Here is a 115,343-nt window from a genome sequence, read left to right on the forward strand (position 1 = left end):
GCCGTAGGCGTGATCGGCGAAACCCAATACTGCACGGCCGAGCGCGGTAACGACATCGATGCGCTCCACGGGCTCGGGCGACTCGCGCTGCGTTTCCAGCAGCGCGATGCGGGCAAAGATGTCGCGCTGGGTGTCCGTCAAGGCAATGTGCTCGGGCATTTTCCGGCCCCAGACTCGCCACAGCGCTTGTCCGCCGACGTGGTCCATCCGCTCGACGGCCGACAGGTCCCAATGCGCGGGCGCCGCGCGCGCGAGGGCCGCCAGGCGCGACGTGGCGCCCGCGCGGGCTCGGTCGCGCGCGAGCGCCAGCGCGGTCCATTGGCCGGACAGCGTGACGAGCGGCCCGAGGCTGCCGGTCTCGATCGTCAAGCCGGGCGGGGTGTCGAAGTCCAAGGAGGCAAAGCCCAGACGGTAAGTAAGTTGCGGCCATTGTAGCGGGCGCGTGCGAGCGCAGCGTTCGAACGCACCGAACTCCCCATTTGCGCGGCGTCTTGCCGCCCGACCGGTGCCGCGAGGTTGGCACGCCGCTTCGCGCCGGCCCCACTACAATACAGCTATGACCGATACCCTATTTCCTCCTCCGAGCCCGGAACCCGCCCCGAAAGGGGGCGGCGACGACTGGCGCATCGATCGAGACCGCGCGCGCGCCGGCGGCGCGAGCGCGATCCCATCGGAGGCGCTCGAGATCGTCGACGAGACCGCCTCCACGAACACGGACTTGATGGCGCGCATGAAGGCGCTGCCGCGCGAGCGCGTCGCCTTGGGCGTGCACGCCGTGCGGGCCGCCTATCGGCAAACCGCCGGCCGCGGGCGGCAAGGACGCACTTGGCAAGCGACGCCGGGCCACGCGCTCACGTTCTCGCTCGCCTGCGTCTTGCCGTGCCCGCTGTCGGGGCTCGCCGGCCTAAGTCTCGCAACGGGCGTTGCAGTCGTCGATGCGTTGGCGCGCCTGACCCCGAGCGAAGCTACGCGCTTGCAGTTGAAGTGGCCGAACGACGTGCTGCTCGACGGCCGCAAACTCGCGGGCATCCTGATCGAGACGGCTTGGAGCACGACAAGCGCGAGCGCCGTGGTAATCGGCGTCGGCATCAACGTGCGTCGCGACGAAGCGCTCGAGGCCGAATTGAAAGCGACCGCCGCGACGGTGCCGACGCAAGCGCGCGGCACCCCGCCCGCCGCACTTTCGCAAGCGCTGCCCGATGCGAACCTGACCGATACGCTGGCCGTCGTCGTCAAAGCGCTCACGGAAATGATCGAGCGCTTCGGCAAACATGGCTTCGCGGCATTCGCCGACCGCTGGAATGCCTACCACGCCTACGCGAACCGCGAGGTCGTGCTGATCGAAAAGGGCACGGAATTCGCACGCGGCACCGCAACGGGCGTCGACGGCTCGGGACAGCTCTTGCTGGCAACCGAGAGCGGCATCCAGGCGATCGCGACGGGCGACGTCTCGCTGCGGCTCGCCGACGACGCGTCATGACCGGCCCCGCGCCGTCTCTCTTGATCGATGCGGGCAATAGCCGTATCAAGTGGGCACTCGCCGACGGGCACGGTACGATCGTGCGCGGCGGCGTATTCGCGCATGCACCGGAGAACGAGGCGGATCCCGAATGGGCGGCGTTGCCCGCACCGAGCGGCGCCTGGATATCGAATGTCGCCGGCGAGGCCGTCGCCGAGCGGCTGGCGGGGCGCATCGACACGCATTGGCCCGGTGTGCCGCGTACGTTCGTTCGGGCGTGCGCCCGGCAGTGCGGCGTGATCAACGGCTACGGCATCCCCGAGCGGCTCGGCAGTGATCGCTGGGCCAGTCTCATCGGTGCGCACGCGGCGTTTCCGGGCGAAGCGCTTTTGATCGCGACGCTCGGTACCGCGACGACGCTCGAAGCGCTCACCGCGGACGGCCGGTTCGTCGGCGGGATGATCGCCCCCGGGTGGTCGTTGATGATGCGCTCGCTCGGCGAGCATACGGCCCAATTGCCGACATTGGCCGCCGACTCGGCGCGCATACTCGTCGACGACGCACCGGCGCATTGGTTTGCGACCGATACGCCGCACGCGATCGCGGCCGGATCGCGACTCGCTCAGGCAGGGCTCATCGAGCGGGCGTGGCGCGAGTTGTCGCATGCTTGGGGCAAGACGGTGCGGCTCGTCGTGGGCGGCGGCGCGGCCGACGAAGTCGCCCAGGTGCTCGACGTCCCGCACACGCGTCACGACACGCTCGTGTTGGCGGGACTTGCGTTGATCGCGATGCAAGGGCGGAGCGGTTGCTCGATTGAGGAAAGTGAACGGGACGTGAACGATAAGGAGACGTGACGATGTTGCGTTGGCTAATCGCCATTTTGTTGCTTGCGAACATGATCGCGTTCGCGCTTGCCAGCGGCATGCTCGGCCCATTGCCGGCCGCCGGCCCGATCGAGTCGAATCATATCGAGCGCCAGATTCATCCCGAGTGGCTCAAGGCGAAGCCGATCACGGAGGCGGAAGCGGCCGGGCAAGTCATCGTCGGTCAACCCGATCCGTCTCCGTCCGTCAGTGCGACGCCGCTCGGCGGCTGATTGCGCCGCGGGCTTGGCCGCTAGACCTAGGCTTTATCCGCCTGAGCACGCACCTTCTTGAGCAACGCCGTCGTGGAACGCTCGTGCTCGAACGGGATCGCGAGCGCGCGCCCCCCCCACCCCCGGACGAGCGCCGATTCGGGCAACGCGTCCATATCATAGTCGCCGCCTTTGACGAGCACGTCCGGGCGCAATGCGCCGATGAGTTCCACGGGCGTGCGCTCCTCGAACAGCACCACCCAGTCCACGCACTCGAGCGACGCGAGCAGCGCCATCCGGTCGTCCTCGACGTTGATCGGCCGGTCGTCGCCCTTGCCGAGCATACGCACCGAGGCGTCGCTATTGACCCCGACGATCAACGTGGCGCCCAATGCTTTCGCTCGCGCGAGGTATGTGACGTGACCGCGATGCAGGATATCGAACACGCCGTTCGTAAAAACGACGGGTCCGGCAAGCGTGTCGCGCCGTGCCGAAAGTGCTTCGCGCGTGGTGATTTTGCGTTCGAACGAGACGGGAGACATGTGCGGAAAATAGGGCGCGCGCCAATGGGACTGCGCCTAGTGTACCGGTAAGAAAAAGCCCGCCGGTGCGAGGAACGACTCCCCTCGCGCCGGCGGGCTCGACAATTCGATCGAATGAATGCTTAAGCGGGCTGGTGCTCCGCCGAACCGCTCGCCTGCAAGCGTGCCGCAACTTCCTTACGATAGCGGTTCAACTCTTGAGCCGTCGTGAACGTGCGCTCGAACAGCAACGAGAGGTTGTGCAAGATGCGCTCGACGACCTTCTTCTCCCAGCCGTCGTCGAATCGGATCTGTTCGTCGAGCCAGCGTTCGAGCCATTCGGGGTCGGGCAAGCGCGATTGAATCGTGTCGCGCGGAAACAGATCGCGATTCACGTGCAGATTCGTGGGATGCAGCGGCTTTTCGGTGCGGCGCGCCGAAGCCATCAAGACGCCGATCTTCGAAAACGCCGCGCGCGCGACATCGCCGCAATTGTTGAGCGCCTTCTTCATGTAGCGCAAGTAAGCGCCGCCATGGCGCGCTTCATCGCGCGAAATCGTCTCGTAAATATGCTTGATCACGGGTTCCGTGTGCCATTCGGCGGCACGGCGATACCAGTGATTCAGGCGGATTTCGCCGCAAAAGTGCAGCATCAGCGTCTCGAGCGGCGGGGCCGGATCGAATTCGAAGCGCACGGCGTGCAACTCCTCTTCGGTCGGCACCATATCGGGCTTGAAGCGGCGCAGGTATTCCATCAGCACGAGCGAATGCTTTTGTTCCTCGAAAAACCACACGCTCATGAACGCCGAGAAGTCGCTGTCGTGGTGGTTGTCGCGCAGGAACATCTCCGTGGCCGGCAGCGCCGACCATTCCGTGATCGCGTTCATTTTGATCGTGGCCGCCTGCTCGTCGGTCAGCAGCGACGGATCGAATTTGTCCCAGGGAATGTCCTTCTCCATATCCCATCGGACCGATTCCAGCGATTTATAAAGTTCCGGATAAAGCATGGTGTTCATAGGTCCCACCCCTGGTCTGCTCATTGCAACTCGTATGACTATTGCCGCGCGTGTTCGCCCACCGCAATGTGCGGCGAAAAGCACACAATTTTACGCTGCGATCGCATCCGTTTATTGATCGAACTCAAGGCCGATCGCCCAAGCCGGTGCTGCGCGTGAAGATATCGCCCGGCGCTATGCCCTTGGCGATGATCGAACGCGGCGCCGCGCCTCGCGCCGAGCCCTTGCCTTGCGTTTGTCCAGCGGACGGCGGCGCAACGATCAGCCGCGATCTTGGTTTTTCGGTGTTCGCCCACGGATCGAAAGCTTTGAAATGATAGCATGCGCCGCACTCGCCGCCGCCCCCCCTAGAGGATGGGCCGACGCGCAGCCACAACGGCGGCCGGCCCGCCTTCACGGAAAGGCGCGGGGCAACTCGACACCGGCCGGCGCGTCGCCCGCCGGTTCTTGGGCAAGCGTCGCGCGAATCCAGTCGGTCAGTCGCTCGCGCTGCGCGAGGGTGTCTCGAAACCCGAGGTCGATGAGCTCGCTCGCGAATTCGGCCTCGAACAGCAAATAACTCGCGAACGACGCACCGGCGGCCCGATTGCCGCCGACAGCGCCTAAGAGCCCCCGTACGGTAAGGGGGAGACGCAACAGATGCCGCACGGCCATGAGTTCGATACGCTCGCTCGGGGCGATCGGCAGCACGTCGACATGCCGCCAGCCGCTCTCGGGTTCGACCTGCTGCGGCAGATGCTGAATCATGCCGTTGATATGCTCGATACGTTCGATATCGGCGCCGATCGAATCGAGAAAGACGCTGGCGAGCACCTGCTGGCCGATTTGTGCGAGCGACGGATAACCGCTCTCGAGGCCCGCTGCCGGCACCTCGGGACGCGGCGTCGCCGCGCCGAGCACGACGATACGCTGCGCGCCGAAATGAATGGCGGGGCTCAGCGGCGCGATCTGCCGGATCGAGCCGTCGCCGAAGTATTCGGTGCAGCCGTCGAGTTCGAGCGGCACCGCCGGAAAGAGAAACGGGATCGCCGACGACGCGAGCAGATGCGCAGGCGTGAGCGAGACCATGCGCGCACCGCGCTGCGCCCGCCGCCACGACTGGATCGGCTCTTCCGCTTGATAGAACGTCAAATGCCGGCCGCTCGAATAACTGAGCGCCGTGATCGACAGCGCGTGCAGCGCATGTGTATCGAGCATATCGGCGATACGCGCGAAATCGAGCGCGCCATGCAGCAGCTCGGCCAGCGGGCTATTGTCGAACAGCGCGCGCGGCGAGCGCCGCACGGCCCAGCCGAAGCTCATCGCCGCGAGCCAACGCGCGCCGGCCGCCGCCACGCCGCGCCAATCCGTGCGATAGACCTGCGCGGCGCGAATGTGCGACCAGAAATCGATGAGCCGACTCACGGCGAGCGCGAAATCGTCCGCATGGCTCGCCATCGAGGCCGCGTTGATCGCGCCCGCCGAGGTGCCGCAAACGATCGTAAACGGCGACCCGCGTTCGGTCGGCGCCACCTCGCGCGCGATCTGCGCCAGCGCTTTGAGCGCGCCCACTTGATAAGCGGCGCGCGCACCGCCTCCCATCAAAACCAGCGCTAACCGCACGGCGGGCATCCCCAAAAAAGAGCGGTCGACGCGCGCGCACTCGAGGACCGATAGGTGCGGGGCACCCGTAGCCTCCCGGCGACCGTCATTTTTCCCCGCGCGCCGCGCCGCCCGATCTCGACCCGGGTTTCGTCGCCGTTTTGCGTGCGCTCGTGCGCTTGGCCGCAGGCCCGGAGGCCGCCTTCGCCGAGCCGCTCGCGGCCTTGCTACCGGATGCACCCGCGCCGCCCGCCTTTTTCGACGCGCCCGGCTTGGCGCCGCCTTCACTCGCCTCTCCGGCGCCGCCCGGCTGGGTCATCGCAAATGCGGCAAGTTGATTGAACTGCGATTGGAGCAAATTCCACCAACTCGACGGATCGAAAGCGCCGCCGGCCGCCGCGCCCGCTTGCGAATCGGCGCCCTGCCCCTCGCCCGAGCCGTCGGCACTGCTATCGCCGGTACCCGTGGCCGCCTCGGATGCGGCTGAATCGCTTGCTCGGCTCGACGATGCGCTTGTCTGCGTGCCGAACGAAGTGCCCCACGGTGAGGAAGGACTCGCTTGCGCGCCCGCGCCGTCCGTCGACTGCGTCATCGACGCCTGCGCGAACGCACCGAACGCACGGAGCGTGGACAGCGTCGCGCGTTGCACTTCGAGCGCCTGAATCGCCGATTGCAGCATGTTCAGATTCAGCTTCAGCCATTGCTCGACGGCGCGCATGTCGGTAATGCGCTTATCGAGTTCTTCGACGCTCATGAGCGGCGACATCATGTCCGACATCGCCGTGAGCGGCGAACTGAAGCCTTGCGCCGTGCCCGGCTGCATGCCCGGGAACGCCGCGCCGAACGGCGTGAGGCGCATCATGTCCCACATCTTGTCGAGCATCTCCGCGGGCGGGAAACCTGGGAAGCCGGGGAATGGCGGTTTGTCGCCTGCTGTGTCGGTCATCGAATGCTCCTCGGATACGGTGAAATGTCGTTAAAAACGCTTCGGGGCTTCAGCCAAGTTCGTCGCCGCCGGGAAACTGAGGGGGACGCCGCTCGCGCAGCGAACGAAGTCCCTCGCGGACGTCCGGACCGGAGAACCCCATGAATTCGAGTGCCAGGGAGGTGTCGAACGTCGGCCCGGCCATGCGCAACCAATTGTTCAGCGCGTATTTCGTCCAGCGGATCGCGCTTTGCGAGCCCTGCGCGAGCCGCGTTGCGACGTCGAATGCCCGGGGCAGCAGATCGTCGGGTTCGACGGCGAGCGAGACGAGCCCGATTCGCTCGGCCTCCGCGCCGCTTACGGCCTCGCATAGCAGCAGGTAGTACTTCGCTTTCGCCATCCCGCACAAGAGCGGCCAAACGATGGCCGCGTGATCGCCGGCCGCCACGCCCAAACGCGTATGCCCGTCGATGATGCGCGCATCGTTCGCCGCGATCGAAACATCGGCCAGCAGACCCGCGACGAGCCCGGCGCCGACGGCCGGCCCATGCATTGCTGACACGATCGGCTTGCTGCAATTGATCACGTTGTAGACGAGGTCGCGCGCCTCGCGCCACACGCGCGAGCGAACCTCGAAGTCGTCGGCCATTTGCTCGACGAGACCCAGGTCGCCGCCTGCCGAGAAGCCTTTGCCCTCGCCGCGTATCACGGCCACACGCGTGAGCGGGTCGCGATCGACGTCGCGCCAGATCTCGGCCAGTTCGCGATGCATGCGGTCGTCGGCCGCGGCCAGCGCGCTTTTGTTCATTCCCTCGCCGCTCATGACGATCTCGAGCACGCCTAGCGGATGGCGCCGCAAACGCAGCGAATGGTAGTGCGCGTAAAGCGCCAAGTCGTCGGCAGGTGTCTTATCGGTCATCCGTATCCGCTCTTTTATCGGTGCGTCGGCGGCATGCGGCGCCGATGCTATCTCATCAAGTGTAGGCTCGCGCGGGCGGCCTCGCATCGGGCCAAACCCGGCGCGGCGCGGCCGTCAGCGCTCCAGGGGCGCCACCGATTGCTCGATGGCGCCGAAGATCGATTTGCCCGCTTCGTCGAACATCTCGATCTTGACCGTGTCGCCGTACTTCATGAACTCCGTTTGCGGCGCGCCGCTCGCGATCGTTTCGAGACACCGCTTTTCCGCGATGCAGCAGTAACCGCGCTTGTCGTCCTTGTTCGAGACGGTGCCCGAGCCGACGATCGAGCCGGCGCGCAGATTGCGCGTCTTGGCCGCGTGCGCGATCAACTGGCCGAAGTGGAACACCATATCGACGCCGGCGTCGGGCTGGCCCACCTTCTTGCCGTTCCAATGGACGATCATCGGCCGCGCAACCCGGCCCTCGCGCCAGTGCTCGCCGAGTTCGTCCGGCGTGACCGCCACCGGCGAGAACGCCGTGGCCGGCTTGCTTTGAAAGAAGCCGAAGCCCTTCGCCAGTTCGGCCGGGATCAAATTGCGCAGCGAAACGTCGTTGACGAGCATCAGCAAGCGCACCGACTTGAGCGCAGCATCGGCCGACGTGGCCATCGGCACGTCGGACGTCATCACGGCCACTTCGGCCTCGAAGTCGATGCCGTATGCCTCCGAGGCGCAGACGATATCGTCGCGCGCGCCCAGGAAATCGTCGCTGCCGCCTTGGTACATCAACGGATCGGTCCAGAACTCGGGCGGCATCTCGGCGCCGCGCGCCCGGCGCACGAGTTCGACATGATTGACATAGGCAGATCCGTCTGCCCATTGAAACGCACGCGGCAGCGGCGCCATGCAGTCCTTCTGCTCGAAGGCGAACGTATTGCGGGCGCGGCCTTGATTGAGCGCATCGTAAAGCTCGGCGAGCTGCGGCGCGTAAAAGGGCCAGTCGTCGAGCGCGCGTTGCAGCGTCGGGGCGATGCCGTCGGCGATCGCGGCCGTGCGCAGATCGCGCGAAACGACGATCAACTGACCGTCGCGGGAGCCGTCTTTGAGCGTAGCAAGTTTCATTTAGCGAGGACCGAAGCCGTGAGATGACGATAAGAGCAATCTATTTTACGATGGTGAATGCCCGACAGGCCTCGGCCCGCCGCCGAACCTCGCGCGCGCAGTCCACGCCGTCTAGGCATGCCCTCCACCCGCATCCGCTTTCCCATGTCCGCCACGCACACCCAACCGCTCGATCCGTCCGACTCGCTCGATCCCGCACTCGCGGATCCGCCCGAGGCGGTCGAAGACGCCGCAGACGGCGAGGAGAAAGTGCGCTCGGGCATTCAGTCGATCGAAGTGGGATTTCGGCTGCTGGAGGTCCTAACGAACGAGCCGCGCGCAATGATGCTGCGCGATCTGGCCAAGCTCGCACAGATGAGTCCCGCCAAGGCGCACCGTTATCTGGTGAGCTTCCAGCGCCTTGGCGTCGTCGCGCAAGATCCCGTTTCGGGGCGCTACGAGCTAGGCGGGTTCGCCCTGCAAATGGGCCTCGCCCGCCTTGCTCGCGTAGACGGCGTCAAGCTCGCCCGGCTCGCGCTCGGCGAGTTGCGCGATCGGCTGGACGTGACGGTCGGTATCGCCGTATGGGGCAACCTCGGGCCCACCGTCGTTCATTGGACCGAATCGAGCCACCCGGCCAAGGCGTCCCTGAAGCTCGGCGACGTCATGCCGTTGCTCGGGTCGGCCACGGGGCTGCTCTTCGCCGCCTATCTCCCACGCGGCAAGACCGCCGCGATGATCGAGCGCGAACTCGCCGACTCCCGGCGCTCCTCGCACACGACCGGCCCGCGCAGCGAAGCCGAACTGGAAACGGCGCTGCAAGAAGTGCGCGCTCACGGCGCGGCGCGCGTAGCCGGCATGCTCTTGCCGACGATCCACGCCTTCTGCATGCCGGTATTCGACGCCTCGGGAGAACTTGCCCTTGGCCTCATCGCACTCGGCCACGAAGGCGCGTTCGATCTCGCTTGGGACGGAGCGATCGCGCTCGAACTCAAGGCATGCGCGCGCAAGCTGTCGTACGAACTGGGTTACAGCGAAGCAGCGCGATAACGCCGCTAAGCCTTCGTTGCCGTCGGGGCTCGCGACTCGCACGTCCGGCAAGATGCGCCATTTGCGGGCATCATGTGCGTTTGTCCATGCATCTAGCGCGGCCTCTCGCCGCTCAAGCTACCGAGCGCTTCGACGAAGCGCCGAGCACATCGCCATGTCCTCTTTACCGCACCTCGCCGCCGGTCGTGCCGTTCCCGCTTCGCGCGGGACGTCGCGCCGCGCGTGGCGTTGGGGCGTGGCGCTCGCGGCAGCCGTCGCGCTGCACGGCATATCCGCGATCTGGTTCGTCAAGCACCGCGCCGCGTTCGAGCCCGAAACGCCCAAACCGCCGGTGCAAGTCGCGCTCTTAACGCCGCAACCGATCGCGCGCGGCGACAGCGTCCGGCAACGGCCCGCCGCGCGCACCGAACCCGCGCCTGCTCGACCCTCGACGCCATCGGGGCCGGCCCCCGTGCTCCATGCCCTGACCCCGTCGCCCACGGCATCGGTGCGACGGGAAGCGGCAAGGGCCAGCACGACCGAGGCAGCGGCAAGTCCCACGCTCGCGGCAAGCGCGCCGGGCACCGATTCCATCGACGAGACCGGCTCCACCGTGGGGAACAAACCCGCGCCGGGGCTTAAGTTCTCGGTCCCGCCCTCGGGCGATCTTCACTACAACACGTTTTACAATGGCGTGGAAAACGCGCCAGGGACGATACGCTGGTCGAGCGACCGCGAGAGCTACGACATGCTCGTATCGGTGCCGCTGCCATTCGTCGGCACATTCACCTATGAAAGCCGCGGCCGTATCGACGCCTTCGGCCTAGCACCGGAGCACTACGTCGAAAAGCGCGGCCGCCGTCCCGAACAGGTCACGACGTTCGATCGTACGGACAAACGGATCGGCTTCACGCGCACGAGCGCGACGCTTGCGCTGCCGGACGGCGCGCAAGACCGCTTCAGCATGGTGATGCAGCTTGCAAGCCTCGTGCGCGGCGATCCCGAGACCTACAAACCCGGCGTCACACGCTCGTTTTACGTGGCCGACGACGATAGCGGCGAGTTGTGGCCGATCGAGACGATCGGAGACGAATCGATTCGGACTGCCGAAGGTTTTCTGGATACCCGCCACTTTATGAGATTGCCTCGACACGACGGCGACCGGCGCCGCATCGACGTCTGGCTTGCCCCTTCGCTTGGGTGGCTACCCGCACGTATCATGCAAACGGAACCGAACGGTTCGCAGATCGAGCTCGTATGGCGCGGCCCACTGCGCCCCCCGGGCTCGGAAAATGCAACATCGATGGCGAAGACACCGGATGACTCGTCCGATGCCTCGGCAACCGAAGTCGGACCGGCGCGCGAGCACCCCTAAACCGGCGACGCTCGCGTGCCGTTAACAAGTGTGTCGAGGCACACGGACGATCCTCGATGTTTTCCCTTGCCGCTCGAACGTTTTGTATGGTTGGGGTCTAACTTATAGGTCGATGGCGCTTGAGGCTTGTGGTTGTAGTTGGGGGCGAACATTTAGTTGCAATGTTCCAACCCGTTTTAAGCGCCGTTTAAGACCCACCCCTTGAAATTCCATGCAATACGCTCCAAGTACTGGGCGGAAAACGGCCAGGAGCCAATCGGAATAAGGAGTGTCGCCATGCAAATGATCTACAACAGCCCCAACTATTGTGTCGTCGAGTTCGCACCGCAAGCGGGCCATCTGGCGATGAACGCAGGTGGCTACGAAATCGTAGACAAGAACACGCAGCGCGAAATCTTCATCGACGGCGCGATGGCGGCACAGTTTAGAGAACACGTGCGCAAGCTCATCGAGGAGGAGCCTACGCTCGACGAGGTCGATGAGTTCCTCGGTCAGTTCGACAGCTTGATGACTCAGCCCGTCGTTTTGCACTGACGGTTCATAGGCCGCAAGGCGGCACGACAATCCCATCGAACCCCGTCCGGCTTGCCGGGCGGGGTTTTCTTTTACCTTTTCTTTCGCCTCTGCCCGGCCGCCAGGCGGCCACCGGCGGGCGTGCCCGGCAGCCGCTACAATGACGGTTTCCCAGATCACGCCACGAGCCCGCCCGCCATGAATCCGTCCGCCGCCGCTCCAGCCGCATCGCCCGCTCCGAGTACGCCCTACACGCGAGGCGCCGAGTTGCCTGCGCTGCTCGCGTCGCGCATCTTGATCCTGGACGGTGCGATGGGCACGATGATCCAGCGCTACAAGCTCGACGAAGCGCGCTATCGCGGCGAGCGCTTCAAGGATTTCGGGCGCGACGTGAAGGGCAACAACGAACTGCTGTCGCTCACGCAACCGCAGATCATCGCCGAGATCCACGAGCAATATCTGGCGGCGGGCGCCGACATCATCGAAACGAACACGTTCGGCGCCACGTCGGTCGCGCAGGCCGACTATGGGATGGAATCGCTCGCGCGCGAGATGAACCTCGCGTCCGCCAAACTCGCGCGCGCGGCCTGCGATAAATACTCGACGCCGGACAAGCCGCGCTTCGTCGCGGGCGCGATCGGACCGACGCCGAAGACGGCGAGCATTTCGCCCGACGTCAACGATCCGGGCGCACGCAACGTCACCTTCGACGAGTTGCGCGCGGCTTACTACGAGCAAGCGCAAGCGCTGCTCGAAGGCGGCGCGGACCTGTTTCTCGTCGAAACGATCTTCGACACGCTCAATGCCAAGGCGGCTTTGTTCGCGCTCGACGAATTGTTCGACAACACCGGGCAAGTGCTGCCGGTCATGATTTCGGGCACTGTGACGGACGCGTCGGGCCGCATCTTGTCGGGGCAGACGGTGGAAGCGTTTTGGAACTCGCTACGCCATGCGAAGCCGCTCACGTTCGGGCTGAACTGCGCGCTCGGCGCGGCGTTGATGCGTCCGTACATCGCCGAGCTTGCCAAGATTTGCGACACCTACGTGTCGTGCTATCCCAACGCAGGCTTGCCGAACCCGATGAGCGACACGGGGTTCGACGAAACGCCCGAGGACACGTCGCGCCAATTGAAGGAATTCGCGCAAGCGGGACTCGTGAATCTCGCCGGCGGCTGCTGCGGTACGACGCCCGAACACATCGCAGCGATAGCCAAAGCGCTGAGTGGTGTGAAGCCGCGCGCATGGGCACACTACCGCGACGCCGCATGAACCGAGCGTCGCCACGCTCTCCGTCCACGCTTACCGCCATCCATCGAAGAGAACCATGACCGAACACATGATGCGTCTTGCCGGCCTCGAGCCGTTTAACGTCGCCTCCGGCGCGCTCTTCATCAACGTCGGCGAGCGAACGAACGTCACGGGCTCCAAAGCGTTCGCTCGCATGATCCTGAACGGGCAGTTCGACGATGCGCTCGCGGTCGCGCGCCAGCAAGTCGAGAACGGCGCGCAGATCATCGACATCAATATGGACGAAGCGATGCTCGATTCGAAAGCGGCGATGGTGCGCTTTCTGAACCTGATCGCGTCCGAGCCGGACATCGCCCGCGTGCCGATCATGATCGACTCCTCGAAGTGGGAAGTCATCGAGGCGGGCCTCAAATGTGTCCAAGGCAAAGCGATCGTCAATTCGATCTCGCTGAAGGAAGGCGAAGAGTCCTTCCGCCATCACGCGCGATTGATTCGGCGCTACGGCGCGGCGGCCGTCGTCATGGCGTTCGATGAAACGGGCCAAGCCGATACGTTCGAGCGCAAGACGCAGATCTGCGCGCGCTCGTACCGCATCCTCGTCGACGAAGTCGGCTTCGAGCCCGAGGACATCATCTTCGACCCGAACATCTTCGCCGTCGCCACGGGCATCGAGGAACATAACAACTACGCCGTCGATTTCATCGAGGCGACACGCTGGATCAAGCAGAACCTGCGCTACGCCAAGGTGAGCGGCGGCGTATCGAACGTCTCGTTCTCGTTCCGCGGCAACGATCCCGTACGCGAAGCGATCCATACGGTGTTCCTCTATCACGCGATTCAGGCCGGAATGGACATGGGGATCGTCAACGCCGGGCAGCTCGGCGTCTATGCCGATCTCGATTCCGAGTTGCGCGAGCGCGTGGAGGACGTCATCCTCAATCGCCGCGCCGACGCGACGGACCGCCTGCTCGAAATCGCCGACAAGTTCAAAACGGGCGCGGCCAAGAAGGAAGAGAACCTCGAATGGCGCAATCAAGGCGTCGAGGCACGCCTGGCCCATGCGCTCGTGCACGGCATCACGAACTTCATCGTCGAAGATACCGAAGAGGCACGCCAAAAGATCCACGCGGCCGGAGGACGGCCGATCAACGTGATCGAAGGGCCGCTGATGGACGGCATGAACATCGTCGGCGACTTGTTCGGTCAGGGCAAGATGTTCCTGCCGCAAGTCGTCAAGTCGGCGCGCGTGATGAAGCAAGCGGTCGCGCACTTGATCCCGTTCATCGAAGAAGAAAAGCGCAAGCTCGCCGAGGCCGGCGGCGACGTCCGAGCGAAAGGCAAGATCGTCATCGCGACCGTGAAGGGCGACGTGCACGACATCGGCAAGAACATCGTCTCCGTCGTGCTCCAGTGCAACAACTTCGAAGTCGTCAACATGGGCGTGATGGTCCCGTGCAACGAGATCCTCGCCAAAGCGAAGGTCGAAGGCGCGGACATCGTCGGCCTATCGGGGCTCATCACGCCGAGCCTCGAGGAAATGGCGTACGTCGCCTCGGAAATGCAGCGCGACGATTACTTCCGCATCAAAAAAATCCCGCTGTTGATCGGCGGCGCCACCACGTCGCGCGTCCATACCGCCGTGAAGATCGCGCCGAATTACGAGGGGCCCGTGGTCTACGTGCCGGACGCGTCGCGATCGGTATCGGTGGCGTCGAATCTACTGTCGGACGAAGGCGCGGCGAAGTATCTGGACGAGTTGAAGACCGAGTACGATCGGATCCGCCAGCAGCATGCCAATAAGAAGGCGCAGCCGATGGTGACGCTCGCGCAAGCTCGCGCGAACAAGACCAAGATCGATTGGGCCGCCTACCGGCCCGTCAAGCCCGCGTTCGTGGGGCGGCGCGTGTTCAAGAACTACGATCTGAACGAGCTGGCCCAGTATATCGACTGGGGCCCGTTCTTCCAGACGTGGGACCTCGCCGGCCCCTACCCCGCGATCCTCAACGACGAAATCGTCGGCGAATCGGCGCGGCGTGTGTTCTCCGACGCGAAGTCGATGCTGTCGCGGCTGATCGCGGGCCGCTGGCTGACGGCTAACGGCGTGATCGCGCTGCTGCCGGCCAATACCGTCGGCGACGACGACATCGAGATCTACACCGACGAAACGCGCACGCAAGTGGCGATGACTTGGCACAACCTGCGTCAGCAGAGCGTGCGTCCCGTCGTGGACGGCGTGATGCGGCCGAACCGGTCGCTGGCCGACTTCATCGCGCCCAAAGACTCGGGCGTGGCCGACTACATCGGCATGTTCGCCGTGACGGCGGGCATTGGCGTCGATGCAAAGGAAAAGCAATTCCTCGCCGATCACGACGACTACAGCGCGATCATGCTCAAAGCACTGGCCGACCGCATGGCCGAAGCCTTCGCCGAAGCCATGCACGCGCGCGTGCGGCGCGAATTGTGGGGTTATGCCTCGGCCGAGACGCTCGACAACGAGGCGCTGATCGCCGAACGCTACGCCGGTATCCGTCCGGCGCCGGGCTATCCGGCGTGCCCCGATCACCTCGTCAAACGCGACCTGTTCGCCACGCTCAAGGCCGACGAAGTCGGCATGACGGTGACCGAATCGCTCGCGATGCTACCGGCCGCCAGCGTCTCGGGCTTTTATATCGCTCACCCGGAAAGCCGCTACTTCTCGGTCGGCAAGATCGCTCGCGACCAGGTGGAAGACTTCGCCCGCCGCAACGAAATCGCGATGACCGACGCGGAGCGTGCGCTGGCGCCGTTGCTGTAATTGGCGGGGCGCTGAAAACGCAGCCCCAAACGGAAGAGCCCGGTTCAGGCTTGCGGGCCTGAACCGGGCTCTTTTTTTCCGAAGAAAGCGGCAACGCTTACCGCACCGCCCGCGCGGCGGGCCGGCGCTTTCGCTCAAACGCCCCAGAGAACGTCGGCGTTTTCGCGTTGCGCTTCGCGCAGCATGTCGAGGAACGGAAATGCGCGCTGCGCGAGGCCGATCGGCAACTCGTGCGGCTCATGTCCGTCTTCCCCTTCGTGAAAATGCCCTTCGTGTTCGGCGATCTCCCGCTTGTCCGTCACGATCGCAGCCTCGAGCTTCGAAATCGCACCGGGCAATTCGTCGTGAGTAATGACACCGCGCGCGCCCAATTGTTTGCCGACGATGCCAACCAGATACTGGGCCAGATTTTCCAGCATTACGACGTCCGGCGCCGCACGACATTTGAATGTAATCAACATAATGGACCCGTTTCCTTCGTTTTGTTTACCACACCTGACAGCGCCATGACATTCGTTACGCCCGGGCTACGCGGCCTACGCCGAACGGTGCCGGCCGTGCCCCCTTGGCAGACGCCTCATTGAGACATATTAGCACCTGCTAAAATCCGCCTAGAGATAAACGCGCGCGTGGCGCGCCGCACGAGCGCGAAGACGGCGGCCCTGCCGGCTCGCCGCCTCGCCAACCCTTCGCGTCCGCTCCGCGGACCGCTCAAGCCGACCGTACTGAACCAACATGCTGCCCGCACATAAACAGAATCTCGAAGCCTTGCTCGCCGCGAGCGTCAAGCAAGTCGTCACCGAATCGAACGGCGATGCCGCCGGCGCGCCCGCGATCACGCTCGAACGCCCGAAAGCGGCCGCGCACGGCGATGTCGCCTGCAACGTCGCGATGCAACTCGCCAAGCCGCTGCAAAAAAATCCGCGCGAACTCGCGCAGCGTATCGTCGACGCACTGCTCGCCCAACCGGGCGGCAAGGACTTGATCGAGGCCGCTGAGATCGCCGGCCCCGGCTTCATCAACTTGCGGCTGACCTCGAAGGCGAAGCAAGCCGTCGTCGGCGCGGTCATCGCAGAAGGCGCCGGCTTCGGGCGCTCGACGCACGGCGCGGGCACACGCGTGCTCGTCGAATTCGTGTCGGCGAACCCCACCGGCCCGCTGCATCTGGGCCATGGCCGCCAAGCCGCGCTCGGCGATGCGTTGGCGAACGTTCTCGCGAGCCAAGGCTACGGCGTGCACCGCGAGTTCTACTACAACGACGCGGGCGTGCAGATCCACAACCTGGCCGTCTCCACGCAAGCGCGCGCGAAAGGCCTGAAGCCCGGCGATGCCGGCTGGCCGGAAGCCGCCTACAACGGCGAGTACATCGCCGACATCGCGCACGATTACATGAACGGCGAGACCGTAGCGGCCAAGGACGGCGAGCCCGTCACAGGCAAAGGCGACATCGACGATCTCGATGCGATCCGCAAGTTCGCCGTCGCCTATCTGCGCCACGAGCAAGACATGGACTTGCAGGCGTTCGGCGTGAAGTTCGACCGCTACTACCTCGAATCGTCGCTCTATACCGAAGGGCGCGTGGCCAAGACCGTGGACGCGCTGGTCGCCGCGGGCAAGACGTTCGAGCAGGACGGCGCGTTGTGGCTGCGCACGACCGAATACGGCGACGACAAGGACCGCGTGATGCGCAAATCCGACGGTACCTATACGTATTTCCTGCCCGACGTCGCCTATCACGTCACGAAGTGGGAACGCGGCTTTGCGAAGGTCATCAACGTGCAAGGCTCGGATCACCACGGCACCATCGCACGCGTACGCGCGGGGTTGCAGGCGCTCGGCGTCGGCATCCCGAAGGGCTATCCCGACTACGTGCTGCACAAGATGGTCACCGTCATGCGCGACGGCCAGGAGGTCAAGATCTCCAAACGCGCCGGCAGCTACGTGACCGTGCGCGACTTGATCGAATGGTCGGGCGGCGCCGTGCCGGGACAGGAAGCCGCACCCGATCTGCTCGACGAAGCGACGATTCAGCGCGGCCGCGATGCCGTGCGATTCTTCCTCATCTCGCGCAAGGCCGACACCGAATTCGTCTTCGACGTCGATCTCGCGCTCAAGCAAAACGACGAGAACCCAGTCTATTACGTCCAATACGCGCATGCGCGGATTTGCTCGATTCTCGCCGAATGGAAGACGCGCTACGCCGGCGACGAAACCGCCTTGCCGCAAGCGGACGTCTCGGTGTTGACGAGCGCGCGCGCGATGTCGCTCATGCATAAGCTGGCGGAATATCCCGACATGCTGACCCACGCCGCATCGGAACTCGCGCCGCACGCGATCGCGTTCTACCTGCGCGAGCTCGCGAGCGAATTTCACTCGTTCTACAATGCCGAGCGCGTGCTCGTCGACTCGCAAGCCGAGCGTGACGCCCGTATCGCGCTGCTCGCGGCGACGCGCCAAGTGCTCGCCAACGGCCTCGCGGTCATCGGCGTATCCTCTCCGGCCAAGATGTAACGCAGCGCGCGCGTTCGCCGCGCGCCACCGCGCGCCATCGCTATAATCGGTGGCCGCCCTTCTCGCGGCCTGACGCTAGGCATGCCGCCCCCGGGCTTTTTTCGCAGGTGATTCAGACAATGGCAAAACCGAGCCGTACCTCGCCACGCAGCACGTCCCCCAAGGGGAAACAGAACGCCGATTCCCAACGAGGACTTCCTCGGGGGCGAAGCGGGGCAGCGAAGCAAAGCGGAAGCACGTTTCTCGGCATTGTGCTGGGCTTGATCGTCGGTCTCGCGATCGCCGTCGTCGTGGCGCTGTACATCGAGCGCTCGCCCACGCCGTTCGTGGCCAAGGTCGCACCGGGCGGTGCGTCCGGAACGGGAACGGTCGAGCAGCAATACGATCCGAACCGCGCCTTGCAGGGCAAATCGCCGGGACAACCCGTGCCGCAGGCGGCTCAGCAAACGCCTCCGCCGAATACGGCGCCGGGCCAGTCGTCGGGACAACCGGCCACGCCGGCGCAAGCGCCCGGCTTGCTGCAAGAGCCGCAAATCGTCGAGGTGCCGTCCACGAACGGCGCATCGAGCGCGGCCGGCAATCCGGCCAGTGCGACAGCGCAGCAGCCGGCCCAAGCGAACACGCAGAACCCGGCGCAACAGAAGAAGCCCACGCAAACGGCGAACGTGCCGCCCGCCGCCGCGCCTAACGCCAATAGCGGCGCGCATCCGGCAGCCGGCGCCGCGGCCGACGCGGGCACGGGCTATTTCCTGCAAGTCGGTGCCTATAAAACGGCCGCCGATGCCGAACAGCAGCGCGCGCGCTTGGCGTTCCAAGGTTTCGAATCGAAAGTGTCGCAACGCGACGCCGGCGGCGTGACGTACTTCCGCGTCCGGATCGGGCCGTTCTCGAAATTCGACGAAATGAATGCGACGCGCCAACGCCTGTCCGATGCCGGCATCGACACGGCGGTGATCCGCTTCACCAAGCAGTAACGCACAGTCGGCCGCGCGCCGTCCCGCGATGAACCATGCGCGGGCGGCGCGAGTCTGACTCGGCAGCCGCTGCCGTCCAAAGAATCGGCATGAAGGCGTCCCACGTTCATCGTACCCACGAGTGCACAATGAAAAAACTGATCCGCACGCTGTTGTTTTCCGTCAGCCTCGCCGTTATCGGCGCGGGCGTGGCGCAAGCTTCTCCGTCCGCCCCGGTTTCCGGGAAGGACTTTACGGTCTTGAAGACGCCGCAACCGGTCGATGTGCCCGCCGGCAAGATCGAAGTCATCGAATTCATGTGGTACGGCTGCCCGCACTGCAACGAGTTCGACCCGTACCTCGAAAAATGGGTTAAGGCGCTGCCGCCGGACGTCGTATTCAAACGCGTGCCCGTCGCCTTCCGCGACGATTTCATCCCGCATTCGAAACTCCTGCATGCATTGAACGCGCTGGGCCTCGAACAGCAGCTCACGCCGACGATCTTCCATGAGATTCACGTCAACAAGAACTATCTGCTAACGCCGGACGATCAGGCCAAGTTCCTCGCCACGCAAGGCGTCGATACGAAGAAGTTCCTGGCGGCTTACAACTCGTTCTCGACGCAAGCCGAAGTGAACCGCGATAAGCAAATGATTCAGGACTACAAGATCGACGGCGTGCCGACGCTGGCCGTTCAAGGCAAGTACGAAACGGGCCCGGCGGCAACCGATAGCCTGCCCGGCACGATCCAAGTGCTCGACTACCTCGTGGCGCAAGTGCGCGCGAAGAAGATGTGATGCACGGGGCCGCCGGTACGAACTCGTCGTTCAAAGTCTTCATCACCGGCGCCTCCAGCGGCATCGGACTGGCCCTTGCCGAGCAATACGCGCGGCAAGGCGCGACGTTAGGCCTCGTGGCGCGCCGCCTCGAGGCCCTCGCCGAGTTCGCTCGGCGCTTTCCCCAGGTTTCCATCGCCACCTATTCGGCCGACGTGCGCGACGCACAAGCGCTCGCGCAGGCAGCCGCCCGATTCGTCGCCGATTTCGGCTTGCCCGACGTCGTCATCGCCAATGCCGGTGTCAGCAAAGGCGTGGCGGCCGGGTATGGCGATCTCGAGACGTTTCGCGAAGTAATGGACGTCAACTGCTTCGGCATGGCCGCGACGTTCGAACCGTTCGCCAAAGCCATGACCGAGGCGCGCCACGGCACGTTCGTCGGCATCGCGAGCGTGGCCGGCGTACGCGGGTTGCCGGGTTCGGGCGCCTATAGCGCCTCGAAAGCCGCCGCGCTGGCTTATCTCGAATCGCTGCGCGTCGAAATGCGCCCGTTCGGCGTGGCGGTCGTGACCATCGCGCCAGGCTATATCCGCACGCCGATGACGGCCCACAATCCCTATCCGATGCCGTTTCTGATGGACGCCGAGCGCTTTGCGCAGAAGGCCGTCGCGGCCATCGCGAGAAAAACCCGGTTCGCCGTACTGCCTTGGCCGATGCGGATCGTCGCCGCGTTGCTGAGGTGCCTGCCGCGCTGGCTGTACGACCGGCTTTTCGAAAAGGCGCCGCGCAAGCCGCGGGTCGCGGGTTAGTCTCGACGCTCAACGCGTAGGCTACGCGCCCAAACGAGCATATCGATATCCCGGGCGCGGCGTTGTCGACGCCGCGCGCTTGGGCTAAGCTCATCAGCTCGCTGCGCCGCCGCCTCCCTATTCGGCCGGCCCCGTCTAAAACGGAGAACCCATGCACGTCAAACTGCTCGCCGCCACGCTCGCCGTGTTGCCTGCTCTCGCATTTGCCAAGCCGCTCACCGTGTGTACCGAGGCGAGCCCGGACGGTTTCGACGTCGTGCAATTCAACTCCCTAGTAACGACGAACGCATCGGCCGACGTCATTTTCAACACGCTCGTCGATTACGACGAAGCGTCCAAAAAGGTCGTCCCGTCGCTCGCGGAAAAATGGGACGTCAGCGCCGACGGCCTCGTCTACACGTTCCATCTGCGCGCGAACGTGCCGTTCCAAACGACCGACTACTTCAAACCCTCGCGCCCCCTGAACGCCGACGACGTCGTTTTCACGTTCGACCGGATGCTTGACGAAGCCAACCCCTGGCACAAGGTGGCCGGCGCCAACGGCTTTCCGCACGCCCAATCGATGGGGCTCGTCAAGCTCGTGAAAGCGGTGAAAAAGGTGGACGAACAGACGGTCGAGTTCGACCTGAACGAGCCGAACGCGACGTTCGTTCCGATGCTGACGATGGGCTTCGCATCGATCTATTCCGCGCAGTACGCCGACCAGTTGCTCAAAGCCGGCAAGCAAACGGACTTGAATGCCAAACCGATCGGCACGGGCCCCTTCGTATTGAAGAGCTACACGAAGGACGCCGTGATCCGCTATGACGTCAACCCGGCTTACTGGGGGCCCAAACCGAAAATCGACCGGCTGATCTATGCGATCACGCCCGATCCCACGGTACGTGCGCAAAAGGTGAAGGCCGACGAATGCCAAATCGCGCTGTCGCCGAAGCCGGAGGACGTGGCGGCCGCTAAGGGCGACAAGTCGCTCGCCGTCGTGCAAACGCCCGCTTTCATGACGGCCTTCGTCGCGCTGAACACGAGCAAGAAGCCGCTCGACGACGAACGCGTACGACAAGCCCTCAATATGGCGTTCGATCGCGCCACATACTTGAAAGTCGTCTTCGACAATACCGCCACGCCGGCCCTGAACCCCTATCCGCCGTCCACGTGGAGCTACGACCAGGGGCTGGAAGCATACCCGCACGACCCCGTCAAAGCCCGGGCGCTGCTGGCCCAAGCGGGATATCCGAATGGGTTCTCGACGACGATCTGGGTACGCCCGCAAGGCAGCGTGCTCAACCCGAAGCCGAAAGCCGGCGCGGAGTTGCTGCAAGCCGATTTGGCCAAAATCGGCGTGAAAGCCGACGTCAAGGTGATCGAATGGGGCGAGCTCATCAAGCAGGCCAAGCAAGGGCAACACGATCTGCTGTTCATGGGATGGGCGGGCGACAACGGCGACCCCGACAACTACCTGACGCCGCTATTTAGCTGCAACGGCGTGAAATCGGGCATCAACTTCGCCCGCTTTTGCGATCCGAAACTCGACAAGCTAATCGCGGACGGGCGCGCCACGGCCGACCAAGCCACCCGGACGAAAGATTACGAGGCCGCGCAAAAGGTGATCCACGACCAGGCATTGTGGATCCCCCTCGGGTATCCGACCGCGAGTGCGATCACGCGCAAGTCGGTGGACGGCTACAAGGTCAGCGCCTTCGGCCGCCAGGATTTCGCGGACGTCTCGGTGAAATGAAGCAGCGCCATGCGGCCATCCGTTGACGCCTGTCACATGGCCGCTTTAACCTAGGCGCCGGATTGTCGATTCGATTAAGAGCAGTCATGCGAAACCTCGGCCGCACGGTAACGGCGTTCACGATTTTGGCCGCCATCGCGGCGTTTTCCCCCGCCATTGCGCAAACTCAGCTCGAACGGGCCGATGGGGAGCTCGTGGCCGGCGATCCGGCGGCCGGCGATCCGGCGGCCGGCGCCCCGGCGGCCGGCGATCCCATGGTCGGCGCCCCTATCGCCAACGATCGGGCCGAGAGCACGCACCTGACCGTCGCCCCGATGGCGGTCGCTCAGGTCACCGTCGCACCCGCCGCGCCAACGCTCACGCCGCTTGCACCAAGCGCGCCGATTGCGCCCCTCCCCCGAGGGCCCGCTCCGATGGTGGCCGTTCCCGTTGCGGTCTACGTGGCGAACTTCGTGGCCGTGCCCGTCAATGCCTCCGCCGCCGGATTGCTCGCACGCTTGCGAGATGCGCTTCACGCACACGCGGCCGGACACGACGCGGGACTCGTCGCCCAAGCCGTCGTCCAAAGGCTCAATCAAGCGGGCGTTGCGGCGCGCTATCTCGCGCCTGGCGATCAACCCCCCGTTACGGGCTGGTTGATCGGCGGCGTATTTCATTTACAAGGCGAAGCGCCAGCCGTCGCCTCCGACGGCGCGGAGTCGGGCTCGGCCGCGCTCGGTGCCGACGTCTCCGTCACCGTCGCGGATTTGGAGCACGGTCCCGACACACCGTTCGCCGTCATCGGCGTGCCGCCGGCAGCCGCGGGGTCGGATAACAAGCGCCCATGGACCCCGTACGTCGTCCCGGCCAAACTCTCGTTCGAGCGGGCCGAGCGAAATGCGGCCGTCGCCGCGCTCGCCCAGCAGATTGCCGACGCCTTCGTCGGCAATATGACGGCTTTACGCCAAGCCGACGCCAAGGCGATCGCGCCCTAACCGCATGCGCCGCTTGCTCGCTTGATGGCGAGCGCGGCATGCCTGCTCTATCCTTCTTGGCGAATGCCGCGCCGGCCCCGGCGCGGTTCGTCCTAAGCTAAGGAGTCGTCCATGTCCTACCTGCTCTTGATCGTCGAGCCGATCGGCCAGCGCGCACAACGCACGCCCGAAGAAGGCCGCGCCGCCTACGACACGATGGTCCGCTTCGGCGAAGACTTGCGCGCGCGCGGCCTGCTCGTCGCCGCGCAGTCGCTGGCATCGACCGACGAAGCGGTGCGCGTGCAGGTGCGTAGCGGGGAACGCCGCCTCATCGACGGGCCGTTTGCCGAAGCCAAAGAAATGGTCGGCGGCTTTTACCTGCTCAACTGCGATCGGGAAGAAGAGGCGCTTGCGATTGCGGCCGAATGTCCGGCCGCCGAATGGTGCACGGTAGAAGTCAGGCGTTTGGCGCCTTGCTTCGAGTAACCCGCGCGAATTCGTAGCGAAAAAGCGGATCGGCGTGTCGATTGCAGCGCCCGTCGTTCGTCGTAGCCGTAGGAGCCCGGAAAGCGGCCTCCATCTTCTTGCGAGGAGCGAAGCGATGCGTTTCATGATCATGGTTCGGGCCACCGCCCAGAGCGAAGCGGGCGTCATGCCGGAGCAAGCGTTGATGGCGGCCATGACGGCCTATCACGAAGCGTTGGCCAAAGCGGGGGTACTCCTCGACGCGAGCGGGCTCAAGCCCAGTCGCGAGGGCTGGCGCGTGCGCTACTCGGGCGGTAAGCGCGCGATCGTCGATGGGCCGTTCGCCGAAACGAAAGAACTGATCGCGGGCTATACGCTGATCCAGGCGCGCTCGCGCGAGGAAGCGCTCGAGTGGGCGCGGCGCTTCCCCGCGCCGTTCGGAGAGGCGGCCGACGGCGAGATCGAGGTTAGGCCGCTCTTCGAGTGGGAGGACTTCACGCCCGGCGAGCCGATCGAACGCTTTCGCGAGGTTCAAGCGAGCCTGCGCCAGCCATGAGCAATCCCACGCACCGAGCGATCGAAGCCGTGTGGCGCATCGAGGCCGCGCGCGTCGTCGCCCATGCCGCCCGCCTCGTACGCGACATCGGCGTAGCGGAGGAACTCGCGCAGGACGCGCTCGTCGCGGCGCTCGAACATTGGCCGCGCACCGGCGTGCCCGACAATCCCGGCGCTTGGCTGATGGCAACCGTCAAGCATCGCGCGCTCGACAAACTGCGCCAAGACGCGCTGCATACGCGCAAGCACGAAGCGATCGGACGCGATCTCGATGCGCTCGAAGCGCATGTCGTTCCCGATTTCGTCGATGCGATCGACGATGCACGTGCCGACGACATCGGCGATGACTTGCTGCGCTTGATTTTCACCGCATGTCACCCCGTGCTGTCGACCGATGCGCGTGTCGCCCTGACGTTGCGGCTGCTCGGCGGGCTCGCCACGCACGAGATCGCGCGCGCCTTCCTCACGCCGGAAGCGACGATCGCGCAGCGCATCGTGCGCGCCAAGCGAACGCTGCGCGAGGCGCGCGTACCGTTCGAAGTGCCGCATGCCGATGCGCGGGCCGTGCGGATGGCATCGGTGCTCGAGGTCGTCTATCTGATTTTCAACGAAGGCTATGCGGCCACGGCCGGCGAAGACTGGGTGCGGCCGACGCTTTGCGACGAGGCGCTACGCCTCGGTCGTACCCTCGCCGAACTCATGCGCGAGGATAGCGAAGTTCATGGTCTCGTCGCACTGATGGAGTTGCAGGCCTCGCGGCTTCACGCACGCGTCGACCACGACGGCCGCCCGATATTGCTCGCCGATCAAGATCGCTCGCGCTGGGATCCGCTGCTCATTCGGCGCGGCCTCGCGGCGCTCGCTCGTGCTCAAGCGCTCGACGGTGCGCTCGGCCCGTACGCGCTCCAGGCGGCGCTCGCCGCATGCCATGCGCGCGCGCATCGCGCCGAAGACACCGACTGGACCCAGATCGTCGCGCTGTACGACGCACTCGCGCAAATCACGCCGTCGCCGGTCGTGGAGTTGAACCGCGCCGTGGCGGTCGGCATGGCCTATGGGCCGCAAGCGGCCTTCGAGATCGTCGAGGCGCTCGCGGCCAATCCGGCGCTCGCGCGCTATCACTGGCTGCCGAGCGTGCGCGGCGACTTGCTGGCCAAGCTCGGCCGACGCGACGAAGCACGCACGGAGTTCGAGCGCGCAGCGGCGATGACGCAGAACGCACGCGAGCGAGCGCTGCTGCTCGAACGTGCCGAGACGATGCGCGACACACGCTGAGGCGAAGGCGTTGGAACGCGTTAGCGGCGCACGGCGGGTCGCCGTCCGGCCCGTCAAGCCGCCATCAGTTGCGCGCCCCGCGGCGCGTACGCCTTCGTCGCCGCGGAACGAATCGCGCCGTTCGCCCCTTCGCCGAGATGGAAGATCGCGACTGCGTCGCGCAGCGCGCGCATCTGCTGCGCCATGGACTGCGAGGCCGCCGATAGCTCTTCGACGAGCGCGGCGTTTTGCTGCGTGACTTCGTCCATATGGCTGACTGCCTGATTGACCTGCGCAATGCCACGGCTTTGCTCGGACGAGGCGGCCGAGATTTCGTCGATGACGTCGGCGACCTTGCCGGCACCTTCCTGGATTTCGGTCATCGTGCGGCGCACCTGAGCCGCTTGCGACTCTCCGGTACAGACCGTCGTGGCCGACACCTCGATCAAGTCCTTGATCTCCTTGGCCGCGCTCGATGCGCGTTGGGCAAGCGCGCGCACCTCGCCGGCCACGACGGCGAAGCCCCGGCCTTGTTCGCCTGCGCGCGCGGCTTCGACCGCGGCGTTGAGCGCAAGGATATTGGTTTGGAACGCGATGCCTTCGATGAGCGCGGTGATTTCGCCGATGCGCGACGAATGCTTGCTAATGTCGCCCATCGTCGCCACCATCGCTTCAACCACGCCGTGCGCCGTATGCGCGACATCGGACGCGCTGCCGGCCAACGCGCTCGCGGCTTTCGCGTTTTCCGCGTTTTGGGACACCGTGGCCGTCAATTGCTCCATGCTCGCCGCGCTTTGTTCGAGCGAGGCCGCTTGCGTTTCCGTGCGGGCGGACAAATCGGCATTGCCCGCGGCGATCTGATGCGTCGCGCTGCTGGCCGATTCGGAAGCCGTCCACACCTCCCGCAACGCCACCGAGACGCGCTCGATCAAATCGTTGAACGCGACCGCGATGCGTGTCAGTTCGTCACGGCCGAGCACGGGCGCGCGTAGCGTGAAATCGCGCGTGCCGCTAATGCGCTCGATCGCGGTTTGAAGCGAGGTGATACCCGCATTGATCGAGCGAGCAAGCTTGAAAATCATCGCGCAAACGATCGCCATTCCGGCCAGCATGACCGAGAGCACGGTAACGAAGACGGAATCGGCAACCGAGTGGGCGGCGGCGCTTTGCTGCTCGGCGAGCGTATTCATCTGAGCGGCCATCTGTTCCAAGTCGCGTTGGAACGGCTCGAAATCGGAGTGATAGAGCGCCGTGGTTTGGTCGGTAGCCGACTTGGCGTCATGCGCCGCGAGTTCAATGAGTGCGTGCGACTTGCGATCGTATGCGCTCCACTTGGCGACGAGCGCGCGAAAGGCATCGGCGCGCGCGGGATCGACGATCAACGTTGCCAGCTTGGACGACCACGCATCGACGTTGCGTTCCGCGTCGGCGAAGATCTTTTTCGTATCGTCGGCCGTCGGATCGAGCTGGATCGTCGACAGCGCGCTCGCCTTGATTTCCGTGATGCCTTGCAAAACTTTCTCTTGCCGATGGGAGACGTCTTCCGCGTTCATCGCCTCATGCAAACCGATTGCGCATACGAAAACGCCGGCGCCCATGGACAACACGGTCACCATCGAAAACAGCTGTAATTTGCGCCGAATGTTCATTGCTCACCTCGCGGATGGGAGACGCCCGCTCGCGTCTCTCGGGTCGTCACCTCTCTTTACGACCGAATGCCGATGCGCATTGAGTGCGGATAAACACGGGCTTCGCCGGCCGCGGCCGCATCTTTGCACGGGAATGGTTTCTGCTGGGCAAGCTTTCTATTTGCTTTCATCCACGAGCACATAGGAGCCCTCATGACGTCATGCCGACCCATCGTGAATCGTTTCGTCGCAGCAATACTCTCGCTCACCCCGGCCATACTAGATGCTCGGGCCGCCGATGCCGATCCCACCGCCGAATCGACATCGAAAGAGCGCGTCGCGCAATTCATCGTCAAGGTCAAAGCATCCGCGACGCCGCAATCGACCCATCCGAATGGGCCGGAGGATGAGGCGCATGCCGCACTCGCACGTCGCGCCGTCGAACGCGTGTTGCAAGAAACCGAGGTGCCGTCCGTCGGGCGCGCGCGCCGCTCGGCGGAACGAATCGTCGAAACTCGGCCGATGTCTGGCGCGGCCCATGTCGTCACCTTAAGCACGCCCGTGCGCGGCGAGATGGCCAATGAGATCGCCGCTCGCCTGCAAGCACAGCCGGAGATCGAATATGCGGAGCCGGACTATCGCCTCTATCGTCAATTGAGGCCCAGCGATCCCCTCTACGAAAAGCAATGGGGATTCGGCGGCGCGACCGGTGCCGCCCGCTTCGAGGCGGCGTGGGACACGACGACCGGTTCGAGCGAAGCGGTCATTGCAGTCGTCGATACGGGGTATCGACCGCATCCCGATCTCGTTGCGCATTTGCTGCCCGGCTACGACTTTCTCACCGATCCCGTCACGGCGAACGACGGGGACGGCCGAGACGCCGATGCATCGGACCCGGGCGACTGGGTCACTGTGGACGAGTCGCTGGCATGCGACGGTACCGACCGCCTGGCGGGCAACAGTTCATGGCACGGCACGCATGTCGCCGGCACCATTGGGGCGGTGGCCAACAACGAGATCGGCGGCGCGGGAGGCGTATGGCAAGCGCGTATCTTGCCCGTACGCGCACTCGGCAAATGCGGGGGGCCGGCAAGCGACATCATCGATGCGATACGTTGGGCGGTGGGACTTCCGGTTCCCGGAATACCGGTCAACGCGCATCCGGCGAAGGTCGTCAATATGAGTCTCGGGACGTCGCAACCTTGCGGCCGCGCGATGCAATCGGCCATCGACGACGTCCTCGCGCAGGGCGCGACACTCGTCGCGGCGGCGGGCAATGGCGGCACCGAAGTGGGCGAGCCTGCGAGTTGCCTCGGCGCGATCGCCGTCGCGGCGATCGACGCGAACGGCAAGCTACCCGCGTTCAGCAACTCGGGCGAACGCATCGACATAGGCGCGCCTGGCGTCGACATTCTGTCGACCTCGAACGCAGGACTCACCGTGCCCGGCGACGACACCTATCGAAGCCTGAACGGCACAAGCATGGCCGCGCCGCATGTATCGGCCGCGGCGGCATTGATGCTTGCCGTCGAACCGGGTCTCACACCCGAGGCGATCCGCGATAAGTTGAGAGCCAGCGCGCGCCTCTATCCCGCGGAATCGAACTGCATGGCCAAACACGATGCCGCGCTGTGCGGCGCCGGCATGCTCGACGTCGCGGCGGCGGTGGCCGCAGCGCATACGGCCGATGCGCCGACGGCGCCACATTGAGTCCATACTCGATTGGGTGATCGGCGCTCGCTCGCCGTCTAGGCTTAACTTGCCGGCGCGAACCGCACGATCCCGTCCTCGCCTTGCTCGCGCAAAAGCTCGCCCGCCAGCCAAAGCAGGTGCAGGTGAGCGAGCGCCTCGCCCATCGCGAACGTCAACTGATGGACGTCGAGCGCGCGCTTGAACATGAGCGGCACGATATCGGCCGCACTCATCGGGCGCTCGGCGCATGCCTCGCGGACTTCCGCGAGCCGCGCTTCATGATGCTCGCGCAATTGCGCGATACGCGTATGCAGTCCGCGAAACGGCTTGCCGTGCGAAGGCAGCACGAGCGTATCGGCCGGCATCGACTCGTAGCGCCCCAGCGATTCGAGGTACAGGGCCAGCGGATTGCCCTCGGGCTCGATGTCGAATACGGACACGTTGGTCGAGATGCGCGGCAATACCATGTCGCCAGAAATGAGCACGCCGCGCTCCTCGCAAAAGAGCGCGGCGTGCTCCGGCGAATGCCCGTATCCCGTCACGACGCGCCAAGCATTCGCGCCGATTCGGATCGCATCGCCTTCGCGCATGCGCCGGTACTGCGTCGGCACGGACGGGACGAGCTTCGCGTAATACTCGCGCCGATTGCGCAATTTTTCGAGCGAGACGGCATCTTGCAAGCCGTGCCGCGCGAAGTGGCGCGCCGCCCCTTCGCCCCCCGCATTCGATCCGTCGCCCGCGGCCATCACGCGTCCCAGCATATATTCGCCGAGCGTGATCCACAGCCGCACATCCCAGCGCGCGCGCTCGCCGCCCTTGCAGATCCAGTCGGCCAACCCTAAATGATCGGGATGACAATGCGTGACGATCGTCCGCAATACGGGCAGTCCCGCCAGTTCGCTTTCGAAAATGCGTTCCCAGTTGGCCTTGATCGTTTCGTCGGCGATACCGCAATCGACGACGGTCCAGCCCGAGCGCCCGTCGATCTCGTCGCGCAGCAGCCAGAGGTTGATGTGATCGAGCGCGAACGGCAGCGGCATACGCACCCAAAAGACGCCAGACGCCACCTCACGCACCTGCCCCGGCTCGGGCAAGGCATCGGCGAACGGGTACTCGAGTTGATGTTCCAACGCATTCATCAGGGCAATCTCGGTCGGATGCAACCAGGCACCGGCCCAGTTGCACTTTGTCAAAGTTGACGATAACGTAAACGTCCGTCGATTCTACCCCGACGCGTCTGCCATGACCCAGCACTTTACGATCACCGAACTTGCACGCGAATTCGACGTTACGCCCCGCGCGATCCGTTTCTACGAAGATCAGGGGCTGCTCGCGCCCCGCCGGGAGGGCTCGAGCGGCCTGCGGCGCGTATATTCGCCGCGCGACCGCACGCGCCTGAAACTCACGCTGCGCGGCAAGCGGCTCGGCTTCACATTGTCGGAAATTCGCGATCTGCTCGATCTGTACGAATCGCCGACCGATACCGTACCGCAATTGCATGCATTCCTCGCAACGATCGCCGAGCACAGACAAGTGCTCGAACGCCAGTTGGAGGATTTGACGGCCACGCTCGAGGACCTCGCGCAATACGAATCGCAGTGCCACGCGATGCTGGCCGGCAGCGGCACGGCGCTCGATCGCGGCGAGCTTTCCCACGAGCACGAGCACGGCAGCGACCGCGAAAACGCCGCAAATGCAGAGCGCCCATGAAACAGTTCCCTAAACTGCTGTCGTCGCAGATCGGCTTCGATGTCGCCCAGTCGATGCTCGAGGGCTTCAACCGCCACTACGGCTCGTTCCGCGCCGCCGCCGTGCATGCGAAAACCCTATTCGAAGCCGGCGACTGGCTCGCGCTGCAAAAGCTCGCGCGCGATCGGATCGCCTCCTACGACGACCGCGTCGAGGAATGCGTACGCTTGCTCGAGGACGAGTACGACGCCGAGAACATCGACGACGAAATCTGGCAGCAAATCAAGCTGCACTACATCGGCTTGTTGACACAGCACCTACAGCCGGAGTGCGCCGAAACGTTCTTCAACTCGGTGTGCTGCAAGATCTTGCATCGCTCGTATTTCAACAACGATTTCATTTTCGTCCGGCCCGTCATCTCGACGGAGTACCTCGAAAACGACGAGCCGGCCGCGAAGCCGACCTATCGCGCCTATTACCCGGGCAAAGACGGGCTGCCCGCGACGCTCGAGCGGATCGTCACGAATTTCCAGTTGGAACGCCCCTTCGAGGACCTGACGCGCGACGTCGCCTGCATCATCGATTCGATCCACGAAACGTACGGCGCCTTCTCCGAAGCGGTGAACTTCCAGGTGCACGTGCTTTCGTCGCTGTTCTATCGCAACAAGGCCGCGTACATCATCGGCCGCATCATCAACGGCGAGTTATTACTGCCGTTCGCCGTTCCGATTCGCCATGTGAAGCCGGGTCTGCTGGCGCTCGATACCGTCTTGCTCAAGCGCGAACAGCTGCAAATCATCTTCAGCTTCTCGCATTCGTACTTTCTCGTGGACATGGATGTGCCCTCCGCCTATGTCGACTTTCTCGGCACGATCATGCCGGGCAAGCCAAGGGCCGAGATCTACACGTCGGTGGGCTTGCAAAAGCAAGGCAAGAATCTCTTTTACCGAGACTTGCTCAAGCATCTGTCGCATTCGAGCGATCACTTTATCGTTGCGCCCGGCATCAAGGGGCTCGTGATGGTCGTCTTCACGCTGCCCTCGTTCCCCTACGTGTTTAAGATCATCAAGGACGTCTTCCCGCCGCCGAAGGAAACGACGCGCCAGAAGATTCAGGAAAAGTATCTGCTCGTGAAACGGCACGATCGTCTCGGGCGCATGGCGGACACGCTCGAATACTCGAGCGTCGCGCTGCCGCTCGCACGGCTGAACGAACAGCTCGTGCGCGAGCTAGAGAAGGAAGCGCCCTCGATGATCGAATACGAGGGCGATTCTCTAATCATCAAGCACGTCTATATCGAGCGCCGCATGGTGCCGCTCAATTTGTTCCTGCAAAACGGCGACGAAGCCGACATCGAGCATGCGATCAAGGAATACGGCGACGCGGTCAAGGAGCTCATGCAGGCGAACATCTTCCCCGGCGACATGCTCTATAAGAATTTCGGCGTCACCCGGCAAGGACGCGTGGTCTTCTACGACTACGACGAGATCGAGTACCTGACCGACTGCAACGTGCGCCATGTGCCGCAAGCGCGAACGGAGGAGGAAGAGCTGTCCGCCGAACCTTGGTACGCCGTGGGGCCGAGCGATATCTTTCCCGAGACCTATTCCACGTTCTTGCTCGGCGATCCCACCGTGCGCCGGTACTTCCTGCGCCATCACGCCGATTTCTTCGATCCGCAGCTTTGGCAAAAGCATAAGGAAATGCTGCTCAAAGGCGAGTTGCCCGACTTCTTTCCCTATGACCGCAGCGTACGCTTTTGCAACCGCTTTCCCGCTCGCTTCGGCGCGGCGCACGCCGCTCAAGACACGCCCGAAGGACATTCGACGGGGGCGGACGGCAGCTCCGATGCGGCCCGCGCGGCATGAGCGCGCGCCCGAACTCACGTCATAGCCTGCTGCAAAGGCTCAATCACTGCGACGACGCACTATGAACGATCAGAACCACCCGCTCGCCCAGCTCTTCGCCAACAACGAAGCGTGGGTCCAGCGCAAGCTCGCCGAAGACCCCGAATACTTCACCCGCTTGGCCGATCAGCAGGCGCCCGAATATTTGTGGATCGGTTGCTCCGATTCCCGCGTTCCCGCCAATCAGATCATCGGCCTGCCGCCGGGCGAAGTGTTCGTCCATCGCAACATCGCGAACGTCGTCGTGCATTCGGACTTGAACTGCTTGTCGGTGATCCAATTCGCCGTCGATCTGCTGAAGGTGAAGCACATCATGGTGGTGGGCCACTACGGCTGCTCGGGCGTCGGCGCCGCGCTGCTCGATCGCCGCGTCGGCTTGGCCGACAACTGGCTGCACCATATTCACGACGTGCGCGCCAAGCACGCCGCGCTACTCGAAAAGTGGCCGATGGTGGCGCGCCATCGGCGCCTCGTCGAATTGAACACGATCGAGCAAGTCGTCAACGTATGCCGCACGACGATCGTAAACGACGCATGGGCGCGTAGCCAGCCGCTCACGGTGCATGGCCTCGCCTACGGCGTGCACGACGGCCGCGTGCGAAATCTCGGCATGACGATTTCGAACGCCGACGCGCTGGAGCAAACCTACCAACGCTGTGTCGCCGCGCTATCGGCCGAACAAGCCGGCACGGCGCAAAACGACGTGGTCGCCGCCGACGCCGCGAGCCTCGCGGACGTCGAGAAGGTGGCCGAGGGTGTGATCAAGGAGATAAAACATGTCTGAAGCAATGCGCAACACGAAGGATCCGATCGTCATCGTCTCGGCGGCGCGTACGCCGATGACGGCCTTCCAGGGCGAGTTCGCCTCGCTTACCTCGCCCCAACTGGGCGCGGCGGCGATCGCGGCCGCGCTCGAACGCTCGGGCCTCAAAGCCGAGCAGATCGAGGAAGTGCTGATGGGCTGCGTACTGCCCGCAGGCCTCGGTCAAGCGCCCGCGCGCCAAGCGGCGTTGGGCGCCGGTCTGCCGCTCGCGACGGGCTGCACGACCGTCAACAAGATGTGCGGCTCGGGCATGCGCGCGGCGATGTTCGCGCACGACATGCTGGCGGCCGGCTCCGTGGACGTCATGATCGCCGGCGGCATGGAAAGCATGACGAACGCGCCGTACCTGCTGCCCAAGGCGCGCGGCGGTATGCGCATGGGACACGGCCAAGTGCTCGATCACATGTTCCTCGACGGCTTGGAGGACGCGTACGAGAAGGGCCGCCTCATGGGCACGTTCGCCGAAGAATGCGCGAGCGCCTACGGCTTCACGCGCGAGGCGCAAGACGCGTTCGCCGTCGAATCGCTGATGCGGGCCAAGCGCGCAAACGAAGACGGTTCGTTCGCGTGGGAAATCGCACCGGTGAAGGTCGCCGGCCGCAAGGGCGACGAGGTCACGATCAGCCGCGACGAGCAACCGTTCAAGGCCAATCTGGACAAGATCTCCACGCTCAAACCCGCGTTCAGCAAGACCGGCACCGTAACGGCCGCGAATTCGTCGTCGATCTCCGACGGCGCCGCCGCGCTCGTCATGATGCGCGCCTCGACGGCCGAACGGCTCGGCCTCGCACCGCTCGCTCGCGTCGCCGGGCATTCGACGTTCGCGCAAGAGCCGTCGAAGTTTACGACCGCACCGGTCGGCGCCATTCGTAAGCTGCTCGAGAAAAACGATTGGCGGGCGCACGACGTCGATCTGTACGAAGTCAACGAGGCATTCGCCGTCGTCACGATGGCCGCGATGACCGACCATGCTCTGCCGCACGAGAAGGTCAACGTGAACGGCGGCGCCTGCGCGCTCGGCCATCCGATCGGCGCATCGGGCGCACGGATTCTCGTGACGCTGATCGGCGCGCTGCGCAAGCGCGGCGGCAAGCGCGGCGTCGCAAGCCTTTGCATCGGCGGCGGCGAAGCGACGGCAATGGGCATCGAGATCGTTTGATCGATCCGGCGCGGCCGGTGCGTCCGCGTGCGCGCTAGCCAGCGCGCACGCGCATCGGTTGCGGATACATCGCGGATATATCGCAAGCGGAGAGACACCATGAAAACGGTATTGATCGTCGGTGCATCGCGCGGCATCGGCCATGAGTTCGTGCGCCAGTACCGCGCGGCCGGCTGGCGGGTGATCGCCACGGCGCGCGACGGCAAAGCCCTCGCCGAGCTACAGGCGCCGGACGTATCGGCGTTGACGCTCGATGTGACCGAGCCGGACGATATCGCGGCCTTCGAGCGCAAACTCGCGGGCGAGCGCCTCGATGCGGCGCTGATCGTCGCCGGTGTGTACGGACCGGCCACGGAAGGCGTGGATCCGTTCTCGGTCGAGGATTTCGATTACGTCATGACCACCAACGTGCGCGGACCGATGATGCTGATGCCGGTCCTACTGCCGCTCGTCGAATCGGCCCATGGCGTGCTTGCCGTCCTCTCGAGCCGCATGGGCAGCATTACCGAAGCGACCGGCACCACGGGTTGGCTCTACCGCACGAGCAAGGCGGCGCTGAACTGCGCGCTGCGCATCGCCGCACTGCAAACACGGCACGCGACGTGCCTCGCGCTGCACCCGGGCTGGGTGCGCACCGCCATGGGCGGCGCGGATGCGGCCATCGACGCCGAGCGCAGCGTAACGGGCATGCGCGCGATCATTGCTGCGGCCGCAGCCGATCGCGACAGCTATCACGGCCGGTTCATTCAGTACGACGGCACGTCGATCGATTGGTAGGATCGATTGATAGACGCGAGCTAAGCACGCACGGCCCCAAACGAAAACCTGATTCACGGAGACACCGGCCAATGGTCCTCGACCAAGATCATTCGATGATACGAGATGCCGTCCGCACGTTCGTGCGCGAGGCGATCGCACCGCATGCGGCGACCTGGGATCGCGAACATACCTTCCCGAAAGACGTGCATCGGCAGTTGGCCGAGTTGGGCGCCTACGGCGTACTCGTGCCGGCCGAGTATGGCGGCGCGGGACTCGATGCGCTCGCGCTTGCCGTGATCCTCGAGGAAATCGCGGCCGGCGACGGCGGCACGTCCACGGCAATTTCCGTCAATAACTGTCCCGTATGCAGCATCTTGCTCGCTTACGGCAATGAGGCGCAAAAACGCGAATGGCTGACCCCGCTCGCGCGTGGCGACATGCTCGGCGCCTTTTGCCTGAGCGAACCGCAAGCGGGGTCGGACGCATCGGCGCTGCGCACGGTGGCCGTGCGCGACGGCGACAGCTACGTCATCGACGGCGTCAAGCAATTCATCACGAGCGGCAAGAACGGTGACGTCGCGATCGTCTTGGCGGTGACCGACAAAACGGCCGGCAAGCGCGGCATCAGCGCGTTCATCGTCCCAACCGACACACCCGGCTACGTCGTCGCGCGCGTCGAAGACAAGCTCGGCCAGCACTCCTCGGACACCGCGCAGATCGTCTTCGAAGGCTGCCGCATTCCGGCCGCCAATCGCATCGGCGAGGAAGGCGAAGGCTACAAGATTGCGTTGTCGGGGCTGGAGGGCGGGCGCATCGGCATCGCCGCGCAAAGCGTCGGCATGGCCCGTGCGGCTTTCGAGGCCGCACTCGCCTATGCACACGAGCGCGAAAGTTTCGGCCAGCCCATCTACGCGCATCAAGCCGTGCAGTTCCGCTTCGCCGAGATGGCCACCCAACTCGAGGCGGCGCGGCAACTCGTGTGGCACGCCGCGGCGCTCAAGGACGCGGGCTTGCCCTGCCTCACCGAGGCGGCGATGGCCAAACTGTTCGCATCGGAAGCGGCCGAGCGCATCTGCTCGAATGCGATCCAAACGTTCGGCGGCTACGGCTACCTGAGCGACTTCCCGATCGAGCGCATCTATCGTGACGTACGCGTCTGCCAGATTTACGAAGGCACGAGCGACATTCAAAAGATTTTGATTGCCCGGGGGCTCGCGGCATGACGGCGGCGAACGCGCGCAACGAGGCGCCGGCCCTGTGCCCATGCGCGGGTACCGCCCCGGGTCGCGCGAGCACCGCGCCGGCCCCTCGCTTCGACGCCTGCTGCGGTCCCTACCTCGACGGCCGCGCCCTCGCTCCCACGGCGCTCGAATTGATGCGCTCGCGCTACAGCGCCTATGTGCTCGGCCATACAGACTACCTGCGCGCTACATGGGACCCTGCCACGTGTCCCGCCGACCTTCATGTCGACATCGATGCGCCCGACACGCCGCGCTGGCTCGGCCTGCAAGTGAAGCGGTTCGAGGCGCAAGACGCGCGGCATGCGATCGTCGAATTCGTCGCTCGCTACAAGCTGCGCGGGCGCGGCCATCGCCTGCACGAAGTCAGTCGTTTCGTGCGCGGCGACGACGAACGCTGGCGCTACGTGGACGGCGACGTTAGCGAGCGCTAACTCGCGCGCTTTTTTCGGCGATCTTTGCATCGGCAAAGGTTGCCGACACATCGACCCGGGCCGCTCGGCGCCCCGGGTTCTCCTGCATTGCACAGATCATTTTGGCGACGATACGATGGCCAGGCTTGTGGTGCATCGGTGCTTAAGCGTCGAACTCGCCGCCCGATCGTGTCGGCGACAACGCCTGCTTGGGCCGTTTAAGCATTTGCTTAACGCGCGGCCGATCATCGCCACAACACCCGCTCCCGCGATTGCGCTCGATTGGCCGCCGGCCTCCTGCCTCGGCCGAAGGGATGAATTGCGGCCGCTGCCCCGCTCTTTTCGGGCAACGGCGCGGCAAGCGGCTCGTGGATACTGAGTTCACCGGACGCCTATCGAAAAGTCCGGCGTTGCCACCGCGGCGCTTTTTTTGTGATCAGAGCAGACACGCGCATGAGTTTGAAAAACGTATTCGTCGGTTGTTTATGCGCGTGCGCATGGATGAGCGCCTTTGCCGGCGCGAGCGCGTCGTCGTCGAACGATGCGATCCGCGAGTTGACGCTGGCCTCTAATGACACGAGACCGCTCGCTCGCGCGAGCGTCGCGCCGCTCGAATTCGGCCACGACGCCTATGTTCTGCCCGCGCTTGCCGGCAATATGAACGAACAGATCGTGCGCATTCCCGTCGATGCGGCAGGGACGATCACGCTCGAGGCGACCGTCTATAAACCCGACGGCAAAGGTCCGTTCCCGCTCGTCGTATTCAACCACGGGAAGATCGAAGGCGATCCGCGCGCGCAGCCGCGCAGCCGCCCGCTCTCGTTCGCGCGCGAGTTCGTGCGGCGCGGTTATGTCGTCGTCGCGCCGAATCGCGAAGGCTTCGCGGATTCGGGCGGTGCTTATCGGCAAGAAGGCTGCGACGTCGAGAAAAACGGCGTTGCCCAGGCCGACGACGTCAAGGCAACGATCGCTTATATGTCGAGCCGCGCCTATGTCGATCCCTCGCGCATCGTCGTGGCGGGAACCTCGCACGGCGGCCTGACGACGATCGCATACGGCATGGACGCGCAGTCGGGCGTGCGCGGCTTAATCAATTTTTCGGGCGGGTTGCGCCAGGACGCCTGCACCGGCTGGCAAGACAACCTGACGCATGCGTTCGAGCAATACGGCGAAACCGTGCACGTACCGTCGCTGTGGATTTACGGCGATAACGATTCGGTTTGGAGTGCTAACTTAACCAAGAGCATGTACGCGCGCTATGTCGCTCACGGCGCGCCCGCGCAGATGGTCGACTTCGGCGATTACAAGAACGACGCGCACCGGCTCGTCGTCGACCGCGACGGCGTGCGCGTGTGGTGGCCGTCCGTCGAGGCGTTCCTCGAACGCATCGGCATGCCCACGCGCGTCCAATACGAAGTCCAGGACATGACGATTCCGCGCGCCTCGGGCTTCGCGTCGATCGACGCCGTGAATGCCGTTCCTTACGTCGATGCGGCCGGCCGCGCCGCCTATCGTCAATTCCTCGATCAATATCCGACGCGCGCGTTCGCCGTCTCGTCATCGGGTGCATGGTCGTGGGCCGAAGGCGGCGACAATCCGATGTCCGTGGCGCTCGCCAACTGCAACAAGGAAAACGGCAACTCGCCGTGCCGGCTCTACGCCGTCGACAACCGCGTCGTCTGGAACGACCCATCTTCGAGCACCGCGCAAACCGAATCCTCGCCGAACGAATCCGCGTTAGCCAGCCGCGACTGATTCACGGGCCGACCATCGGCCCGCCCCCTCTTTCCTCCGAGTTTTCCTCCGAACGCGTCGTCTCGACGCGTTTCGCGTCTCCTTTTCTGTCTGAAAAATCGGTTCCAGACCCGCCTCCACAAATTTTTTTCACATGGAGTGGGTCACTCTGCCGTCGCTATCTGAAGCGATTTCTGGCGATTTCGTAAAAACCGTCGCGAGATGCCTCTAACGGCCTAGAAAAGCACTTTCGCCCAGTGCGAGCAGGCAGGTGCAATGGCTCGCCGAACGCGTTAATCTCACGCCGTTTTTGTCCGTGCGGCATGCGTCGAAGCAACGAATCGACTGACCTGTCGCGCGTTTTCCGTACGCGAAGAGCGCAACCGCGCGCTTGCTTCATGTCATGGAGCGGTGATTGAACGAACAACGAGCCGAGCACGATTGGGTCGCCCGCAGCCTGAAGGCCGTCTGGCATCCGTGCACGCAGATGAAGCATCACGAGCGCCTGCCGCTCATTCCCGTCGCCCGCGGCAAAGGTCCGTGGCTCTACGACCGGGCAGGCCATCGCTATCTCGACGCCATCAGTTCGTGGTGGGTGAATCTATTCGGCCACGCGAACGACGACATCAACGCCGCGCTCAAAGCGCAGCTCGATACGCTCGAGCACGCGATGCTCGCGGGCTGTACGCACGAATGTGCAGTGGAATTGGCCGAGCGGCTGTCGGCTCTCACGCACGGCACGCTCGGCCATGCGTTCTTCGCGTCGGACGGTGCCTGTGCCGTCGAGATCGCGCTGAAAATGAGCTTTCACTACTGGCGCAACCTCGGCCGTTCGGAAAAACGCGAATTCGTCTGCGTAGCGAACGGCTACCACGGCGAAACGATCGGCGCCCTCGGCGTGACGGACGTGGCGTTGTTTAGGGATGCTTACGATCCGCTCATTCGCGGCGCCCATATCGTCGCGTCGCCCGACGCGCGCTTGGCCGAACCGGGCGAAAGCGCGCGCGATGTCGCACATCGAGCATTGGCAGACGTGCGCGCGCTGCTGGACGCGAACGGCTCGCGCATCGCCGCGCTGATCGTCGAGCCGCTCGTGCAGTGCGCCGCCGGCATGGCGATGCACGATAGCGACTACGTCGCGGGTTTGCGCAAACTGTGCGACGAATACGAGGTGCATTTGATCGCCGACGAGATCGCCGTCGGTTGCGGTCGCACCGGCACTTTCTTCGCTTGTGAACAAGCAGGCGTGTGGCCCGATTTCCTGTGCCTGTCGAAAGGCATCAGCGGGGGCTATTTGCCGCTTTCGCTCGTCCTTTCGCGCGACGAAATCTATGCGGCTTTCTACGACGACGACACTGCGCGCGGCTTCCTGCATTCGCATTCGTACACCGGCAATCCACTTGCATGCCGCGCCGCGCTCGCCACGCTCGATCTATTCGCACGCGACGACGTTCTTGCACAAAACGAAAAGAAGTCCGCGCAGCTCATGGAAGCGCTCTCGCCCGTGAGCGCATTGGAAGCGGTGCGGCACATTCGGCGCGCCGGCACGATCATCGCGTTCGACGTAGCGCTCGACGGCGACGAAGCTCGCACGTTCTCGCGGCGCTTCTTCGAAGCGGCCCTCTCGCGCGAGTTGTTGTTGCGGCCGATCGGCCGCACTGTCTATCTCATGCCACCCTATATTTTGGACTCCGAAACAATCGCGCTGCTCGGCTCACGCACCTGCGAAACGCTCGAAGCCACGCTTTCCGCCGGAGGACGTTAATGTTTTTGCTCGATACCTTGCGTGAAGGGCTTGCCGATCTGGACGCACGCGGGCTCACGCGCCGACGCCGCATCGCCGACACCCCCTGCGCGGCGCATATGACGGTGGACGGCCGGGAGATCGTCGGCTTCGCGAGCAACGACTACCTCGGCTTGGCCGCTCATCCGCGGCTGGCCAAAGCCAAGGCCGAGGGCGCCCGCCGCTACGGCTCGGGCAGCGGCGGCTCGCATCTGCTGGGCGGCCATTCGCGCGCGCATGCCGTCCTCGAGGACGAACTCGCGGCGTTTGCGGGCGGGTTCGTCGATGCCCCGCGCGCGCTGACGTTTTCGACCGGCTACATGTCGAACCTCGCCACGATCACCGCGCTCGCCGGACGCGGCGCGGCACTCTTTTCCGATGCGCTGAATCACGCCTCGCTCATCGACGGCGCCCGGCTTTCGCGCGCCGAAGTGCAGGTCTATCCGCATGCCGATACGGTAGCGCTCGCGGCCATGCTCGAAGCATCGGATGCCCCGGTCAAAGCGATCGTCACCGACGCCGTCTTCAGCATGGACGGCAGCATCGCGCCGCTCGCTCGACTGCTCGAACTCGCCGAGCGGCATGGCGCGTGGCTGATCGTCGACGATGCGCACGGCTTCGGCGTGCTCGGGCCGAACGGACGCGGCGCCGTGGCGCAAGCCGCGTTGCGCTCGCCGCACCTCGTCTATCTCTGTACGTTCGGCAAAGCAGTGGGTGTGGCGGGCGCCGCCGTCATCGCGCACGAAACCGTCATCGAATGGCTGATACAGCGCGCGCGCCCTTATATTTTCACCACGGCCGCGTCGCCGGCCGACGCGTGCGCCGTTAGCGCCAGCCTCGCGCTGATCGCGGGCGACGAAGGGCAAGCGCGTCGCAAGCATCTAGCTGCACTGATCGAACATACGCGCGAGACGTTGCGCCTCACGCACTGGCGCGCGATCGATTCGCATACGGCCGTCCAGCCGCTCGTCATCGGCGGTAACGAGCAAACGCTGGCGCTGGCGGCTCAGCTCGACGCCGAAGGATTGTGGGTGCCCGCGATTCGCCCGCCGACGGTGCCCGTCGGCACCTCGCGTCTGCGCATCTCGCTCTCGGCGGGGCATACGTTCGCCGATCTGGAGCGGCTGCGCGTGGCGCTTGTCGAAGTGGAAGCGATGGCATGAGCGCGGCCCTTTCGCTATTCGTCACGGGCACCGATACGGAGATCGGCAAAACGCTCGTCTCGTGCGCGCTGCTGCGCGGTTTCGCCAAAGCCGGCTTGTCGGCGGCGGCGATGAAGCCGATCGCCGCGGGCGCCTATTTCAATGCCGAGGACGGACTCTGGCACAACGAGGACGCCGATCAACTCGACGCGGCGGCGCAAGTGCTGCTTCCGCCCGAGATCAGAACGCCCTATTTACTCGAAGCGCCTGCCGCGCCGCACATCGTCGCCGCACAAGAAGGCCGCACGCTCGAGATTGCCCCCATCGTCGAATGCCATCGCGAAGCGATGCGACGTGCCGACGTCGTGGTCGTGGAAGGCGTCGGCGGCTTTCGCGTGCCGCTCGATGCGCAACTCGACACGGCCGATCTCGCGGTTGAGCTTGCACTGCCGGTCGTACTCGTGGTCGGCGTGCGGCTCGGCTGCATCAACCACGCGCTGCTCACGGCCGAGGCGATCGTCTCGCGCGGGCTGCGTCTCGCGGGCTGGGTTGCGAATATCGTCGATCCGGCGATGCGCTTTGCCGACGAGAACATCGAGACGATCCGCGCGCGGCTCGAGCGCGAACATGGAACGACCCTGCTCGGTACCGTCCCGTATCTCGCGCCGCCATCGGCGGAGATCGCCGCGACGCATTTGGATATGACCACGCTCGTGCGCACGCTGCGCGACCTGACGTGACCCCAACGGCCCGACCCGGCCTCCCTTTTTGGATTCAATCGATTCCCACTCGGACCAACGAAATGACTGAAGCTCAAAACGCCATGCAGACATCCTCGCCGGTAAGCGAAGCCGCACGCAGCAACGAAGCGAAGTCGAACAGCGCCCAACGCTGGCGCGTCGCCGACGTCGTCGCCTTGTACGAACTGCCGTTCAACGACCTGCTCTATCGCGCGCAGCAAGTGCATCGCGAGCAATTCAGCGCGAACGAAATTCAACTTTCGACGCTGCTCTCGATCAAGACGGGCGGCTGCGAGGAAGACTGCAAGTACTGCGCGCAATCGGCACATTACGATACGGGCATCAAAGCCGAAAAGCTGATGGATGTCGAAGCGGTTCTTGATGCGGCCCGTCTCGCGAAGGAAAGCGGCGCGACGCGTTTTTGCATGGGCGCCGCGTGGCGTAGCCCGAAAGAGCGCCATCTGGCGCCGATCAAGGAAATGATCCGCGGCGTGAAGGCGATGGGCCTCGAAACGTGCGTGACGCTCGGGATGCTCGACGAAGGTCAGGCGAAGGCGTTGCGCGAATCGGGCCTCGACTACTACAACCACAACCTCGACACGTCCCCCGAGTTCTACGGACAAATCATCTCGACGCGCAGCTATCAAGAACGCCTCGATACGCTCGAAAACGTCCGTGACGCGGGCATCAACGTGTGCAGCGGCGGCATCATCGGCATGGGCGAATCGCGCCGCGAGCGCGCGGGACTCATCGCCCAACTCGCGAACTTGAATCCGTATCCGGAATCGGTACCGATCAACAATCTCGCCGCGATCGAGGGCACGCCGCTCGCCGATGCCGAGCCGGTCGATCCGTTCGAGTTCGTGCGCACGATTGCGGTTGCGCGCATCACCATGCCCCGCGCTGTGGTTCGCCTCTCGGCCGGGCGCCAGAAGCTCGACGACGGCTTACAAGCGCTCTGTTTCCTCGCCGGCGCCAATTCGATGTTCTATGGCGATCTATTGCTGACGACGGGCAACCCGCAAGCCGATGCCGATCGCAAGCTGCTCCAGCGTTTGGATATTCGCGCGGGAAGCCCCGAGCCGCGCGAAGACAACAAGTCGTGCTCGGGCGGCTGTGGCGGTCATTGAGACGATACGACGTTTGTCAGCTTACGGCCGCTGAGCACTGCTCCTTAGCGGCCCCTCAGCGCCCCTTAGCCACGCCGCTATGCGGCATCGTTGGCGAACCGGATCACACGAAACTGGCTGGCCGCCTCCGCGCTCGCCCCGTCCGCGGCAATCAGTTCGTGCGGCCGGCCGATGTCGACGCGAGAAACGTATTGACCGTCCTCGGTGCTTAGCGTCATCAGCGTCGGGTCCTTCTCGTCGATGCGGTAGTTGAACGACGTCCAATCGCTCTTGCGGGCGGTGATCAGGCCATCCACGTGCGGGGTGGCCGGATCCGGCGCGACGGCCCAGCCTCTATCGGAGGCCGGGTTGTAGATCACCACCTTTTGGCCGACCGGCCCCCAGCCCGCCTGATATTTGCACGTGGCATCCGCTTGATCTTTCTTGATCTTGATGTCGCCGTACCTGTCCGTACAAACGAAACGTCCGTTTTCGGTCATGAGATAAACCGTCTCGATGTGCATACGCTCTGTCTCTGCTAGTGGGTGAACGACAATGAGCCCGCACGCCATAAGGGCGGGCCCGTTTCTTGCGCGCAGGCGCGTCGCTTGCTTTATCCCACGGACGAAGCAGTCTATTGCGCGGCCGAGGTAAATTTCGGACTACGGCGCGTCTTTCTCCCCATGCTCGGCGCCGGCAAACGCCGCTGTCGATTCATCGATTCACAAATTCTTCTTATCGTTTCGCCACACTGTCCGGCGCATTGCCGCGCATCGGGCGTGGCCGCCGCGCGTGTGTCGATCGCGGTCGCACGTCCCGCAGCTCCTCCTCGAACGAACACGCCGCCAAGAACCAGGAGAAACACCCGATGACTTCGAATAGCCGCCGTCGCTTTCTGCAATCGATGGCCCAATCGGCCGGCGCCGCCGCTGCCGTCACGCTGTTTCCCGAGTCGATTCGCCGCGCGCTGGCCATTCCGGCGGCCTCGCGCACGGGGACGATTCTCGACGTGGAGCACGTCGTGGTTTTTATGCAGGAAAACCGCTCGTTCGATCATTACTTCGGACACCTGGCCGGCGTGCGCGGCTACAACGACCGCTTTCCGATTCCGCTGCCGAACGGCGCGCCCGTCTGGCAACAGCCGTCGAAAGAGAATCCCGCACAGCCGGTTCCGCCGTTTCATCTGAACACGCAGACGACGAGCGCCCAATGCGTCGGAGCGCTCGATCACTCTTGGTACGCCACGCAGGCCGCAATCGACGCGGGCCGCTACGATCAATGGCCGGCCAACAAGACCGACCTGACGATGGGCTATTACTTGCGTAGCGACATTCCGTTTCACTACGCGCTCGCGGACGCTTTCACCGTTTGCGACAACTACTTTTGCTCGATCCCCTGCGCGACGCACCCGAATCGTTCATATCTGATGACGGGCACGATCGATCCGACGGGGACGATGGGTGGGCCGCTGCTCGACAACAACGACTACGTCGACGGCGATCTGCCGCCGGCCTATCAGCTGCTGTCATGGACGACCTTCCCCGAGCGCCTGCAAGCGGCCGGGATTTCGTGGCAGGTCTATCAGCAAGGGCTCACCTGGAAGGATCCGCTGAACGGCAACTACGGCACGAACATCCTGATGAACTTCGCGCAGTACATCAACGCGCCGCAAGGCTCGGCGTTGCAGCAGCGCGCGATGACGGTGCGTTCGCTCGATCAGCTCAAAGCCGACGTGCTCGCGAACAATCTGCCGCAGGTTTCGTGGCTGCTGCCGCCGGCCGCCTACTCCGAGCATCCGAAGTACACGCCCGCTTACGGCGCCGAATACACCTCGCAGATCCTCGACGCGCTGACGGCAAACCCCGAGGTCTGGAGCAAGACCGTCCTGTTCATCATGTACGACGAGAACGATGGGTACTTCGACCACATCGTGCCGCCCCAGCCGCCGACGTCGCGCGCGCAAGGGCTTTCGACCGTTACGACGGACGGCGAAATCCACAACGTCGTCAATCCGGGGCGCGGCGGGCACTTCACTGCCGATAATCTGCCGTACGGCCTCGGGCCGCGCGTGCCGATGACGATCGTCTCGCCTTGGACGAAGGGCGGCTTCGTGTGCTCGCAGGTGTTCGATCACACGTCGGTGATCCGTTTCATCGAGGCACGCTTCGGCGTTCATGAATCGAACATCACGCCGTGGCGCCGCACCGTGTGCGGCGATCTGACTTCTGCGTTCGATTTCCGCTCGCCCGATGCGACGATGCCGCCGCTGCCCGATACGAGCAACTACAAGTCGATCGCGGACAACCAGTGCTCGACGTTACCGGCGCCCAGCGTGCCCGCCACGCCCGGCACGATCGACGCGCAAGAGCCCGGCGTACGCCGCGCTCGAACGCTGCCTTACGAGTTGCACGTGAACGGCCGCCTGCACGCGGACGAAGCGAAGTTTGCGCTGGACTTCGTCAATACCGGCGCGCAGGGAGCACACTTCTACGTCTATGCGAAGAATCGTCAGGACGGCCCCTGGCGCTATACGGTCGAAGCGCACAAGTCGCTGCGCGAGACGTTCGACCTGAGCGTGACGAACGGCGCGTACGCCTTCATCGTCCACGGCCCGAACGGCTTCGTGCGTGAATTCGACGGCTCAGTCGCCGGTCGCGATGGCCGCCATCCGCACGGTCCATTGGACGTCGAGGTAAAAACCGGATACGACGTGGCGAACGGCCATCTGTATTTGCGCTTCGTCAACTGCGGGGGCGAGCATGTACGGTTATCCGTGCACGACAATGCCTACGGCGCGTCCACGCGGCACATCGAGTTGGCGCCCCGTGGCGAACACGAGGCATGCTGGCGCTTGGCGGACAGTCACCATTGGTACGACCTGACGGTCACGGCAGGCGAGACGGGCACATTCTTGCGGCGCATCGCCGGCCACATCGAAACGGGCCGCTCGAGCTTCAGCGATCCCGCTGCGGTCGCACCGGTGACGGCGTTCGGGGCATAGGCCTTTAAGGCGAGCGAGCGACGCACGGTCCGGCCGCCCGTCGCTCGCCTCGCTGGCAGCGCGGGTCGCGACCGCTCGCCTGCGCGTCCGACCGGTAAGCTCGTTGCACGAGATGGGCCGTAAAATAGCGCCCATTCTCAGTCGACTAGAGCCGCGCCGCGTCGCACGGCCGCCATTGCATGAAGATTCTTTTGCATACCCCGCATGCCGAGGACGCCCCCGAGTGGATCGCGGCGCTCGAACGCGCGCTGCCGGCCGCTCACGTGCGCCGATGGTCGCCCGGCGATACGGCCGAAGCCGATTACGCCGTGCTCTGGCGCCCGCCGGCCGAACTATTCGTGCGGCGCGACAACCTGCGCGCGATGTTCGTGCTCGGCGCCGGCGTGGACGCGCTACTCGCACTAGAACGGCGAGCGCCCGGGACGTTGCCGTCCGGTGTCCCGCTCGTGCGGCTCGAAGACGCCGGAATGGCCGAGCAAATGGCCGAATATGCGATCTACGCCGCGCTGCGCTACATGCGCCGGTTCGACGAGTACGAACTTGCGCAACGCGAGAACGCCGGCGCCGCGCCGTGGCGCCCGCTCGAACCGCATGCGCGCGACGCGTTTCACATCGGCGTGATGGGCCTTGGCATGCTCGGCGCACACGTGGCGAAGCGGCTCGCCGACCTGGGTTTGTCCGTACGCGGCTATAGCCGTAGCAAGAAGACGATCGAAGGCGTCACGACATTCGCGGGCGCAAGCGCATTGCCTACCTTCCTCGACGGGTTGAAACTCGTCGTCAATCTCTTACCGAGTACCCCCGACACCGAGGGCATACTCAACCGAGATCTATTCGCCCGCCTCGCGCAAGGCGCCTATCTCGTCAACCTCGCACGCGGCACACACCTCGTCGAGGCCCATCTGATCGAGGCGCTCGATACGGGGCGCCTCGCCGCGGCCACGCTCGATGTCTTCGCTCAAGAGCCGCTGCCGGCCGCGCACCCGTTCTGGCGCATGCCGCGCGTGACGATCACCCCGCATATCTCCGCGCTCACGCTACGCGAACCGGCGGTCCGGCAAATTGCGCGTAAGATTGAAGCGCTTGCACGCGGTGAAACGATCGGCGGTATCGTCGATCTCGATCGCGGCTACTGAAACACGCAAAGAAGCGGCTCGCGGCTCGGCGCATAGATGCGCTCGATGCGTCGTCGAGCCGATTCGTTTTGTTTAGCATTCCAAACGAATAGCATCGAGGAGACGTTCCATGTCTTTACCCCACGCAGTGAAGATCGTCGAAGTCGGTCCGCGCGACGGCTTGCAAAACGAAAAGGAGTTCGTTGCGACCGAGGTCAAGATCGATCTCGTGAATCGGCTTTCCGCCGCGGGTTTTCGTAATATCGAAGCCGCATCGTTCGTCTCGCCGAAGTGGGTCCCGCAAATGGCCGACGGCGCGCAGGTCATGGCCGCGATCGAACGCCGGCCCGGGACGATCTACTCCGTTCTGACGCCGAATATGAAAGGCTTCGACGGCGCATTGGCCGCGCGAGCCGATGAAATCGTCATCTTCGGCGCCGCGAGCGAAGCCTTCTCGCAGAAGAACATCAATTGCAGCATCGCCGACAGCATCGCGCGCTTCGAGCCCGTCGCCCGTGCCGCGAAGGAAAGCGGCATGCGCGTGCGCGGCAGCATCTCGTGCGCACTCGGTTGCCCCTACCAAGGCGACGTGCCGGTGCCGGCCGTCGTCGACGTCGTGCAGCGCATGGCGGCGCTCGGCTGCGACGAAATCGACATCGCCGATACGATCGGCGTCGGCACGCCGGGACGCACGCGAGAAGTCTTCGCGGCCGTCACGAAGGTGTTTCCGCGCGAGCAGCTCTCGGGGCATTTTCACGACACGTACGGACAAGCGCTGGCGAACATCTACGCGGCGCTGCTCGAAGGCATCGAGATCTTCCATGCATCGGTCGCTGGACTTGGGGGCTGTCCTTATGCGAAGGGTGCAACGGGCAATGTCGCGACGGAAGACGTGCTCTATCTGATGAACGGCCTCGGCATCGAGACCGGTGTCGACTTGGATGCCGTCGTGAGCATCGGCGATTTCATTTCGAAGGCGATCGGACGCACGAACGCCTCGCGAGTGGGACGGGCCCTGCTCGCCAAGGCGGCGAACGCCGCATGCGCCTCGTAAATCGGATCACGGGGGAAAACAACGCAAGATGGAACATGCCCACTTGAGATCGACCAACCTGCCCGATGCATCCGACGCATCCGAGCCGCTCGTCGCGCTGCCCGACTCCGCGCAGCGCGTGGCCTTGCTGCTGCGCGAATGCGGCCATGAGAAGCCGGTCGTGATGCTGCCGCAAACCGGCAAGACGTCGGCCGAGGCCGCGGCCGGGCTCGGTTGTTCGGTCGCGCAAATCGCGAAGTCGATTCTGTTCCGCCGCCGTAACGACGACGCGCCCGTGCTCGTCGTGGCAAGCGGCGCGAATCGCGTGGACGAGGAGAAGGTCGCGCGACACGTCGGCGACATCGCGCGCGCCGACGCGAAATTCGTCAGAGAAAAGACCGGCTATGCGATCGGCGGCGTGTGCCCGATCGGGCATCTCACCGCGCCGGTCACGCTCATCGATTCCGATTTATTGCAGTTGGACAGTCTATGGGCCGCGGCCGGCCACCCGCACGCGGTATTCAATCTGTCGCCGCAGGAGTTGATCGCCATGACGGGTGCGCCCGTCGTGGACGTGGCGCTGCGAGCCTGAGCCCATTGCGCCCTTTGGGGCGCGCTCGATCCGAGCACCAAAAAAGAAAGCCGTTCATCATCGAGGACGAACGGCACAATTTCCGACGTGATCAGCGTCAGGTGTCATGATACCGATGCGTGCTTATCGCACGCATCGGTGATTTCCCTGCGGAACGACGACGGCGACTTTCAGTCGCATTGCGCGGCGCCTTGCCTTGACGGGACCGCGCCGCGCTGGCGCCGCGGCACGATGCGCCAGCCGAAGTTCACGCCGGCGGCGGCCAGCAGGATCAACGCTGCGCCCACGAGCTGCACCCAAGCAAGGGTCTGCCCGAATGCAAATCGGTCGCAGACGATCGCGACAATCGGGTAGATGAACGACAGCGCGGCCGTCATTGGGGTCGGCAATTTCTGAATGGCGCTATAGAGCAGCACGTAGACGAGGCCCGTGTGGACCACCCCAATCGTGCCCAGATCCGCCCAAGGCAAGAATGTGGCGGGCAACGCGTGGTAGTTCACGAACGGCGCGAGCAGGAACACGCCGAGCGTCACCTGAATCAACGCGATCAATTGCGGGGGCGTGCCCTTGAGCCGCTTCGTGATGATCGACGACACGGCGTAGAAAAAAGCGGCCCCGAGTGCGTAGCCGATTCCTTCGAGATATTGCCCCGGTACCGCGAGCACCGCGGGCTGCACCTTCACGACGAGCATGAGCCCGAGAAAGGCGACGCCGAGCCATGCGGCCGTCGAGGCCGTGATGCGTTCCCGGAACACGACCGCGCCGAGCGCGACCAGCATGAACGGCTGCGTGTTATAGGCCACCGTCGCCATCGAAATCGAGGCGCGCGAGTACGCCGCGAACAGCAAGACCCAGTTGGCGACGATCGCCGCTCCGCCCGCGGCGGCAAGCGCCAGCGTACGCCAGGTCAACATGTCCCGACGGACGATCCCGAGCGCCATGCAAATCGCCAAGAGCGTAGGCGCGCCCAGCGCGCAACGCACGAATACGACGTTTTGCGGCGATTGTCCGGACGCCACGACGAGCCATCCGATCGTGCCCGAGATCAACATCGCGCCAACCATCTCGAGCGCGCCGCGCCGCATTTCCTTGCTTGTATCGTTAGCCATGAATGCACCTGTCTGGGTGATGTCGGTCGCAACGCGCCGAGAGTCGAAGATCGATGCAAATCAGTCTAACGACTTGAACTACGCGAAGACAGGGATAAACTTAGGCAAAATCCAGTTTCTCTCTTCGAAACGAAGGTCGAAATGCCAAAACGCCTTGCCGATGGCGCTAGCCTGCCGGACCTCGATGCCACCGATCGCGCGTTGCTGCGTCTTCTGGCCGAGGATGCACGTACCGCCGTGGCCGATCTCGCCCGCGAGATCGGGCTCTCGGCGCCGAGTACGACGGAGCGCCTACGGCGCCTAGAGGCGCAAGGCGTCATCGAACGCTATACCGTGCAGTTGGATCCGCGCGCGCTCGGCTACACGTTGCAGGCGATCGTGCGTGTCAAGCCGCTGCCGGGGCAATTGCATCTGGTGGAAGAAGAGATTCGCCGCATCCCCGAGTTCGTGGAGTGCGACAAAGTCACGGGCGACGATTGCTTTATCTGCCGCCTCTTCTTGCGCAACATCGAGGAACTCGACGAAATCCTCGTCAAAGTCGGCGAGCGTGCCGAGACCAGCACCGCGATCGTTAAAGCGACGCCGGTCTCACGGCGTTTGCCCCCGCTCGGCGCGGCCGAACCGCGCACACAGCGCGGCGCCGGCCCGGCGCGCAAAGACGCCGAGCCGGACGGCAAGCTGCGCGCACTCAAGCGCGGTGTTCGTTGACGCGCGTTTCGCTGCGCACCATGCGTTCGCCCGATTCGTCCGCCTCGAAGAAATCGTGGATCTCCGCGATGAGCTCGTCGGGCGCTTCCTCGGGGATGTAATGGCCGCAAGATAAGGCGCGGCCGCTCACATCGCGCGCGACGCGCTGCCACTCGCGCAACGGATCGAAACAGCGCGCGACGACACCTTCCGCGCCCCAGAGCACCCGCAGCGGGCAGCCGATCTTACGGCCCCGCTCGAGATCGGCGCGGTCGTGCTCCAGATCGATCGTGGCGGAGGCGCGATAGTCCTCGCACATCGCATGCACCGCACCGGGCGCACGCAACGCATCGCAATACGCACGCAGCGCATCCGGCTCGAACGGTTCGAGCCCCGCATGGCGGCCGCCCATCACGGATTTCACGTAGGTCTCCGGGTCCGCGCCGATCAGCGTCTCGGGAAGCGGCTCGGGCTGGATCAAGAAGAACCAATGGAAGTAGGCCGTCGCGAATGCGCGGTCGGTCGCCTCGTACATCGCAAGCGTCGGCGCGATGTCGAGCAGCATCATGCGCTCGACGGCGTCCGGATGATCGAGCGCCATTCGGTGCGCGACCCGTGCGCCGCGATCGTGCGCACACAGCAGAAAGCGATCGAATCCGAAATGACGCATGACCGCAACTTGATCGGCCGCCATGGCGCGCTTCGAATACGGCGTATGCGACGCATCGCTCGCGGGCTTGCCCGACTGTCCGTAACCCCGAAGATCTGTAGCCACCACGGTGAAGTGCTCGGCAAGCCGAGCCGCGCAGCGCTCCCAAATGCGATGCGTTTGCGGATGCCCGTGCAGCAGCAATAAAGGGGGACCGTCGCCGCCCGTCAATCCAAAGATTTCGACGCCGTCGGCGTCGACGCTAAACGGAGTAAAGTCGGCGAAACTCATAGCGCTCGCTCCTGCCTCTTATCGTTGTTCGAACCATTCGTATTCTAGGTGTGTGGATGACGTCTGCTCGTTCGCAACGCCACGAAACGTAGAACCAGAGCACTCACTCGAAAGCAAAGCAGCCGGGCGGCCTCACTTTCATCGCCTATAATTCGAACGTTCGTTCTTTTAATCAAAAAGGAGACACGCGCAATGGCTCTGCCTGCCGTCCTACAGAATCTGACGCTGCCTATCGTCGCGTCGCCGATGTTCATCGTGAGCTATCCCGAGCTCGTGCTTGCGCAATGCAAGGCGGGGATCGTCGGCTCGTTTCCGGCGTTGAACGCGCGGCCCGCCGAATTGCTCGACGAATGGCTCACGCAGATGGACGAGGCGCTGGCTGCGCATCGCGCCGCGAATCCCGATGCGCGTATCGGGCCGATGGCCGTCAATCAGATCGTGCATCAGTCCAATGCGCGGCTCGAACATGACGTGCGCGTGTGCGTCGACCACAAGGTACCGATCTTCATCACGAGCTTGCGTGCGCCGGCGAAAGAAATCATCGATGCCGTTCATAGCTACGGCGGCATCGTGCTGCACGACGTCATCAACTTGCGCCACGCGCAGAAAGCGCTCGAAGCCGGCGTGGACGGGCTGATTCTCGTCGCGGCCGGCGCCGGCGGACATGCGGGGACCACCTCGCCGTTCGCGCTCGTCGGCGAAGTACGCCGAATCTTCGACGGCCCGATCGTGCTCTCCGGTGCGATCGCCAACGGCGGCTCCATTCTCGCCGCACAGGCCATGGGTGCCGATCTCGCCTATATGGGCACGCGCTTCATCGCGACGCGCGAAGCGCACGCGGTGGACGACTACAAGCGCGCGATCGTCAATGCGAGCGCATCGGATATCGTCTACACGAACCTCTTCACGGGCGTGCACGGCAATTACATCCGCGAGAGCATCGTCAACGCGGGGCTCGACCCCGATGCACTGCCGATCTCCGATAAGACCGCGATGAACTTCGCGAGCGACAAAGCGAAGGCGTGGAAGGACATTTGGGGCGCCGGCCAAGCCGTCGGTTTGATGGACGACGTGCCGAGCGTGGCAGAACTCGTCGAACGACTGAAGCGCGAATACGACGAAGCGCGCGAGCGTCTATCGCTGCGCTGATCGTCATCGGGGCGAGGCCGCGACCTCGCCATGCAGCCATTCTACGAACGCCCTCACCCCAGGCTTCTCCGTCTGCGTCTTACGAGCGAGCAGCCAGAACGCGTTGACGTCGGGCACCGCCTCGGTACCGACGCGTTCTAGCCGGCCCTCGGCCAAATCGTCGGCGACGAGCGAGAACGGCGCGAGCGCAATGCCCCGCCCCGCGATCGCCGCCTCGATCGCCAAGTGCATCAAGCTATAAAACGGCCCCGATTCGGCCGCGGCAAGCCAAGCCGGCGACTGCCTGCCGGTCGCCGCGAGCCATGCGGTCCAGACGTTAGCAGGCCGCGCACCGCGCGACCCCGCAGTCGTCGGCGGCAGTGGGACGCGCAACAACGGCGCCGGCACGGACCGGCCGACGAGCGAAAGCTCCGCCGGCAGTTTGGCGCGCAGCGCCGGGCTGCATACCGGCATCACGAGATCGACGAATGCAAGCCGCCGAGCGTCCAGCTGCCGGTAGGGGCCGGGGCCATAGCGCAGCGCAAGATCGACGCGCGCGTCGACGGCCAAATCGACGAGCGTCTCCGACACCATCAACTGCAAATCGATCTGCGGATGGCGCTCGTAAAACCGATCGAGTCGAGGCACCAACCACCGCGACGCAAACGAGGGCACGGCGCTGAGCACGACTGTATTGCGCGCGTGTGCGTGCGAGGGGGCGGCTGCAATCAATGCCGCCTGCATTTGCGCGAATGCGCTGGATACGTCTCCCGCCAAAGTAGCCCCCGTCGCCGTCAGACGCACCGCTCGATTGAGCCGTTCGAACAGCAGCGTGCCGAGATAGGTTTCAAGCGCCGTCACTTGTTGGCTAATCGCCGCGGGTGTGACGAACAATTCCGCAGCCGCGGCTTTAAAGCTCCCGAGACGGGCAGCGGCTTCGAACGCACGTAAGGCGCTCAACGGCAGATTGTGGATCGAGATGACATTGGGCATCTCGCCAGTTTAGCCAAACTAATCTGACGCGGGAAAAATCTCGTTTGTCGCGGCGCTGGACCGCCGCCTATGCTGGCACTCCGATCGATGAGCACACTTAGGAGTCCGGATGAATCCCAACGAATCGTTTCTGTTCTTGCTCGGAAGCGCACGACGCAACGGCAACACCGAACAGCTCGTGCGGCTAGCGGCCGCAGGCCTATCTGCCGATGCGACGCAGGAGTGGATCCATCTTGGCGACCATCGGCTACCTCCGTTCGTCGATATTCGGCACGAAAGCGCGCCTGTTTACCGCGCACCCGAAGGGGCCGAGGGATTCTTGCTCGAACGGACGTTGGCCGCATCGCACCTTGTCTTCGCGGTGCCGCTCTATTGGTACAGCCTGCCGGCCGATGCCAAGCTTTACCTCGATTATTGGAGCGCTTGGTTGCGCGTGCCGGGCGCCGATTTCAAGCAGCGCATGGCGGGCAAACACTTGTCGGTCGTCACGACGGTCAGCGACGAGAACCGGCGAGTAGCCGAACCGCTCGTCGACTCGCTGCGGCTCACCGCCGAGTATCTCGGCATGCAATTCCGAGGCTCGGTCGTCGCATTCGGCAACCGCCCCGGCGACGCACTCGCGGAACCCGCGATCGTCGATGAAATCGGCGCCTTGTTATCGGCGCGGGTCGCTGCCTGAGCGGGATGCCGTTCGCGCACTTACGTGTTTCGCCGATACTGCCCGCCCACCTCGAAAAGCGCATGCGTGATTTGCCCGAGCGAGCAAACGCGCACCGCATCCATCAAGACGGCAAACACGTTCTCGCGATTCATCGCCGCGTGCTGCAAGCGTTCGAGCATCGGTCCCGCTTCATCGCCGTGATTCAGATGAAACGCACGTAGCCGCTCGAGTTGACGTTGCTTTTCCTCGCGCGTCGAACGCGCCAGCGCGAGCGGCCCGTGCGATTCGGGCGCCGATTCGCCAACGAACGTATTGACGCCGACGATCGGATACGAGCCGTCGTGTTTGCGATGTTCGTAGCGCATCGATTCGTCTTGAATACGTCCGCGCTGATATCCGGTTTCCATCGCGCCTAGCACGCCGCCCCGGGCCGTCAAACGATCGAACTCGTCGAGCACTGCCGCTTCCACGAGATCCGTCAGCTCTTCGATCACAAAGCTGCCTTGATTCGGATTCTGATTTTTCGCCAATCCCCATTCGCGATTGATGATGAGCTGAATGGCGATCGCCCGGCGCACCGATGCCTCCGTCGGCGTCGTAATCGCTTCGTCGAACGCGTTCGTGTGCAGCGAATTGCAGTTGTCGTAGACCGCGATCAACGCTTGTAGCGTCGTGCGGATATCGTTGAACGCGATCTCTTGCGCATGCAGACTGCGGCCCGATGTCTGCACGTGGTACTTCAGCTTCTGACTGCGCTCGTTCGCGCCGTATTTCTCTCGCAACGCGACGGCCCAAATGCGGCGCGCCACCCGGCCGAGCACCGTATATTCGGGCTCCATGCCGTTGGAAAAGAAGAACGATAAGTTCGGCGCGAATTCGTCGATCGACATGCCGCGCGCGAGATAGGCTTCGACGTAAGTGAATCCGTTGGCCAGCGTGTAGGCGAGCTGCGTGATCGGGTTCGCGCCGGCCTCCGCGATGTGATAGCCCGAGATCGAAACCGAATAGAAATTGCGTACGCCGTGCTCGATGAAATAGGCCTGCACGTCCCCCATCATTTTCAAGCTGAACTCGGTCGAGAAGATGCAGGTGTTTTGGCCTTGATCCTCTTTCAGAATGTCGGCTTGCACGGTGCCGCGCACTTCGCGCAGCGCGTGCGCACGCGTCTGCGCGATCTCGGCCTCGCTGGGCTCGCGCCCTTCGTCCGCGCAACGCGCGCACAGCCTATCGACGTGTTGATCGATCGCCGCGTTGAAAAACATCGCCAGAATCGTCGGGGCCGGGCCGTTGATCGTCATCGACACCGATGTCGACGGATCGCACAGATCGAAGCCTTCGTAGAGCGTTTTCATGTCGTCGAGCGTCGCGACCGATACGCCCGAGTTGCCGATCTTGCCGTAGATGTCCGGGCGCTCGTCGGGGTCTTCGCCGTAAAGCGTGACCGAGTCGAAGGCCGTCGAGAGCCGCCGTGCCGGCATGCCTTCGGAAAGCAGTTTGAAGCGGCGATTCGTGCGCGCCGGGTCGCCTTCGCCCGCGAACATGCGAGTCGGGTCTTCGTTCTCGCGTTTGAACGGGAAGACGCCGGCCGTGAACGGAAAGTACCCGGGCAGGTTTTCAAGCATGAGCCAGCGCAGCGTCTCGCCGGGATCGGCGAACTTCGGCAGCGACACCTTGCGGATCGAGATACCGGCAAGGGTCGTCGCCGCAAGCGGCGTGCGCAATTCGCGGCCGCGTATCGTGACAACCCGCTCGTCTCCCGAGTATTCGGCTACCGTGCGCGGCCACGCTTCGAGCAGTGCGCGCTCGCGCGTGCCAAGACGCGCATCGCGCGCGGCAATCAACGCGTCGAGGCACGCGGCCACGGCGCCCTTTGGCGCGCTCGCGTTCGATGCGGGAGCGGCCTCAGCCCCTGACGCATCCTCCGTCGCTGCGCGCGCTTTCTCCGCTATCGAGCGATCGCCCTCTTCGATCGCGATTCGCTTGGCTTCGGTCAGTTGCCAACGCTCTCGCGCATGCCGCGCCTGCTCCATCGCCCGCGCGCGATAGGCACGAACGGTGCCGGCGATTTCCGACAGATAGCGCGTGCGTGCAACCGGCACGATCGCATCGTCCGCCTGCGAATGGTGTGCGTTCGCGCACGGCAAGCGCGCGCCGGGCGTGGGCGTAGGTAAGCCGAATTCGCGCAGCCCATCGGCGATGCGTCGATAGAGTACGGTGACGCCGTCGTCGTTAAAGTGCGAAGCGATCGTCCCGACGACGGGCATCCGCTCAGGCGCCTCGTCAAAGGCGCCTCGATTGCGCTGCATCTGTTTCGCGACATCGCGCAGCGCATCGAGCGCACCGGCGCGATCGAATTTGTTGATCGCGACGAAATCGGCGAAGTCGAGCATGTCGATTTTTTCAAGCTGGCTCGCGGCGCCGAACTCGGGCGTCATCACGTAGAGCGAGCGATCGGCCACTTGCGCGATGGCGGCATCGCCTTGCCCGATGCCCGACGTTTCCACGATGACGAGATCGAAGCGGGCCGCCTTGCAGGCGGCGATGGCATCGGTGATGACGTCGGGCAATTCGGTCGCGGCTTGGCGCGTGGCGAGCGAACGCATGAAGACGCGCGGACCGTTCCCCCACTCGGCGATCGCATTCATTCGGATTCGGTCGCCGAGCAGCGCACCGCCCGACTTGCGCCGCGACGGATCGATCGCAAGGATCGCGATCGAAAGCGTATCGCCGTAATCGAGCCTGAACCGCCGCACGATCTCGTCGGTCAACGACGACTTGCCCGCGCCGCCGGTGCCCGTCACGCCCAGCACCGGCACACGCGCCGCGGCGTTCGCGCGCTCGGCCAGCGCGGCGCGCATCGCGCCATCCGTGTGCCCGTTCTCCAGCGCGGAGATCAGTTTCGCCAACGCACGCCGCGCGTCGCACCCGCTGCCGCCGATCGCCTCGACGAGCGAGGCCGACTCGATCTCGAGCGGTGCGTCGGCGCTAGCCTGCGTCCGTCGAGAGCGCGCGATCATATCGTCGATCATGCCCTGCAAGCCGAGCCGCAGGCCCGCCTGCGGCGAATAGAGACACGCGACGCCGTAGCGCATCAATTCGTCGATCTCGTCGGGGAGAATCACGCCGCCACCGCCGCCGAAGACGGCGATGCGTTCACCGCCGCCTTCGCGCAGCGCATCGACGAGATATTTGAAGTATTCGAGGTGGCCGCCTTGGTAGCTGGACACGGCCACCGCGTCGGCATCCTCATCGAGCGCGGCGCGCGCGACTTCGGCAACCGAGCGGTTATGACCGAGATGGATAACCTCGACGCCACTCGCTTGCAAGATACGGCGGATGATGTTGATCGCGGCGTCGTGGCCGTCGAAGAGCGCGGCGGCTGTGACGAAGCGCAAGCGGGGAGCCGGCGCCAAATGCGTGGCGCGCTGACGTTGCGGCGCGGAAAGATCGGTCATGACTGAGCCTCTTGCACGCTTGCCGGCTGCGAAGCTGATGCTTGCAGTATAGGCAACCGGCGGCGAGGCTCGGTGCGCGCGCCAACGCGCGGCGGCCAAGGCCGGGGCGGGACGAGACGTGCCGCGGCCTTGGGCCGTAACAGAGCGGATCGGCCGCTTAGAACTTCGCCCGAATACCCGCGCCGACCGTCTGCCCCGTCGACAAGCTGCTCAACTTATCGTTCATATACGCGGCGTACAAATCGGTGCGCTTGGACAGCGGATAGTCGTACCCGACCGCCCACGTGCGGCGCGTTTGGTCGAGACCGCCTGCGTCGCGCGAGTACGCGAACGACGCCATCACCGAACCCGGGCCCACCGGCACCGTCACGCCGCCCTGCCCCGTATTCACGTGCCAGCTTCCGCCCGTGAGGTTGTCGTTCTTCGTGTACATGTATTGGCCGTAGAACTTCACGACCTTCAGGTCGTAGCTCGCGCCGAGCTGCGCGACGCTTTGGCTCTTGAACGGAACGATCGTACCGAATGCCGGCACGTTCACGAGGTCGCCCGGGCTGTTGTTGAAGTTCACGTATTGATAGACACCCGTCGCGGCGAACGGGCCGTGGAAGTACAGGAACTGCGCGCTCCATTTCTTCGCGCCGTTGTTGCCGGCTTGATTGCCCAGTCCGTACATGATGCTGGCCGACAGCCCGTTGTAATCGGGCGTGGAGTACTGAACCGCATTGTTCCACCCGGAATCGCCGACGATGCCCATATCGGTGCCGTACGTCGCGCCGGTCGGCGTCGCCGTATTGCCGAGGTACACGTGGTAGACCATCGGCGAGAACGTGTACGAATCGATGAACGGATTGAACAGGATCGTCGAGACGAACAGGTGCGTCGTCAGGCGGCCGGCCGTCACCGTGCCGTAAGGCGATTGAATGCCGACGTAGGCGTTGCGCGAGAAGAAGCTGTCGCCCGTGAACCGGCCGTAGTTGCCGTTTTGCGGCAGGAAGAAGTCTTCCAACGTGAAGACGGCCTTATAGCCGCCGCCGAGATCCTCCGAGCCCTTCAAGCCCCAATACGAGGTCGACATACCGCCGCCGCCCACCACCCACGAGCGCTGGCCGCCCGGAAATTGCTGCATGCCGACCCAAGTGTCGACCTGGCCATAGAGCTGCACGCTCGATTGAGCATGCGCGCCAGTGCCTGCCGCGGCGGCGAAGGCGGCGACGGCCGCCATGCGAAGACTTGTTTTCAGCGCGCGGCTGACGGTGGCTTTCATAAGTTCTCCTGTCTTTTGTCAGAAAAGTGATACGTGCAAACCGCTTGCGGCGCTGTGGGTCGCCTGTTTGTTTCGGGGGGCGAAACCATCGTTACGGACCATATTTCCGGACAAAATTACGTCCGCTTATTGCCGGTATAGCGATTCGCTTAATCGTGCTGCATGCGAAGGCGCGCTTGCCCATGCTCGGTGCAACGGCACAAATCGGTGCACGTCGAGCGCGCGTCATAAACGGCCGGAAACGCACGCGGGTGCTCGCTTTCGGCCGCTACTTCGGAAACAGGGAGGAATATGACGCACGAGTGCCGGACGACAAAATGATTTCGTCCGAGGAGTGCTTCGTTGACGAAGGAAAGCGGGGTTCAGGGTGCGAAAGTGTGGCGAATTTGCATCACAACGTCAGGGGCGAATCGCTATCGGCGCAACAGGTTCGGAAACGGCCAAACGAAGGAACCGCGATCGAACGCGGCAATGACGCTGAACGCGGCGATCGCAGCGTGGCGCGAAAAAGGGCGGGATATGTCCGGACAAGGGGGCATCGAATGCCCTCGGCGCATCGAATCAATTGCGGTAGATCGAGGGCGATGGCGGCGGCCGGGGGACGCGCGCATTCGGCGGGGGGGCCACATGCGTGGCTTCGCGCTCTTCGTTGTAGCGGGCGATATCGGCACGGATCGACCCCGCGCGCAGATACGCTGCACCGCCTTCGCGTGCAAGCATGCGCGCTTCGTCGCTGACGGGACGCAGCGGGACCGTGGCGGGCTCGACCACGGGGGCCGGCACCATTCGTGCGCTGCCGCGCCCATACGGATCGGTCGACATCACGAACGTGCGATGGGCAGGGCGCCTGATCGGCGCCGCCGCGACACGGTTGGGAACGCCGCGCGGATTCGGCGCCCGCCAGAGCGCCGCGCCGCGAGAGGGCGCGAACCAAGCCTCACGGCCGTGCGGCGGCTGCGCATGGACGATCGAAGCCACGAGCGTGCAAAGCACGACCGCCACCCACCGCCCCATGATTTTCAATACGCAATCCGCCATGATCGATGCACTCGCCTACCGTCCCCGGAATGCTGTCGCGCACCGGCGCGCGATACGCGCCTTCTTTACCGAGCGGTCGTCACATAAATCGTGCTCCGAGGGATCTCGAGGTGTAATTTATGGGCCGCTCATCAAGGTGTCGAGGCAAAAAGTGTTAGACGAGCGACGCCGTTGTAACTCGGTGTTACCGTGGCGCTTTTGGCTCGCTCGCGGCATTCGTGCGATTATTCCGCGGTGCCGCAAATCTTCATTTGCATCCCTAATTTCCGTTCGGTTTTCGCGCCTGTGCGCGTGCGTTTGATTTCGCGATAAAGAGAAGTTGCTCATGCGTCGTCTTCCCTATTTGATCCCCGACAATTTCACCCTCGCGCTGATCGGTACCGTCGTCTTGGCTAGCCTTTTGCCATGCAAAGGCGGCACGGCCGTCGCCGTCAACTGGGTGACCAACATCGCGATCGGCCTGCTGTTCTTCTTGCACGGCGCCAAGCTCTCGCGCGAGGCCGTCGTCGCCGGCGCGACGCACTGGCGTCTACACGCGCTCGTGCTGCTGAGCACGTTCGTCATGTTCCCGCTGCTCGGGCTGGCGATGAAGCCGCTCGCCGCGCCGTTCGTCACGCCGGCCCTCTATACGGGCATCTTGTTTCTCTGCACGCTGCCCTCGACCGTTCAGTCCTCGATCGCATTCACGTCGATCGCGCGAGGCAACGTGCCGGCCGCCGTTTGCAGCGCATCGGCATCGAGTCTCATCGGCATTTTTCTCACGCCGGTGCTCGTGAGCATCGTGGTCACGAATCACGCGGCCACGACCGGCTCCGGTTGGCATACCGTCGGCGCCATCGTCATGCAATTGCTCGTGCCGTTTGTGGCCGGACAACTGCTGCGGCCCGTGATCGGCCCATGGATCGATCGCAATCGGGCCGTGCTGCGCTTCGTCGATCAAGGCTCGATCCTGCTCGTCGTCTATACGGCGTTCAGCGAAGCCGTCAACGAAGGGCTCTGGCACCATCTGCCGATCGCCGCGCTTGCCGGGCTCGTCTTCGTCAACGCGCTGCTGCTTGCCGCCGCGCTCGGTATCACGGCGTTCGCGAGCAAGCGCCTCGGATTCAATCGCGAAGACCAGATTACGATCATCTTCTGCGGCTCTAAGAAGAGCCTCGCCTCGGGCATTCCGATGGCCAAAGTCATCTTCGCATCGCATGCCGTCGGCGCGGTCGTCTTGCCGCTGATGTTGTTTCATCAAATGCAGTTGATGGTCTGCGCGGCACTCGCTCAACGCTGGGCGACGCGCGACGCGCGCGAGCAAACCTCGCGGACCGTCGCGGCGCAACGGCACTGACGGCGCCGGCGCGGCTTCGGCCGCCGCCGACCCATCGCATCGCGCCGAAAAACCTCCAATAAAATAGAAAAGCGATTACCTCGAGCGCATTTCTGCTCGCAAGAAATAGTCATCGCCGAAGGCAAACGTTTGCATTTTCCAAAATCGGGAAAATCTGCCAAACGACTCATTGAGAAAATGCGATGGCGCTCGCGACGCGCGGGCGGGCGGCCATCCGCCGCTCATAAATCTTCTTAAAATCGCTCCGCGCGAGTTTTAGCGCTATTAGAATGTCGCGACGAAACGGGGTGCCATAAGCTTTTACCGTGGATGCCGACATTGCACGTCCAAGCGAGACAATAATGAACAGCGAGGATAGAACCACCGACGTTCGCCACGAGGCGGCGTCGCGCCGTATGCGGCGTATCCGGGGACGGCGGGCCAAGACCGTTGAGGCGCCGGAGGACAATCACTCCTTCGAAGACTACGCCGCCCATCGGCTTTGGTCGTTCCTCTGCGCGCAACTCGCAACCGCACTAGTCGGCTACGTCGTGCTCGTCGCCGGCGACGCATGGCTCGATAAACAACGGATGGGAGCCGCTGCGTTTATGAGCGCCCTGCCCGCTCTGCCGATGGCAATGGCTCTCGTCGTCGCTTGGACGCGAGGCAGCGGACTGCGCGCAAGCCTCGCAGCCCTCGCGTTCATCGCCGCGCTCGAAGCCGGCATCGTCTTGCATGCGCTGCAATGGGGCGACGGCATGCTAATCGTGCTGCCGGCCTTCGTCCTCATCCCGCTCACGTTTAGCCCCGTGCTGCTACGCGGGTGGGATTTTCCGGCCGCGGCCGCGCTCGCCTTGGCGGGACCGCTTGCGCTCGTGGCGAGCAGCCAGCCGTCGGCGGTGGAACAGTTCGGCGTCGTACTCTCGATGTTCATCGCGATTTCCACGAGCCTCGTCACCAACCTCTTCGCGCTCCGCTCCCAGAAAAAAAGCTTCCTGCTCGAACGCCAACTGCGCGCATTCGCCGACATCGACGAACTCACGCAGCTCCCGCGCCGGCGCCGCGTGTTCGAACTCGGGCGCCGCATCTTATTGCGCGCCGAGCGCGTCGCCCAGCCGTTTTCGGTTCTCTACATCGACGCCGATCATTTCAAGGCCGTCAACGACCGCTTCGGCCATGACGCGGGCGATCGCGCGTTGCAATTGATCGCCCAGCACATCCAGCACAGCATGCGGCCGAGCGACGTCGCCGGGCGCTTCGGCGGCGAGGAGTTCGTCGTCCTGTTGCCCGGCACCGATCAGCATGACGCGGCTCGCGTGGCGGAGCGTTTGCGCCGCCGCATCGAGGATTGGCGTCAGTTCGAAGTAACGCTGACGATCAGTGTCGGCGTCGCACAGCATGTGCGCGGCGAAGCGATCGAGCGCGTGATCCGGCGCGCCGATACCGCGCTGCTCGATGCCAAAGGCAGCGGGCGCAATCGCGTCGTCATCGCAGAACCTCCGCCGGAAGCGGTCGCGCCGCGTAAGGACGTCGAGACGGCGGGCATGACCGAGCGCGTGCGCGAGCATGCGAGGAGCGACGCGGCGAACGATTCGCTGGCCGCGCCGGGGCGCGCGCCGGTCGCCGATTAGCGGCGCTCGATTGCACCATATAGGTGCATCGCTTCATCGAAAATTCATTCAACTCTCAAGCCTCACGGTCGTTAAGCCGAATGTCCAATCATTCCGGCTTGTTGTCCCGTCATGTCCTTGAGCCTGTCATCGCAGCTCGGCCAGCCGTCGGTTGCCCAGTTGATCGCCCGGCGCACGCTTAACGCCGTCTTCCAGCCGATCGTCGATTTCGACGGCGGCACCATATTGGGTTACGAAGGGCTCATCCGCGGACCTGCCGGATCCGCTCTCGAATCTCCTAGCGTCTTGTTCCCGCAGGCGGCGCGCGAGGGTCTATCGGTGGCGCTCGAACATGCGGCCGCTCGCAAATGCATCACGGAATTCGCCCGCCTCGGCTGCGAGGGAAAGCTCTTTTTGAACTTCAGCGCTGAAGCCCTCGTCGCGCTCGGCGAAACCCGCGATCGAACGATCGCCTGGCTGCAACGGCGCGGGCTCGGCGTCGATCGGATCGTGCTCGAGCTAACCGAGCAATGCGCGATTGCCGATGTGGCCACGTTCGCCCCGGCCGTCAGCGCGCTTCGTGAGACGGGCATTCAATTCGCGCTCGACGACTACGGTACGGCCAATGCGAGCATGAACCTTTGGGTGCGCTTGCAGCCCGACGTCGTCAAGATCGATCGCTTTTTCATTCACGACATCGCGAACGATCCGCTCAAATTCGAGGCTGTGCGCGCAATGCAGCATTTCGCCGGCGCCAGCGGGGCGCGGCTCGTGGCCGAAGGCATCGAAAATGCGGCCGATTTGATCGTCGTGCGCGACATGGGTATCGCATTGGGCCAAGGATTTTTTATCGGCCGCCCGGCCGCGCAGGTCTCGCGCGAATTCGCGCAGGGAGCCCGCGAAGCGCTGGGCGCCGGCCATATCGCCGTCTTCCCCGGCGCAACGCGCACGCCGGTGGCCGCCTCGCCCTCGGGCGGCATGGCTGCGGCGAAGATGGTCGTCACCGCGCCGGCACTGCCCAAAAGCGCGACGAATAACGACGTGCTCGAACTGTTCAATCGCTTGCCCACGCTGCACGCGGTCGCGATCGTGGAAAACGAGCGTCCCGTCGCGCTCATTAACAGGCGCAGTTTCATGGATCGGTATGCGCTGCCGTATCACCGCGAACTGTTCGGCAAACGCCCTTGCATGCTGTTCGCCAACGCTTCGCCCGTCATCATCGAAAAATCGATGACGGTCGAGCAAATGGCCAAGCTGCTGGCAAGCGACGACCAGCGTTACCTCGCGGACGGCTTCGTCATCACCGACGAGGAGCGCTACGTCGGCCTCGGCACGGGCGAATCGCTCGTGCGCGCGGTCACCGAAGTGCGCATCGAGGCGGCCCGCTACGCCAATCCGCTCACGTTCCTGCCCGGCAATATCCCGATCAGCTCGCACATCGCCCGGCTCGTCGAACACCGCGCCGAGTTTTATGCCTGCTACGTCGACCTGAACCACTTCAAGCCGTTCAACGATCGCTACGGTTACTGGCAAGGCGACGAAGTGCTCAAGTTCGCGGCCGCCGTCCTCGCCGACGTTTGCGATCCCACACGCGACTTTCTGGGCCACGTGGGCGGCGACGACTTCCTCATCCTCTTTCAAAGCGACGATTGGGCCGACCGCGTATCGCGAGCGTTGCAGGCCTTCGATACAGGCGCCCTGCGCTTTTATGCCGACGAGGACCGCGCCGCCGGTGGAATCCACGGCGAAGACAGGCGCGGCAATCCGACCTTTTTCGGCTTCGTAACGATGGCGATCGGCTGCGTTCGCGTCACGCCCCGCACGCGCCAGACGGTGCATTACGGCAGCGAGGAGATCGCATCCGTGGCCGCGCTCGCCAAACATCGCGCCAAACAACAGGCCAGCGGCTTTTTCGTGATCGACCTCGACGAGGGGGCACTCCAATTGCATCTGCATGAAGCGGCGGGCACCGCGCGACTGCAACGCGCCGAGGCGCTCGGATGACATCCCCTTTTGAATAATGCGTTTAGCATTTTTTACTAAACACAAATTCGTTGCGCATCCCTTACCGATTCAACGCTTAAGGTGAATTCCTAAGCGTTCGATCGGCAGTCGTTCGTCATTTTTACTATACAATTGCCCGCATTCCTTCCACTTGAATGCGAGCGACGATGGCGACCACGATTCGCGACATTGCCCGGGCGGCGAACGTGTCGATCGGCACCGTTTCGCGTGCGCTGAAAAACCAGCCGGGCTTGTCGGAAGCCACGCGGTTGCGGGTTGTCGAGACGGCGCAGCGGCTCGGCTACGACGCGGCGCAGTTGCGCCCGCGCATCCGCCGCCTCACGTTTTTGCTGCACCGCCAGCACAACAATTTCGGCGCGAGTCCATTCTTCTCGCATGTGCTTCACGGTGTGGAAGATGCCTGCCGCGCGCACGGCATCGTGCCCTCGCTGTTGACGGCGGGCCCGACGGAGGACGTCACCGAACAATTGCGCTTGCACGCGCCCGATGCGATCGCCGTCGCGGGGTTCGTCGAACCCGAGACGCTCGCCGCCGTGGCCGCGATGCAGCGGCCGCTCGTTCTGATCGATCTGTGGGCGCCCAACATGCGCTCGGTGAACCTCGACAACACCGAAGGCGCGGCGCTTGCGATGCGTCACTTGTTTTCGCTCGGCCGCCAGCGCGTCGCCTTCATCGGCGGCTCGCTCGCGCACTACAGCATCGCGCAGCGCGCCCTCGGCTATCGGCGCGCGTTCTTCGAGGCCGGGCTACTGTTCGACCCGTCCCTCGAAACGTCGATCGACGCGCACCTGCCGCCGGACGAGGGTGCCGCGCTCGCGATGCAGCGGCTGCTCGACGCACAGGGGCCGGACCGGATGCCCAACGCCGTATTCGCCTATAACGACGTCGCGGCGCTGGCCGCCATGCGCGTCGCGCTCGCACGCGGCTTGCGCGTGCCCGAGGACATCGCTTTCGTCGGCTTCGACGATATTCCCGCCGCCTCGCACGCCACACCGGCGCTTACCACCATCGCGATCGACAAGGAAACGCTGGGCGCGCGCGGGGTCCAGATGCTGCTGGACGACTCGCCCGGCGAACTGACGGTACGTCTGCCCGTGCGGCTCGTCGTGCGGGCCAGCACGGCGGGCGCGCACGATGCGCTCGGCACAGCCAGTATTGAATCGGAAACCACATCATGACCAAGCTTCCCAACGCCTCTCGAAGCCCCAAGCCGGCCCCCGGCGCCGTCCATACCAATGCGATGGTGCCGCCCGTCGACGACTTCCGCGATCGTGCGTTCCTGCTGGAGCACGTGGCCGATACGTTGGCGTTTTACGCGCCCACGGCGCACGATCCGTCGGGCGGTTTTTTCCACTACTTCAAAGACGACGGCACCGTCTACAACCGGACTTCGCGCCATCTCGTCAGCAGTTGCCGGTTCGTCTTCAACTACGCGATGGCGTACCGGCACTTCGGCGATCCGCAATATCTGGAATATGCGCGCCATGGGCTCGCGTTTTTGCGCGACGGGCATTGGGATCCCGAGCATCGCGGCTACGACTGGGAAATCGAGTGGCGTAATCGCGAGAAACGCACGCTCGACGGCACGCGGCATTGCTACGGTCTCGCGTTCGTGCTGCTCGCGCAGGCGCACGCCGCAATGGCCGGTATCGAAGAAGCGCGGCTCCAGATCGCCGAAACGTTCGAGTTGATGGAACGCCGTTTCTGGGACCCCGCCGCCGGTCTGTATGCCGATGAAGCGACCCCGGACTGGCACGTGTCCACTTATCGTGGGCAAAACGCGAACATGCACACGACGGAGGCATTGCTCGCCGCCTATGAGGCCACGGGGCATCTGGTCTACCTCGACCGCGCCGAGCGCGTGGCGACGAATATCACCGAGCGTCAGGCGAAGCTGTCGCATGGACTCGTATGGGAGCACTTCCACGCCGATTGGTCGGTCGATTGGCACTACAACGAGGAAGACAGTTCGAACATCTTCCGTCCGTGGGGCTTTCAGCCCGGGCACCAAACGGAGTGGGCCAAGCTGCTCTTGATCCTCGATCGCCATCGGCCGCTGCCTTGGCTCTTGCCGCGCGCGATCGAACTGTTCGACGCGGCGCTCACGCACGCATGGGACGACGAGCACGGTGGCCTATGCTACGGCTTCGGTCCGGACGGCAAGATTTGCGACCACGACAAATACTTCTGGGTACAGGCCGAAACACTGGCCACGGCCGCGCTGCTGGGGCACCGCACCGGCAGCGAACGGTTCTGGGATTGGTACGACGAAATTTGGAGCTATAGCTGGACGCATTTCGTCGATCATCGCCACGGCGCCTGGTATCGGATCCTCACTTGCGACAACCGCAAGTACGGCGACGAGAAAAGCCCGGCCGGCAAGACCGACTATCACACGATGGGCGCCTGCTACGAAGTACTCAACGCCCTCGTCGCGAGAAACGGCGATGCGAGCGCATCGGACACGGAATCGGCCTCGGGTTCGGCTGCGCACCCTCAGACGGGCGCGGACGGCATCGATACGAGCGCCGGCAAGCGGGCAAACGGCAACGGCAGCGATCTGGCGAACCGGGCGTAAACGGACATCTTATGCAAACAACAACCGCAACGACCGCGGCGGGCGAACACGCAGCGCACATTGCCTCCTCGGCCGCATTTCCGCAATTCGTCAGCGCGGGCGACATCTTGACCGATCTCGTCCGCATGGACGGGGCGCAATGGATCGCGCATCCGGGCGGCGCGGGCTGGAACGTGGCGCGCGCCGTGGCACGGCTGGGCCTGCCCACCGCTTTTGCCGGCTCGATCGGCACCGACTGCTTTTCCGACGAACTCTGGCGCGCGAGCGAAGCCGCGGGGTTGGACCTGCGATTCTTGCAGCGCGTCGATCGCGCACCGTTGCTCGCGATCGTTCACGAGACGCATCCGCCCGCCTACTTCTTCATCGGCGACACGAGCGCCGACCTCGCATTCGATCCCGAATCGCTGCCGCCAGGCTGGATGGGCGCCGCGCGTTGGGCGCATTTCGGCGGCATTAGCCTTGCGCGCGCGCCGCTCAGCGCGACGCTCGCCACCTTGGCGGCCGATCTGCGCGAACAAGGGGTGAAAATCAGCTTCGACCCGAACTACCGCAATCTGATGCAGCACGGGTACCGGCCCATGCTCGAAACGATGGCTAAGCTCGCGCATCTGATCAAAGTGTCGGACGAGGATCTGCGCTGCCTGTTCGGGACCGATGAAGACACGGCGCTCGAGCAACTGCGCGCGATGAATCGCGAGGCCACAGTACTCGTCACGCGCGGCGCGGGGCCCGCCACACTGATCGCGCCGGGCGAGACGATTGCGGCGATGCCGCCGCGCATCGAGGTGGTCGATACGGTGGGCGCGGGCGACGCGTCGATCGGCGGTCTCCTGTTTAGCCTCATGCAGCGGCCCGAGCGCGCCTGGCGCGACCATTTGGCCTTCGCGCTGGCCGCCGGCGCGGCGGCATGCCGTCACGCGGGCGCGCATTCGCCGACGCTCGACGAGGTCGTCGCACTCCTGCAATAGACGCGGCGCATGCTCGGTCATGACGGTGTTCCGGGCACACCGAAATGCCCGGGCCCTCACGGCCGCCGCTTGCCTGCCAACGGCGTGCTAGCATGAATTCATGCGTCCGAACGGGAGCGCCATCATGGAAGAGGTCACTTACACCAAAGGGATCTACACGGCCACGCCCGGCGTGCAAGCGCTCGACGACGGCCGGTTTCAGGGCGTCGTCCAGCTTGCGCGCGACGACGCGACAGAGCCGGAGACGATGCTCTACGAAGTCAAAGGCGTCAGTGCCACCGTGACGGAAGCACTGGAGGAAGCGAAAGCGCTCGCGCACCAAATCCTCGGCGAAATCGAACTGTAGCCTGACGGCGCGCGCCCAAGTCCAATCGGAACAGGGAGGTTCAAGATGGCCGAAGAGCAATTCGTCTACGGCGTCTATTCGATCCATGTTCGGCCTATCGAACTCGAAGGGTCGCGTTGGGATGCCGAGTATGAGATCCGGCAGCAGGATAAGCCCGTGCAACGTTGGACGACGATAGGCGGCGACGCGGGCTACGCGAACGCCGCCGAGGCGATCGAGTCCGCTCATCGGCAAGCCGTGGCCGATGTAGAGCGCGGCGCGGGCGTGCCGAAACCGCGACAGTTTCCGTAGTCGCGCGCCGCGTTCGTGCGTGCTACGCTGCGCCGTTCACGACGACGCGCCGCCCACATGCACACGAAGACGCCCCCGCTCTCAGACTTACCGGATCTCGACGATTCCGAGACGAGCGCCGAGCCTCGGCGAGTGCCGCGTTCGCCCCATCGACGGCCCGCTCCGAAGCGGCGCGCGCCCGGCGGCAAGGGCGGGCGCCTTTTGCGCACCGGAACGGGCACCATCGTCACGCACGGGATGCCCGATCGCACCCGGCTCGATCTCTACCATCGTGCGCTGACGGCCCGCTGGCCGACGTTCTTCGCCTCGCTCGGTGCCTTCTTCCTATTGCTGAACGCTTTTTTTGCCGCGCTGTATTCGCTGGGTCACGGCTCGATCGCGAATCAGGCGCCCGACGGTTTTCTCGGTGCGTTCTTTTTCAGCGTCGAAACGCTCGCGACGGTCGGCTACGGCGACATGCATCCGCAGACGGTCTACGCGCACGCAATCGCCTCGCTCGAGATCTTCACGGGGATGTCGAGTATTGCGTTGGCCACAGGTCTGATTTTCGTGCGCTTCTCGCGCCCGCGCGCGCGCATCATCTTTTCGCGCAACGCCGTGGTGTGTCCGCTCGACGGGCGCCCGACGCTGATGTTGCGCGCCGCGAATGCGCGCCAAAACGTCATCGTCGAAGCAAAAGCGCGGCTGCGGCTCATGCGTCACGAGACGAAGCCGGAAGGCTACTCGCTCTGGCGCATCATCGATTTGAAGCTCGTGCGCGAGCAACATCCGATCTTCATGCTCGGCTGGAACCTCATGCACGTGATCGACGAATCGAGCCCCTTGTACGGCGAGACGGCCGAAAGCCTTGCGGCCTGCGAAGCGTCGCTGATGCTCATGATCGAGGGTGCCGACGAATGGACGACGCAGACCATGTACGGGCGCCACACTTGGGGATACGAGGATATCCGCTGGCGGCATCGCTTTGCCGATCTACTGCGTGACGACGAGGAGGGCGTCACGCACATCGACTATTCGAAGTTCGACACCTTGCAGCCGCTCGACGAATCGGGCGGCGCCTCGAGCGATCTGGGCTAACCGGCGGTAGGCTGACTCGCCCCGGCCGGCTACTCCCCGTCGTTGCGTGCCGAGCGCGCCCGCCGCACGAGATCGGGCAGACCGTCGTGCGGCCCCAGTTCGCGTTCGGGCCAATCGACCCAGCGATCGGGCCGCGTCGCTTCGTGAGCGTCGTTGCGCGGGTAGCGAATGCGGTTCTCAGCTTTCGCGGGCTCGCCGATCACCATCAGCCGGACCTCGCTTTCCGTGTTGTTGATGAACGTATGGCAGATGCCGGTGCCGGCGGGAAAGCCGACGGCGTCGCCGGGCGCGAGGCGGTGCAGATTGCCGTCGATCCACGCATCGGGTGTGCCTTCGAGTACGAACACGAATTCCTCCTCAGCGCTTTCGGCGTGCGGATACGACGTGCGGCGCCCGGGAAGCAGGCGTACGTGGTGAATGCCGATGCGCGAGAGGCCGAGCTTCGCCGCGAGCGGCGCACCGATCGCCATCAGTTCGGTATCGCCCTTGTAATGGGCGTTGTCCTCACCTTCGAGCTCGGTCCAGTGCCGGATAAAGCTAGGACGTTCCATTCGGTGTCTCCGAGAAATTTCCCGTCATTGTTCATGGGAATCGGAGCGGCGCGCAACTACGGAACAAAAAGAAAAGGACGCCCGCAGTGAAGCGGCGTCCTTTTCGAGATGCGGGGTGGCTCGGGAAGTCCGAGCCACAAATCGACCTACGTCCATGCACCGGCACGTTCGTCCGGGAGAGGGATGGGTAGGGCAGCGAGGGAAGCATAGCTGAATATCGCGCCGCCGCGATCGGTGTTTATCGAGATCGGTAACATGCCCCTTTCGGTTGAAGAACCGCGCAGTAAGGACAGGCATGGACTGGATTGATTTCGAGACCGCATTTTCGTCGGCTCGCGTAGGGCGCTACAACCTTAGCCGGGTGCACGCAATGTGGGCCGATTGGAAACACACGGAAGCAGGCTTCGCCGCGCGCAGGGAGCGGACTTCGCTGCCGCAGCCTGCATAAAGCCCCCGCCTATGCGCCTCGAAAAGTTTCCCTCCAATCTCGAACCTTGCGCGCATAAAACACCCTATCCAAGGGCCCCCGCAGGCGAGATAGCAAAAATCCTCCCCTTTTGCCGAGAAAGAATAGATCCTTCGCAGCCCCACATGCGTCATATCGTCACCGGCCCGGGGGCACAAAAGGATGAAGGAGACATAACCATGACCGCCCGCCTGCCGATCGACGGCACGCCCGCTCTATCCGAGTACAAGCTCACCGACAATCTCTCCGCCACAAGCGGACGGATCTTTCTGACCGGCACCCAAGCGCTCGTGCGCATCTTGCTCGCCCAGCGCGCACTCGACCGCGCTCAAGGCTTGAATACGGCCGGCTTCGTCAGCGGCTACCGCGGTTCTCCGCTCGGCATGGTCGACCAGCAAATGTGGAAGGCCAAAAAGCTGCTCGATGCGGCCGACGTGCGTTTCCTTCCGGCAATCAACGAGGAACTCGGCGGTACCGCCGTGCTCGGCACCCAGCGCGTCGAAGCCGATCCCGAACGCACCGTCGACGGCGTCTTCGCCATGTGGTACGGCAAGGGCCCCGGCGTCGACCGGGCTGGCGATGCGTTGAAGCACGGCAATGCCTACGGCTCTTCGCCGCACGGCGGCGTACTGGTCGTGGCCGGCGACGATCATGGCTGCGTGTCCTCGTCGATGCCCCATCAAAGCGACTTTGCGATGATGGCGTGGCACATGCCGATCGTGAATCCGTCCCATATCGCCGATATGCTCGAGTTCGGCGCCTACGGCTACGCACTCTCGCGGTTCTCGGGCGCCTGGGTCGGCTTCAAGGCGATCTCGGAGACGGTCGAATCGGGCTCCACGGTCGATCTCGATGCGCTGACGACGCACTGGCCCCTGCCCACCGAGTTCACGCCGCCGGCCGGCGGTCTGCACAACCGGTGGCCCGATCTGCCGAGCCTCACCATCGAAGCGCGCCTCGCGGCGAAGCTCGACGCCGTGCGCACGTTCGCGCGCACGCACAGCATCGACAAATGGATCGCGGCCAGCCCGCGTGCCGACGTCGGCATCGTCACGTGCGGTAAAGCGCACCTCGATTTGATGGAAGCGCTGCGGCGGCTCGACCTGACGGTCGCCGATCTCGACGCCGCCGGCGTGCGGATCTACAAGGTCGGTCTGTCGTTCCCGCTCGAGACGACGCGCCTCGAAACGTTCGTCGAAGGCCTGAAAGAAGTGCTCGTCATCGAAGAGAAAGGCCCGGTGATCGAGCAGCAGATCAAGGACCACTTGTACAACCGCACCGCACACGCGCGTCCCTTTATTGTCGGTAAGCACGACGCGCAAGGTCTCGCGCTCTTGTCCGATCTCGGCGAGTTGCGGCCCTCGCGCGTGTTGCCCGTGTTCGCCGATTGGCTCGCGCGGCACAAGCCCTCGCTCGATAGGCGCGAGCGCGTCGTCGATCTGGTCGCGCCGAAGATCCTCTCGAACGCGGCCGACAGCGTGCGCCGAACGCCCTACTTTTGCTCGGGCTGCCCGCACAACACATCGACCAAAGTGCCCGAAGGCTCGATCGCCCATGCCGGCATCGGCTGCCACTTCATGGCCTCGTGGATGGACCGAGGCACGACGGGCCTCATTCAAATGGGCGGCGAAGGGGTGGATTGGGCGTCGCATTCGATGTTTACGAAGACCAAGCACGTCTTCCAAAACCTCGGCGACGGCACCTATTTCCATTCGGGCATCCTCGCGATCCGGCAAGCCGTTGCCGCGAAAACGAACATTACCTACAAGATTCTCTATAACGACGCCGTCGCGATGACGGGCGGCCAGCCGGTAGACGGCAGCATTTCGGTTCCGCAAATCGCGAGGCAAGTCGAAGCCGAAGGCGTCTCGCAGTTCGTCGTCGTATCCGACGAGCCCGAGAAGTACGACGGCCATCACGGCCTGTTTCCGAAGGGCACCACGTTCCATCACCGGCGCGAACTCGATGCCGTGCAGCGCGAGCTGCGCGAAACGCCGGGCGTGACCGTCCTCATTTACGATCAGACCTGCGCCGCGGAAAAACGCCGCCGGCGCAAGAAAGGCGAGTTCCCCGATCCGGACAAGCGCCTTTTCATCAACGAGGAGGTCTGCGAAGGCTGCGGCGATTGCGGCGTGCAATCGAACTGCCTCTCGGTGGAACCGATCGAAACGCCGCTCGGACGCAAGCGCCGCATCGATCAATCGTCATGCAACAAGGACTTCTCTTGCGTGAACGGTTTTTGCCCGAGCTTCGTCACGATCGAGGGCGGCAAGCTGAAGAAAGCCGCCGGCGCGGCCTTCGATGAAGCCGCGCTCGAGCGCTGCGTCCAAAGCCTGCCGATCCCGCAAGCGGGCCTCGATGCGGCACCCTACGACATCCTCGTGACAGGCGTGGGCGGTACCGGCGTCGTCACGGTCGGCGCGCTGATCAGCATGGCGGCCCACCTCGAAGGCAAGAGCGCCTCGGTGCTCGACTTCATGGGCTTCGCGCAAAAGGGCGGCTCCGTACTATCGTTCGTGCGCTTTGCCGCGCGCGACGAATGGCTCAATCAAGTGCGCATCGATACGCAACAAGCCGACGTACTGCTTGCTTGCGACATGGTCGTCGGCGCAAGCGCCGATGCGTTGCAAACCGTGCGTCACGGCCGCACGCGCATCGTCGTGAACACGCATGCGATTCCCAACGCCTCGTTCGTCGGCAACCCCGACGCCGACTTGCATGCCGATGCGCTCGTCGACAAGATGCGTCACGCCGCAGGGGCCGAGCGCATGTCGAGCTGCGATGCGCAGGCGCTTGCGGCCAAGTTCCTCGGCGACACGATCGGCGCGAACATTTTGATGCTCGGCTTCGCATGGCAACTCGGGCTGGTGCCCGTCTCGCACGCCGCCCTCATGCGCGCGATCGAGTTGAACAACGTCGCCGTGCCGATGAACAAGCTGGCCTTCGCCGTCGGGCGCCTTGCCGCAGGCGCCCCCGACGCGCTCGAAGCGCTTTGGGCGGAGCGTCATGCCGCGCGCACGGCTCATGCAACGGGCGAGGCGGCGGAGGCCGCGCTCGATCTCGATGCGCTGATCGCCGATCGCGAGACGCGCCTTGCCGCCTACGGCGGCCCGCGTTACGTCGAGCGCTATCGCGCGCTCGTCGCCGCGGCCCGCGAGGCCGAGCGCCGAGTACCCACCGCGAACGTAGCGCGCTCGGTCGCGACGACCTTTTATCGGCTGCTGGCGGTCAAGGACGAGTACGAGGTGGCGCGCCTGCACACCGACGGTACCTTGCGCGCGGCGTTGGAAGCGCAGTTCGAAGGAACGGCCGGCAAGGACTTCACGGTGAAATTCAATCTTGCTCCGCCGGCACTCTCGAAAGCCAAGGGGAACCAAGTCCCGAGCAAAAAGACATTCGGCACTTGGATGTGGCCCGTGCTGGGGATGCTTGCGAAATGGCGCGGGTTGCGCGGCACGGCGCTCGATCCGTTCGGGCGTACCGTCGAACGCCGAATGGAGCGCGCGCTCGCAGGCGACTACGAGGGCACGATGCTGCGCGCCTTCGCCATCTTCGATGCCGTGAATGCCGACGACGTGGCCGCCCTAGCCGCGTTGCACGCGAAGGTCCGAGGCTACGGGCACGTCAAGCTGCGCAACCTCGCCGGCGTGAAACGCACCGAGCGCGAACTGGCGACTCGCCTCGGCCTGGACGCCGCCACGAGCCCAGCCGTGCAACAAGCGCTCGACGAAATGAAAGGCGCCGGCTCGCTGCGCGGCATTCCGGTCGTGCTCGCCAAGTAACCCGCTTGCGGCGACGCGCTACGGGTCGCGCCGATTGTCGGCGCGACTCGCCCGCGCGCGAACGCGTTACTTCGGCGAGATCCAGTTTCCGTTCGCGTCGAGTTGGCGATAAGCCTTGAAACCGGTGGCCTCGGCAATCACCGCCATATACACCGCCTTGCTGCGATCGCCTTTCTCGTTGAACGTGATGTCGCCCGTCGCGCCCGTGAAGCCCGACACTTTGTGCAGCGCCGCGACGATATCCGCGCTCTTCGTCGAGTTGGCGGCGGCGATCGCCTTGGCCGTCACCGCCACGGCGTCATATTCGTAGATCGAATACGGTCCCGGCACGGCATCGGCGCCGTACGCCTTCTTGTAATCGGAAACGAAGCGCCGGGCCTTTGCGCTCGTCAAAAATTGCGGTAGCGGCGCCGTCGTGCAAATCATGCCCTTGGCCGCCGAGCCGGCGGTACGGATCAACGTCGGATCCGTCGTCCCGTCCCCGCCCATCACGTATTTGACCGGCAATTTCAATTGCCTCACGTCTTTCGCAATTAGCGCGGCCTCGGGGTAATAACCGGTGTAGTAGACGACGTCGGGCTTGAGCGCGCCGACGTTCTTCGCAACGTCGGCATAATCCATCTGCCCCGGCGTCACCGCATCGTCATACACCACCTCGAGGCCTTCCTTATTCAACGCCTGAACGGTGTTCTCAGCCAGCCCCTTCGAATAGGTCGTGTTGTCGTTGACGACGGCAACGGATTTCGCGTGCAACACTTCCTTCATGAACTTCGCGGCGAACGGGCCCTGCTCGTCGTCTCGTCCGATGGTTCGAAACGCTTCGCTCCAGCCTTTCTCGGTCAGTTCGGGATTGGTCGACGCATCCATCACGAAGGCGATACCCGCACCGTGAAACACGCGCAGCTCGGGCAGCGCGGCGCTCGAGCAATAGCCGCCCGCCACCGCCACGACGCCTTTTTGAACAAGCGCTTGCGCGGCCTGCGCCGCGGCATCCGCGTCGCACTTGTCATCTTCGCTGACGAGTTCGATCTTCTTGCCGAGCACGCCGCCTTTCGCGTTGATGTCGTCGGCCGCGAGCTGCGCGCCGTTCAGGATGTCTTTGCCGGCTCGCGAATAGCTGCCCGACAGCGGCACGGGAACGCCGATCTTGATCGTGTCTTGCGCCTGCGCGTGCGCCGCATCGGGCACGATCGCCATCGTCGATAAAGCGAGAATGGCCGCCGCTAGCGGCGAATGCCGAACCATCATGTCTTAGCTCCTTTTGCTTTTTATCGATCAGAGCGCGTCTCGGCCAGCGATGCAGCGAGCGTCCCAATGCGGTCGCGGCGCGCATATCGCAGGTAGCAATACGCGCGCCGCACGCACCGAAAAGGAACACACCGGTCGCGCCTATCCAGATGATAGGCGCCGAGACGGACAGATCAAGCCGCCGGCGCAAAGGCGCGGCGGCGGTCCGGATGCGCTTACCCCGCAGCCTCCTCGTGCCAGTCGATGTCGCCGCAGAGCACGCACAGGCGCTCGCCGATACGGACGGCCATCGACAGCGTCACGCAAGGTAGCGCTTCGTTGATCGACAGGTAAGGCTTCGTCGCATGAATGCGCTCGGGCGTCTCGATGGCCGCGTTGAAGTAAGGCCGGCGCATCCAATTGGCGCCCTGCGCGTCGGCCACCGGCAAAAAGCGCGCCTCGTGGCCCGCGCGATCGGCGCGCAGCACGACGTTGCGCCCCGCCTGGCGCCCGTCTTCGTCGAGTAAAAAGCAGCGCGCCGCATGATCGAGCGCGAGAAAGTTCCAGCACACTTCCTCAAGCGGTTCGCCTTGGGCCAGGCGCTCGCCGGCCCGCCCGAACGCATGCAGGTACGGCGCGAGCCGGCCCGCCCGCAACCGCTCGCGCGCGGCGCTATGCTCGCGATGGTGCTGCGCCAGCGCTGCGATCCGGTCGCCCGCATAAGCGCTGTCCGCCGTGGCGGGACTCGGACGTCCGAAATAAAAGCCTTGTACGAAGTCCGTGTCGCACGAAAACGCGAGCTGCGCCTCGTGCTCCGTCTCCACGCCTTCGACGAGCACGAGCTTGCCCGCTTCGTGCAGCATCGATACGAAGCCCGGTAGGATCGCCGCCGCTTGCGTGCGATGCGCCGCTTGCGAAAGCATCATGCGATCGACTTTCACGATGTCGGGATCGAGCTGCCAGATCCGCTCGAGATTCGAATCGCCGGCGCCGAAATCGTCGAGCGCGATCAGGAAGCCTTGCTCGCGAAACAAGCGTGCCTCCTCGGCAAGCTTATCGAAATCTTCCGCGCGCACGGCCTGCAACTCGATCACGATGCGCCTCGGCGATAAGTTCAGGCGCTCGAGGTGGGCGCGAAACGCCGCGGCATGGTACGAGTCGGCCAGCGCACCGGGGTGGACGTTCAAAAATAGCCACTCGCGCTCCGCTTTCAGCGCCTTGAAGTTTTCGAGGTGCAATGACTGTGCAAGACGATCGACATAGTGCAACTCGCCTTGGCGCGCGGCATCGCCGAACACATCGAGCGGCGGCACGGGGCGATCGAAGATGTCATGCGCGCGGAGCAAGCCTTCGTAACCGACGGCTCGCAGGTGAGACAAACTAAAAATCGGCTGAAAGACGCTCGAGAGCGTGAGGTCGCGATGGCGCAGCGCGTAGCGTTGCTGGCCCGAGGTCACATCCGATTCGAGGGCCAGCCCGGCGGCGGCATCTTCACGCACATGGGTCACCATGACGCGCCCCCGGCACAACGAACATTTTTATCCAAACGACTGCGGATGCTGCTACGAACGCGAAAGGCAAAAAACATGATCGACGGGCTCCCTCGTTTTGTTTTTCACTGTAGTGGTAGCCGTGACGAAAGCAAGCTCTATGCTTGCGCGCTGTCCCAACATGGGAGCGCCTGTGCGGGCGATGCGGCGGGCGTCGCACCGAGCGCGGACGGGGCGCTTGGTGCGCCACGACGCGGCGCGAGGCGCACCACCGCGGTGCACCCGGTACGCCGCGCCCCGGGCGCTCCCCTCAAAGAACGGGGCCGCGCGCCAGTTCGCGCCTGAGCAGCGCGTACAGGATGATCGCCCCGAAGGTAGCCGTGCCGATGCCGCCGAGCGCGAAGCCGCCGAGTTGCAACGAGAAGTTGCCCGCGCCGATCACGAGGGTGACGGCTGCGACGATCAAGTTGCGGTTGTCCGAGAAGTCGACCTTGTTGACGACCCAGATGCGGGCGCCGGTCACGGCAATGAGACCGAACACGACGATCGAAACGCCGCCGAGCACCGGCCCGGGAATCGTTTGGATCACCGCGCCGAACTTCGGCGAGAACCCGAGCACGAGCGCGATCACGGCGGCCACGACGAACACGAGCGTCGAGTAAATTTTCGTGACGGCCATGACGCCGATGTTTTCGGCATAAGTCGTCACCCCCGTTCCGCCGGAGAAGCCCGACACGATCGTGGCAAGACCGTCGCCGACGAAGGCGCGACCGATATAGCGGTCGAGGTTTTGCCCCGTCATCGCGCTGACTGCCTTGATGTGTCCGAGGTTTTCGGCCACGAGTATCACCGATACGGGCGCGAGCAGCAGCATCGCATGCGGATCGAAGACCGGCGCCGAGAAGTGCGGCAGGCCGAACCAGGCAGCCTGGCCGACAATCGAAAAATCGATCGGTTTGCCGAAGCCCATGCCGTTTGTCGCGATCGCGTAGATCGCATAGGCGATGACAAGGCCTACGAGAATGAGCAGGCGCTGCATCATGCCGCGCGTGAACACGGCGACGATGCCGACGCACAGTACCGTGACGATCGCCATCCACGAATCGAACGTCGAACCGCTGACGCTTTTGACGGCGATCGGTGCGAGGTTCAGACCGATGACGGCGACGATCGACCCTGTGACGACCGGCGGCATCAGCGCCTCGATCCACTTGGTGCCGACCGCGCCCACGATGAGGCCGATGATCGCGTAGACGACGCCGCACGCGATGATTCCGCCGAGCGCAACCGGGATATTCGCGTTAGCGCCGTGTCCCGCGTAGCCGGTCACGGCAATGACAAGGCCGATGAACGAGAAACTGGAGCCGAGATAGCTCGGCACGCGCCCGCCCACGAGCACGAAGAACAGCAGCGTGCCGATGCCCGACATGAAAATGCACAGGTTCGGATCGAAGCCCATGAGCAGCGGGGCAAGCACGGTCGAACCGAACATCGCGACGACGTGTTGTACGCCCATCGCGAACGTCTGCGGCCACGGCAAACGCTCGTCGGGCGCGACGACGCGTCCCTCGGTGGCGCGCGGCGCGACGCGCCAGCGCGGAAAATAGGATTCGGCCATGCTGGTTGGGCTCCTTCACGCGGGTGGAAATCGCGCCGCCTCGTTGCGGCGGCGCATTGGAATCACGCGCGAGTTTAAGGACGGCAATAACCCGTGACAAGCGATTAGCGGCAAGACGTGCGGGAAAGGAAAACGCCGGCAGGCGCCCAACCGGCGCCTGTCTTCACCACGCGGGCCGCTACGCCCCGAGGTGGAATACGGCGACGGCCGACTTGAGTTGTCCCGCTTGGCTTGCCATCGAGCTCGCGGCCGCGGCCGCTTCCTCGACGAGCGCCGCGTTTTGCTGCACCGTACGATCCATCTGCGATACGGCGATCGTGACTTGCTCGATCCCCTTGCTCTGTTCGCCGGACGCCGCCGAGATCTCGCCCATGATATCGGTCACGCGCCGCACGGCATGCACGACCTCGGTCATGGTCGAGCCCGCGCGCTCCGCCAGCTCCGCGCCGCTATCGACGCTCGTCGTCGAGGCTTCGATCAACGCTTTGATCTCCTTGGCCGACACGGCGCTGCGCTGCGCGAGCGAGCGCACCTCACCGGCCACGACCGCGAACCCGCGGCCTTGTTCGCCGGCACGCGCCGCTTCGACGGCCGCGTTCAGCGCGAGAATGTTGGTCTGAAATGCGATGCCCTCGATGGCCGCGATGATATCGGTCATGCGTTTCGAGCCGTTTGCCAGTTCACGCATCGTCGCAACGACTTCGCCCACGAGGCTGCCGCTCTTGACGGCGATCTCCGAGGCCGCGCCGGCCAGCGTGCTGGCTTGACGCGCATTGTCGGCGTTGTGACGAACGGTGGAACTCAACTCCTCCATGCTCGACGCCGTCTCCTCGAGCGAAGCCGCTTCTTGCTCCGTGCGCTCGGACAGATCGGCATTGCCGCGCGCCAACTGCTCGGATGCCCCGGCGATGGCCTCGCTGGAATTGCCGATACGGGCGACGATTCCCGCCAACCGATCGCGCATGTCCTTTAAAGCCCAAAGCAGGCTCGTCGTATCGCCGACGCGCGTTTCGATACGCACCGACAAATCGCCGCCTGCAATTCGGCTGGCGATTTGAGCGGCATAGCCCGGCTCGCCGCCGAGCTGCCGCGACAGCCGCCGCGCGATCAGCCAGGCCAGCGCGCAGCCGGCGATCAACGATGCGCCCATAAACGCGAACATGATTGAACGCATCGACTCGAAGCGCACCGTCGATTCGGCCACGCTGTCGCTCGCGACCTTATGCTTATAGCGAATCGCCTGTTCGAGCGATCCGCGCAGCGCGTCGCTGGCGGCGATCACGCCACGGACCATGGCGTCGTGATCCATACCGGCGGGCATCGGTTCCGTCGCGGCCTGATAGCGGATGTACTTATCCCAGTCCTGCTCTTTCGCGCGCACGTCGCCGACGATCGCACGGCCTTCGTCGGTCGTAACCGTTTCTCCGAAGCGATCAAGATCTTGATGAATGTTGACGAGTGCGTCGGCCATGCGCCGTTGCAGCCGCTGCTTGGACGCGTCGTCGGCGGCAAAGCCGAGGTTCGCGCCGGACAGATCCGCGTCGAGCCGATACTTGTTCGTTTCTTCGATGGCATAAAGGCCATCCATCTGCGAGGTGCCGAGGTCGGCGGCGATGCCGTGCATCGTGGCCAGCCCCCAGACGCCGACACCGCCGACGACCATGCCGAAGCCGATGACGACGGCAAAGGCAAGCAAGAGCTTACCGAGCACCGTCATGCTGTCGAGTCGATTCATTTTGGGGTCCTTACGAGTTTCCGAAAACGGGCGCACAGCGATGCGATGAACGCTCGGGCGCACTCGTTCCTGATTACGGCAGACCCCGCCCAAGATTTATACGTCTATTCCATGAATAAACGGGTGCATATATGCAAGGGTCGCACCCGATAGCGGTTTTCCGCGAAATCGAATTTAACGCGAGGCCCGGCCACGGCGCTCGCAAGCCTTTGATTTCATAGTCGTTCCGATCTGCCACCACGCTGTGCTGCGCAGCGCTCCGCCCGCTTTTTACCGGTAAACTTTCGTAAAAACGAGCGCCATCCATTTAGGATTCCCAATTAAATCGGCTCGAGGGTTTTCTCGCGCTTTGGCGGTACGCATGATCGCCGGCTCGATTCGCCGCGTTCGCATCGAATAATGCGGTAACTGCCGAGCGCGCTTTCGTCGGCAAACCGTTGGAAGATGTTCAACGGCTCGCATCGCACCCCGCACGTGAACGCGTCGAAAAACGCGCGTCCTTCGCGCGGATAGGTATGCAGCGACACGTGCGACTCCGACAGCAACAGCAACACCGTCACGCCCACCGGCTCGAACGCATGCTCGATCGTGCCGAGCACGGTCGCGCCCTCGGCCCGTACCGCCCGCGTCAATGCACGAACGAGCATTTCACCGTCGTTGAGTACGTCCGCCCTCGTATCGGCGATATCGACGAGCACATGACGCCCATAGGCAAGATGAACCGATTCGACATCATCCATGGCGGACCGCCGTGTTTGCCGCGCCCAGGTAGCCCACGGCAACGACGATCATGCCGATCAGCGAGATGCCGACACTCACGGGCGCGACGACGCATAGGGCCCCCGCAAAGGCGCCGGACATCGCCTCGCCCGTATTCGCCAGCGTGGAAAACAAGCTGAAATTTTTGCCGACGTTCTCGTGCGAGGAGAGTCGCTGAATGTTCGTCGGCAATGCGATGTCGACGAATGCACCGATGGCGCCGAGTACGAAGCATGCGGCCAGGGTCGCAACGGCGCTCACCGCGCAGATCGGCAACAGCGCGAGCATGAACCCGTAGCAGCGCCAATAGGTCATCAGGCTCGATGTGCTGAACTCGCGCAAGAAAGTGCCGCATACGAGGGCCCCCGCCATCGCGCCCAGCGCCAGAAAACTCATGGCGTAGCCGATCACGCTGTCCGCGAAGCCTTCTCCTTTCAGCATCGTCGGAATGAGCACACGCAGCGCCGCACCGACGAACAAGATGCAAAGCGCCGAGTAGCCGATACTCACGAAGAGATCGCGCCGACCGAGCGCCGCTTTCAGGTTGGCCGCGAAGTCGCGGTAGAGCGCGCATAGACCGACCGTGCCCCGACGAGGGGCCGAGACGTCGCGTGAATCGGGTACCGGCGCGCCGATCGCATGGCGGATGCAAAGTGCCGAGACGAGATACGTCGCCGCATCGATCGAGAGGACAAACCCGGGATTCGTCACGGCATAGAGCAAGGTCCCGCCAAGCGCCGGGCCGAGAAAGCCGCCCGCCTCCGCGACGGTCTGCGTCGCCGCATTCGCGGCGGGCAGATGCTCGGCTTGCACGAGCGAGGGGATCGCGCCTTGAAACGCGGGCTGGAACACCGTGCGTAGCGCGGTCATCGACATGCCGATCAGCGCGAGCGCGACAACGCCCAATCGCTCGCGCCACAACAACCAGCAGAACAACAGTGTGATCGTCATCCGTGCAAGATCGGCGAAGACCATCAGCGAACGGCGCGGCCAGCGATCGGACAATGCGCCGCCGAGCGGCCCGAGCACGACATAGGGGATGAAGCGAAAGAAATAGATGGCACCGGACGCAGCGACGTTCGCATGCGTGACGTGCAAGACCGTAATGATGAAAACGAACTCGTGAACGCCGTCGCCGACTTGCGAGAGGAGATGACCTGTCAACAAGACGGAAAGCCGGCGTTCCTTGCGCAGCATTGCGAGCATCGTCACTCCTAGGCCACGGCGATGGGTACGATCGGAAATAGCAGCTCCCGCTTCGAAAAGCGGCGCCCACGGTTTTTGAGCTTGTCGATCACCATGCCGTTCATCAGCAGTTGATCCTCATGCGGCATCAAGAAGTACATAAGGTTGACGTACCAATACCAGCCGAGCTTGGTGAGCGAGACGCTGAACTCGTCTTCCGTTACGAGCGCCTCTTGCTTCAAGCGCTCGAGTTTTTCCAACACCTCGGGATGCACGTCATTCCATCGTATATGGCGCTTCTCGATCCGGCCATGATAGGGCAAGCGCAACACGATCGGGCGCGCATAGTCGAGCGCATGGTCATGCATGCTCGTTTCGCACGGAATACGACCGGCGAAGATCGCTTCGCCATAGAGCTTCCTGCTATGCGTCTGGGTCATGACATGCCCCATCGTGGAGCTGATCGCGTTGACGCCGAAGCCCATCAAATCGTAGTCGTGATAGCCGTAGACATGCTCGTGGTAAATGAAGGAATACGCCTCGCTCACGATTTCGGCACTCGCGCCGGCGCGTACGTAGCCATGGCCGTTATGCGGCACGAAGCCCGCATGGCGCATCGTTTGATCGACGAGCAGATTCATCCCGAACTTGCGCATCGCCGATGTGGGGGCGGCGCCGGCGCGGGCCAGCTTCTCGTGCAGTCCGACTTGCGTCACGACGTTATCGATGGGATAGATGTCCACGTTCGTCGTGCCGAGCCCGACGGCCGCTTGCAAGTCGGCCATAAGTTCCTCTTCGTCCTGCCCGCTCATGCCGTAAAGAATGTCGAACGTTTGGTAGGGGAACCGCTCTTTGAGCAGCGTGGCCGCGGCGGCGATCTGATCGAGCGATGCGGTCAGATCGAACATGTCGCGCCATTTGGGCGAAAAGGTCTGCAACCCGAACCGAGGGTGCGTGACGCCGATTTCGCGCATGGCCTCGGCGCGTTCGGGCGTCAGGCTCTTCACCTCGACTTCGAACGAGAATTCGCGCAGGCGCGACAGGTCGAATGCCGCTCGAATCGACGCGCCTATGCGGGCGATCTGCTCGGGATCGAGCAAGCTCGGCGTGCCGCCGCCGAAGAAAATCGCAGCGATCGGCACTTGCTTCAAGTCGATCGAATCGGCCTTGAGCCGGATTTCAGCGATCAGCGCTTCGACGTAGTCGTCGATGACGGCTCGGCTCGAATAGCGTCCCCGCGTGAAGGGACAAAAGTTGCAGATCGTGTCGCAAAACGGAATATGGAAATAGAGCGCGCGCGAGCGCACGTGATGCGCGGCTTCGGCCCAAATGCTCGGGACGCTATCCTGGGCGCGCGCCTTGCCTTGGTTCGGAAAGAAGAAGTTGTAGATCGGAAACTGGCGATCGAATTTGACGAGCGACGGGCCTGACAGTAGCTGCATGCGGTTCTCCGTTTCGAAGGGGGTTTCCCCCCTTCTTCTTACCTACGACGATCGGATCGGATTACCAGCCACCCATCTTTACGGGCAACAGCGCGGTTGAGGGCGCTTCGAAGTATGCCAAGACGTCTTCCATTTTGGACTCCTAATTAATGAGATGCAGGAAACCTCCTGCGGGATGCCGGCCAAAACGCGGGCATGCGGTCACGCGACGGCAAACGTCACCGCCGCGAAAGCGGTTGCGGGAAAGAAGCGAAACTCACGCGCAGCGATACTGCGAGGCATGGTTTGAGGCCGGCTGCGGCTTCACTCCCGAAGAGATCGATTTATCTCGTTCGAGGTAATTTAATCGAGCCTGAGCACTCGGCGAACCCGTCGAGCCTGCTAGGTTGCGCGCAGGCGATTTATTGCGGGCTCGTTAGAGGTCCGTACGAAGAGACGGGAAGCGCGGCGGCGGGACGATCCCGCCACCGCGGGGGAGCGTTGCTGGTCGATGGCGCCTACGGGAGAGGGCGCCTCATGTTCGACAAGCGTGTTCAGCGATGACCGTGCTTCGCTTGCCAGCTTTTCATAAAATCGATCTCGCGGCGCTGGCTCTTGATGATGCGAGCGGCCAGCGCCTTCAATTGCGGATCTTTACCGTACTTCGCCTCGACTTCGGCCATATCGACCGCGCCTTGATGGTGGGGAATCATGTGCGAGACGAAGTCCTCATCGGCATTGCCCGTGTAGGCTTGCCCCTGCATCGAATCCATCATGTGTTTGTCGGCAGCCTTGAACGCAGCCGTGGAATCGCCGCCGGCGTCCTGGCTGCCGGCGGGCGCCGATTGGGCTTCGGCGACGCTACTGGGACTGGCGATCGACGCGCCTTGCTGGGCGAGCGCCGAGAGCGGCGCCGCGCCGAGGGCGACGGCAGCCGTCAAAAGAGCCGCGGATGCGATCTTGTTTGGGCGATACATGCGACATCCCTCCTTCCGAACGAAGAACGACAATCGGGCGCTCGCATAGCGCGCGCCAGGGCACGGCGCCAAGCGCGCATGCCTCGTTGTGCCCCGATGCAGCAAGTTAAATGCCGATGCAGTTCGGCAGCCGGCGCATTCCCGCGCCGGTTGCCCATCAATACGCCATCAAGTCTTTGTAGTTTTGCGGCGTGATCAGCTTGAAGGGTACGTCGACCGTGCGCGGCGGATTGGGTTGGCCCTTTTTCATGGCGATCGCAAGATCGACGGCTGCGACCCCCTGCCCCTTCGCATCCTGATAGACGGTCGCCTTCATTGCGCCCCGATCCATTTGCGCGAGGGCATCGGGCGTCGCGTCCACGCCCATGATGAAGATACTATTCGGCGCGCGCCCCGCCTTTTGCAGCGCAATGATCGCGCCGATCGCCATCTCGTCGTTGTTCGCAACGATCGCATCGAGCTTCTTGCCCTGCGCAAGCCAGCCGGCCGTAATGGTCATCGCCTTTTCGCGCGACCAATCGCCGACCTCTTCGGCCGCGAGATGCATGCCCGGATAATGCGCGAGGAAATCCTTGAATCCGCTCGTGCGCGCAACGGCCGCGTCGGTGCTCAATTGCCCGACGAGCACGCCGACATCGCCTTTGCCGTTCAATTGCTGAGCGACGTAATCGGCTTGAATGCGTCCCGCGAGGACGTCCTGCGATCCGACATAGGCCATGCCATCGGCAAGCTGTTCGGTCGGTTTGCGATTGACATAGACGAGCGGCACGCCGGCATCGCGCACGGTCTTCGTCATCGTGGCCGTGGCCGTCGCATCGACGGGCAAGATCACGATCGCATCGAGGTGCTCGTTCGCGATCATCGAGGCAACCTCGCCGTCTTGACGCTGCTTGTCCGAATGACCGTCGGCGAAGACGGGCTTCCAGCCTTGCTTGCGCGCCTCTTTCGACATCGCCTCGCGCAGCAGCGTCGGGAAGTTGTCGTCGAACTCGGCCATGGCGATGCCGATTTTCGGCTTCGCGCTCTCGTTCGTCTCGGCGCGCGCCGGCGAGGCGCCGCACGCCGCCCATACGCTGAGCACAATCAGACAGGCATTGAAAATACGGATCGTTTTCATGCCGCACTCACCCGGAACACGGCCACCAGCGAGGCTAAACGATCCGCTTGGTCGCGCAGCGAGGAGGCGGCCGAGGCCGACTCTTCAACGAGCGCTGCGTTTTGCTGCGTCGTCTCGTCGATATGCACGACCGCTTCGCGCACCTGCACGAGATCGCGCTGCTGGGCTTGCGAAGCATCGGCAATCTCGCCGATCAAGGCGCTCACGTGACGTACGGCTTCGATGATGTCGTTCATCGCTCCGCCCGCTTCGCTCACGAGCTGACCGCCCGCATCGACGATGCCGACCGACGATTCGATCAACTCCTTGATCTCCTTGGCCGCGGCGGCCGAACGTTGCGCCAGCGCGCGCACTTCGCTCGCCACCACCGCGAAGCCTCGGCCCTGCTCGCCGGCCCGCGCGGCTTCCACGGCGGCATTGAGCGCCAGGATGTTCGTCTGGAACGCGATGCTGTCGATCACGCCGATGATGTCGTTGATCTTGCTCGAGGACGCCGTGATTTCGCTCATGCTCGTCACGACACCCGACACGATGTTTCCGCCGCGTTCCGCCGCGCTGAACGCTTGCTGCGCCAGGTCGTTCACTTGCAGCGCAGTCTCGGTCGATTGCGACGCCGAGCTGCCCAGTTGATCCATGTAAGTTGCCGTTTGCTGCACCCTGAGCGCAACCTTCTCCGTGCGCGAGCTTAAGTCGAGATTGCCTGCCGCAATCTCATTGGAAGCCGTATTCACCGATTCCACACCGTCGCGCACCTCCGCGATCAGCTTGCGCAGCCGATCGGACATCTCCGAGAGCGAGCGGATCACGAGCGCGACTTCATCGTTACCTTGCGCCCGGATGTTCACCGTCAGGTCGCCGCCCGCAACGGTCTGCGCGAACCGCACTGCTGCATGCAGCGGCACGCTGATCGCACGCGCAACGAGCGTCATCAACGCAGCCGCAATGGCCACCGCCAATACCACCGCGATCGCGATCAGGGTGAGCGATCGATGCGCGGAGCCCGTCGCATCGTCGCCGGCCTGCGTTGCCGCGTCCTGGCTCGCATTCGCGAGCTCGGACAGATCGGCCGTGAAGCGCTCGAAACTCTTTGCGCTGTCTTGCATGATGATGGCGCGCGCGGCATTGGGCGACGCGTTATCGACTTCGTCTTGCAGGTTCGCATCGAGCGAGAGATAGTTGCGCCACTCGGCGCTCGCGTGCTCGTAGGTCTTGCGCTCGACATCGCCCAGTTGGAGTTCGCCGAACGCCTTGAGCTGCGCCGACATCGCATTGATGCTGCGCTTGAGGGCGGGTGCCACCTGATCGCGCTGGTCCCAGCGCACGAGAATGTAGGCGAATTCTTCGTTGCGCACCGTCGCCGCAAGCTGGGCCATCCGTTGCGCCTGCATGGCTGTCGGCATCCACTTGCCGCTGATCGCACCGCTCTGCGATGCGATGCGCGCGATCTGCATGGCGCCGAAAGCGCCGACCAGCAATAGGCTGGCCAAGGCGACGGCCAGCACGATCTGTAGCTTGCGGGCCACAGACACTTGAGAGAGAGCGTTCATAAATCCGAAACCGAAAGTCCGCGTTATTTGCGTGAAAGATGCACTTCACGGACCTCTTATCGGCAGCGCTTTCGATACCCAATAGTGTTGTAAGCACTTTTTTATTGAGCGACGGACCCTCGGCAACGAAACGGCCCTGCTGCGGTCAACCCAGCCAGCCCGCAATGGCACCTGCGACGCCCGCGACGCAGACGGCGATCGCGCAGAGGCTGACCGCCCATCGATAGGCGCCGCGCAGACGATAGGCCTCGGGAAGGGCGACGATCGCGAGCACGATCAACGGGCCGACGACGAACGGCAGCAATAACGCGTTGACGACTTGAGCGGCCACATTGACCGAAACCAAGTCGGGTTGGAATCCGACGAGGCAGGCACTGGCGATCACCGCTAGAGCGTAGATGCCGTAAAACCACGGCGCGCGATACGGTGGCGTTTGCAGCGAGCCGCGATGGCCGGCAACCTCGCTCAAGCCCCAGGCCAGCGCAAGCGAGCAGACGATCGCCGCCACGAGCGACGCCCCGAGCACGCCCACGCTGAAGATCAGCCGCCCCGCCTCTTCCCCTACGACGCCGAAAAACGCCGCCGCAATCTCGCCGACGTCGTGCAAGCCCAATGCGCGGCCGTGCGACGACAGGGATGCGGCTGCGGCGACGAGTACCGCACCGGTCAAACACTGCGTCAATACGGCGCCCAATGCCGTTTCGATGCGAGCCGATCGATCGTCGGACAACGTTCGCCGCTCGTCCGCGATCGCCGCTTGCTGATAGAAGATCATCCACGGATTGAACGACGCGCCGATCAGCGCGGCGGCCAAATAGACGAACTGAGGATGACCGAGCGGCCAATCGCCGGCCTGGCGCGCTAGCCGAGGCCAGTCGGGACGGGCATGCCAGGCGACCGCGAAAAATGCGAGCTCGGCCAATCCGATCAACATGGCGACACGATCGATGCGCTCGTGCGAGCCGGTGCATACAAGCGCCAAGAGCAGCGCGGCGGCGACGGAAAGCGAGGCGGCGCGCGGCACGCCGTACATCTCGCCGATGCCCGCAATGCCCGTGAACTCGGTCACGAGCGAGCTGAAGACAGCGACGACGAGCGCGATCGCCGCCATGGCGGCCCAGCCTCGCCCTAGCCGTTCGCGTACGAGTGCGCCGTAGCCGCGGCCGCTGACGATTCCGAGCCGAACGCACAGCGCTTGAACCATATATAGCGGCACGGCCAGTGCGAGCAGCAACGGGAGCAATCGGATACCCCACTGCGCTCCGCTTTGCGCGGCCGCGACGACGTTGCCCGCGTCGCAGTCGGCCAGCATGACGAGCAGCCCCGGGCCCCATCCCGCGAGCGCGCGGCATGTCTTGCGAAATTGGGTGGCGACGAGTGGCAGTTGCGGCATTGCTGAACGGTGGCGCCGATTAGCCCTTGCGGGCCCCGAGCGGACGGCGGCAAAGCGAGCACTCTATCATTCGAGCGTCGGCTCGGTATCGAGCCCTGCCCAACTGACGCTCGACACGCCTTTTTCCATGCTCAGCCGGCTTGCCATTTGTTCGAGCTTCGATTGATCCTTCGGATGAAGTCGCAATGTCGCCGTCACCTCGATGCGCTGCGGCGCTTCGGGCACATCGCGACTCATGAGACTTTGGAACGACAGCGGCGCGGAGGACATCGGATTGCAAAGAATCGCGCGTACGTGGATCTCGTCTTCTTCGCGGCATACGACAGTTAAGACGTATTGCCGCACGAGGTCCGCGGCGGAAACGGGCGTGGCGTTGATCGTGCGGCTGACTTCGCGCAATACGGTGTTCGTCACTAGCACGATGGCCGTTCCGGCCACGGCGGGCGCGTAGAACCCCGAGCCGCAGAGCACGCCGACGGCAGCCGAGCACCAGAGCGTTGCAGCCGTATTGATGCCGTGCACCGAGCCCTTTTCGCGCATGATGACGCCGCCGCCCAAAAAGCCCACGCCGGAAACGACATAAGCCGCGATCCGCGTCACGCCATCCGCTCCGTTGCCCGCCAACATCCCGAGCGTCACGAAGAGCGCCGCGCCGCTCGCAACGAGCGTGATCGTACGCAAACCCGCCGTGCGCTGGCGAATTTGCCGTTCGAGGCCGATCGCCACCCCACAGCCGAACGCGGCCAACAGCCGCCAAACGAAATCGGAAATCATAGGCATCACTTCAATAAGATGTTGCGCGCATCGAGGCTCAAAGGCCTTGCGCGGCAAGCGTCCACGCGAGCCGATGCTCGCGACGAAGCCTCGGCGGCATGCGCGAATGCGCAAGCGCCGAAACGCTGAAAGGGTGCACGCGGAATATGACGGAAGACGCGCACCGCCCGCCGAAAGCGGGACGGCGGCGAAGAGAGCTGGCGCGGACGTCCCGCCTGTCAGGCGGTAAAACTCGAAGAGCGACTACTACTGGAGTCCAAGACGCGAGCCTCGCGAGAATTAGGGCCGCGCCATTCTATGCGGCGTGAACGAGCGAAGTCAACGCAACGCCTTCACGCTAAAACGAGCCTTTGCCTATAACGGCCAATCGGCGCGAGAATGTGCGCGCCCTTTTTGCGCCGACGACGGAACAATGGAAAAGAATCGACTGGAAGCATTTAGCGACGGCGTCATGGCCGTCATCATCACGATCATGGTGCTCGAGTTGAAGGTGCCGCACGGCGAAGACTTGAATGCGCTCGCTCAGCTTTGGCCGATCGCGCTGAGCTACGTGCTCAGCTTCATCTACGTCGGCATCTATTGGAACAACCACCACCACATGTTGCAGGCCACTCGGCGCGTGAACGGCGCCATTCTTTGGTGGAACCTGCATCTGCTGTTTTGGCTGTCGCTGCTGCCTTTCAGCACCGGATGGATGGGCGAAAACCATTTCGCGCGGTGGCCAACCGTGCTTTACGGCGTCAATCTGCTCACTTGCGCGCTGGCCTGGACGTTATTGCAAACCGGCCTCGTCCGCCATCACGGGCCCGACAGCCTGCTCGCTCGCGCCATCGGCAAGGGAGAGAAGAGCAAGGCCTCCCCGGCACTGTATCTATCGGGCATCGCCGCCGCTTGGATCGGCTATCCGAGTATCGGCCTCGCGTTCTTCGCCGGCACCGCGCTGCTATGGCTCATTCCGGATCGCCGGGTGGAGCGCCTCATGCAAGCGCGCGATGCGGACGAGCAGCGGTAGACGGCGTTTGCGCCGAATCGTGCATCAGGCGTCAACCATCGCGTTCGGGCACCGTTAACGGAGTGAAGCACGTCGCTTCACGCCACTTCTGGAGGGATGGTCATGTTGAACAAATTCATTTTGGCTGCGATCGCGGGCATGTTCGCAGTGGGCATGGCACACGCCCAAGCTTCGGCGAGCACGGCGGCGGCTCCCGCCGGCGCGTCCGCATCGGCCCCTGCCGGCGGCTGCGAAGCCAAAGCGATCGGCAAGAACGGCAAGCCGCTCGCCGGCGCCGCGAAAACGTCGTTCATGAAGAAATGTCAGGCCGATGCGATGAAGACAGCCAAGGCCGGCTGCGAGGCGAAAGCCGTCGGCTCGAACGGCAAACCGCTTGCTGGCGCGGCCAAGTCGTCGTTCGTGAAGAAGTGCGAGGCCGACGCGGCCAAGTAACCCGACTCACGTAGCGCCTCTCGCGCGCCGGCCCAGCATCCGCTCGGGCCGGCGCACTCTCGAGATACGCCTTCGCTAGCCGACGCTCGGCTCGCCTTCGCCGGGTCGCTGCCCCGGTTTGTCGGCCGGAGATTGCCGGCGCGACTTGTCATCGCGCTCCGGCATGCGGCTGCGCGCATCGTCGCTGTGATGCGCCGGCTCGGGCTCGTTGGCCATCTGCTTCGGATCGTTGGTGTTCGGATCGTTGGTGTCGCGGTTCATATTCGCCCCCACGGTCGTTGGATTGGTCCAAGTTCGGACGCAATAAACAGGCCGATTCGGTCCTCCCCCTTTCCCCTCTCCCGTGCGCCGTTGCCGCCGACCTGCTGCGTTTTCGCGAATTCAACCCTGATTTTCCCGCATCGCGAAAAATGTAACGAGCCCTTAGCTTTTGCCGAGCGCCGCCGACAACCAGATTAATGGCACATCCCAAGCAGTAAGCAATCGGGGATGCCGATCGGATTTCATATTGAGGGCACGCATGTCTACCCACGACATCATGCACGATGAGCGCACGCAGCTCACGAGCAAGAACAAGTTTGAACTTCTCCTGTTCCGTCTGGGCACCGCACGCCCTGGCGCCGCGCCGGGACTGTACGGCATCAACGTTTTCAAGGTCCGCGAAATCATTACGAATCGCGAGGTCACGCCGATCGCCGGGGCCCCGGAGGCCGTGACGGGCGCGATCGACATTCGCGGGCAAATCATTCCGGTGATCGATCTGTGCCGATTGACGGGCAATACGCCGTCGCGTGAGCCGAACATTTTGCTGATCACGGAATTTGCGCGCACCACGCAGGCGTTTGCGGTGGAAGACGTGGACGACATCGTGCGGCTCGAATGGAGTCAAGTGCATCCGGCCGAATGCGCCGGCGGCGCGGGTTACATCACGAGCATGGCGCGGTTCAACGGCGATTCGGGCGAACTGCGTTTGGCGCAGGTGCTCGACGTCGAGCAGGTGATGCGCGACGTGTTCCCCGAGCAGCATCGCGACGTCAACAAGGCGGAGCTCAGCGCCGAGGTCAACTATGCGGCCGGCGGCGGCAAGATCTTGGCGGCCGACGACTCGGCCTTCGCGCGCTCGTTGTTGGATCAGGCGCTCACGGCGATCGGTGCACCGCACGTGATCGCCAATACGGGCGAGGAAGCCTGGCAGATGCTTCAGCGCTATGCGGACGAGGCAGAGAAGGAAAACGTGCAGGCACGCGACAAGATCGCGCTTGTCATCACCGATCTGGAAATGCCGGAAATGGACGGCTTTATGCTGACGCGTCGAATCAAAGCGGACGACCGGCTCAAGCATATCCCCGTCATCATCCATTCGTCGCTGACGGGTTCGGCCAACGAAGCGCACGTGCGTAACGCGGGCGCCAATGGCTATGTCGCGAAGTTCGCGCCGCAGGAGCTGTGCGCGGCGATTACGGAAGCGTTGGCGTCGTAAGGCCAGCGGCCGGCTATATATTGGTTGGGCAGTCGAGCTCATTCATCGTCTCGATCGACCGGCGTGGTGATGGGGCAAGGTAGAATCGGACCTCGCTATTCATCACGCCCGTCATCGAGACGAGGAGAGCAGATTGCCGAAAGCAAAGCTACCTAGCCTGACCGTCAAACGCTTCGGTCCGATCACGGAGGCCGACGTCGCATTCGGCGACTTGACCGTTATCATCGGCCCTCAGGCGACAGGCAAGAGTCTCTTCCTCCAAACGCTAAAGCTGCTGGTGGATAGAGATCACATTCACGACATGTTCTCGCATCACAACATGTCGTTCGGCGGGCGGGAGGAGGCTTTTCTCGACGCTTACTTCGGTCGTGGAATGGCAAGCGGGTGGGGTCGCCATTCCGCAATGAGCTTCAACGGAAAAGCTGCGACCTTAGGCGAGCTTGCACGGCCAAGCAAGAGCAAAACTCGATACGAACGATTGTTCTACATACCGGCTCAACGTGTGATGAGCTTGCCGGGCGGCGTATCGCAAAATTTCGGTACATTCAACTTCGGAGACCCTTATTCGCTACGCGCATTTAGCGATTCGGTCCACGATCTGATTCAAAACGAATTCGCGGCGAAGGGCGAGTTGTTTCCCGCTCCGAATCGACTCAACGCAGTCTTACGCCAACCGATCAGCGAGCAGTTGTTTGGACGTAGCAGCCTCGTTGTCGATGAAAGCGAATTCACAAAGCGCCTCGCTTTGCTCGTTCCCGGACAGAAAAAGGCCCTGAGCTTTCTCTCTTGGTCCGCGGGTCAGCGTGAATTCACGCCGATGCTCATGGGGCTGTACTGGCTCTGTACGGTCACGCAAAAGCGAAAATCGGGATCCAATGCAAAGGAAACGATCGATTGGGTCGTCATTGAAGAGCCCGAGATGGGCCTTCATCCCAAAGGCATCCAAGCCGTGCTTCTCCTCGTGCTCGAATTGATGAGAAGAGGCTATCGTGTCGTTGTATCGACACATTCCCCCGTCGTTCTGGAAATGGTCTGGGCACTGCAAGAATTCAAAAAGCTGGATGCCGACGAAGCCAATGTGAGAAAGCTCTTCGATCTCGCGGCCGTGCCATACGCCAAAGAACTCGCCGGTGCGGCACTTGCAAAGGACTACCGTGTCTATTTCTTCGATCGAAGCGGTCAGTCCCACGACATCTCGCAGTTGGATCCAAGTGCAGAGCATATCGACGAATCGGAATGGGGTGGGCTGGTCGGATTCGCGTCGAAAGTGAATGCCGGTATCGCGCAAGCAGTGAATCAGGCAGATGCAAAAAAACGGCGTACCAAGAGGCAACCGGCCAGGACCGGGGAGGGGCGATGAGGCGTGAAAGCAACCGAAGACCGAACAGCACTAAGGAATCGTCGCAGTTCGGAATGGCTGCGGCACGCGCCGGCATTGCGGCGCAAAGCGGAAAAGGTGCGATCAAGGCGGAATATCGAGCCGCCATTTTGACTACGCCGCCTTGGACGCATACGGAAAGTATCGACCTCGACGCACATTTCGAACGCGAAGAGCCCAACGCATGCCGATGGGACTATGGTGTCGGCATTAAGCACGGAACAGCTGAACTTCTAGTCTGGGTCGAGCCGCACCCCGCATCGAGCACGGGCGAAGTGAAAAGACTCGTGGACAAGGTCAACTGGCTCAGGGCCAAGCTGAATACACCCGAGTTCAAAGAATTGAGCAGCTTAACGGATGCAACGGTAAGCAAAGGACATAGTGCCTACCGCTGGCTACACGCTGGGGCTCTCCAAATCGCAAGGGGAAGCAAAGAGGCTCGAGCGTTGGCGCGCGCCGGTATCGAGTTTCCTACGCGACAGATCAAGCTGCCGTCCTAAAGGGGGCAGCGACCCATACGCGGGGTAGTAGGTTTGCCCCACGAAGGATCAGTTCCGCCACCGCCCCGAAGGCCCCTTACTCCACCGTCACCGACTTAGCCAAATTGCGCGGCTTGTCGACATCGGTCCCGCGCGCGCAGGCCGTGTGATACGCGAGCAGTTGCAACGGCACGACGTGCAGAATCGGCGAGAGCATGCCGTAATGCTCCGGCATGCGGATCACGTGCATTCCCTCTTCGTTGACGATCTTCGTATCGGCATCGGCGAACACGTAGAGCTGGCCGCCACGCGCCCGCACTTCCTGCATGTTCGACTTCAACTTTTCGAGTAGCGCGTCGTTCGGCGCCACCGTCACGACGGGCATCGCCTCCGTCACGAGTGCCAGCGGCCCGTGCTTCAATTCGCCCGCGGGATAAGCCTCGGCGTGGATGTACGAGATTTCCTTGAGTTTGAGCGCGCCTTCGAGCGCGATCGGGTAGTGCAACCCACGTCCCAGGAAAAGCGCATTCTCCTTGCGAGAGAACTCTTCCGCCCACGCGATGATCTGCGGCTCGAGCGCCAGCACGCTGTTCAGCGCGGCGGGCAAGTGACGCAACTGCTTCAAGTAATCGGCTTCCTTCGCCGCATCGACATAGCCGCGCAGCTTGCCGAGCGTCACGGCCAGCGTGAACAAGCCGACGAGTTGGGTCGTGAACGCCTTCGTCGACGCCACGCCGATTTCACGCCCGGCATGCGTCAAGAACTGCATCTCGGTCAGCCGCACCATCGCACTCGTGCTGACGTTGCACACCGCCAACGTGTGGCGATGGCCAAGCTCTTGCGCATGCTTGAGCGCAGCCAGCGTATCGGCCGTCTCACCCGATTGCGAGATCACCACCACGAGCGCCTTCGGATTGGGCACCGACTCGCGATAGCGGTACTCGCTTGCGATTTCGACTTGCGTCGGAATCTTCGCGATCGATTCCAACCAGTATTTCGCCGTCGACCCCGAGTAATAGCTCGTGCCGCATGCCAGGATCAGGATGCTGTCGATTTCGTCGAACGCCGCGCTTGCCTGCGCACCGAACAGCGCTGGCGCGAATGCTTCGCCAGCCGGAATCGTGTCGGAGATCGCACGAGGCTGCTCGAAGATTTCCTTTTGCATGAAGTGCCGATACGGCCCGAGTTCCACCGCGCCGCCGTAGGCCTGCACCGTACGGATCTCGCGCTCGACGAATGTGCCCTCGCGGTCGCTGATCCGCACGCCCTCGCGCGTCAGCTCGCAGACATCGCCCTCTTCGAGGAACATGAACTGCTCGGTACTACCCGCGAGCGCGAGCGCATCGGATGCGAGGAAGTTCTCGCCATTGCCCACGCCGACGACGAGCGGCGAACCTTGACGCGCGCCCACGACCGTGTGCGGCTCGTCCTTGTGCATCACCGCGATCGCATAAGCGCCGTGCAATTGCTTGACCGCTTCGCAAACGGTCTCGTACAGATTGCCGCGGTAGAGGCTGTGGATCAGGTGCGCGATGACCTCGGTGTCCGTCTGCGAGACGAATTCGTAACCCTTGCCGCGCAGCATCTCACGCAACGATTCGAAGTTTTCGATGATGCCGTTGTGAACGAGCGCCACCGTATCGCGCGAGAAAATCGGATGCGCGTTGTTGGTCACGGGTGCGCCGTGCGTCGCCCAGCGCGTATGCGCGATACCGGTCACGCCTTGGAGATGCCCTTCTTGCACCTGCGCATCGAGGTCGGCCACGCGCGCGACGCTGCGCGCCCGACGCGGCGCGCCGTCGGTCAATACGGCCACGCCGCACGAGTCGTAGCCGCGGTATTCGAGGCGGCGCAGTCCTTCTACGAGGACGGGAACGATATTACGCTGCGCAACCGCGCCGACGATGCCACACATGAGGAGTCTTCCTTTCGCAAATCCTGCTTCGTTCTTGAATCATGCGGCGCGCTCGCGCCCGCGTCCGTGCGCCACAGCGCATGCGGCACGCCGAGCGCACGACGCTTAGCTCTTTTTCTTGACGGGGCGCACGTAGCCGTCGCGCGTCACTTGCGTTTTCTCATTGAGCACAAGCGTCCCTTCGGGTACATCCTTCCATACGGTCGTCCCCGCGGCGATCGTCACGCCTCGGCCCACTCGCACCGGCGCAACGAGCTGCGTATCCGAGCCGACGAAAACGTCGTCCTCGATCACGGTGCGGAACTTGTTTGCGCCGTCGTAGTTGCAGGTAATCGTTCCGGCCCCGACATTGACGCGCGCACCGATGTCGGCATCGCCGATATACGTCAAATGGTTCGCCTTCGCACCTTCGCCGAGCGTCGCATTCTTGACCTCGACGAAATTGCCGACGTGCGCTTGGTCGCCAAGCACCGCGCCCGGACGCAGCCGCGCATACGGACCGAGAACGGCATTCGCCCCCACGAACGCGCCTTCGATATGCGTGAACGGTTCGATCCGCGTGCCGGCGCCGATGGTCGCATCGCGCAGCACGCAATTGGCGCCGACGGTCACGCCATCGGCCAACGTCACGTTGCCCTCGAACACGCAGTTCACGTCGATCGCCACGTCGCGGCCGCACGTCAACGCGCCGCGCACGTCCAGACGCGCCGGATCGATGACCGTCACCCCGTCCGCAAGCAGCGCGTCGGCTACGTTGCGCTGATGAATGCGCTCGAGCTCCGCCAATTGCGCTTTGCTGTTCACGCCGAGCGTTTCCCAGACTTCGTCGGGCTGCGTCGTTACCACGTCGAAGCCCGCTTCGATCGCGTGCTCGACGACGTCGGTCAAATAAAACTCGCCCTGCGCGTTATCGTTGCGCAGCGCGCCGAGCCACATCGCCAGTTGCGCGGTCGGCGTGACGACGATACCCGTGTTGATCTCGGCGATACGCAACTCTTCCGGCGTCGCGTCCTTTTGCTCGACGATGCGCGTCACGTATCCGCCGGCGTCACGCACGATACGGCCGTAACCGGTCGGATTGTCCAACGTGACGGTGAGAATACCGTAGCGCCCTTCCACGGCCGCATCGGCCAAACGCTTGAGCGTGGATGCTTTCGTGAGCGGTACGTCGCCGTAGAGCACGAGCGTGGGAAGCGCCGGATCGAGAAGCGGCAACGCCTGCTGCACGGCATGGCCCGTCCCGAGTTGTTCCGCTTGCAGCGCGAACGCGATGTCCGGCGCCGCGACGGCTTCGCGAACGGCCTCGGCGCCATGCCCCACGACGACAACGATACGCGCCGGCTCGAGCGAGCGTGCAGTATCGATTACATGCGAGAGGAGCGGCCGGCCGGCCAGTCGGTGAAGCACCTTCGGCAGCGCGGAGCGCATGCGCTTGCCGGTGCCTGCGGCCAATATGACAATGTTCATGGCAACGGCGAAAAATATAGAGACAAAGTGCGCAATTTTAGCATGCGGCCCCTCCCGCAAAGGCTGCGCGACCCGGCTCGCCGCCACATCGAGCGGCGGCACGTTCCGTCACAGTTCGTCGAACGGGACGAACGAAATCGCCTGCCCGTTGCCGGACTCGCCGCTCGTCCCGGTGGCGCACGGCTCGTCGTCGAATGCGATGTCGCCGAGCGGATCGGCTTGCCCCGTCGCGCGCAGTCCCGCGAACGGGAATAACGATGCATCCATCAAGTGCGAGGGCACCACGTTCGATAGCGCGTTGAACATGTTCTCGACGCGCCCCGGAAAACGCTTATCCCAATCGCGAATCAGCGCCTTCATTTCCGCACGTTTCAGATTGGGCTGACTACCGCATAAATTGCAAGGAATGATCGGGAACGCACGCAATTGCGCGTATTTTTCGAGATCGACTTCCTTCACATAAGCGAGCGGCCGGATCACGATATTCTTGCCGTCGTCCGATTGCAGCTTCGGCGGCATGCCCTTGAGCTTGCCGCCGTAGAACAGATTCAGCAGCATCGTCTGCAAGATGTCGTCGCGATGGTGGCCGAGCGCGATTTTCGTGGCGCCCAGCTCGCCCGCCACGCGATAGAGAATGCCGCGCCGCAGCCGCGAGCACAGCGAACACGTCGTCTTGCCCTCCGGCACGAGGCGCTTGACGATGCTGTAGGTGTCCTGGTTCTCGATATGGAACGGAACGCCCATTTGCGTCAGGTACTCGGGCAGCACATGCTCGGGAAACCCGGGCTGCTTTTGATCGAGGTTTACGGCGACGATGTCGAAATGAATCGGCGCCCGCTCGCGCAAGCGCAAGAGGATGTCGAGCATGGCGTAGCTATCCTTGCCGCCCGACATGCAAACCATCACCTTATCGCCGTCTTCAATCATGTTGAAGTCGCCGATCGCTTGGCCGACGAGGCGAGCGAGCCGCTTGGAGAGCTTGTTGTTCTCGTAGGCTTGCTTTTGCTCTTGACGCGTCAGCGCACGGTCCGCACCCGCTTCGTGCTCATCCGCCGCTTGGACGGGTGGCGTCTGCGCGCAAGCGCCTTCTGAGGCAATCGACTCGGGCGCGTTCATACGGATTCCTCTTTGATGCGAAACACTTGGACACCCACGGCGTCGCAATCGGGATAGACGTCCGGCTTTTCCGTCGACACGGATACGGCACGCACGCTCGGATGCGCGAGCATCGCCGCCGCGATGTCGTCGCATAGCGTCTCTTGCAGATGAATGTGTCCACGGCCGATGCGCGCGGCAATCGTTGCGCGCATGAAGTCGTAGTCGAGCACCTCGTGCAGCTTGTCTTCCGTGGGCGTCGTTTGCGCCAGCGGCGCGAACAGCTCGACGTTGATGACGACTCGCTGCTCCCCGCGCTTTTCGGACTCGTGCACGCCGATGTTGATGAAGACTTCGTAATTGCGCAGAAAGAGCCTGCGGCAGTCGGCGAGCCGGGGATGCAAGAGAGCGGCAACCATGTTCATTCCAATCAAAAATGCGCCGTTCGGCGCAGCAGGCCCGATGTGGCCGGGGCCGGGGCCGACGCGCCTTAACGCGTCAAAAACATTACATCACGCGGCAGCGGCACCAGGTGCTGTCCGCCGTCGACGACCAGCGTCGTACCCGTCACGCCGCTCGCGCGTGCCAAATAGCAAGCCGCGGCGACGATATCCTCCGACGTCGAGGCACGGCCGAGCGGCGTCACCCGATGCGCTCGCGCGAACTCCTCGGAAGTCTGATCGGCCGACTGAAGTGTGAGGCCCGGCGCAATGCCCACGACACGCACCTTCGGCGCCAGCGCCTGTGCAAGCGTGACGGTAGCCGTTTGCAGCGCGGCCTTCGAGAGCGTGTACGACAAATAGTCGGGATTCAAGTTATACAGCTTTTGATCCAGCACGTTGATGACGACGCTGCGCAATGCCTCGTCTTGTTCGGCCGCATCAGGCGTCGCCTCGAACAGCGCGCGGGCCAGCACGAGCGGCGCACCCACGTTGACGGCCATATGCGCGAGCAGCGAGGCGTAGCCGATGTCGCCCGCGGTGTCTTCGGCAAAGCGCGACGCGTTGTTCACGATACAAGCGGGCCGGCCGAGCGCCTGCGTGCAGGCCCCGACAAGCCCTGCGGCCTCGTCCTCGAGCGCCAGATCGGCGGCCAGCGCCACCGCGCGGCGGCCCATGGCGCGAATTTGTTCGACGAGCGCATCGGCTTCGACGCGCGACGCACCGTAGTGGACGGCGACATCCCATCCATCGGCCGCGAAGCCGAGCGCCAGCGCACGCCCAATGCGCCGCGCCGCGCCCGTTACGAGAACGACGCGCGAGGGCGACGCCGGGGCGCCGGCGTCAGAGCGAGAATCGACGGAGACGGTCATTTACAATGCCGGAATGAATCAAAAAGCTCACGAACCCGCTAGTTTACCTGTTCCGACCGCCGATGCGCTCGCGGCCAGCGCCCAACTCGTCGCGCAGATCCGCGACGCGATCGTAGCCGGCGGCGGCTGGTTGCCGTTCGACCGCTACATGGAGCTTGCCCTCTACACGCCTGGCCTCGGCTATTACAGCGGCGGCGCGCGCAAATTCGGCCGTCTGGCCCAGGACGGCAGCGACTTCGTGACGGCGCCCGAACTCTCGCCGATGTTCGCCCGAACGCTCGCTCGCGCGTTGGCGCAAGCGCTAGAGACAAGCGGCACGTGTCAGTTGATGGAATTCGGTGCCGGTACGGGGCGGCTTGCCGCCGGCATTTTGTCGGCCCTCGAGGGGCTGGGCGTCGGCGTAGACAGTTATTCGATCGTCGATCTCTCCGGCGAGCTGCGCGATCGCCAGCGCAAGACGATCGAAGCGTTCGGCGGCGCGCTGGCCTCGCGCGTGCGCTGGCTCGACGCGCTGCCCGAGCGGTTCGAAGGCGTCGTCGTCGGCAATGAGGTGCTCGATGCGATGCCGGTGCAGCTCTATGCGCGCACGGGCGGTGTTTGGCACGCGCGCGGCGTGGGCCTTGGCGAAACCGGCGCACTACGCTTCGAAGCGCGCGGGCTGGACGCGCCCGGCGTGCAGCTTTCGAAGGAAGATGCGGCGCTACTCGCCCAGCTTGACGCGGAAATCGACCCCAATCTCGACTACGTCGCGGAAACGCACGGCGCGGGCGCTGCCTTCACGCGCACCGTTTGCTCGATGCTCACCCGCGGCGCGGCGTTTTTCATCGATTACGGTTTCCCGCGCGCCGAGTACTACCATCCGCAGCGCACCGAGGGCACGATGATGTGCCACTACCGGCACCACGCACACGGAGACCCGTTCCTCTATCCCGGTTTGCAGGACATCACGGCCCACGTCGAATTCACGCGTATCGCGGAGGTGGGCGTGGAAACGGGGGCGGATCTCCTCGGCTATACGTCGCAGGCGCGCTTTCTGATGAACGCCGGCATCACCGACGTATTGTCCGAGCTCGATCCGGCCGACGCCGCTCATTTCCTGCCGGCGGCCAATGCCGTGCAAAAGCTGATGTCCGAAGCCGAAATGGGGGAGCTGTTCAAGGTGATCGCATTCTCGCGCGGTATCGATGGGACGCTCGATGCGTTCTCGCGCGGGGATCGGTCGCATACGCTCTAAGCGGTCGGGCGCCTGTCTCGCGCTCGCTCGGCGCTAAGCGTTCTTGCGGCCGAATCCTTTCCGGATTCGGCGCTCGACCGCCTACTCTTCGGGCGCTGAATTCTCGTCGTTCGGGCCGCCCAGCACGTGCGCGACCGCTTTTGCCCGCGCACGATGCACGGCTTCCTTGATCTTCGCCGGCTCGCTCGCCAATGCTTGAGCGACCGCGCCCGCATCCACCGCGCGCGCGGCCGTCAGCGCGATACGCAACCGCTCGGCTTGCGGATACTCGCGCGCCTCGAAGCCGAGCCGCCCTCGCGCATCGCTTTCGCACGCCTGCAATGCCTCGGCAAAGCGCGCCGGCTTGCGTAGCGCGTCGCATCGCTCGAACAACCGTACGAGCGCTTGTGCGCCCATCTCCATCACGCGATGGATGTTGCCGTGTTCGCGCGCGACGAGCAGCGCCAAATCGCGGCACTCGTTAGGCACGCGCAAGCGCTCGCACATCGGCCGCAATAAATCGACGCTGCGCATTTCGTGTCCGATATGGCGCGGCAAGATGTGCTCGGGCGTCGTCCCCTTGCCGAGATCGTGTGTGAGCGCCGCGAACCGCACCGGCAACGCATAGCCGCGCGCCGCCGCGTAATCGACGACCATCATCACGTGTATGCCCGTGTCGACTTCGGGATGGTAATCGGCCCGCTGCGCCACGCCGAACAGCGCGTCGAGTTCGGGCAATACGCGCGGCAACGCACCGCACTCGCGCAGCGCCTCGAACATCCGCGACGGCTTGCGCTCCATGAGCCCACGCGAAAGCTCTTGCCAGACCCGCTCGGGCACGAGCGCGTCGACCTCTCCCGCCTCGGTCATCGCGCGCATCAACGCGAGCGTTTCGGGTGCGAGCGAGAAGTCGTGAAAACGCGCCGCAAAGCGCGCCACACGCAAAATGCGCACGGGATCTTCGACGAACGCTTGGCTCACGTGTCTGAAGCAGCGCGCGTTCAAATCGGCCTGCCCGCCGAACGGATCGATGACGGGGCCGACCAACTCGCCGTCGGGCCGCACTTCGCGCGCCATCGCATTGATCGTCAGATCGCGCCGGGCAAGGTCTTCCTCGAGCGTGACATCGGGCGCGAAGTAGAACTGAAACCCGTGATAGCCCGCCGCCGTCTTGCGCTCGGTGCGCGCGAGCGCGTACTCCTCATGGGTTTGGGGATGCAGGAAAACCGGAAAATCCTTGCCGACCGGGCGATACCCTTGCGCCACCATCTGCTCGGGCGTCGCCCCGACCACGACATAGTCGCGATCGGATACGGGCACCCCGAGCAGCGCATCGCGAATCGCACCGCCTACCGCGTAAATCTTCATGCGTCGTCGTCGAGTTCGGCAAGCCGATGGGTTTCACGGCGCGCGTCGTCGAACCATTCGCGCACGGCAGGCACGGCGCTCACGCGCTCGACGTACCCACGTGCCGCCTCCGACAGCGGCGGTGCGTAGGTGATGAAGCGCGACACGACGGGCGCGTACATCGCATCCGCGGCGCAAAACGCTTCACCGAACAAGAAGGGGCCGCCGTACTGCGCAAGACATTCGCTCCAGATCGCATCGATGCGCGCGATGTCGGCCAGCGTGTCCGGCGTCGCACCTTTGCCGGGCCGGTGTGCGCGGATATTCATCGACATGTTCGAGCGCAAATGTCCGAACCCCGCGTGCATTTCGCTCGAGATCGCGCGCGCATGCGCACGCGCGGCAGCATCGCGCGGCCAGATCGCGTGCTGCGGATAACGCTCGGCGAGCGTCTCGAGAATCGCAAGCGTTTCCCAAATCGATTGCCCATTCTCGGTGACGAGGCACGGGACCTTGCCCGAAGGTGCGAACTCGCGAATGCGAGCGTTGGTGTCGGGCTCCCTGAGCGGCACGAGCACCTCGTCGAACGGGATGCCAGCGTGCTTCATCAAGACCCAAGGCCGCATCGACCAAGACGAGTAATTCTTATCACCGATGACGAGTTTCATGCGCGACGAAGAGTAACGTTGATTGTTCGGAACAACTATGCGAACGGCAATCTTGCCACAGCCTGCGATCGGCGTTCGTACGCTGCACAATGGCGTAGACGCGTCAGCGTCCGGCCGTTGCGCGAAACGCGCCGAAGCGCGAGCGTAGCGAGGCACTGTTCAGATAGGCGGGCGCGATGGCCTCGATGGCGACGGGGTCCAGGTTGAGCTCGACGGCGAGCGGCCCGCTCAGAATCGCATCGCGCGACATCGAATCGAGGTTGTCGCGTGTGATCAACGGTTCGCCCGGCAACGTTTCGAACGTCAACGCCTGCATATAAGCGAGCGCATCGGGCAGCCGCACGATACGCGGATGCCGGTCGACCATCTCCGCGCATATGCGCACGAGCGTCTCGAGCGTGTAGACGGTCGGACCGCCGAGTTCGTAGATACGGCCGTGCGCGGCATCGAGGTCGAGCGTCGAGAGGATTGCCTTGACCACATCGCCGACGTAAATCGGCTGGAATTTCGCGTCGGGCTTCGCAATAGGCAAAACCGGAAACAACCGGGCGAGCGCCGCAAACGTATTGAGAAAACGATCTTCCGGCCCGAACACGACCGACGGCCGAAAGATCGTCGTGGCGAGCTGGGCCGCCGCCAGCGCGGCTTTCTCGCCGTCGCCTTTCGAGCGCAAGTACATGCTCGGGCCGTTCGAATCGGCATTCAAGGCGCTGAGATGGACGAGCCGATGCACGCCCTTGCCCTCGCAAGCCGCCGCGATCTTGGCGGGCAACTGCACATGCAGCTTCGCGAATTCCGGCCCGTAGGGCGCGCCGCGCCGCCCATGCAGCGTGCCGGCGAGATTGATAACGGCATCGACGCCCTCGACGAATCGTGCGAGTTCGACGGGATCGAAGACGTCGAGCTCGATCACGTCGAGCGGAAGCAAGGTAAGGTGCGCGGCGTGACTGCGCCGGCGTGTGGCAATGCGCACGTTCTTGCCGGCGGCGACGAGCGCGTTGGACAGATGCGTGCCGATAAAGCCGGAACCGCCGATCAATGCAATGGATTGATGTCGCATTTTCGACTCCCTGCTGGCGGCCATCGCCACGGCGCTACGCCAATGCGCTTATCGTGCGCGCCGCCCGGCGCGCACGTCCCGCCTCATTGCGCTTGAGGCAGGATGACGCCGAGCCGCGCCTTCAGCGATTGCGGGCGGCCTTCGAACAGCGCCGCATAGTAGACCGTGTTCGACAGCACGTTTTTGACGTAGTCGCGCGTTTCGTTGAACGGAATGGTTTCCGCAAAAATCGCGCCTTCGACGGGGCGCTGCAATGCCGCCTGCCACTGACGCGGGCGGCCGGGCCCGGCGTTGTAGCCTGCCGTGGCCAATACGGCCGAACCGTCGAATTGATTGTAGATCATCGACAGATACGTCGTGCCGAGCAAAATGTTCGTATCCATGTCGTTCATCTGCTCACGCGAGAGCGGTCCGAGACCGATCTTGCGCGCCACCATCTTCGCCGTCCCCGGCATGAGTTGCATCAAGCCGCCCGCGCCGACGTCCGATTGCGCGTTGATAATGAACCGGGACTCCTGACGAATGAGCCCATACGCCCATTCGACGTCCAGCCCCGTCGATTTCGAGTCGCGTTCGACCACGTCGCGGAACGGCGCGAGATAGCGCAGGGAAAAGTCGTGTTCGCTTTGGGTCCGATCGGCCGAATTGACCGTACGGTCATACAACTGAATGCGGCGCGCGTACTCGGCCACGGCCAGCAGTTGACGGTCGCTCATGCCGCGCAGCGGCCAATTCCATTCGCGGTTGCCCTCGAGCCGCAGATTGAGCGCATAGAAACGGCGGGCGAGTTCGAAACCCGGCGTCCGGCTCGCGGCATCGACTTCCGCATCGGTCACCGTCGTCTTCGGCGGCACCGCGATCTTGCGGCCCAGCTCCTCGGTGGCGAGCTGCCCGTAGAAATCGAAGCCCGCGGCGATGCGCTCGTACTCCTGCGTGGCGAGCGCCTTGTCCTCAGGGCTGCCGCTCTTTTCGAGCGCGCGCGCGTGCCAGTAGACCCAGGCGGGCTGATTGCGCAGCGCGTTAGGCATTTGCTCGATCGACCAGCGCACCATCGTCCAATCGCCGGCGGCCAGCGCACTGCGCGTGCGCCACATATAAGCGGGATACGAGAGCGGCGCATTCGACGAAAGCCGATACCAATCGACCGCGCCCGGCACCTGGTGCACGGCGCCTTGATAACCGATCGTGCCCCATCCGATCGCACGCTCCGCGAGCGAGAGCGCCGGGGCGACGGTTGCGAACGTAGCGGCGGCCGTGATCACGTCGTTGCGCGCCATTACCGTAATCGCGAGCAACGCCAGTGCGTGCGAGGCCGAATCGGGTCCCACGCCGCGTGCGAGCACGACCGGCGGCGCGCTCGTCGCTTGGTCGATCAGCTTTTGATCGGGGCGCAACGGCCCGAGCGCATCGAACAGCCGGCTGCCGGCGCTCGTCGCGTTTTGTTCGTAGGCCAGGCGAATCTGCTGCCAGACGTCGTCGTCGGTAAATTGATGGCTCGACGCCAGCGCGGTAATGAGATCTACGCAGCCGTCGCCGTAAAGCCGCGGCTCGACGAGCAGCGCACGCGCCGCTTGCGCCACGTTCTCCCCATGGGCGGCACGCGACTCGAGCGCATAGCACTTCACTTGCGTGTCGTCGTTGAGGACGAAACGCGGATACTGCACATCGAAATTCTTCCAGTCGTGGCGTGCGCCCAACACGACGAGGTAGTCGTTGCGCAGCCGATCGGCGATCGCCTCGCCGTCGTGTCGTTGCAAGAACGAAAGCACGGGCTCGTCGGGCGCATCGATGCGCGCGTGGCCGCCGCTGTCGAACAACTGAGGCCGCAGCTGGTAGTACTCGAGATACGACGGCGCGGGATAGTTCGGGATCATCGCCGCGAGCTGCGCCGCTCGCGCCGGATCGTTACCGAGCGCCGCTTGGCGCAGACGCACGAAGATCTGATCGTCGGTGGGTGCGGCGGCGCTCGGGTGCGCATGGCGTCCCGCGGAAGCCGTGCCGCAGGCGACGAGCGCCACGGCGGCGAGGGCGAAAGCGGCCGCGCGATATACTCGGGCAAAGCGTTTTGACATCGTGGTTCGTGGAGCGAAAATTGAGCGAAAGCATAGCACGCAACCCCCCGGCTGAATCGAAAGCCGAACTGCGAAAACGCTTGCTCCAAGCGCGTCTTGACACCCAAGCACAGGGCGTTGCCGATACGTCGCTCGCCGGTTATTTGAGCGAGGCGCTGGGCCGCTTCGCCCCCCATACCGTGGGATTTTATTGGCCGCTTGCGGGTGAGTTCGATGCACGCACGATCGTCGGCAAATGGCTCGAAGGCGACGCGCGGCGTCAGGCCGCACTACCTGTCGTCGCCATGAAAGGTCACGCACTTCAGTTTCATGCGTGGACGCCGGCGAGCCCGATGCGCATCGGCGCGCATCGCATCCCGGAGCCCGAACAAGCGCTCGTGGTCTTGCCCGATCTGCTGCTTGTCCCTTGCGTGGGTTTCGACGACGACGGCTATCGGCTGGGGTACGGCGGCGGCTATTACGATCGCACGCTCGCCGCGTGGCCCGGCGTCGCGCGGCCCGTCACGGTGGGAATCGGCTATGAAGCTTGCCGCGCGAGCCTGCCGCGCGAGCTGCACGACATACCGCTCGACGCGCTCGTGACGGACGCGGGGTTATTCGAGCGTCCGCGCACGCTGGAAACGTCTTGACGAGGCGCCGGGCACCTCGCTCGGCTCAGGCGTGGCCCGCAAGTTCCGCTCAGAGCGACGCGGCGGCGCGCGCGGCCGTATCGTACAGCCCCGATGCATTGCGCATCAGTTGAGCTGCCTCGCCGATCTGGTCGTTGGCGAGCCCGCTCTCCTTGAGCGCCGCGATGAGGCAGCTTTCGCGCACTTCTCGATACTTATTGCACAGTTCGCGGCCCGCCGGCGTTGCAGAGAAGAAGACTTCCTTGCCGGTCTTTTCGCTTTTTACATACCCTCTACTCACGAGCTTCTTCAATGCGTACGTAGCGACGTGCGTGTCCTCGATATTGAGCACGAAGCAGATGTCGGCGAGCTTTTTCTTGCGTTCCCGATGGCTGACATGATGGAGCAGCGACACTTCGATGGCCGTCATGTCCTTGGCCCCCGCCGCGGACATGCATCGGACCATCCAGCGGTTGAACGCATTGCTCGCCATGATCAGACCGTATTCGAATTCCGAGAGCTCGACGCTCGTCTCGGAGACGAGGTGTTCCGAAGACACGATCTTGGTCGGATGGCGCGACATAGCGGCAAGTAACAAGCTGAAGGTGGAAAAAATAAGTGTGCGAAGTGTACGCCGCCCTTCATCCGATCAGCACTAGCAAAAACGCTTATGGGTAAAATATCGATAATTTATCGATAATGCACCTTGACCAGAACAGAAGACCGAGCGGAGTGCCCCCCTTGGTGAAGGGCGCGACGCCGGCCAAGGCCTAGATGAAACCATCCGCACGCCCCGCGTCGTCCGCGGTCTCCGAAGGGCTCGCACAAGCCGCTTCGAGCGACCCGGCCCGCCATGAGATGACCGCGCCTCGCATCTACCCGTTCGGCGATAGCGCCCTCGTTTGCGAGGCGCCCGCGCCCGCGACGCTCGCATGCCAGCAGCGCATCTGGGCGCTCGCCGAGGCGGCGCGCGACTGGCCCGATGTCGTCGAGGTCGTGCCGGGGATGAACAATTTGACGATCGTCTTCGATCCGGTCCGCGTCGATCTGGAAGCGCGCGCGGTCGATCTTTCGGCGGCCTGGGACCAGGCCGTCGGCGTGGAGGCGCGTACGCGCGAGATCGAGATCGGCGTACGCTACGGCGGCGAGGACGGTCCGGACCTGCGTGCCGTGGCCGAGTACACGGGTCTCACCGTCGAAGAAGTCGTGCGCCGCCACGCGAGTGCGCAATACATCGTATTTTTTGTCGGCTTCCAGCCCGGTTTCGCCTACCTCGGCGGCCTCGATCCGGCGCTGCATATGCCACGCCGGGCCGTGCCCAGGGTCGCGGTTCCCGTTGGCTCGGTCGGCATCGGCGGCGCGCAAACCGGTATTTATCCGGCCGCCTCCCCGGGAGGCTGGCAATTGATCGGACGTACGCCGTCGCAGCTATTCGATCCCACCCGGGATCGGCCGACCCTGCTCGAGCCGGGCGATCGGGTCCGCTTCACTATTGCGGAGATCGTGCAATGATCGACGTACTACGCGCCGGCATGCTCTCTTCGGTGCAGGATCTTGGCCGGACGGGGTACCGGCATCTCGGTATCGCGAAAGCCGGGGCGCTCGATACGCTTGCGCTCGAGGTCGGCAATCGCCTCGTCGGCAACGACCCTCAGGCCGCCGCCATCGAAATGACCGTCGGCCCGGTGGCGCTGCGCTTTTCGCGCGCGACGCGAATCGCCCTGACCGGCGCGCAATTTCAGGCAACGCTGGACGGCAAAAGCGTCCATCCGTGGTGGAGCTTGCCGGTTCGCGCCGGTGGGGAGTTGCTGCTGCACGGTCCCGTGCGCGGCATGCGCGGCTATCTTTGCGTGCGAGGCGGAGTCGACGTCATGCCGGTGCTAGGATCGCGCAGCACCGACTTGGCTGCCGGTTTCGGCGGGCTCGGTGGGCGCAAGCTGCGCGACGGCGACCGGCTGCCGATCGGGCAGAGCATCCGGCGGCAGGATAAGGCCACGGCCCTCGATGCGCCGGCCTTCGGGGTCAAGGCGCCGGAGTGGTGCCGCTTTGCCGCGGCAGCAGGGGAACCTGTGCGGCCCGGCAAGTATTTGGCGAGTGCCGAGCGCGGCGAAGCGATCCGCGTGCTGCGCGGCCCCGAATACGATTCCTTCACCGAAGAGGCGCGCGCCGCGTTCTGGTCGGATCGATGGCGCATCACGCCGAACAGCAATCGGATGGGCTACCGGCTCGAAGGCAGTGCCTTGGGGCGAGAGCAAGAGTCAGAGCTGCTTTCGCATGCGGTGCTGCCCGGTACGATTCAGGTCCCGGGCAATGGTCAACCGATCGTCCTCATGGGCGACGCACAAACGACCGGCGGCTACCCCCGAATCGCCGTAGTCATCGCCGCGGATTTATGGAAGCTTGCCCAGGTCCGGCTGGGCGCCGTCGTGCGCTTCGTGCGCACGACGCGCGAAGAAGCGCGCTACGCGCTTGCGGAAGAACACGCGTATTTGCGGCAAATCGATGCCGCGATCGCCATGCATGAAGAGCGGCTGCAACGTCTTTCGCGCGCCGCTTGAGGGTTTTGTAACGAGGTAGTCATGAATATCGATTTGAACGCCGATCTCGGCGAAGGCGGAGACGCCGATGAAGCGCTGCTCGGTCTCGTCAGTTCGGCGAATATCGCCTGCGGCTGGCATGCCGGCGGCGCCAACGCGATGCGCGATTGCGTCCGGCTCGCCGTCAAACAAGGGGTGGCGATCGGCGCGCATCCGAGCTTTCACGATCCCGATAATTTCGGCCGCAAAGAAATGCATTTGCCGCCCGACGACATTTATGCCGGGATACTCTACCAACTCGGCGCGCTGTCGGCGATCGCTCAAGCCGAAGGCGTGCGTGTCGCGCATTTGAAGCCGCACGGCGCTTTGTATAACCAAGCCGCGCGCGATTCCGCCATCGCCGAGGCAATCATTTCGGCCGTGCACGACTTCGATCCGTCCTTAGCGGTGTTCGGGCTCGCGGGCAGCCGTTTCATCTCGATGGCGCGCGAGGCGGGACTCGCGGCGGTGGAAGAAGGATTCGCCGATCGAGGCTACCGCGCCGACGGCTCGCTCGTGCCGCGCAACGAACCGGGCGCGCTGATCGACGACGACGACGAAATGCTCGCGCACGTGCTGTCGATGGTGCGCGACAAACGGGTACGAACGGTGACCGGCGACTGGGTCCCGCTCGATGTGCGCACGCTGTGTCTGCACGGCGACGGTCCGCACGCGCTGGCGTTCGCGCAGAAGCTGCGTCGCACGCTCGACGAGCAAGGCGTCGATGTATTGGCCGCGTCCTCGCTGGCCCATTGAATCGATGAACTGATGTACCTGCATGCGGATAAGGGCCTCCGCATGCTTGTTTGAATACCGACAGTTCAGTGCGGTACAAGCGGCCGAAAGAGCCGCGTTTCAAAAGGCGATGACGACAAAAATAAACATCGCCTGTGTTTGCCGCGACGTGTCAGCACGCAATCGTTCAATAAAGCGGGGCGACGCGAAGGGGCGGGTTCGACGTGTTTCGACGTTCGTCACTTGGAGACTTATACATGCAGACCAACCTATGGCCCTTGCTGGGGGTAGCCGTCATCGTCGCCGGCTTTCTCTTGCGATTCAACCCGATGTTGATTGTCATTTGCGCGGCGGTCGTCACCCCGGTGTGCGCGCATTTCCCACCCGACAAGATTCTTGCGGCGATCGGCACGGGCTTCCTTAAGACGCGCAATATCCCGCTCATTATCTTGCTGCCGTTGGCCGTCATCGGATTATTGGAGCGGCACGGATTGCGCGAGCGCGCGCAAATGTGGATCGCGAATATCAAAGCGGCGACGGCTGGGCGGCTGTTGATCGTGTATTTGCTCGTGCGCGAACTGACCGCCGCGGTGGGCCTGACCGGTCTCGGCGGCCATCCGCAAATGGTGCGGCCGCTCCTTGCCCCGATGGCCGAGGGCGCGACCGAGGCGCGCTACGGGAAGATTTCCGATGCCGTGCGCTACAAGCTGCGGGCATTTTCCGCCGCGACCGACAACGTCGGTCTGTTTTTCGGCGAGGACATCTTCGTCGCGTTCGGCGCCATCGTGCTGATGGTCACCTTCTTGAAGGAAGCCGGCATCAGTGTCGCACCGATGCAGGTCGCCGTGTGGGGCATGCCGACCGCCCTCGCCGCGTTCTTGATTCATAGCGCGCGGTTGTATTTGCTCGACAGGCGTCTCGATAAAGAACTCAAACAAAACGCACAAGCATCCGCCGGCGATCGCGAACAGAATGCGTCGCTCGCCGCCGGCGTGCCCGTTCAATCGGCGCCGCGCGCCGCGGGGGAATGACCATGACGCTCAAGCTCGCCCATTTGTTTTGGCTCGTCGGTGTCGTACTGCTTGTCGTCGGCACGATGATCGTGACCGATAAATCTCATCCGCGCCGGTTTTCGGCCGGCGGCTTTTGGATCATCTATGCAGTGATTTTTCTCGTCGGCGATTGGCTGCCGGCGGAGTGGGTCGGCGTGCTCGTCATCGCGATGGCCCTGATCGCGGGCTTCGGCGGCGTGCTGGGTGCGAAACCGAAACTGCCTAGCGACGACGCGCGTCGCACCAGCGCCAAGCGGCTCGGCAATCTTCTGTTCGTGCCTGCATTGACGATCCCGGTCGTCACCGTGGCCGTTACCCTATTGGCCAGCCGGCTCGTCGTAGGCGGCACACCGCTCGTCGAACCGAAGAACGCGACGCTCATCGGTTTCGGCATCGGCTGCGTCGTTGCGCTGGCGGTGGCGTGCTTCGTCACGCGCGACTCCGTGGGCCAATCGGCACGCGAGGCGCGTCGGCTGATCGATGCGTTGTCGTGGGCGGCGGTGCTGCCGCAATTGCTCGGCATGCTTGGTCTTGTATTCGCCGACGCGGGCGTCGGCAAGGCCGTCGCGCACGTGGCCACCGCCTATGTGAATCTCGACTATCGCTTCGTCGCGGTGGCGGTGTACTGCATCGGCATGGCGCTTTTCACGATGGTGATGGGCAATGGCTTCGCCGCTTTCCCGGTGATGACGGGCGGCATCGGCGTGCCGATTCTCGTGAACGTGTTTCACGGCAACCCGGCGGTGATGGTGGCGATTGGAATGTTCTCGGGCTACTGCGGCACGCTGATGACGCCGATGGCGGCAAACTTCAACGTCGTACCCGCGGCGTTGCTGGAGCTGCCGGATAAGAACGCGGTCATCAAAGCGCAAGCGCCGACCGGCGCGTTGCTGCTCGTCGTCAATATCTTGCTTCTCAATGCGTTGATGTTTCGGTGAGGGGCGCGGCGACCCATGGCGCTAGCGCGCCTGGGTTGCCAAGAATGATCGATGGAAGGATGCGGCGGCGTTGATAGGCCGCATCGCTTCTGTGTTTTCACTGAATACGCCCCATGGTCAACCTCACCCTGCGAGTTTGTAAGACGCAGGCCGAGGGAACAGCATTCAGTGCGCCACCTCATTGGCACACAAAGCATGAATCTGCTGGGCTCGGATCGCAGTCGTATGCTCTATCGCCACGCGGCGAGCGGCGTTCGCCGTGAGCATTGACCAACGAGCATTGTCGCCGTGATACATCCTCTGCACGGCGGTGACATCTTCCATGGCATGAAATACATCGGTCCCCAGGTAATGCTCGCCTTCATGGAACCCTAGGGACGTAAGATGCGTGCCGAGCGAAGGACGGTCGGCAATAATCAAGCATCCCGAAGCCATCCCCTCGAATACTTTGGCTACCAGATAGTTGAAGATAGAACCGCAAACGAGCATCGCGGGATAACGGCGCAATAAAGAGGCGTACCGTTCCGCACCGATTTGCGCAACAGCCTTCGTATTAGCCGTCATCTTATTGTTTTTATCACCGGGGTAACCTGGATAGCCAGGATGATCTACGACTTCGCACAGATCAGAGGGCAATTTTTCCGCACAAAATTGTCGGAACGGATAGGGCCAAGTGCGTGCCCCTGACAGCAAAATCCGATCGGACGCCGGTGCGAATACTGGACTGAAAAATGACGCGGCGGAATGAGGAACCCATCGAATGCGCCTCCCCTCCCCTGAAAACCACTCGATGAGTTTTTCCGGGTAGGTAGCCAAGATCAGATCAGCCCAGTCGAAGGCTCTCTGCCGCTGAGCGCGCCGATAGGCGGTGAAGTAGTGAACGTCGTCGCAAAATGCAACTCGTTTCACCTCCTTGGGCAGTGCACTAAACCAAGCCTCGTAACGCTCCAGAATTTCATAGCATTCCCATAGCAAGACCACGCGTGCGCGGCGCGCCGATTCGAGAATGCAGTCGTCCTCGACCTCGCCGACAACCATCACCTTCCATCCAAGTTCCGCTAGGTTTTGATGAATCTCGTAGAACTCGCGAGATATGTAAGTGTCCCAGCCCGCCGGGACACAAAGCACAAATTCGCTTGTTATTGCAGTGTCACCTGATTCCATCAGATCGATTTTTCTGTCAGACATGTGAGCGAGGGGCGGCGACCGAAGCAACCTAGGAACTAGTTTCCGCCGCTGGATTTCCATGCTCGAAACAGCCGCAGCAAGGACTGCCGAAACTATAGGCAGTCTCGAAAGTCCACCCCGCCCACATCTGAAAATTTAGGACGCGTTGAAGCGCGCCACGAGCCACTTCAACGACGCCCTCAGAACACCGCCAACCGCCGTTCAATGCCGCGAATGCTCCGCCCCGCGTTTCGTCCCCTTCCCCGCGACCATCATCGCGGGATCCAAGCTCCCGGCCGTCAGCTGAACCACTTGTAGATTCGCCTTTTGCCACGTCTCGTATAACGCGTATGCGGCGTCGAAGACAGCGCCCCATGCCGACATGCCTGTATCGGAGTCCGACGAGGCCTGCTTGGATGCATCGTCGACGAACAGCCGCGTGTACGCATCGCTCCCCTCCCGCGAAATACCCGCGATGTCGGCCTGTGTCGACGCGGCGATGTCGTACGCCTTGCGATAGTAAAGCTGCGCTTTCTCCACGACCGGCATCGGCCAAGACGAAGCCGGCATCATCCATTGCAAAGGCGTCTTCGGCAAAACGCCTCGCCACGCACGCTCATGCGTCTCGCCGATCATGGCCCCCGCCGTTTGCCAATTCAAATCGGTCAATCGCTCGCAACCGTCAAGTAGCGTCTGCGTCACACCCA

The 115,343-nt window shown here is 63.8% G+C and carries 101 protein-coding genes and 1 pseudogene (2 of these 102 cut by a window edge); 59 read left to right on the forward strand and 43 right to left on the reverse strand.

The window, feature by feature from the left end; translation table 11 throughout:
- Positions 1-393 carry the 5' end (the start) of an MlaE family ABC transporter permease gene (locus AB1286_RS09950; protein WP_430363121.1) on the reverse strand. 735 nt of this gene lie to the left of the window's left edge, so only the first 393 of its 1,128 coding nucleotides appear in the window; it begins with the start codon at positions 391-393; its stop codon lies beyond the left edge, outside the window.
- Positions 394-556: 163 nt separating this feature from the next.
- Between AB1286_RS09950 and AB1286_RS09955 the strand changes: the two genes are divergently transcribed.
- Genes AB1286_RS09955 through AB1286_RS09965 form a run of 3 tightly spaced genes read left to right on the forward strand, consistent with a single transcriptional unit; the run spans position 557 to position 2,555 of the window.
- Positions 557-1,480 carry a biotin--[acetyl-CoA-carboxylase] ligase gene (locus AB1286_RS09955; protein ID WP_430363122.1) on the forward strand — a complete coding sequence of 308 codons (924 nt, stop codon included), beginning with the start codon at positions 557-559 and terminating at the stop codon, positions 1,478-1,480.
- The gene (locus AB1286_RS09960) at positions 1,477-2,313 is read left to right on the forward strand and encodes a type III pantothenate kinase (protein ID WP_430363123.1); all 837 of its coding nucleotides are present in this window, start codon (positions 1,477-1,479) and stop codon (positions 2,311-2,313) included. Before AB1286_RS09955 ends, AB1286_RS09960 begins: the two co-directional genes overlap by 4 nt.
- A 2-nt stretch (positions 2,314-2,315) precedes the next feature.
- Positions 2,316-2,555 (forward strand): hypothetical protein, encoded by a 240-nt coding sequence (locus AB1286_RS09965; protein WP_430363124.1) that lies wholly within the window; start codon positions 2,316-2,318, stop codon positions 2,553-2,555.
- Between the two features lie 26 nt (positions 2,556-2,581).
- Here the strand turns inward: AB1286_RS09965 and rfaE2 are convergent, their stop codons facing one another.
- From rfaE2 to AB1286_RS09995, 6 genes are all read right to left on the reverse strand, one after another.
- Entirely contained in the window at positions 2,582-3,076 is a 495-nt protein-coding gene (gene rfaE2, locus AB1286_RS09970; protein WP_430363125.1) for a D-glycero-beta-D-manno-heptose 1-phosphate adenylyltransferase, read from the reverse strand.
- A 122-nt stretch (positions 3,077-3,198) separates the two neighbouring features.
- A complete protein-coding gene (locus tag AB1286_RS09975; RefSeq protein WP_430365031.1) occupies positions 3,199-4,062 on the reverse strand; it encodes a ferritin-like domain-containing protein in 864 nt (287 codons plus the stop codon).
- 402 nt (positions 4,063-4,464) lie between these two features.
- Complete coding sequence (locus AB1286_RS09980; protein ID WP_430363126.1) at positions 4,465-5,673, reverse strand: patatin-like phospholipase family protein; 1,209 nt, start codon at positions 5,671-5,673, stop codon at positions 4,465-4,467.
- Between the two features lie 85 nt (positions 5,674-5,758).
- Positions 5,759-6,598 carry a PhaM family polyhydroxyalkanoate granule multifunctional regulatory protein gene (locus tag AB1286_RS09985; RefSeq protein WP_430363127.1) on the reverse strand — a complete coding sequence of 280 codons (840 nt, stop codon included), beginning with the start codon at positions 6,596-6,598 and terminating at the stop codon, positions 5,759-5,761.
- A 49-nt stretch (positions 6,599-6,647) separates the two neighbouring features.
- Entirely contained in the window at positions 6,648-7,496 is an 849-nt protein-coding gene (locus AB1286_RS09990) for an enoyl-CoA hydratase/isomerase family protein (protein ID WP_430363128.1), read from the reverse strand.
- A gap of 114 nt (positions 7,497-7,610) precedes the next feature.
- On the reverse strand, positions 7,611-8,597 hold the full coding sequence (locus tag AB1286_RS09995) for a fumarylacetoacetate hydrolase family protein (protein WP_430363129.1): 987 nt from the start codon (positions 8,595-8,597) through the stop codon (positions 7,611-7,613).
- A 144-nt stretch (positions 8,598-8,741) separates the two neighbouring features.
- On the opposite strand from AB1286_RS09995, the gene AB1286_RS10000 reads away from it, so the two are divergent.
- From AB1286_RS10000 to metH, 5 genes are all read left to right on the forward strand, one after another.
- Positions 8,742-9,626 (forward strand): IclR family transcriptional regulator, encoded by an 885-nt coding sequence (locus tag AB1286_RS10000; protein ID WP_430363130.1) that lies wholly within the window; start codon positions 8,742-8,744, stop codon positions 9,624-9,626.
- Between the two features lie 154 nt (positions 9,627-9,780).
- Entirely contained in the window at positions 9,781-10,980 is a 1,200-nt protein-coding gene (locus AB1286_RS10005; RefSeq protein ID WP_430363131.1) for a DUF3108 domain-containing protein, read from the forward strand.
- 276 nt (positions 10,981-11,256) lie between these two features.
- Positions 11,257-11,514: a BTH_I0359 family protein gene (locus AB1286_RS10010; RefSeq protein ID WP_102609771.1), complete on the forward strand. Its 258-nt coding sequence runs from the start codon at positions 11,257-11,259 to the stop codon at positions 11,512-11,514.
- A gap of 177 nt (positions 11,515-11,691) precedes the next feature.
- Positions 11,692-12,762, forward strand: a complete 1,071-nt coding sequence (locus AB1286_RS10015; RefSeq protein ID WP_430363132.1) for a homocysteine S-methyltransferase family protein — start codon at positions 11,692-11,694, stop codon at positions 12,760-12,762.
- A 55-nt stretch (positions 12,763-12,817) separates the two neighbouring features.
- On the forward strand, positions 12,818-15,535 hold the full coding sequence (gene metH / locus AB1286_RS10020; protein ID WP_430363133.1) for a methionine synthase: 2,718 nt from the start codon (positions 12,818-12,820) through the stop codon (positions 15,533-15,535).
- A gap of 134 nt (positions 15,536-15,669) precedes the next feature.
- Here the strand turns inward: metH and AB1286_RS10025 are convergent, their stop codons facing one another.
- Positions 15,670-15,996 (reverse strand): DUF1840 domain-containing protein, encoded by a 327-nt coding sequence (locus AB1286_RS10025; RefSeq protein ID WP_430363134.1) that lies wholly within the window; start codon positions 15,994-15,996, stop codon positions 15,670-15,672.
- A gap of 274 nt (positions 15,997-16,270) precedes the next feature.
- Here AB1286_RS10025 and argS point away from each other — a divergent pair, with 274 nt between their 5' ends.
- The 9 genes from argS to AB1286_RS10070 all read left to right on the forward strand — a co-directional run bounded on the left by argS (position 16,271) and on the right by AB1286_RS10070 (position 25,567).
- Positions 16,271-18,046 (forward strand): arginine--tRNA ligase, encoded by a 1,776-nt coding sequence (gene argS / locus AB1286_RS10030; protein ID WP_430363135.1) that lies wholly within the window; start codon positions 16,271-16,273, stop codon positions 18,044-18,046.
- A gap of 119 nt (positions 18,047-18,165) precedes the next feature.
- Complete coding sequence (locus tag AB1286_RS10035) at positions 18,166-19,020, forward strand: SPOR domain-containing protein (protein WP_430363136.1); 855 nt, start codon at positions 18,166-18,168, stop codon at positions 19,018-19,020.
- A 128-nt stretch (positions 19,021-19,148) separates the two neighbouring features.
- A complete protein-coding gene (locus AB1286_RS10040; protein ID WP_430363137.1) occupies positions 19,149-19,796 on the forward strand; it encodes a thiol:disulfide interchange protein DsbA/DsbL in 648 nt (215 codons plus the stop codon).
- The gene (locus AB1286_RS10045; RefSeq protein WP_430363138.1) at positions 19,796-20,584 is read left to right on the forward strand and encodes an SDR family oxidoreductase; all 789 of its coding nucleotides are present in this window, start codon (positions 19,796-19,798) and stop codon (positions 20,582-20,584) included. Before AB1286_RS10040 ends, AB1286_RS10045 begins: the two co-directional genes overlap by 1 nt.
- 151 nt (positions 20,585-20,735) lie before the next feature.
- Positions 20,736-22,319: an ABC transporter substrate-binding protein gene (locus AB1286_RS10050; RefSeq protein ID WP_430363139.1), complete on the forward strand. Its 1,584-nt coding sequence runs from the start codon at positions 20,736-20,738 to the stop codon at positions 22,317-22,319.
- Between the two features lie 86 nt (positions 22,320-22,405).
- Positions 22,406-23,293 (forward strand): hypothetical protein, encoded by an 888-nt coding sequence (locus AB1286_RS10055; protein ID WP_430363140.1) that lies wholly within the window; start codon positions 22,406-22,408, stop codon positions 23,291-23,293.
- Positions 23,294-23,404: 111 nt separating this feature from the next.
- The gene (locus AB1286_RS10060) at positions 23,405-23,758 is read left to right on the forward strand and encodes a YciI family protein (RefSeq protein ID WP_430363141.1); all 354 of its coding nucleotides are present in this window, start codon (positions 23,405-23,407) and stop codon (positions 23,756-23,758) included.
- A 115-nt stretch (positions 23,759-23,873) separates the two neighbouring features.
- Complete coding sequence (locus AB1286_RS10065) at positions 23,874-24,293, forward strand: YciI family protein (RefSeq protein WP_430363142.1); 420 nt, start codon at positions 23,874-23,876, stop codon at positions 24,291-24,293.
- Positions 24,290-25,567, forward strand: a complete 1,278-nt coding sequence (locus tag AB1286_RS10070) for an RNA polymerase sigma factor (RefSeq protein WP_430363143.1) — start codon at positions 24,290-24,292, stop codon at positions 25,565-25,567. The genes AB1286_RS10065 and AB1286_RS10070 overlap by 4 nt, the downstream gene beginning before the upstream one ends.
- A 53-nt stretch (positions 25,568-25,620) precedes the next feature.
- Here the strand turns inward: AB1286_RS10070 and AB1286_RS10075 are convergent, their stop codons facing one another.
- Positions 25,621-27,195, reverse strand: coding sequence for a methyl-accepting chemotaxis protein (locus AB1286_RS10075; RefSeq protein WP_430363144.1), 1,575 nt, complete (start codon positions 27,193-27,195; stop codon positions 25,621-25,623).
- 192 nt (positions 27,196-27,387) lie between these two features.
- Here AB1286_RS10075 and AB1286_RS10080 point away from each other — a divergent pair, with 192 nt between their 5' ends.
- Complete coding sequence (locus tag AB1286_RS10080) at positions 27,388-28,884, forward strand: S8 family peptidase (RefSeq protein WP_430363145.1); 1,497 nt, start codon at positions 27,388-27,390, stop codon at positions 28,882-28,884.
- Between the two features lie 44 nt (positions 28,885-28,928).
- Here AB1286_RS10080 and AB1286_RS10085 read toward each other — a convergent pair whose 3' ends face one another.
- Positions 28,929-30,005 (reverse strand): MBL fold metallo-hydrolase, encoded by a 1,077-nt coding sequence (locus tag AB1286_RS10085; RefSeq protein ID WP_430363146.1) that lies wholly within the window; start codon positions 30,003-30,005, stop codon positions 28,929-28,931.
- A gap of 103 nt (positions 30,006-30,108) precedes the next feature.
- Between AB1286_RS10085 and AB1286_RS10090 the strand changes: the two genes are divergently transcribed.
- The 12 genes from AB1286_RS10090 (at position 30,109) to bioB (ending at position 43,383) form a co-directional block, all read left to right on the forward strand.
- Complete coding sequence (locus AB1286_RS10090) at positions 30,109-30,576, forward strand: MerR family transcriptional regulator (protein ID WP_430363147.1); 468 nt, start codon at positions 30,109-30,111, stop codon at positions 30,574-30,576.
- A complete protein-coding gene (gene aceK / locus AB1286_RS10095; protein ID WP_430363148.1) occupies positions 30,573-32,423 on the forward strand; it encodes a bifunctional isocitrate dehydrogenase kinase/phosphatase in 1,851 nt (616 codons plus the stop codon). The genes AB1286_RS10090 and aceK overlap by 4 nt, the downstream gene beginning before the upstream one ends.
- Before the next feature lie 61 nt (positions 32,424-32,484).
- Positions 32,485-33,246 (forward strand): carbonate dehydratase, encoded by a 762-nt coding sequence (gene can / locus AB1286_RS10100; RefSeq protein ID WP_430363149.1) that lies wholly within the window; start codon positions 32,485-32,487, stop codon positions 33,244-33,246.
- Complete coding sequence (locus tag AB1286_RS10105) at positions 33,239-34,444, forward strand: acetyl-CoA C-acetyltransferase (RefSeq protein WP_430363150.1); 1,206 nt, start codon at positions 33,239-33,241, stop codon at positions 34,442-34,444. The genes can and AB1286_RS10105 overlap by 8 nt, the downstream gene beginning before the upstream one ends.
- Positions 34,445-34,543: 99 nt before the next feature.
- Entirely contained in the window at positions 34,544-35,221 is a 678-nt protein-coding gene (locus tag AB1286_RS10110) for an SDR family oxidoreductase (RefSeq protein WP_430363151.1), read from the forward strand.
- 71 nt (positions 35,222-35,292) lie between these two features.
- Positions 35,293-36,426 (forward strand): acyl-CoA dehydrogenase family protein, encoded by a 1,134-nt coding sequence (locus tag AB1286_RS10115; RefSeq protein WP_430363152.1) that lies wholly within the window; start codon positions 35,293-35,295, stop codon positions 36,424-36,426.
- A complete protein-coding gene (locus AB1286_RS10120) occupies positions 36,423-36,875 on the forward strand; it encodes a YchJ family protein (protein ID WP_430363153.1) in 453 nt (150 codons plus the stop codon). The genes AB1286_RS10115 and AB1286_RS10120 overlap by 4 nt, the downstream gene beginning before the upstream one ends.
- Positions 36,876-37,307: 432 nt before the next feature.
- Positions 37,308-38,609, forward strand: a complete 1,302-nt coding sequence (locus tag AB1286_RS10125) for a dienelactone hydrolase family protein (protein ID WP_430363154.1) — start codon at positions 37,308-37,310, stop codon at positions 38,607-38,609.
- A gap of 394 nt (positions 38,610-39,003) precedes the next feature.
- The gene (gene bioA / locus AB1286_RS10130) at positions 39,004-40,353 is read left to right on the forward strand and encodes an adenosylmethionine--8-amino-7-oxononanoate transaminase (RefSeq protein ID WP_430363155.1); all 1,350 of its coding nucleotides are present in this window, start codon (positions 39,004-39,006) and stop codon (positions 40,351-40,353) included.
- Positions 40,353-41,534, forward strand: coding sequence for an 8-amino-7-oxononanoate synthase (gene bioF / locus AB1286_RS10135; RefSeq protein ID WP_430363156.1), 1,182 nt, complete (start codon positions 40,353-40,355; stop codon positions 41,532-41,534). Before bioA ends, bioF begins: the two co-directional genes overlap by 1 nt.
- Complete coding sequence (bioD, locus tag AB1286_RS10140; RefSeq protein WP_430363157.1) at positions 41,531-42,253, forward strand: dethiobiotin synthase; 723 nt, start codon at positions 41,531-41,533, stop codon at positions 42,251-42,253. Before bioF ends, bioD begins: the two co-directional genes overlap by 4 nt.
- Positions 42,254-42,315: 62 nt before the next feature.
- Positions 42,316-43,383, forward strand: coding sequence for a biotin synthase BioB (gene bioB, locus AB1286_RS10145; RefSeq protein ID WP_430363158.1), 1,068 nt, complete (start codon positions 42,316-42,318; stop codon positions 43,381-43,383).
- 77 nt (positions 43,384-43,460) lie between these two features.
- On the opposite strand, the gene AB1286_RS10150 is transcribed toward bioB, so the two are convergent.
- Positions 43,461-43,886, reverse strand: a complete 426-nt coding sequence (locus tag AB1286_RS10150) for a hypothetical protein (RefSeq protein WP_430363159.1) — start codon at positions 43,884-43,886, stop codon at positions 43,461-43,463.
- A gap of 344 nt (positions 43,887-44,230) precedes the next feature.
- Between AB1286_RS10150 and AB1286_RS10155 the strand changes: the two genes are divergently transcribed.
- The 4 genes from AB1286_RS10155 (at position 44,231) to AB1286_RS10170 (ending at position 49,103) form a co-directional block, all read left to right on the forward strand.
- Entirely contained in the window at positions 44,231-46,363 is a 2,133-nt protein-coding gene (locus AB1286_RS10155) for a phosphocholine-specific phospholipase C (protein ID WP_430363160.1), read from the forward strand.
- Positions 46,364-46,542: 179 nt separating this feature from the next.
- Complete coding sequence (locus tag AB1286_RS10160) at positions 46,543-47,499, forward strand: 2-hydroxyacid dehydrogenase (RefSeq protein WP_430363161.1); 957 nt, start codon at positions 46,543-46,545, stop codon at positions 47,497-47,499.
- Positions 47,500-47,608: 109 nt separating this feature from the next.
- Complete coding sequence (locus AB1286_RS10165) at positions 47,609-48,532, forward strand: hydroxymethylglutaryl-CoA lyase (RefSeq protein WP_430363162.1); 924 nt, start codon at positions 47,609-47,611, stop codon at positions 48,530-48,532.
- 43 nt (positions 48,533-48,575) lie between these two features.
- Positions 48,576-49,103, forward strand: coding sequence for a YbaK/EbsC family protein (locus AB1286_RS10170; protein ID WP_430363163.1), 528 nt, complete (start codon positions 48,576-48,578; stop codon positions 49,101-49,103).
- A gap of 170 nt (positions 49,104-49,273) precedes the next feature.
- On the opposite strand, the gene AB1286_RS10175 is transcribed toward AB1286_RS10170, so the two are convergent.
- On the reverse strand, positions 49,274-50,212 hold the full coding sequence (locus AB1286_RS10175) for a DMT family transporter (RefSeq protein ID WP_430363164.1): 939 nt from the start codon (positions 50,210-50,212) through the stop codon (positions 49,274-49,276).
- A 141-nt stretch (positions 50,213-50,353) separates the two neighbouring features.
- Between AB1286_RS10175 and AB1286_RS10180 the strand changes: the two are divergent.
- Positions 50,354-50,821 (forward strand): annotated as a pseudogene (locus AB1286_RS10180) (Lrp/AsnC family transcriptional regulator); the annotation flags it as partial.
- 79 nt (positions 50,822-50,900) lie between these two features.
- Here the strand turns inward: AB1286_RS10180 and AB1286_RS10185 are convergent.
- A complete protein-coding gene (locus tag AB1286_RS10185; RefSeq protein WP_430363165.1) occupies positions 50,901-51,839 on the reverse strand; it encodes an alpha/beta fold hydrolase in 939 nt (312 codons plus the stop codon).
- Between the two features lie 192 nt (positions 51,840-52,031).
- On the opposite strand from AB1286_RS10185, the gene AB1286_RS10190 reads away from it, so the two are divergent.
- Positions 52,032-52,988 (forward strand): NAD(P)H-dependent flavin oxidoreductase, encoded by a 957-nt coding sequence (locus AB1286_RS10190; protein ID WP_430363166.1) that lies wholly within the window; start codon positions 52,032-52,034, stop codon positions 52,986-52,988.
- 3 nt (positions 52,989-52,991) lie between these two features.
- Here AB1286_RS10190 and AB1286_RS10195 read toward each other — a convergent pair whose 3' ends face one another.
- The gene (locus tag AB1286_RS10195; protein ID WP_430363167.1) at positions 52,992-53,960 is read right to left on the reverse strand and encodes a LysR substrate-binding domain-containing protein; all 969 of its coding nucleotides are present in this window, start codon (positions 53,958-53,960) and stop codon (positions 52,992-52,994) included.
- A gap of 109 nt (positions 53,961-54,069) precedes the next feature.
- Here AB1286_RS10195 and AB1286_RS10200 point away from each other — a divergent pair, with 109 nt between their 5' ends.
- Positions 54,070-54,639, forward strand: a complete 570-nt coding sequence (locus AB1286_RS10200) for a flavodoxin family protein (RefSeq protein ID WP_430363168.1) — start codon at positions 54,070-54,072, stop codon at positions 54,637-54,639.
- A gap of 20 nt (positions 54,640-54,659) precedes the next feature.
- Here AB1286_RS10200 and AB1286_RS10205 read toward each other — a convergent pair whose 3' ends face one another.
- The 3 genes from AB1286_RS10205 to AB1286_RS10215 all read right to left on the reverse strand — a co-directional run bounded on the left by AB1286_RS10205 (position 54,660) and on the right by AB1286_RS10215 (position 60,378).
- Entirely contained in the window at positions 54,660-58,076 is a 3,417-nt protein-coding gene (locus tag AB1286_RS10205) for a methylmalonyl-CoA mutase family protein (protein WP_430363169.1), read from the reverse strand.
- A gap of 157 nt (positions 58,077-58,233) precedes the next feature.
- Entirely contained in the window at positions 58,234-59,340 is a 1,107-nt protein-coding gene (locus AB1286_RS10210; RefSeq protein WP_430363170.1) for a porin, read from the reverse strand.
- Between the two features lie 561 nt (positions 59,341-59,901).
- On the reverse strand, positions 59,902-60,378 hold the full coding sequence (locus tag AB1286_RS10215; RefSeq protein WP_430363171.1) for a peptide-binding protein: 477 nt from the start codon (positions 60,376-60,378) through the stop codon (positions 59,902-59,904).
- A 325-nt stretch (positions 60,379-60,703) separates the two neighbouring features.
- On the opposite strand from AB1286_RS10215, the gene AB1286_RS10220 reads away from it, so the two are divergent.
- From AB1286_RS10220 to AB1286_RS10260, 9 genes are all read left to right on the forward strand, one after another.
- Positions 60,704-61,714 carry a bile acid:sodium symporter family protein gene (locus tag AB1286_RS10220; protein WP_430363172.1) on the forward strand — a complete coding sequence of 337 codons (1,011 nt, stop codon included), beginning with the start codon at positions 60,704-60,706 and terminating at the stop codon, positions 61,712-61,714.
- Positions 61,715-62,055: 341 nt separating this feature from the next.
- The gene (locus AB1286_RS10225; protein ID WP_430363173.1) at positions 62,056-63,324 is read left to right on the forward strand and encodes a diguanylate cyclase; all 1,269 of its coding nucleotides are present in this window, start codon (positions 62,056-62,058) and stop codon (positions 63,322-63,324) included.
- Between the two features lie 111 nt (positions 63,325-63,435).
- Complete coding sequence (locus tag AB1286_RS10230) at positions 63,436-65,307, forward strand: EAL domain-containing protein (RefSeq protein WP_430363174.1); 1,872 nt, start codon at positions 63,436-63,438, stop codon at positions 65,305-65,307.
- Between the two features lie 167 nt (positions 65,308-65,474).
- On the forward strand, positions 65,475-66,506 hold the full coding sequence (locus tag AB1286_RS10235) for a LacI family DNA-binding transcriptional regulator (RefSeq protein WP_430363175.1): 1,032 nt from the start codon (positions 65,475-65,477) through the stop codon (positions 66,504-66,506).
- 62 nt (positions 66,507-66,568) lie between these two features.
- Positions 66,569-67,906, forward strand: a complete 1,338-nt coding sequence (locus tag AB1286_RS10240; RefSeq protein ID WP_430365032.1) for an AGE family epimerase/isomerase — start codon at positions 66,569-66,571, stop codon at positions 67,904-67,906.
- Positions 67,907-67,917: 11 nt separating this feature from the next.
- Complete coding sequence (locus tag AB1286_RS10245) at positions 67,918-68,874, forward strand: carbohydrate kinase family protein (protein ID WP_430363176.1); 957 nt, start codon at positions 67,918-67,920, stop codon at positions 68,872-68,874.
- A 124-nt stretch (positions 68,875-68,998) separates the two neighbouring features.
- Positions 68,999-69,220, forward strand: a complete 222-nt coding sequence (locus AB1286_RS10250) for a hypothetical protein (RefSeq protein WP_430363177.1) — start codon at positions 68,999-69,001, stop codon at positions 69,218-69,220.
- A 45-nt stretch (positions 69,221-69,265) separates the two neighbouring features.
- A complete protein-coding gene (locus tag AB1286_RS10255; RefSeq protein WP_430363178.1) occupies positions 69,266-69,511 on the forward strand; it encodes a hypothetical protein in 246 nt (81 codons plus the stop codon).
- A gap of 57 nt (positions 69,512-69,568) precedes the next feature.
- Positions 69,569-70,588, forward strand: a complete 1,020-nt coding sequence (locus tag AB1286_RS10260) for an ion channel (protein WP_430363179.1) — start codon at positions 69,569-69,571, stop codon at positions 70,586-70,588.
- Positions 70,589-70,617: 29 nt separating this feature from the next.
- Here AB1286_RS10260 and AB1286_RS10265 read toward each other — a convergent pair whose 3' ends face one another.
- Positions 70,618-71,139: a cupin domain-containing protein gene (locus AB1286_RS10265; protein ID WP_430363180.1), complete on the reverse strand. Its 522-nt coding sequence runs from the start codon at positions 71,137-71,139 to the stop codon at positions 70,618-70,620.
- Positions 71,140-71,784: 645 nt separating this feature from the next.
- Here AB1286_RS10265 and AB1286_RS10270 point away from each other — a divergent pair.
- Positions 71,785-75,387, forward strand: a complete 3,603-nt coding sequence (locus tag AB1286_RS10270; protein WP_430363181.1) for an indolepyruvate ferredoxin oxidoreductase family protein — start codon at positions 71,785-71,787, stop codon at positions 75,385-75,387.
- 66 nt (positions 75,388-75,453) lie between these two features.
- On the opposite strand, the gene AB1286_RS10275 is transcribed toward AB1286_RS10270, so the two are convergent.
- From AB1286_RS10275 to AB1286_RS10330, 12 genes are all read right to left on the reverse strand, one after another.
- A complete protein-coding gene (locus AB1286_RS10275; RefSeq protein WP_430363182.1) occupies positions 75,454-76,635 on the reverse strand; it encodes a branched-chain amino acid ABC transporter substrate-binding protein in 1,182 nt (393 codons plus the stop codon).
- 215 nt (positions 76,636-76,850) lie between these two features.
- Positions 76,851-78,125: an EAL domain-containing protein gene (locus AB1286_RS10280; protein ID WP_430363183.1), complete on the reverse strand. Its 1,275-nt coding sequence runs from the start codon at positions 78,123-78,125 to the stop codon at positions 76,851-76,853.
- A 289-nt stretch (positions 78,126-78,414) separates the two neighbouring features.
- A complete protein-coding gene (locus AB1286_RS10285; RefSeq protein ID WP_430363184.1) occupies positions 78,415-79,722 on the reverse strand; it encodes a solute carrier family 23 protein in 1,308 nt (435 codons plus the stop codon).
- Positions 79,723-79,900: 178 nt separating this feature from the next.
- On the reverse strand, positions 79,901-81,457 hold the full coding sequence (locus AB1286_RS10290; RefSeq protein WP_430363185.1) for a methyl-accepting chemotaxis protein: 1,557 nt from the start codon (positions 81,455-81,457) through the stop codon (positions 79,901-79,903).
- A gap of 320 nt (positions 81,458-81,777) precedes the next feature.
- The gene (gene speD / locus AB1286_RS10295) at positions 81,778-82,197 is read right to left on the reverse strand and encodes an adenosylmethionine decarboxylase (protein ID WP_430363186.1); all 420 of its coding nucleotides are present in this window, start codon (positions 82,195-82,197) and stop codon (positions 81,778-81,780) included.
- Positions 82,190-83,422 (reverse strand): MFS transporter, encoded by a 1,233-nt coding sequence (locus tag AB1286_RS10300; RefSeq protein WP_430363187.1) that lies wholly within the window; start codon positions 83,420-83,422, stop codon positions 82,190-82,192. Before AB1286_RS10300 ends, speD begins: the two co-directional genes overlap by 8 nt.
- A gap of 8 nt (positions 83,423-83,430) precedes the next feature.
- Positions 83,431-84,843, reverse strand: a complete 1,413-nt coding sequence (locus AB1286_RS10305) for a coproporphyrinogen-III oxidase family protein (RefSeq protein WP_430363188.1) — start codon at positions 84,841-84,843, stop codon at positions 83,431-83,433.
- Positions 84,844-85,376: 533 nt separating this feature from the next.
- Positions 85,377-85,799 (reverse strand): CopM family metallochaperone, encoded by a 423-nt coding sequence (copM, locus tag AB1286_RS10310; RefSeq protein WP_430363189.1) that lies wholly within the window; start codon positions 85,797-85,799, stop codon positions 85,377-85,379.
- Positions 85,800-85,956: 157 nt separating this feature from the next.
- On the reverse strand, positions 85,957-86,916 hold the full coding sequence (locus AB1286_RS10315) for a substrate-binding domain-containing protein (protein WP_430363190.1): 960 nt from the start codon (positions 86,914-86,916) through the stop codon (positions 85,957-85,959).
- Positions 86,913-88,463 (reverse strand): methyl-accepting chemotaxis protein, encoded by a 1,551-nt coding sequence (locus AB1286_RS10320; RefSeq protein ID WP_430363191.1) that lies wholly within the window; start codon positions 88,461-88,463, stop codon positions 86,913-86,915. Before AB1286_RS10320 ends, AB1286_RS10315 begins: the two co-directional genes overlap by 4 nt.
- Before the next feature lie 145 nt (positions 88,464-88,608).
- Positions 88,609-89,856 carry an NRAMP family divalent metal transporter gene (locus AB1286_RS10325; protein ID WP_430363192.1) on the reverse strand — a complete coding sequence of 416 codons (1,248 nt, stop codon included), beginning with the start codon at positions 89,854-89,856 and terminating at the stop codon, positions 88,609-88,611.
- A 66-nt stretch (positions 89,857-89,922) separates the two neighbouring features.
- The gene (locus AB1286_RS10330; protein WP_430363193.1) at positions 89,923-90,630 is read right to left on the reverse strand and encodes an MgtC/SapB family protein; all 708 of its coding nucleotides are present in this window, start codon (positions 90,628-90,630) and stop codon (positions 89,923-89,925) included.
- A gap of 412 nt (positions 90,631-91,042) precedes the next feature.
- Between AB1286_RS10330 and AB1286_RS10335 the strand changes: the two genes are divergently transcribed.
- Together AB1286_RS10335 and AB1286_RS10340 are read left to right on the forward strand one after the other, a co-directional pair.
- Positions 91,043-91,642: a TMEM175 family protein gene (locus tag AB1286_RS10335; RefSeq protein WP_430363194.1), complete on the forward strand. Its 600-nt coding sequence runs from the start codon at positions 91,043-91,045 to the stop codon at positions 91,640-91,642.
- Between the two features lie 102 nt (positions 91,643-91,744).
- Positions 91,745-92,074: a hypothetical protein gene (locus AB1286_RS10340; protein WP_430363195.1), complete on the forward strand. Its 330-nt coding sequence runs from the start codon at positions 91,745-91,747 to the stop codon at positions 92,072-92,074.
- Positions 92,075-92,149: 75 nt separating this feature from the next.
- Here the strand turns inward: AB1286_RS10340 and AB1286_RS10345 are convergent, their stop codons facing one another.
- Positions 92,150-92,335 carry a hypothetical protein gene (locus AB1286_RS10345; protein WP_430363196.1) on the reverse strand — a complete coding sequence of 62 codons (186 nt, stop codon included), beginning with the start codon at positions 92,333-92,335 and terminating at the stop codon, positions 92,150-92,152.
- Positions 92,336-92,594: 259 nt separating this feature from the next.
- Here AB1286_RS10345 and AB1286_RS10350 point away from each other — a divergent pair, with 259 nt between their 5' ends.
- The 3 genes from AB1286_RS10350 (at position 92,595) to AB1286_RS10360 (ending at position 95,432) form a co-directional block, all read left to right on the forward strand.
- On the forward strand, positions 92,595-93,554 hold the full coding sequence (locus tag AB1286_RS10350; protein ID WP_430363197.1) for a chemotaxis protein: 960 nt from the start codon (positions 92,595-92,597) through the stop codon (positions 93,552-93,554).
- Positions 93,555-93,765: 211 nt separating this feature from the next.
- Positions 93,766-94,914, forward strand: a complete 1,149-nt coding sequence (locus AB1286_RS10355) for an AAA family ATPase (protein WP_430363198.1) — start codon at positions 93,766-93,768, stop codon at positions 94,912-94,914.
- Positions 94,915-94,967: 53 nt separating this feature from the next.
- Complete coding sequence (locus tag AB1286_RS10360) at positions 94,968-95,432, forward strand: hypothetical protein (protein WP_430363199.1); 465 nt, start codon at positions 94,968-94,970, stop codon at positions 95,430-95,432.
- Between the two features lie 76 nt (positions 95,433-95,508).
- Here the strand turns inward: AB1286_RS10360 and glmS are convergent, their stop codons facing one another.
- The 5 genes from glmS to AB1286_RS10385 all read right to left on the reverse strand — a co-directional run bounded on the left by glmS (position 95,509) and on the right by AB1286_RS10385 (position 101,200).
- A complete protein-coding gene (gene glmS, locus AB1286_RS10365) occupies positions 95,509-97,326 on the reverse strand; it encodes a glutamine--fructose-6-phosphate transaminase (isomerizing) (protein ID WP_430363200.1) in 1,818 nt (605 codons plus the stop codon).
- A 105-nt stretch (positions 97,327-97,431) separates the two neighbouring features.
- The gene (gene glmU / locus AB1286_RS10370) at positions 97,432-98,793 is read right to left on the reverse strand and encodes a bifunctional UDP-N-acetylglucosamine diphosphorylase/glucosamine-1-phosphate N-acetyltransferase GlmU (protein ID WP_430363201.1); all 1,362 of its coding nucleotides are present in this window, start codon (positions 98,791-98,793) and stop codon (positions 97,432-97,434) included.
- Positions 98,794-98,901: 108 nt separating this feature from the next.
- Positions 98,902-99,909 (reverse strand): tRNA 2-thiocytidine(32) synthetase TtcA, encoded by a 1,008-nt coding sequence (gene ttcA, locus AB1286_RS10375; RefSeq protein ID WP_430363202.1) that lies wholly within the window; start codon positions 99,907-99,909, stop codon positions 98,902-98,904.
- Positions 99,906-100,307, reverse strand: coding sequence for a dihydroneopterin aldolase (locus AB1286_RS10380; protein WP_430363203.1), 402 nt, complete (start codon positions 100,305-100,307; stop codon positions 99,906-99,908). The genes ttcA and AB1286_RS10380 overlap by 4 nt, the downstream gene beginning before the upstream one ends.
- Positions 100,308-100,378: 71 nt before the next feature.
- Positions 100,379-101,200: an SDR family oxidoreductase gene (locus tag AB1286_RS10385; RefSeq protein WP_430363204.1), complete on the reverse strand. Its 822-nt coding sequence runs from the start codon at positions 101,198-101,200 to the stop codon at positions 100,379-100,381.
- 13 nt (positions 101,201-101,213) lie between these two features.
- On the opposite strand from AB1286_RS10385, the gene AB1286_RS10390 reads away from it, so the two are divergent.
- Positions 101,214-102,434 (forward strand): class I SAM-dependent methyltransferase, encoded by a 1,221-nt coding sequence (locus tag AB1286_RS10390; protein ID WP_430363205.1) that lies wholly within the window; start codon positions 101,214-101,216, stop codon positions 102,432-102,434.
- Positions 102,435-102,515: 81 nt separating this feature from the next.
- Here the strand turns inward: AB1286_RS10390 and AB1286_RS10395 are convergent, their stop codons facing one another.
- The 4 genes from AB1286_RS10395 to AB1286_RS10410 all read right to left on the reverse strand — a co-directional run bounded on the left by AB1286_RS10395 (position 102,516) and on the right by AB1286_RS10410 (position 107,560).
- Entirely contained in the window at positions 102,516-103,781 is a 1,266-nt protein-coding gene (locus tag AB1286_RS10395; RefSeq protein ID WP_430363206.1) for a multifunctional CCA addition/repair protein, read from the reverse strand.
- Positions 103,778-104,428, reverse strand: coding sequence for a glutathione S-transferase family protein (locus AB1286_RS10400; protein WP_430363207.1), 651 nt, complete (start codon positions 104,426-104,428; stop codon positions 103,778-103,780). Before AB1286_RS10400 ends, AB1286_RS10395 begins: the two co-directional genes overlap by 4 nt.
- A gap of 103 nt (positions 104,429-104,531) precedes the next feature.
- Positions 104,532-105,488, reverse strand: coding sequence for a complex I NDUFA9 subunit family protein (locus tag AB1286_RS10405; RefSeq protein ID WP_430363208.1), 957 nt, complete (start codon positions 105,486-105,488; stop codon positions 104,532-104,534).
- An 83-nt stretch (positions 105,489-105,571) separates the two neighbouring features.
- Entirely contained in the window at positions 105,572-107,560 is a 1,989-nt protein-coding gene (locus AB1286_RS10410; protein WP_430363209.1) for a transglycosylase SLT domain-containing protein, read from the reverse strand.
- A gap of 20 nt (positions 107,561-107,580) precedes the next feature.
- Here AB1286_RS10410 and AB1286_RS10415 point away from each other — a divergent pair, with 20 nt between their 5' ends.
- On the forward strand, positions 107,581-108,189 hold the full coding sequence (locus tag AB1286_RS10415; protein ID WP_430363210.1) for a 5-formyltetrahydrofolate cyclo-ligase: 609 nt from the start codon (positions 107,581-107,583) through the stop codon (positions 108,187-108,189).
- Positions 108,190-108,238: 49 nt separating this feature from the next.
- Here the strand turns inward: AB1286_RS10415 and AB1286_RS10420 are convergent, their stop codons facing one another.
- Positions 108,239-108,751 (reverse strand): winged helix DNA-binding protein, encoded by a 513-nt coding sequence (locus AB1286_RS10420; protein WP_430363211.1) that lies wholly within the window; start codon positions 108,749-108,751, stop codon positions 108,239-108,241.
- 275 nt (positions 108,752-109,026) lie between these two features.
- On the opposite strand from AB1286_RS10420, the gene pxpB reads away from it, so the two are divergent.
- The 5 genes from pxpB (at position 109,027) to AB1286_RS10445 (ending at position 113,469) form a co-directional block, all read left to right on the forward strand.
- Entirely contained in the window at positions 109,027-109,680 is a 654-nt protein-coding gene (gene pxpB / locus AB1286_RS10425) for a 5-oxoprolinase subunit PxpB (protein ID WP_430365033.1), read from the forward strand.
- On the forward strand, positions 109,677-110,726 hold the full coding sequence (locus AB1286_RS10430; protein ID WP_430363212.1) for a biotin-dependent carboxyltransferase family protein: 1,050 nt from the start codon (positions 109,677-109,679) through the stop codon (positions 110,724-110,726). Before pxpB ends, AB1286_RS10430 begins: the two co-directional genes overlap by 4 nt.
- A 21-nt stretch (positions 110,727-110,747) precedes the next feature.
- The gene (gene pxpA / locus AB1286_RS10435) at positions 110,748-111,500 is read left to right on the forward strand and encodes a 5-oxoprolinase subunit PxpA (protein ID WP_430363213.1); all 753 of its coding nucleotides are present in this window, start codon (positions 110,748-110,750) and stop codon (positions 111,498-111,500) included.
- Positions 111,501-111,736: 236 nt separating this feature from the next.
- Entirely contained in the window at positions 111,737-112,510 is a 774-nt protein-coding gene (locus AB1286_RS10440; protein ID WP_430363214.1) for a DUF969 domain-containing protein, read from the forward strand.
- A gap of 2 nt (positions 112,511-112,512) precedes the next feature.
- A complete protein-coding gene (locus AB1286_RS10445) occupies positions 112,513-113,469 on the forward strand; it encodes a DUF979 domain-containing protein (protein ID WP_430363215.1) in 957 nt (318 codons plus the stop codon).
- A 165-nt stretch (positions 113,470-113,634) separates the two neighbouring features.
- Here the strand turns inward: AB1286_RS10445 and AB1286_RS10450 are convergent, their stop codons facing one another.
- Positions 113,635-114,657 carry a glycosyltransferase family protein gene (locus AB1286_RS10450; RefSeq protein WP_430363216.1) on the reverse strand — a complete coding sequence of 341 codons (1,023 nt, stop codon included), beginning with the start codon at positions 114,655-114,657 and terminating at the stop codon, positions 113,635-113,637.
- Between the two features lie 201 nt (positions 114,658-114,858).
- Positions 114,859-115,343, reverse strand: partial view of a phasin family protein gene (locus AB1286_RS10455; protein WP_430363217.1) — the 3' portion only. It continues 61 nt past the right edge of the window; the window shows 485 of its 546 coding nt (coding positions 62-546); the start codon falls outside the window, past its right edge — the gene reads right to left on this strand; the stop codon is at positions 114,859-114,861.

The organism is Trinickia sp. NRRL B-1857 (assembly GCF_050470685.1).
Lineage (GTDB): Bacteria > Pseudomonadota > Gammaproteobacteria > Burkholderiales > Burkholderiaceae > Trinickia.

Bases quoted from the DNA above. Each gene is read 5' to 3' on its own strand.
- AB1286_RS09955 (WP_430363122.1), top strand. From the start codon at position 557: ATGACCGATACCCTATTTCCTCCTCCGAGCCCGGAACCCGCCCCGAAA.
- AB1286_RS09960 (WP_430363123.1), top strand. From the start codon at position 1,477: ATGACCGGCCCCGCGCCGTCTCTCTTGATCGATGCGGGCAATAGCCGT.
- AB1286_RS09965 (WP_430363124.1), top strand. From the start codon at position 2,316: ATGTTGCGTTGGCTAATCGCCATTTTGTTGCTTGCGAACATGATCGCG.
- rfaE2 (WP_430363125.1), bottom strand. From the start codon at position 3,076: ATGTCTCCCGTCTCGTTCGAACGCAAAATCACCACGCGCGAAGCACTT.
- AB1286_RS09975 (WP_430365031.1), bottom strand. From the start codon at position 4,062: ATGCTTTATCCGGAACTTTATAAATCGCTGGAATCGGTCCGATGGGAT.
- AB1286_RS09985 (WP_430363127.1), bottom strand. From the start codon at position 6,598: ATGACCGACACAGCAGGCGACAAACCGCCATTCCCCGGCTTCCCAGGT.
- AB1286_RS09990 (WP_430363128.1), bottom strand. From the start codon at position 7,496: ATGACCGATAAGACACCTGCCGACGACTTGGCGCTTTACGCGCACTAC.
- AB1286_RS09995 (WP_430363129.1), bottom strand. From the start codon at position 8,597: ATGAAACTTGCTACGCTCAAAGACGGCTCCCGCGACGGTCAGTTGATC.
- AB1286_RS10000 (WP_430363130.1), top strand. From the start codon at position 8,742: ATGTCCGCCACGCACACCCAACCGCTCGATCCGTCCGACTCGCTCGAT.
- AB1286_RS10005 (WP_430363131.1), top strand. From the start codon at position 9,781: ATGTCCTCTTTACCGCACCTCGCCGCCGGTCGTGCCGTTCCCGCTTCG.
- AB1286_RS10010 (WP_102609771.1), top strand. From the start codon at position 11,257: ATGCAAATGATCTACAACAGCCCCAACTATTGTGTCGTCGAGTTCGCA.
- AB1286_RS10015 (WP_430363132.1), top strand. From the start codon at position 11,692: ATGAATCCGTCCGCCGCCGCTCCAGCCGCATCGCCCGCTCCGAGTACG.
- metH (WP_430363133.1), top strand. From the start codon at position 12,818: ATGACCGAACACATGATGCGTCTTGCCGGCCTCGAGCCGTTTAACGTC.
- AB1286_RS10025 (WP_430363134.1), bottom strand. From the start codon at position 15,996: ATGTTGATTACATTCAAATGTCGTGCGGCGCCGGACGTCGTAATGCTG.
- argS (WP_430363135.1), top strand. From the start codon at position 16,271: ATGCTGCCCGCACATAAACAGAATCTCGAAGCCTTGCTCGCCGCGAGC.
- AB1286_RS10035 (WP_430363136.1), top strand. From the start codon at position 18,166: ATGGCAAAACCGAGCCGTACCTCGCCACGCAGCACGTCCCCCAAGGGG.
- AB1286_RS10040 (WP_430363137.1), top strand. From the start codon at position 19,149: ATGAAAAAACTGATCCGCACGCTGTTGTTTTCCGTCAGCCTCGCCGTT.
- AB1286_RS10045 (WP_430363138.1), top strand. From the start codon at position 19,796: ATGCACGGGGCCGCCGGTACGAACTCGTCGTTCAAAGTCTTCATCACC.
- AB1286_RS10050 (WP_430363139.1), top strand. From the start codon at position 20,736: ATGCACGTCAAACTGCTCGCCGCCACGCTCGCCGTGTTGCCTGCTCTC.
- AB1286_RS10055 (WP_430363140.1), top strand. From the start codon at position 22,406: ATGCGAAACCTCGGCCGCACGGTAACGGCGTTCACGATTTTGGCCGCC.
- AB1286_RS10060 (WP_430363141.1), top strand. From the start codon at position 23,405: ATGTCCTACCTGCTCTTGATCGTCGAGCCGATCGGCCAGCGCGCACAA.
- AB1286_RS10065 (WP_430363142.1), top strand. From the start codon at position 23,874: ATGCGTTTCATGATCATGGTTCGGGCCACCGCCCAGAGCGAAGCGGGC.
- AB1286_RS10070 (WP_430363143.1), top strand. From the start codon at position 24,290: ATGAGCAATCCCACGCACCGAGCGATCGAAGCCGTGTGGCGCATCGAG.
- AB1286_RS10075 (WP_430363144.1), bottom strand. From the start codon at position 27,195: ATGAACATTCGGCGCAAATTACAGCTGTTTTCGATGGTGACCGTGTTG.
- AB1286_RS10080 (WP_430363145.1), top strand. From the start codon at position 27,388: ATGACGTCATGCCGACCCATCGTGAATCGTTTCGTCGCAGCAATACTC.
- AB1286_RS10085 (WP_430363146.1), bottom strand. From the start codon at position 30,005: ATGAATGCGTTGGAACATCAACTCGAGTACCCGTTCGCCGATGCCTTG.
- AB1286_RS10090 (WP_430363147.1), top strand. From the start codon at position 30,109: ATGACCCAGCACTTTACGATCACCGAACTTGCACGCGAATTCGACGTT.
- aceK (WP_430363148.1), top strand. From the start codon at position 30,573: ATGAAACAGTTCCCTAAACTGCTGTCGTCGCAGATCGGCTTCGATGTC.
- can (WP_430363149.1), top strand. From the start codon at position 32,485: ATGAACGATCAGAACCACCCGCTCGCCCAGCTCTTCGCCAACAACGAA.
- AB1286_RS10105 (WP_430363150.1), top strand. From the start codon at position 33,239: ATGTCTGAAGCAATGCGCAACACGAAGGATCCGATCGTCATCGTCTCG.
- AB1286_RS10110 (WP_430363151.1), top strand. From the start codon at position 34,544: ATGAAAACGGTATTGATCGTCGGTGCATCGCGCGGCATCGGCCATGAG.
- AB1286_RS10115 (WP_430363152.1), top strand. From the start codon at position 35,293: ATGGTCCTCGACCAAGATCATTCGATGATACGAGATGCCGTCCGCACG.
- AB1286_RS10120 (WP_430363153.1), top strand. From the start codon at position 36,423: ATGACGGCGGCGAACGCGCGCAACGAGGCGCCGGCCCTGTGCCCATGC.
- AB1286_RS10125 (WP_430363154.1), top strand. From the start codon at position 37,308: ATGAGTTTGAAAAACGTATTCGTCGGTTGTTTATGCGCGTGCGCATGG.
- bioF (WP_430363156.1), top strand. From the start codon at position 40,353: ATGTTTTTGCTCGATACCTTGCGTGAAGGGCTTGCCGATCTGGACGCA.
- bioD (WP_430363157.1), top strand. From the start codon at position 41,531: ATGAGCGCGGCCCTTTCGCTATTCGTCACGGGCACCGATACGGAGATC.
- bioB (WP_430363158.1), top strand. From the start codon at position 42,316: ATGACTGAAGCTCAAAACGCCATGCAGACATCCTCGCCGGTAAGCGAA.
- AB1286_RS10150 (WP_430363159.1), bottom strand. From the start codon at position 43,886: ATGCACATCGAGACGGTTTATCTCATGACCGAAAACGGACGTTTCGTT.
- AB1286_RS10155 (WP_430363160.1), top strand. From the start codon at position 44,231: ATGACTTCGAATAGCCGCCGTCGCTTTCTGCAATCGATGGCCCAATCG.
- AB1286_RS10160 (WP_430363161.1), top strand. From the start codon at position 46,543: ATGAAGATTCTTTTGCATACCCCGCATGCCGAGGACGCCCCCGAGTGG.
- AB1286_RS10165 (WP_430363162.1), top strand. From the start codon at position 47,609: ATGTCTTTACCCCACGCAGTGAAGATCGTCGAAGTCGGTCCGCGCGAC.
- AB1286_RS10175 (WP_430363164.1), bottom strand. From the start codon at position 50,212: ATGGCTAACGATACAAGCAAGGAAATGCGGCGCGGCGCGCTCGAGATG.
- AB1286_RS10185 (WP_430363165.1), bottom strand. From the start codon at position 51,839: ATGAGTTTCGCCGACTTTACTCCGTTTAGCGTCGACGCCGACGGCGTC.
- AB1286_RS10190 (WP_430363166.1), top strand. From the start codon at position 52,032: ATGGCTCTGCCTGCCGTCCTACAGAATCTGACGCTGCCTATCGTCGCG.
- AB1286_RS10195 (WP_430363167.1), bottom strand. From the start codon at position 53,960: ATGCCCAATGTCATCTCGATCCACAATCTGCCGTTGAGCGCCTTACGT.
- AB1286_RS10200 (WP_430363168.1), top strand. From the start codon at position 54,070: ATGAATCCCAACGAATCGTTTCTGTTCTTGCTCGGAAGCGCACGACGC.
- AB1286_RS10205 (WP_430363169.1), bottom strand. From the start codon at position 58,076: ATGACCGATCTTTCCGCGCCGCAACGTCAGCGCGCCACGCATTTGGCG.
- AB1286_RS10210 (WP_430363170.1), bottom strand. From the start codon at position 59,340: ATGAAAGCCACCGTCAGCCGCGCGCTGAAAACAAGTCTTCGCATGGCG.
- AB1286_RS10215 (WP_430363171.1), bottom strand. From the start codon at position 60,378: ATGGCGGATTGCGTATTGAAAATCATGGGGCGGTGGGTGGCGGTCGTG.
- AB1286_RS10220 (WP_430363172.1), top strand. From the start codon at position 60,704: ATGCGTCGTCTTCCCTATTTGATCCCCGACAATTTCACCCTCGCGCTG.
- AB1286_RS10225 (WP_430363173.1), top strand. From the start codon at position 62,056: ATGAACAGCGAGGATAGAACCACCGACGTTCGCCACGAGGCGGCGTCG.
- AB1286_RS10230 (WP_430363174.1), top strand. From the start codon at position 63,436: ATGTCCTTGAGCCTGTCATCGCAGCTCGGCCAGCCGTCGGTTGCCCAG.
- AB1286_RS10235 (WP_430363175.1), top strand. From the start codon at position 65,475: ATGGCGACCACGATTCGCGACATTGCCCGGGCGGCGAACGTGTCGATC.
- AB1286_RS10240 (WP_430365032.1), top strand. From the start codon at position 66,569: ATGGTGCCGCCCGTCGACGACTTCCGCGATCGTGCGTTCCTGCTGGAG.
- AB1286_RS10245 (WP_430363176.1), top strand. From the start codon at position 67,918: ATGCAAACAACAACCGCAACGACCGCGGCGGGCGAACACGCAGCGCAC.
- AB1286_RS10250 (WP_430363177.1), top strand. From the start codon at position 68,999: ATGGAAGAGGTCACTTACACCAAAGGGATCTACACGGCCACGCCCGGC.
- AB1286_RS10255 (WP_430363178.1), top strand. From the start codon at position 69,266: ATGGCCGAAGAGCAATTCGTCTACGGCGTCTATTCGATCCATGTTCGG.
- AB1286_RS10260 (WP_430363179.1), top strand. From the start codon at position 69,569: ATGCACACGAAGACGCCCCCGCTCTCAGACTTACCGGATCTCGACGAT.
- AB1286_RS10265 (WP_430363180.1), bottom strand. From the start codon at position 71,139: ATGGAACGTCCTAGCTTTATCCGGCACTGGACCGAGCTCGAAGGTGAG.
- AB1286_RS10270 (WP_430363181.1), top strand. From the start codon at position 71,785: ATGACCGCCCGCCTGCCGATCGACGGCACGCCCGCTCTATCCGAGTAC.
- AB1286_RS10275 (WP_430363182.1), bottom strand. From the start codon at position 76,635: ATGATGGTTCGGCATTCGCCGCTAGCGGCGGCCATTCTCGCTTTATCG.
- AB1286_RS10280 (WP_430363183.1), bottom strand. From the start codon at position 78,125: ATGGTGACCCATGTGCGTGAAGATGCCGCCGCCGGGCTGGCCCTCGAA.
- AB1286_RS10285 (WP_430363184.1), bottom strand. From the start codon at position 79,722: ATGGCCGAATCCTATTTTCCGCGCTGGCGCGTCGCGCCGCGCGCCACC.
- AB1286_RS10290 (WP_430363185.1), bottom strand. From the start codon at position 81,457: ATGAATCGACTCGACAGCATGACGGTGCTCGGTAAGCTCTTGCTTGCC.
- speD (WP_430363186.1), bottom strand. From the start codon at position 82,197: ATGGATGATGTCGAATCGGTTCATCTTGCCTATGGGCGTCATGTGCTC.
- AB1286_RS10300 (WP_430363187.1), bottom strand. From the start codon at position 83,422: ATGCTCGCAATGCTGCGCAAGGAACGCCGGCTTTCCGTCTTGTTGACA.
- AB1286_RS10305 (WP_430363188.1), bottom strand. From the start codon at position 84,843: ATGCAGCTACTGTCAGGCCCGTCGCTCGTCAAATTCGATCGCCAGTTT.
- copM (WP_430363189.1), bottom strand. From the start codon at position 85,799: ATGTATCGCCCAAACAAGATCGCATCCGCGGCTCTTTTGACGGCTGCC.
- AB1286_RS10315 (WP_430363190.1), bottom strand. From the start codon at position 86,916: ATGAAAACGATCCGTATTTTCAATGCCTGTCTGATTGTGCTCAGCGTA.
- AB1286_RS10320 (WP_430363191.1), bottom strand. From the start codon at position 88,463: ATGAACGCTCTCTCTCAAGTGTCTGTGGCCCGCAAGCTACAGATCGTG.
- AB1286_RS10325 (WP_430363192.1), bottom strand. From the start codon at position 89,856: ATGCCGCAACTGCCACTCGTCGCCACCCAATTTCGCAAGACATGCCGC.
- AB1286_RS10330 (WP_430363193.1), bottom strand. From the start codon at position 90,630: ATGATTTCCGATTTCGTTTGGCGGCTGTTGGCCGCGTTCGGCTGTGGG.
- AB1286_RS10335 (WP_430363194.1), top strand. From the start codon at position 91,043: ATGGAAAAGAATCGACTGGAAGCATTTAGCGACGGCGTCATGGCCGTC.
- AB1286_RS10340 (WP_430363195.1), top strand. From the start codon at position 91,745: ATGTTGAACAAATTCATTTTGGCTGCGATCGCGGGCATGTTCGCAGTG.
- AB1286_RS10345 (WP_430363196.1), bottom strand. From the start codon at position 92,335: ATGAACCGCGACACCAACGATCCGAACACCAACGATCCGAAGCAGATG.
- AB1286_RS10350 (WP_430363197.1), top strand. From the start codon at position 92,595: ATGTCTACCCACGACATCATGCACGATGAGCGCACGCAGCTCACGAGC.
- AB1286_RS10360 (WP_430363199.1), top strand. From the start codon at position 94,968: ATGGCTGCGGCACGCGCCGGCATTGCGGCGCAAAGCGGAAAAGGTGCG.
- glmS (WP_430363200.1), bottom strand. From the start codon at position 97,326: ATGTGTGGCATCGTCGGCGCGGTTGCGCAGCGTAATATCGTTCCCGTC.
- glmU (WP_430363201.1), bottom strand. From the start codon at position 98,793: ATGAACATTGTCATATTGGCCGCAGGCACCGGCAAGCGCATGCGCTCC.
- ttcA (WP_430363202.1), bottom strand. From the start codon at position 99,909: ATGAACGCGCCCGAGTCGATTGCCTCAGAAGGCGCTTGCGCGCAGACG.
- AB1286_RS10380 (WP_430363203.1), bottom strand. From the start codon at position 100,307: ATGGTTGCCGCTCTCTTGCATCCCCGGCTCGCCGACTGCCGCAGGCTC.
- AB1286_RS10385 (WP_430363204.1), bottom strand. From the start codon at position 101,200: ATGACCGTCTCCGTCGATTCTCGCTCTGACGCCGGCGCCCCGGCGTCG.
- AB1286_RS10390 (WP_430363205.1), top strand. From the start codon at position 101,214: ATGAATCAAAAAGCTCACGAACCCGCTAGTTTACCTGTTCCGACCGCC.
- AB1286_RS10395 (WP_430363206.1), bottom strand. From the start codon at position 103,781: ATGAAGATTTACGCGGTAGGCGGTGCGATTCGCGATGCGCTGCTCGGG.
- AB1286_RS10400 (WP_430363207.1), bottom strand. From the start codon at position 104,428: ATGAAACTCGTCATCGGTGATAAGAATTACTCGTCTTGGTCGATGCGG.
- AB1286_RS10405 (WP_430363208.1), bottom strand. From the start codon at position 105,488: ATGCGACATCAATCCATTGCATTGATCGGCGGTTCCGGCTTTATCGGC.
- AB1286_RS10410 (WP_430363209.1), bottom strand. From the start codon at position 107,560: ATGTCAAAACGCTTTGCCCGAGTATATCGCGCGGCCGCTTTCGCCCTC.
- AB1286_RS10420 (WP_430363211.1), bottom strand. From the start codon at position 108,751: ATGTCGCGCCATCCGACCAAGATCGTGTCTTCGGAACACCTCGTCTCC.
- pxpB (WP_430365033.1), top strand. From the start codon at position 109,027: ATGACCGCGCCTCGCATCTACCCGTTCGGCGATAGCGCCCTCGTTTGC.
- AB1286_RS10430 (WP_430363212.1), top strand. From the start codon at position 109,677: ATGATCGACGTACTACGCGCCGGCATGCTCTCTTCGGTGCAGGATCTT.
- pxpA (WP_430363213.1), top strand. From the start codon at position 110,748: ATGAATATCGATTTGAACGCCGATCTCGGCGAAGGCGGAGACGCCGAT.
- AB1286_RS10440 (WP_430363214.1), top strand. From the start codon at position 111,737: ATGCAGACCAACCTATGGCCCTTGCTGGGGGTAGCCGTCATCGTCGCC.
- AB1286_RS10445 (WP_430363215.1), top strand. From the start codon at position 112,513: ATGACGCTCAAGCTCGCCCATTTGTTTTGGCTCGTCGGTGTCGTACTG.
- AB1286_RS10450 (WP_430363216.1), bottom strand. From the start codon at position 114,657: ATGTCTGACAGAAAAATCGATCTGATGGAATCAGGTGACACTGCAATA.